The sequence below is a fragment of the Pseudomonas sp. S2_A02 genome (genome assembly GCF_054668495.1).
Genome location: NZ_CP162776.1, coordinates 1,778,004 through 1,891,222, shown reverse-complemented (window position 1 = coordinate 1,891,222; position 113,219 = coordinate 1,778,004). Strand labels below are relative to the sequence as shown.

The 113,219-nt window shown below is 58.5% G+C and carries 104 protein-coding genes, 4 tRNA genes, 4 pseudogenes and 1 riboswitch (2 of these 113 cut by a window edge); of the genes and pseudogenes, 65 read left to right on the top strand and 47 right to left on the bottom strand.

Annotation, left to right across the window (positions count from 1 at the left end; all coding sequences use genetic code 11):
* From AB4O41_RS08595 to gcl, 9 genes are all read right to left on the bottom strand, one after another.
* On the bottom strand, positions 1 to 394 hold the beginning of the coding sequence (locus AB4O41_RS08595; protein WP_460144197.1) for an IS110 family RNA-guided transposase. The gene continues 578 nt to the left of window position 1, outside the view; the window shows 394 of its 972 coding nt (coding positions 1-394); its start codon is at positions 392 to 394; its stop codon lies beyond the left edge, outside the window.
* 322 nt (positions 395 to 716) lie between these two features.
* Positions 717 to 1,715, bottom strand: coding sequence for a sulfate ABC transporter substrate-binding protein (locus tag AB4O41_RS08590; protein WP_460147227.1), 999 nt, complete (start codon positions 1,713 to 1,715; stop codon positions 717 to 719).
* 106 nt (positions 1,716 to 1,821) lie between these two features.
* Positions 1,822 to 2,646, bottom strand: coding sequence for an ion transporter (locus AB4O41_RS08585; RefSeq protein WP_454870069.1), 825 nt, complete (start codon positions 2,644 to 2,646; stop codon positions 1,822 to 1,824).
* 21 nt (positions 2,647 to 2,667) lie between these two features.
* Positions 2,668 to 3,582, bottom strand: a complete 915-nt coding sequence (locus tag AB4O41_RS08580; RefSeq protein ID WP_460147225.1) for an urea transporter — start codon at positions 3,580 to 3,582, stop codon at positions 2,668 to 2,670.
* A 139-nt stretch (positions 3,583 to 3,721) separates the two neighbouring features.
* The gene (gene pyk / locus AB4O41_RS08575; protein WP_460147223.1) at positions 3,722 to 5,137 is read right to left on the bottom strand and encodes a pyruvate kinase; all 1,416 of its coding nucleotides are present in this window, start codon (positions 5,135 to 5,137) and stop codon (positions 3,722 to 3,724) included.
* Entirely contained in the window at positions 5,127 to 6,407 is a 1,281-nt protein-coding gene (locus AB4O41_RS08570; RefSeq protein WP_460147222.1) for a glycerate kinase type-2 family protein, read from the bottom strand. The genes pyk and AB4O41_RS08570 overlap by 11 nt, the downstream gene beginning before the upstream one ends.
* 173 nt (positions 6,408 to 6,580) lie before the next feature.
* Positions 6,581 to 7,471, bottom strand: a complete 891-nt coding sequence (locus AB4O41_RS08565; RefSeq protein ID WP_460147220.1) for a 2-hydroxy-3-oxopropionate reductase — start codon at positions 7,469 to 7,471, stop codon at positions 6,581 to 6,583.
* 191 nt (positions 7,472 to 7,662) lie between these two features.
* Positions 7,663 to 8,445: a hydroxypyruvate isomerase gene (hyi, locus tag AB4O41_RS08560; RefSeq protein WP_460147219.1), complete on the bottom strand. Its 783-nt coding sequence runs from the start codon at positions 8,443 to 8,445 to the stop codon at positions 7,663 to 7,665.
* 172 nt (positions 8,446 to 8,617) lie between these two features.
* Positions 8,618 to 10,393, bottom strand: coding sequence for a glyoxylate carboligase (gene gcl / locus AB4O41_RS08555; RefSeq protein WP_460147218.1), 1,776 nt, complete (start codon positions 10,391 to 10,393; stop codon positions 8,618 to 8,620).
* Between the two features lie 266 nt (positions 10,394 to 10,659).
* Here gcl and AB4O41_RS08550 point away from each other — a divergent pair, with 266 nt between their 5' ends.
* Positions 10,660 to 11,100 (top strand): GlcG/HbpS family heme-binding protein, encoded by a 441-nt coding sequence (locus AB4O41_RS08550; protein ID WP_460147217.1) that lies wholly within the window; start codon positions 10,660 to 10,662, stop codon positions 11,098 to 11,100.
* 246 nt (positions 11,101 to 11,346) lie between these two features.
* Complete coding sequence (locus AB4O41_RS08545; RefSeq protein WP_460147215.1) at positions 11,347 to 11,805, top strand: REP-associated tyrosine transposase; 459 nt, start codon at positions 11,347 to 11,349, stop codon at positions 11,803 to 11,805.
* 128 nt (positions 11,806 to 11,933) lie between these two features.
* Here AB4O41_RS08545 and AB4O41_RS08540 read toward each other — a convergent pair whose 3' ends face one another.
* A complete protein-coding gene (locus AB4O41_RS08540) occupies positions 11,934 to 12,539 on the bottom strand; it encodes a TetR/AcrR family transcriptional regulator (protein ID WP_460147213.1) in 606 nt (201 codons plus the stop codon).
* Between the two features lie 134 nt (positions 12,540 to 12,673).
* On the opposite strand from AB4O41_RS08540, the gene AB4O41_RS08535 reads away from it, so the two are divergent.
* Positions 12,674 to 13,588, top strand: coding sequence for a DUF808 domain-containing protein (locus AB4O41_RS08535; RefSeq protein ID WP_460147210.1), 915 nt, complete (start codon positions 12,674 to 12,676; stop codon positions 13,586 to 13,588).
* A gap of 168 nt (positions 13,589 to 13,756) precedes the next feature.
* Here AB4O41_RS08535 and AB4O41_RS08530 read toward each other — a convergent pair whose 3' ends face one another.
* Together AB4O41_RS08530 and AB4O41_RS08525 are read right to left on the bottom strand one after the other, a co-directional pair.
* Entirely contained in the window at positions 13,757 to 14,545 is a 789-nt protein-coding gene (locus AB4O41_RS08530; protein WP_367374771.1) for an MlaA family lipoprotein, read from the bottom strand.
* On the bottom strand, positions 14,538 to 15,836 hold the full coding sequence (locus tag AB4O41_RS08525) for a serine/threonine protein kinase (protein WP_460147208.1): 1,299 nt from the start codon (positions 15,834 to 15,836) through the stop codon (positions 14,538 to 14,540). The genes AB4O41_RS08530 and AB4O41_RS08525 overlap by 8 nt, the downstream gene beginning before the upstream one ends.
* Before the next feature lie 223 nt (positions 15,837 to 16,059).
* Here AB4O41_RS08525 and AB4O41_RS08520 point away from each other — a divergent pair, with 223 nt between their 5' ends.
* The 3 genes from AB4O41_RS08520 to AB4O41_RS08510 all read left to right on the top strand — a co-directional run bounded on the left by AB4O41_RS08520 (position 16,060) and on the right by AB4O41_RS08510 (position 19,242).
* Positions 16,060 to 16,428, top strand: a complete 369-nt coding sequence (locus AB4O41_RS08520) for a hypothetical protein (protein WP_460147206.1) — start codon at positions 16,060 to 16,062, stop codon at positions 16,426 to 16,428.
* A gap of 107 nt (positions 16,429 to 16,535) precedes the next feature.
* A complete protein-coding gene (locus tag AB4O41_RS08515; protein WP_460147204.1) occupies positions 16,536 to 18,569 on the top strand; it encodes an RHS repeat domain-containing protein in 2,034 nt (677 codons plus the stop codon).
* A complete protein-coding gene (locus AB4O41_RS08510; RefSeq protein ID WP_460147202.1) occupies positions 18,514 to 19,242 on the top strand; it encodes a hypothetical protein in 729 nt (242 codons plus the stop codon). Before AB4O41_RS08515 ends, AB4O41_RS08510 begins: the two co-directional genes overlap by 56 nt.
* 109 nt (positions 19,243 to 19,351) lie before the next feature.
* Here the strand turns inward: AB4O41_RS08510 and AB4O41_RS08505 are convergent, their stop codons facing one another.
* Complete coding sequence (locus AB4O41_RS08505; RefSeq protein ID WP_460147200.1) at positions 19,352 to 20,947, bottom strand: glycoside hydrolase family 17 protein; 1,596 nt, start codon at positions 20,945 to 20,947, stop codon at positions 19,352 to 19,354.
* A 286-nt stretch (positions 20,948 to 21,233) separates the two neighbouring features.
* On the opposite strand from AB4O41_RS08505, the gene AB4O41_RS08500 reads away from it, so the two are divergent.
* From AB4O41_RS08500 to AB4O41_RS08490, 3 genes are all read left to right on the top strand, one after another.
* Positions 21,234 to 22,085, top strand: coding sequence for a glycine betaine ABC transporter substrate-binding protein (locus tag AB4O41_RS08500; RefSeq protein WP_460147199.1), 852 nt, complete (start codon positions 21,234 to 21,236; stop codon positions 22,083 to 22,085).
* A 250-nt stretch (positions 22,086 to 22,335) separates the two neighbouring features.
* Positions 22,336 to 22,647, top strand: a complete 312-nt coding sequence (locus AB4O41_RS08495; RefSeq protein ID WP_367374776.1) for a DUF485 domain-containing protein — start codon at positions 22,336 to 22,338, stop codon at positions 22,645 to 22,647.
* Positions 22,644 to 24,302 (top strand): cation acetate symporter, encoded by a 1,659-nt coding sequence (locus tag AB4O41_RS08490; protein WP_460147197.1) that lies wholly within the window; start codon positions 22,644 to 22,646, stop codon positions 24,300 to 24,302. The genes AB4O41_RS08495 and AB4O41_RS08490 overlap by 4 nt, the downstream gene beginning before the upstream one ends.
* Positions 24,303 to 25,392: 1,090 nt before the next feature.
* Here the strand turns inward: AB4O41_RS08490 and gltA are convergent.
* Entirely contained in the window at positions 25,393 to 26,682 is a 1,290-nt protein-coding gene (gene gltA / locus AB4O41_RS08485) for a citrate synthase (protein WP_007898998.1), read from the bottom strand.
* Between the two features lie 363 nt (positions 26,683 to 27,045).
* On the opposite strand from gltA, the gene sdhC reads away from it, so the two are divergent.
* The 12 genes from sdhC (at position 27,046) to AB4O41_RS08425 (ending at position 41,472) form a co-directional block, all read left to right on the top strand.
* On the top strand, positions 27,046 to 27,420 hold the full coding sequence (gene sdhC, locus AB4O41_RS08480) for a succinate dehydrogenase, cytochrome b556 subunit (protein ID WP_015096190.1): 375 nt from the start codon (positions 27,046 to 27,048) through the stop codon (positions 27,418 to 27,420).
* Complete coding sequence (gene sdhD / locus AB4O41_RS08475) at positions 27,414 to 27,782, top strand: succinate dehydrogenase, hydrophobic membrane anchor protein (RefSeq protein WP_045057756.1); 369 nt, start codon at positions 27,414 to 27,416, stop codon at positions 27,780 to 27,782. Before sdhC ends, sdhD begins: the two co-directional genes overlap by 7 nt.
* Positions 27,783 to 27,785: 3 nt before the next feature.
* Positions 27,786 to 29,558: a succinate dehydrogenase flavoprotein subunit gene (sdhA, locus tag AB4O41_RS08470; protein WP_367374778.1), complete on the top strand. Its 1,773-nt coding sequence runs from the start codon at positions 27,786 to 27,788 to the stop codon at positions 29,556 to 29,558.
* An 11-nt stretch (positions 29,559 to 29,569) separates the two neighbouring features.
* Positions 29,570 to 30,274 carry a succinate dehydrogenase iron-sulfur subunit gene (locus tag AB4O41_RS08465; protein WP_007898989.1) on the top strand — a complete coding sequence of 235 codons (705 nt, stop codon included), beginning with the start codon at positions 29,570 to 29,572 and terminating at the stop codon, positions 30,272 to 30,274.
* Positions 30,275 to 30,536: 262 nt separating this feature from the next.
* Positions 30,537 to 33,368, top strand: a complete 2,832-nt coding sequence (locus AB4O41_RS08460; protein WP_460147194.1) for a 2-oxoglutarate dehydrogenase E1 component — start codon at positions 30,537 to 30,539, stop codon at positions 33,366 to 33,368.
* Positions 33,369 to 33,410: 42 nt separating this feature from the next.
* Positions 33,411 to 34,625: a 2-oxoglutarate dehydrogenase complex dihydrolipoyllysine-residue succinyltransferase gene (gene odhB / locus AB4O41_RS08455; protein ID WP_460147192.1), complete on the top strand. Its 1,215-nt coding sequence runs from the start codon at positions 33,411 to 33,413 to the stop codon at positions 34,623 to 34,625.
* A gap of 110 nt (positions 34,626 to 34,735) precedes the next feature.
* On the top strand, positions 34,736 to 36,172 hold the full coding sequence (gene lpdA / locus AB4O41_RS08450; RefSeq protein WP_007898983.1) for a dihydrolipoyl dehydrogenase: 1,437 nt from the start codon (positions 34,736 to 34,738) through the stop codon (positions 36,170 to 36,172).
* A 183-nt stretch (positions 36,173 to 36,355) separates the two neighbouring features.
* Positions 36,356 to 37,522, top strand: coding sequence for an ADP-forming succinate--CoA ligase subunit beta (gene sucC / locus AB4O41_RS08445; RefSeq protein ID WP_008148602.1), 1,167 nt, complete (start codon positions 36,356 to 36,358; stop codon positions 37,520 to 37,522).
* Positions 37,522 to 38,403: a succinate--CoA ligase subunit alpha gene (gene sucD / locus AB4O41_RS08440; protein WP_007898976.1), complete on the top strand. Its 882-nt coding sequence runs from the start codon at positions 37,522 to 37,524 to the stop codon at positions 38,401 to 38,403. The genes sucC and sucD overlap by 1 nt, the downstream gene beginning before the upstream one ends.
* Before the next feature lie 340 nt (positions 38,404 to 38,743).
* Positions 38,744 to 40,057 (top strand): branched-chain amino acid transport system II carrier protein, encoded by a 1,314-nt coding sequence (gene brnQ, locus AB4O41_RS08435; protein WP_460147189.1) that lies wholly within the window; start codon positions 38,744 to 38,746, stop codon positions 40,055 to 40,057.
* A 276-nt stretch (positions 40,058 to 40,333) separates the two neighbouring features.
* Positions 40,334 to 41,071, top strand: a complete 738-nt coding sequence (locus AB4O41_RS08430; RefSeq protein ID WP_367374782.1) for a DUF599 domain-containing protein — start codon at positions 40,334 to 40,336, stop codon at positions 41,069 to 41,071.
* Positions 41,071 to 41,472, top strand: a complete 402-nt coding sequence (locus AB4O41_RS08425; RefSeq protein ID WP_460147187.1) for an MAPEG family protein — start codon at positions 41,071 to 41,073, stop codon at positions 41,470 to 41,472. The genes AB4O41_RS08430 and AB4O41_RS08425 overlap by 1 nt, the downstream gene beginning before the upstream one ends.
* A 67-nt stretch (positions 41,473 to 41,539) precedes the next feature.
* Here AB4O41_RS08425 and AB4O41_RS08420 read toward each other — a convergent pair whose 3' ends face one another.
* Positions 41,540 to 41,797: a hypothetical protein gene (locus AB4O41_RS08420; RefSeq protein WP_460147185.1), complete on the bottom strand. Its 258-nt coding sequence runs from the start codon at positions 41,795 to 41,797 to the stop codon at positions 41,540 to 41,542.
* 157 nt (positions 41,798 to 41,954) lie between these two features.
* Here AB4O41_RS08420 and AB4O41_RS08415 point away from each other — a divergent pair, with 157 nt between their 5' ends.
* The 3 genes from AB4O41_RS08415 (at position 41,955) to htpG (ending at position 44,865) form a co-directional block, all read left to right on the top strand.
* Complete coding sequence (locus AB4O41_RS08415; RefSeq protein ID WP_007898969.1) at positions 41,955 to 42,431, top strand: PaaI family thioesterase; 477 nt, start codon at positions 41,955 to 41,957, stop codon at positions 42,429 to 42,431.
* Positions 42,428 to 42,880, top strand: coding sequence for a PaaI family thioesterase (locus AB4O41_RS08410; RefSeq protein ID WP_460147183.1), 453 nt, complete (start codon positions 42,428 to 42,430; stop codon positions 42,878 to 42,880). Before AB4O41_RS08415 ends, AB4O41_RS08410 begins: the two co-directional genes overlap by 4 nt.
* 80 nt (positions 42,881 to 42,960) lie before the next feature.
* Entirely contained in the window at positions 42,961 to 44,865 is a 1,905-nt protein-coding gene (htpG, locus tag AB4O41_RS08405; protein WP_123721239.1) for a molecular chaperone HtpG, read from the top strand.
* Between the two features lie 160 nt (positions 44,866 to 45,025).
* Here the strand turns inward: htpG and AB4O41_RS08400 are convergent, their stop codons facing one another.
* Entirely contained in the window at positions 45,026 to 45,913 is an 888-nt protein-coding gene (locus AB4O41_RS08400; RefSeq protein WP_460147181.1) for a pirin family protein, read from the bottom strand.
* Positions 45,914 to 45,974: 61 nt separating this feature from the next.
* Positions 45,975 to 46,391 (bottom strand): OsmC family protein, encoded by a 417-nt coding sequence (locus AB4O41_RS08395; protein ID WP_460147179.1) that lies wholly within the window; start codon positions 46,389 to 46,391, stop codon positions 45,975 to 45,977.
* 189 nt (positions 46,392 to 46,580) lie between these two features.
* Here AB4O41_RS08395 and AB4O41_RS08390 point away from each other — a divergent pair.
* Positions 46,581 to 46,709 (top strand): annotated as a pseudogene (locus AB4O41_RS08390) (DUF3859 domain-containing protein); the annotation flags it as partial.
* A gap of 70 nt (positions 46,710 to 46,779) precedes the next feature.
* On the opposite strand, the gene AB4O41_RS08385 reads toward AB4O41_RS08390, so the two are convergent.
* The 3 genes from AB4O41_RS08385 to purM are packed head-to-tail and all read right to left on the bottom strand — an operon-like array spanning position 46,780 to position 49,210.
* On the bottom strand, positions 46,780 to 47,493 hold the full coding sequence (locus tag AB4O41_RS08385; protein ID WP_123360152.1) for a DUF3108 domain-containing protein: 714 nt from the start codon (positions 47,491 to 47,493) through the stop codon (positions 46,780 to 46,782).
* A gap of 8 nt (positions 47,494 to 47,501) precedes the next feature.
* On the bottom strand, positions 47,502 to 48,152 hold the full coding sequence (purN, locus tag AB4O41_RS08380; RefSeq protein ID WP_018925121.1) for a phosphoribosylglycinamide formyltransferase: 651 nt from the start codon (positions 48,150 to 48,152) through the stop codon (positions 47,502 to 47,504).
* Positions 48,152 to 49,210, bottom strand: coding sequence for a phosphoribosylformylglycinamidine cyclo-ligase (gene purM / locus AB4O41_RS08375; RefSeq protein WP_008013877.1), 1,059 nt, complete (start codon positions 49,208 to 49,210; stop codon positions 48,152 to 48,154). Before purM ends, purN begins: the two co-directional genes overlap by 1 nt.
* Positions 49,211 to 49,600: 390 nt before the next feature.
* Here purM and AB4O41_RS08370 point away from each other — a divergent pair.
* The 5 genes and pseudogenes from AB4O41_RS08370 to AB4O41_RS08350 all read left to right on the top strand — a co-directional run bounded on the left by AB4O41_RS08370 (position 49,601) and on the right by AB4O41_RS08350 (position 54,265).
* Positions 49,601 to 50,658, top strand: a pseudogene (locus AB4O41_RS08370) (DUF2066 domain-containing protein).
* A 30-nt stretch (positions 50,659 to 50,688) separates the two neighbouring features.
* Positions 50,689 to 51,762, top strand: coding sequence for an AI-2E family transporter (locus tag AB4O41_RS08365; RefSeq protein WP_460147176.1), 1,074 nt, complete (start codon positions 50,689 to 50,691; stop codon positions 51,760 to 51,762).
* 230 nt (positions 51,763 to 51,992) lie between these two features.
* Complete coding sequence (gene hda / locus AB4O41_RS08360) at positions 51,993 to 52,697, top strand: DnaA regulatory inactivator Hda (protein WP_007898944.1); 705 nt, start codon at positions 51,993 to 51,995, stop codon at positions 52,695 to 52,697.
* A gap of 227 nt (positions 52,698 to 52,924) precedes the next feature.
* Positions 52,925 to 53,563 carry a C40 family peptidase gene (locus AB4O41_RS08355; RefSeq protein ID WP_460147174.1) on the top strand — a complete coding sequence of 213 codons (639 nt, stop codon included), beginning with the start codon at positions 52,925 to 52,927 and terminating at the stop codon, positions 53,561 to 53,563.
* A gap of 165 nt (positions 53,564 to 53,728) precedes the next feature.
* Positions 53,729 to 54,265, top strand: a complete 537-nt coding sequence (locus AB4O41_RS08350) for a C40 family peptidase (RefSeq protein ID WP_367374796.1) — start codon at positions 53,729 to 53,731, stop codon at positions 54,263 to 54,265.
* 164 nt (positions 54,266 to 54,429) lie between these two features.
* On the opposite strand, the gene AB4O41_RS08345 is transcribed toward AB4O41_RS08350, so the two are convergent.
* Both AB4O41_RS08345 and AB4O41_RS08340 read right to left on the bottom strand, forming a co-directional pair.
* Positions 54,430 to 55,743, bottom strand: coding sequence for a PQQ-dependent sugar dehydrogenase (locus AB4O41_RS08345; protein WP_460147172.1), 1,314 nt, complete (start codon positions 55,741 to 55,743; stop codon positions 54,430 to 54,432).
* A gap of 68 nt (positions 55,744 to 55,811) precedes the next feature.
* Positions 55,812 to 56,396: a hypothetical protein gene (locus tag AB4O41_RS08340; protein WP_460147170.1), complete on the bottom strand. Its 585-nt coding sequence runs from the start codon at positions 56,394 to 56,396 to the stop codon at positions 55,812 to 55,814.
* A 154-nt stretch (positions 56,397 to 56,550) separates the two neighbouring features.
* Positions 56,551 to 56,785, top strand: a riboswitch (cobalamin riboswitch).
* A gap of 81 nt (positions 56,786 to 56,866) precedes the next feature.
* Between AB4O41_RS08340 and cobO the strand changes: the two genes are divergently transcribed.
* The 14 genes and pseudogenes from cobO (at position 56,867) to AB4O41_RS08270 (ending at position 68,473) form a co-directional block, all read left to right on the top strand.
* Entirely contained in the window at positions 56,867 to 57,478 is a 612-nt protein-coding gene (gene cobO, locus AB4O41_RS08335; RefSeq protein WP_008071512.1) for a cob(I)yrinic acid a,c-diamide adenosyltransferase, read from the top strand.
* A 10-nt stretch (positions 57,479 to 57,488) separates the two neighbouring features.
* Positions 57,489 to 58,889 (top strand): annotated as a pseudogene (locus AB4O41_RS08330) (cobyrinate a,c-diamide synthase).
* Positions 58,886 to 59,536 (top strand): 5,6-dimethylbenzimidazole synthase, encoded by a 651-nt coding sequence (bluB, locus tag AB4O41_RS08325; protein ID WP_460147168.1) that lies wholly within the window; start codon positions 58,886 to 58,888, stop codon positions 59,534 to 59,536. The pseudogene AB4O41_RS08330 and the gene bluB overlap by 4 nt, the downstream one beginning before the upstream one ends.
* Positions 59,533 to 60,441 carry an adenosylcobinamide-phosphate synthase CbiB gene (gene cbiB / locus AB4O41_RS08320; RefSeq protein WP_460147166.1) on the top strand — a complete coding sequence of 303 codons (909 nt, stop codon included), beginning with the start codon at positions 59,533 to 59,535 and terminating at the stop codon, positions 60,439 to 60,441. Before bluB ends, cbiB begins: the two co-directional genes overlap by 4 nt.
* Complete coding sequence (gene cobD / locus AB4O41_RS08315; RefSeq protein WP_460147164.1) at positions 60,434 to 61,426, top strand: threonine-phosphate decarboxylase CobD; 993 nt, start codon at positions 60,434 to 60,436, stop codon at positions 61,424 to 61,426. The genes cbiB and cobD overlap by 8 nt, the downstream gene beginning before the upstream one ends.
* Positions 61,423 to 62,895 (top strand): cobyric acid synthase, encoded by a 1,473-nt coding sequence (locus AB4O41_RS08310; RefSeq protein WP_460147162.1) that lies wholly within the window; start codon positions 61,423 to 61,425, stop codon positions 62,893 to 62,895. The genes cobD and AB4O41_RS08310 overlap by 4 nt, the downstream gene beginning before the upstream one ends.
* 162 nt (positions 62,896 to 63,057) lie before the next feature.
* Positions 63,058 to 63,579: a bifunctional adenosylcobinamide kinase/adenosylcobinamide-phosphate guanylyltransferase gene (gene cobU / locus AB4O41_RS08305; protein ID WP_460147160.1), complete on the top strand. Its 522-nt coding sequence runs from the start codon at positions 63,058 to 63,060 to the stop codon at positions 63,577 to 63,579.
* Complete coding sequence (gene cobT, locus AB4O41_RS08300) at positions 63,576 to 64,631, top strand: nicotinate-nucleotide--dimethylbenzimidazole phosphoribosyltransferase (protein WP_460147158.1); 1,056 nt, start codon at positions 63,576 to 63,578, stop codon at positions 64,629 to 64,631. Before cobU ends, cobT begins: the two co-directional genes overlap by 4 nt.
* Positions 64,628 to 65,203, top strand: coding sequence for an alpha-ribazole phosphatase family protein (cobC, locus tag AB4O41_RS08295; protein WP_460147156.1), 576 nt, complete (start codon positions 64,628 to 64,630; stop codon positions 65,201 to 65,203). The genes cobT and cobC overlap by 4 nt, the downstream gene beginning before the upstream one ends.
* A gap of 2 nt (positions 65,204 to 65,205) precedes the next feature.
* Positions 65,206 to 65,940: an adenosylcobinamide-GDP ribazoletransferase gene (locus AB4O41_RS08290; protein ID WP_460147154.1), complete on the top strand. Its 735-nt coding sequence runs from the start codon at positions 65,206 to 65,208 to the stop codon at positions 65,938 to 65,940.
* A gap of 140 nt (positions 65,941 to 66,080) precedes the next feature.
* Positions 66,081 to 66,485 (top strand): MarR family winged helix-turn-helix transcriptional regulator, encoded by a 405-nt coding sequence (locus tag AB4O41_RS08285; RefSeq protein WP_048394362.1) that lies wholly within the window; start codon positions 66,081 to 66,083, stop codon positions 66,483 to 66,485.
* A gap of 52 nt (positions 66,486 to 66,537) precedes the next feature.
* Complete coding sequence (locus AB4O41_RS08280; RefSeq protein WP_460147153.1) at positions 66,538 to 67,746, top strand: MFS transporter; 1,209 nt, start codon at positions 66,538 to 66,540, stop codon at positions 67,744 to 67,746.
* Positions 67,743 to 67,865 (top strand): hypothetical protein, encoded by a 123-nt coding sequence (locus AB4O41_RS08275; protein WP_007898919.1) that lies wholly within the window; start codon positions 67,743 to 67,745, stop codon positions 67,863 to 67,865. Before AB4O41_RS08280 ends, AB4O41_RS08275 begins: the two co-directional genes overlap by 4 nt.
* A gap of 56 nt (positions 67,866 to 67,921) precedes the next feature.
* On the top strand, positions 67,922 to 68,473 hold the full coding sequence (locus tag AB4O41_RS08270) for a glutathione peroxidase (protein WP_460147151.1): 552 nt from the start codon (positions 67,922 to 67,924) through the stop codon (positions 68,471 to 68,473).
* Between the two features lie 89 nt (positions 68,474 to 68,562).
* Here the strand turns inward: AB4O41_RS08270 and AB4O41_RS08265 are convergent, their stop codons facing one another.
* The 3 genes from AB4O41_RS08265 to AB4O41_RS08255 all read right to left on the bottom strand — a co-directional run bounded on the left by AB4O41_RS08265 (position 68,563) and on the right by AB4O41_RS08255 (position 70,963).
* Positions 68,563 to 69,834, bottom strand: coding sequence for an OmpP1/FadL family transporter (locus tag AB4O41_RS08265; protein WP_460147149.1), 1,272 nt, complete (start codon positions 69,832 to 69,834; stop codon positions 68,563 to 68,565).
* 146 nt (positions 69,835 to 69,980) lie between these two features.
* The gene (locus tag AB4O41_RS08260; RefSeq protein ID WP_038979731.1) at positions 69,981 to 70,463 is read right to left on the bottom strand and encodes a hypothetical protein; all 483 of its coding nucleotides are present in this window, start codon (positions 70,461 to 70,463) and stop codon (positions 69,981 to 69,983) included.
* 275 nt (positions 70,464 to 70,738) lie between these two features.
* A complete protein-coding gene (locus tag AB4O41_RS08255) occupies positions 70,739 to 70,963 on the bottom strand; it encodes a hypothetical protein (protein ID WP_007898912.1) in 225 nt (74 codons plus the stop codon).
* A gap of 990 nt (positions 70,964 to 71,953) precedes the next feature.
* Here AB4O41_RS08255 and AB4O41_RS08250 point away from each other — a divergent pair.
* Together AB4O41_RS08250 and AB4O41_RS08245 are read left to right on the top strand one after the other, a co-directional pair.
* Positions 71,954 to 72,277: a sel1 repeat family protein gene (locus AB4O41_RS08250; RefSeq protein ID WP_460147147.1), complete on the top strand. Its 324-nt coding sequence runs from the start codon at positions 71,954 to 71,956 to the stop codon at positions 72,275 to 72,277.
* 175 nt (positions 72,278 to 72,452) lie between these two features.
* The gene (locus AB4O41_RS08245) at positions 72,453 to 73,817 is read left to right on the top strand and encodes a DNA recombination protein RmuC (RefSeq protein ID WP_167344813.1); all 1,365 of its coding nucleotides are present in this window, start codon (positions 72,453 to 72,455) and stop codon (positions 73,815 to 73,817) included.
* Between the two features lie 142 nt (positions 73,818 to 73,959).
* Here AB4O41_RS08245 and AB4O41_RS08240 read toward each other — a convergent pair whose 3' ends face one another.
* Both AB4O41_RS08240 and AB4O41_RS08235 read right to left on the bottom strand, forming a co-directional pair.
* Entirely contained in the window at positions 73,960 to 77,430 is a 3,471-nt protein-coding gene (locus AB4O41_RS08240; protein ID WP_460147145.1) for a hybrid sensor histidine kinase/response regulator, read from the bottom strand.
* A 249-nt stretch (positions 77,431 to 77,679) separates the two neighbouring features.
* A complete protein-coding gene (locus AB4O41_RS08235; RefSeq protein ID WP_460147143.1) occupies positions 77,680 to 78,219 on the bottom strand; it encodes a TetR/AcrR family transcriptional regulator in 540 nt (179 codons plus the stop codon).
* 91 nt (positions 78,220 to 78,310) lie between these two features.
* Between AB4O41_RS08235 and AB4O41_RS08230 the strand changes: the two genes are divergently transcribed.
* The 4 genes from AB4O41_RS08230 (at position 78,311) to AB4O41_RS08215 (ending at position 83,087) form a co-directional block, all read left to right on the top strand.
* A complete protein-coding gene (locus AB4O41_RS08230) occupies positions 78,311 to 79,504 on the top strand; it encodes an MFS transporter (RefSeq protein ID WP_460147141.1) in 1,194 nt (397 codons plus the stop codon).
* A 42-nt stretch (positions 79,505 to 79,546) separates the two neighbouring features.
* The gene (locus tag AB4O41_RS08225) at positions 79,547 to 79,858 is read left to right on the top strand and encodes a cupin domain-containing protein (RefSeq protein ID WP_460147139.1); all 312 of its coding nucleotides are present in this window, start codon (positions 79,547 to 79,549) and stop codon (positions 79,856 to 79,858) included.
* Between the two features lie 105 nt (positions 79,859 to 79,963).
* Positions 79,964 to 81,115, top strand: a complete 1,152-nt coding sequence (locus AB4O41_RS08220) for a TDT family transporter (protein ID WP_460147137.1) — start codon at positions 79,964 to 79,966, stop codon at positions 81,113 to 81,115.
* Between the two features lie 97 nt (positions 81,116 to 81,212).
* A complete protein-coding gene (locus AB4O41_RS08215) occupies positions 81,213 to 83,087 on the top strand; it encodes an MFS transporter (protein ID WP_460147135.1) in 1,875 nt (624 codons plus the stop codon).
* Between the two features lie 97 nt (positions 83,088 to 83,184).
* Here the strand turns inward: AB4O41_RS08215 and sugE are convergent, their stop codons facing one another.
* The 3 genes from sugE to rdgC all read right to left on the bottom strand — a co-directional run bounded on the left by sugE (position 83,185) and on the right by rdgC (position 85,654).
* Positions 83,185 to 83,499, bottom strand: a complete 315-nt coding sequence (gene sugE, locus AB4O41_RS08210; RefSeq protein ID WP_008013928.1) for a quaternary ammonium compound efflux SMR transporter SugE — start codon at positions 83,497 to 83,499, stop codon at positions 83,185 to 83,187.
* 119 nt (positions 83,500 to 83,618) lie between these two features.
* On the bottom strand, positions 83,619 to 84,584 hold the full coding sequence (locus AB4O41_RS08205) for a bile acid:sodium symporter family protein (protein WP_460147133.1): 966 nt from the start codon (positions 84,582 to 84,584) through the stop codon (positions 83,619 to 83,621).
* Positions 84,585 to 84,733: 149 nt separating this feature from the next.
* Positions 84,734 to 85,654 carry a recombination-associated protein RdgC gene (gene rdgC, locus AB4O41_RS08200; protein ID WP_052967943.1) on the bottom strand — a complete coding sequence of 307 codons (921 nt, stop codon included), beginning with the start codon at positions 85,652 to 85,654 and terminating at the stop codon, positions 84,734 to 84,736.
* Positions 85,655 to 85,814: 160 nt separating this feature from the next.
* Here rdgC and AB4O41_RS08195 point away from each other — a divergent pair.
* The 4 genes from AB4O41_RS08195 (at position 85,815) to AB4O41_RS08180 (ending at position 86,344) form a co-directional block, all read left to right on the top strand.
* Positions 85,815 to 85,890: transfer RNA gene (locus AB4O41_RS08195), tRNA-Val, on the top strand.
* Between the two features lie 18 nt (positions 85,891 to 85,908).
* Positions 85,909 to 85,985 (top strand) — tRNA-Asp (locus AB4O41_RS08190).
* 187 nt (positions 85,986 to 86,172) lie between these two features.
* Positions 86,173 to 86,248 (top strand) — tRNA-Val (locus tag AB4O41_RS08185).
* Positions 86,249 to 86,267: 19 nt separating this feature from the next.
* A tRNA-Asp gene (locus tag AB4O41_RS08180) sits at positions 86,268 to 86,344 on the top strand.
* Positions 86,345 to 86,687: 343 nt separating this feature from the next.
* Here AB4O41_RS08180 and AB4O41_RS08175 read toward each other — a convergent pair.
* Both AB4O41_RS08175 and AB4O41_RS08170 read right to left on the bottom strand, forming a co-directional pair.
* Positions 86,688 to 87,825 (bottom strand): annotated as a pseudogene (locus AB4O41_RS08175) (catalase family protein).
* 3 nt (positions 87,826 to 87,828) lie between these two features.
* Positions 87,829 to 89,661, bottom strand: coding sequence for a di-heme-cytochrome C peroxidase (locus AB4O41_RS08170; RefSeq protein WP_460147131.1), 1,833 nt, complete (start codon positions 89,659 to 89,661; stop codon positions 87,829 to 87,831).
* Positions 89,662 to 89,930: 269 nt separating this feature from the next.
* On the opposite strand from AB4O41_RS08170, the gene AB4O41_RS08165 reads away from it, so the two are divergent.
* The 6 genes from AB4O41_RS08165 (at position 89,931) to AB4O41_RS08140 (ending at position 93,453) form a co-directional block, all read left to right on the top strand.
* Complete coding sequence (locus AB4O41_RS08165) at positions 89,931 to 90,644, top strand: FKBP-type peptidyl-prolyl cis-trans isomerase (RefSeq protein ID WP_258616085.1); 714 nt, start codon at positions 89,931 to 89,933, stop codon at positions 90,642 to 90,644.
* A 293-nt stretch (positions 90,645 to 90,937) separates the two neighbouring features.
* Positions 90,938 to 91,444 (top strand): YkvA family protein, encoded by a 507-nt coding sequence (locus tag AB4O41_RS08160; protein ID WP_460147129.1) that lies wholly within the window; start codon positions 90,938 to 90,940, stop codon positions 91,442 to 91,444.
* A 59-nt stretch (positions 91,445 to 91,503) separates the two neighbouring features.
* On the top strand, positions 91,504 to 91,845 hold the full coding sequence (locus AB4O41_RS08155) for a helix-turn-helix domain-containing protein (RefSeq protein ID WP_030131674.1): 342 nt from the start codon (positions 91,504 to 91,506) through the stop codon (positions 91,843 to 91,845).
* The gene (locus AB4O41_RS08150; RefSeq protein WP_007898892.1) at positions 91,842 to 92,213 is read left to right on the top strand and encodes a hypothetical protein; all 372 of its coding nucleotides are present in this window, start codon (positions 91,842 to 91,844) and stop codon (positions 92,211 to 92,213) included. The genes AB4O41_RS08155 and AB4O41_RS08150 overlap by 4 nt, the downstream gene beginning before the upstream one ends.
* Positions 92,214 to 92,621, top strand: coding sequence for an SEL1-like repeat protein (locus AB4O41_RS08145; protein ID WP_123496214.1), 408 nt, complete (start codon positions 92,214 to 92,216; stop codon positions 92,619 to 92,621).
* Positions 92,622 to 93,120: 499 nt separating this feature from the next.
* Positions 93,121 to 93,453, top strand: coding sequence for a hypothetical protein (locus tag AB4O41_RS08140; RefSeq protein WP_460147127.1), 333 nt, complete (start codon positions 93,121 to 93,123; stop codon positions 93,451 to 93,453).
* 144 nt (positions 93,454 to 93,597) lie between these two features.
* Here the strand turns inward: AB4O41_RS08140 and AB4O41_RS08135 are convergent, their stop codons facing one another.
* The gene (locus AB4O41_RS08135; protein WP_460147125.1) at positions 93,598 to 95,388 is read right to left on the bottom strand and encodes a bifunctional diguanylate cyclase/phosphodiesterase; all 1,791 of its coding nucleotides are present in this window, start codon (positions 95,386 to 95,388) and stop codon (positions 93,598 to 93,600) included.
* Between the two features lie 134 nt (positions 95,389 to 95,522).
* Positions 95,523 to 97,604, bottom strand: coding sequence for a carboxy terminal-processing peptidase (locus AB4O41_RS08130; RefSeq protein ID WP_460147124.1), 2,082 nt, complete (start codon positions 97,602 to 97,604; stop codon positions 95,523 to 95,525).
* 138 nt (positions 97,605 to 97,742) lie between these two features.
* Between AB4O41_RS08130 and AB4O41_RS08125 the strand changes: the two genes are divergently transcribed.
* On the top strand, positions 97,743 to 98,705 hold the full coding sequence (locus tag AB4O41_RS08125; protein WP_460147122.1) for a zinc-binding dehydrogenase: 963 nt from the start codon (positions 97,743 to 97,745) through the stop codon (positions 98,703 to 98,705).
* Between the two features lie 106 nt (positions 98,706 to 98,811).
* On the opposite strand, the gene AB4O41_RS08120 is transcribed toward AB4O41_RS08125, so the two are convergent.
* The 6 genes from AB4O41_RS08120 to AB4O41_RS08095 all read right to left on the bottom strand — a co-directional run bounded on the left by AB4O41_RS08120 (position 98,812) and on the right by AB4O41_RS08095 (position 104,164).
* Positions 98,812 to 99,465 (bottom strand): HAD family hydrolase, encoded by a 654-nt coding sequence (locus tag AB4O41_RS08120; RefSeq protein WP_460147120.1) that lies wholly within the window; start codon positions 99,463 to 99,465, stop codon positions 98,812 to 98,814.
* A gap of 34 nt (positions 99,466 to 99,499) precedes the next feature.
* Entirely contained in the window at positions 99,500 to 100,489 is a 990-nt protein-coding gene (locus AB4O41_RS08115; RefSeq protein WP_460147118.1) for an ABC transporter ATP-binding protein, read from the bottom strand.
* Positions 100,486 to 101,286, bottom strand: a complete 801-nt coding sequence (locus tag AB4O41_RS08110) for an ABC transporter permease (RefSeq protein ID WP_460147116.1) — start codon at positions 101,284 to 101,286, stop codon at positions 100,486 to 100,488. Before AB4O41_RS08110 ends, AB4O41_RS08115 begins: the two co-directional genes overlap by 4 nt.
* Entirely contained in the window at positions 101,273 to 102,109 is an 837-nt protein-coding gene (locus tag AB4O41_RS08105; protein ID WP_460147115.1) for an ABC transporter permease, read from the bottom strand. The genes AB4O41_RS08110 and AB4O41_RS08105 overlap by 14 nt, the downstream gene beginning before the upstream one ends.
* Before the next feature lie 5 nt (positions 102,110 to 102,114).
* On the bottom strand, positions 102,115 to 102,921 hold the full coding sequence (locus tag AB4O41_RS08100) for an alkaline phosphatase family protein (RefSeq protein ID WP_460147113.1): 807 nt from the start codon (positions 102,919 to 102,921) through the stop codon (positions 102,115 to 102,117).
* Between the two features lie 178 nt (positions 102,922 to 103,099).
* The gene (locus AB4O41_RS08095; protein WP_460147111.1) at positions 103,100 to 104,164 is read right to left on the bottom strand and encodes an ABC transporter substrate-binding protein; all 1,065 of its coding nucleotides are present in this window, start codon (positions 104,162 to 104,164) and stop codon (positions 103,100 to 103,102) included.
* Positions 104,165 to 104,514: 350 nt separating this feature from the next.
* Between AB4O41_RS08095 and AB4O41_RS08090 the strand changes: the two genes are divergently transcribed.
* The 4 genes from AB4O41_RS08090 to AB4O41_RS08075 all read left to right on the top strand — a co-directional run bounded on the left by AB4O41_RS08090 (position 104,515) and on the right by AB4O41_RS08075 (position 107,650).
* Entirely contained in the window at positions 104,515 to 105,228 is a 714-nt protein-coding gene (locus tag AB4O41_RS08090; protein ID WP_460147109.1) for a UTRA domain-containing protein, read from the top strand.
* Between the two features lie 196 nt (positions 105,229 to 105,424).
* Positions 105,425 to 106,072: a hypothetical protein gene (locus tag AB4O41_RS08085; RefSeq protein WP_460147107.1), complete on the top strand. Its 648-nt coding sequence runs from the start codon at positions 105,425 to 105,427 to the stop codon at positions 106,070 to 106,072.
* Positions 106,057 to 107,397 (top strand): S-type pyocin domain-containing protein, encoded by a 1,341-nt coding sequence (locus AB4O41_RS08080; RefSeq protein WP_460147105.1) that lies wholly within the window; start codon positions 106,057 to 106,059, stop codon positions 107,395 to 107,397. The genes AB4O41_RS08085 and AB4O41_RS08080 overlap by 16 nt, the downstream gene beginning before the upstream one ends.
* Before the next feature lies 1 nt (position 107,398).
* Positions 107,399 to 107,650, top strand: coding sequence for a bacteriocin immunity protein (locus tag AB4O41_RS08075; RefSeq protein WP_460147103.1), 252 nt, complete (start codon positions 107,399 to 107,401; stop codon positions 107,648 to 107,650).
* A gap of 93 nt (positions 107,651 to 107,743) precedes the next feature.
* On the opposite strand, the gene AB4O41_RS08070 is transcribed toward AB4O41_RS08075, so the two are convergent.
* The 7 genes from AB4O41_RS08070 to minC all read right to left on the bottom strand — a co-directional run.
* A complete protein-coding gene (locus AB4O41_RS08070) occupies positions 107,744 to 107,920 on the bottom strand; it encodes a hypothetical protein (RefSeq protein WP_007898847.1) in 177 nt (58 codons plus the stop codon).
* Positions 107,921 to 108,066: 146 nt separating this feature from the next.
* Positions 108,067 to 109,356, bottom strand: a complete 1,290-nt coding sequence (locus AB4O41_RS08065) for a M18 family aminopeptidase (RefSeq protein WP_460147101.1) — start codon at positions 109,354 to 109,356, stop codon at positions 108,067 to 108,069.
* Between the two features lie 75 nt (positions 109,357 to 109,431).
* On the bottom strand, positions 109,432 to 110,538 hold the full coding sequence (locus AB4O41_RS08060) for a hypothetical protein (RefSeq protein ID WP_460147099.1): 1,107 nt from the start codon (positions 110,536 to 110,538) through the stop codon (positions 109,432 to 109,434).
* A gap of 50 nt (positions 110,539 to 110,588) precedes the next feature.
* Positions 110,589 to 111,224 (bottom strand): RluA family pseudouridine synthase, encoded by a 636-nt coding sequence (locus AB4O41_RS08055; RefSeq protein WP_030131660.1) that lies wholly within the window; start codon positions 111,222 to 111,224, stop codon positions 110,589 to 110,591.
* A gap of 180 nt (positions 111,225 to 111,404) precedes the next feature.
* On the bottom strand, positions 111,405 to 111,659 hold the full coding sequence (gene minE / locus AB4O41_RS08050) for a cell division topological specificity factor MinE (RefSeq protein ID WP_048394400.1): 255 nt from the start codon (positions 111,657 to 111,659) through the stop codon (positions 111,405 to 111,407).
* Positions 111,659 to 112,471, bottom strand: coding sequence for a septum site-determining protein MinD (gene minD, locus AB4O41_RS08045; protein ID WP_447959858.1), 813 nt, complete (start codon positions 112,469 to 112,471; stop codon positions 111,659 to 111,661). Before minD ends, minE begins: the two co-directional genes overlap by 1 nt.
* 200 nt (positions 112,472 to 112,671) lie before the next feature.
* Positions 112,672 to 113,219, bottom strand: the 3' portion of a protein-coding gene (gene minC / locus AB4O41_RS08040) for a septum site-determining protein MinC (RefSeq protein WP_460147096.1). It continues 190 nt past the right edge of the window; the window shows 548 of its 738 coding nt (coding positions 191-738); its start codon lies off the right edge, out of view; its stop codon occupies positions 112,672 to 112,674.

Genomic DNA, 113,219 nt, shown 5'->3' with positions numbered 1-113,219 from the left:
TCAACTGGCGATACTTCAGAGGCTCCGGCGCCCATGGCTGAAGCTTTTCATCCTTTTCCCGGGCGAAGTCCGCGATCAGCTTGGCGTCGCTTTTATCGGTTTTGATCCGGCGTAACTCACTGCCGGCGTAGGCATGGGTCGTGGCCGGATTCACCACGCAAACCCGGTAACCCTTGTTGTAGACGAACTCGGCGAGCGCCAGGTGATAGACACTGGTGGCCTCCATCACGATCAGTGCCGAAGGTTCGACCTGCTTGTGCAGCCAGGCTTCAAACTCTTTGAATCCTTTGGCGTCGTTCGCCAGTTTGGCTTTGGTTTTATGCTTGCCATTCGGCAGGTGTGTAGCGATATCAAAGGTGTTTTTAGCGACATCGACGCCGACGAAACTGGACATGTCTTCTCCCAATCAGATCAGTTGCGATCATCACTACACTCTGTCCAACCTTGTGAATGCGGGCTCTCGCCAGAGACGGGCCCAAGATACCGTTCGAACTGTACGAGTGAGTGTGGAGGGTTGGAGCACGATCTACGTCACAGGCAAAAAGCCTAAGGAGCTGCACGGCTTCCAGGTCCCTCCCTCGATGATCAGTCGAGAACTATCGCTCCTGATGGAGCAATAGTCGAGATACAAGGAGCTGCCGAAGGCTGCGATCTTTTGATCTTCAAGCCCCCACAAAAAAAGGCGACCTAGGTCGCCTTTTCGTTTGGCTCAGGAATTACTGGCCGCTGTAAATCTGATCAAAAACCCCACCATCATTGAAGTGGGTCTTCTGCACTGTGCGCCAGTCACCAAAGGTCTTCTCCACCGAAAGGAAATCCACTTTCGGGAAGCGATCGATGTACTTGGCCAATACCGTCGGATCACGCGGACGCAGGTAGTTGGCCGCGGCAATCTCCTGACCTTCCGGCGACCACAGGTACTTCAAATATTCCTCAGCGGCAGCACGAGTACCTTTTTTCTCGACCACTTTGTCGACCACGGACACCGGCGGCTCGGCCTCAGCGGAAACACTCGGGTAAATCACTTCAAACTGATCACGACCAAATTCACGCGCAATCATTTCCGCTTCGTTTTCGAAGGTCACCAGCACGTCGCCGATCTGGTTGGTCATGAACGTGGTGGTCGCTGCACGGCCACCGGTATCCAGCACTGGCGCTTGTTTGAACAGTTTGCCGACGAAGGTTTTGGCTTTGTTCTCGTCGCCGCCGTTTTTCAGCACATAACCCCACGCCGAGAGGTAGGTGTAGCGGCCGTTGCCCGAGGTTTTCGGATTGGGGACGATCACTTGCACGCCGTCCTTGAGCAGGTCCGGCCAGTCTTTCAGGGCTTTCGGGTTGCCTTTACGCACGATGAACACCGTGGCCGAGGTGAACGGCGCGCTGTTGTTTGGCAGGCGCGTGACCCAGTTGTCCGGGACCAGTTTGCCGTTGTCCGCCAGGGCGTTGATGTCGGTGGCCATGTTCATGGTGATGACGTCAGCCGGCAGGCCATCGATCACTGAGCGCGCCTGCTTGCTGGAACCGCCGAAGGACATCTGCAGCGTGATGTTTTCGTTGTACTCGGCTTGCCAGTGTTTCTGGAAGGCAGCGTTGTAGTCCTTGTAGAAATCTCGCATCACGTCGTAGGAAACGTTAAGCAGGGTCGGTGCAGCCTGAGCCATGCTGCCCAAAGCCAGGCCAGCGGCCAGAAGTGAGGCGCCAAAGAGTTTTTTCACTGCGCATTCCTTGTTTTATCAAACATGTTCTATGGAAAGTGTTGGCAATTTGCCGGCGACTATAGCCGGGCTCGCATAGTCCTTTAAAGATTAAAAAGCACTTTGCTTATTCCAGTTTCTTGAACAGTGCATTGCCACAGCGGGAGCAAAATGCTGCGCCATGTTCGTGACTGTTTTTCTGGCAGGTCGGGCAATCGTGTTGCAATTGTTCACCGCGCATGGCGTTGGCCAGTTCCGCGGTGAAAATCCCCGTTGGCACGGCGATGATCGAGTAACCAGTGATCATCACCAGCGACGAAACCACCTGACCCAATGGTGTTCTGGGCACGATGTCGCCAAAGCCCACCGTGGTCAGTGTGACGATGGCCCAATAGATGCCTTTGGGGATGCTGGTGAAGCCATGTTCCGGGCCTTCGATCACATACATCAGAGTGCCGAATACCGTCACCAGGGTGCTGACGCTGAGCAGAAACACCACGATCTTCTGCTTGCTGCCGCGTAGCGCCGTCATCAAGTAGTTGGCTTGCTTCAGATACGGGCTGAGCTTGAGCACGCGGAAAATCCGCAGCATCCGAATGATTCGAATGATCAGCAGGTACTGCGCATCGCTGTAATACAGGGCGAGAATGCCGGGCACGATCGCTAGCAAATCCACCAGCCCGTAGAAGCTGAACGCGTAGCGCAGCGGCTTGGGCGAGCAGTACAGACGCAGGCCGTACTCGATGGCGAAAACGACGGTAAAGCCCCATTCGATATACGCCAGTATGTCGGCGTAGTTCTGGTGAACGCTGTCGATACTGTCCAGAATCACGATCACCAGGCTGGCGAGGATGATCAACAGCAGAATGCTGTCGAAGCGCCGACCGGCCGGGGTATCGGATTGGAAGATGATGACGTAAAGCGCTTCACGCCAGTTTTTACTGCTGTCCATGGAAAACGCCTGAATCGAGAATCAGCGAAGCCTAGGTCGATTCTCCCCGGTAGCGCAAGGCGCGCTGTCTATGGCGGCCTGACGCAGCACCCGAATGCCTGCGCGAATCAGCCAGCAGGCGAGGATGAAGGGTGCAGTCAACGTGGCCAGACCGAGTGTGGCGAACCCCGGTGTGAGCAACACCGCCAGCAGGATTCCTAACAATGGCAGCCAAGGCTGGCGACGATTTTGGCTGAAGGCGAGGGCAGCGAGCACGCCGTTGTAACCGCTCAAACCCAGCAGCGCGGTTGATGTTTCGTGATACAGAAGCGCGAATCCAAGGCCGGCAACGGAACCGAGCAGCGCCCACAGGAAGGCACGACGGTCAGCGATCAGCAAACCCGTGGCAATCAGAGCACCGGCCAGCGGATGACCGAGGAACAGCACCTGACCGAGCCCTTTCAATGACGCGGCGAGCAAGTTGAGTGTGGTCATTTCGATCAGCGGCGCGGGTTGCTGGGGAGCGGCAAACGACAGTAGCAACCAGCTCATCCCGACGAAGGGCGCGGTATAGGCGGGAAGGCAATGATGATCGCGCGAACGCTTGAGCCATTGCTGAGTGAGCATCGCGCTCAGGCCCCCAGCGGCAATGATCAGCGGTGGCAACAGCGCTGACCATGGGAAATAAAGGCTCAGCAGCAGACCGAGCAGAATACCGTTGTAGCTGAACAGCCCGGCCTGACGATCAGCCTTGGTGTACCCGCGACGTTGCGCGGTGAGCAAACCGGCGACACCTCCCAGCAACGCACCGCCGAGCAGGGCCGGCGCGCTGAACAGAATCGCCAACAGACACAGCAGACCGCACAGCGGATGGCGCTGGAGAAAGATCTGGCTGAAACCGTTGAGCAGGGCAGTGGCCCAGTCGGGGCAGTGGGTGTTGAAGTGGTTGGCAGGCATGATGGGGGCTGTCAGTACAGATCGTTCCCACGCTCTGCGTGGGAATGCCTCAATGGACGCTCTGCGTCTGCTCTTGGGACGCGGAGCGTCCCGGGCTGCATTCCCACGCAGAGCGTGGGAACGATCATGGTGTGGGGAGTTAGATTAATGTCTCGATGCGCAACGAATTGGTCGACCCCGGCTGCCCGAACGGCACGCCCGCCGTGATCAATAACGTATCCCCCCGCTGAGCCATCCCCTGTGCCTGGGCAATCTCCAGCGCCGTCGAGCACACTTCATCCACCTGGCGCAGCCGATCATTGACCACCGAATGCACGCCCCACGCCACCGTCAAACGCCGCGCGGTCTGCAGGTTCGGCGTCAGGTTGAGGATCGGCACCGTCGGCCGTTCCCGCGCCGCACGCAGACTCGACGTACCAGATTCGCTGTAGTTCACCAGCACCGCCACCGGCAGCACGTTGCTGATGCGGCGGATCGCGCAACTGATCGCGTCCGACACCGTGGCCTCGGCTTTCGGTCGGCTCACGTCCAGTTGGGCCTGATAGTCCGGGCCGTTTTCCACCTGACGGATGATCTTGCTCATCATCTGCACGGCTTCCAGCGGATACTCACCGGACGCGGTTTCCGCCGACAACATCACCGCGTCCGCACCTTCGGCCACCGCGTTGGCAACGTCAGTGACTTCGGCACGGGTTGGGGCCGGGGAGAAGCGCATCGACTCCAGCATCTGCGTCGCCACCACCACCGGTTTGCCGAGCTCACGGCAGGTGCTGATGATGTTTTTCTGAATCTGCGGCACGCTTTCGGCCGGGACTTCCACGCCCAGGTCGCCGCGAGCGACCATGATCGCATCGCTCAATTCGGCGATTTCCCGCAGTTGCGTCACGGCCGATGGCTTCTCGATTTTCGCCATCAAAAACGCCTTGTCGCCGATCAGTGCGCGAGCTTCGCGAATGTCTTCCGGGCGCTGCACGAACGACAGCGCAACCCAATCCACCCCCAGCTCCAGACCGAAGCTCAAGTCGCGACGATCCTTGGCGGTCAACGGGCTCAGATCGAGCACCGCTTGTGGCACGTTGACTCCTTTGCGATCTGACAGCTCGCCACCGTTGAGCACCGTGGTGTCGATGGCGTCGGCGTATTTGGTCACCACTCGCAGGCGCAGCTTGCCGTCGTCCAGCAGCAGGTCCATGCCTGGCTCCAGCGCTGCGATGATTTCCGGGTGAGGCAGGTTGACCCGGCGCTCATCGCCCGGCGTCGGGTCCAGGTCCAGACGCAAGGCCTGACCGCGATGCAGCTGCACTTTGCCTTGGGCAAATTTGCCGACCCGCAATTTCGGGCCTTGCAGGTCCATCAGAATCCCCAGCGGGTAATTCAGCTGGCGCTCGACTTCACGAATCCACTGATAGCGCTGGGCATGGTCGGCATGATCGCCGTGGCTGAAGTTCAGGCGAAAGATATTGACCCCGGCCTGCACCAGTTCACGGATGTCGTCGATCCCGTTGGTGGCCGGGCCAAGAGTGGCGAGGATTTTGACCTTCTTGTCAGGCGTCATGTTTAGTGCTCTCGAGAATCAGGATGGCGCGGAAGTCGTTGACGTTGGTGCGGGTCGGTTCGGTGACGATCAGCGCATCCAGCGCGGCGAAATAGCCGTAGCCATTGTTGTTGTCCAGTTCATCGCTGGCGCTCAGGCCGAGGGCTGCGGCGCGGGCGTAACTGCCTGGGGTCATGATGGCGCCGGCGTTGTCTTCGGAGCCGTCGATACCGTCGGTGTCACCCGCCAAGGCGTAGACGCCGGGCAGGTCTTTGAGGCTGTCGGTGAGGCTCAGCAGGAATTCGGCGTTGCGCCCGCCACGGCCATTACCGCGCACGGTGACGGTGGTTTCGCCGCCGGAGAGAATCACGCACGGCGCTGCCAGCGGCTGGCCGTGCTGGACGATCTGCCGCGCAATGCCGGCATGGACTTTCGCCACGTCCCGGGATTCACCTTCCAGGTCGCCAAGAATCAACGGACTGAAGCCGGCCTGACGGGCTCTTACCGCTGCCGCTTCCAGCGATTGCTGTGGGCGTGCGATCAACTGGAAATGACTGCGGGCCAGGCTCGGATCGCCAGGTTTGACCGTTTCCGATTCCGGGTTTTGCAGCCAGCTACGCACCGAGGCCGGGACGTCGATGCCATAACGCTTGAGGATCGCCAGCGCTTCGGCCGAGGTGCTCGGGTCGGCCACGGTGGGGCCGGACGCGATGACCGTGGCGAGGTCGCCCGGTACGTCAGAAATCGCATAGGTATAGACCGTGGCCGGCCAGCAGGCTTTGCCCAGACGCCCGCCCTTGATTGCCGAGAGGTGCTTGCGCACGCAATTCATCTCGCCGATGGTCGCGCCGGATTTGAGCAGGGCTTTGTTGATCGACTGTTTGTCGGCGAGGGTGATGCCGGCAGCGGGCAAGGCGAGGAGGGCAGAGCCACCGCCCGAGAGCAGGAAGATCACGCGGTCGTCTTCGCTCAAGCCGCTGACCAGTTCCAGCACCCGTTTCGCGACAGCCAAACCAGCCGCATCCGGCACCGGGTGCGCGGCTTCGACCACTTCGATTTTTTCGCACGGGGCGCCGTGACCGTAACGGGTCACCACCAGGCCGGACACTTCGCCCTGCCAGCAGCGCTCGACCACCTGGGCCATGGCGGCTGCGGCTTTACCGGCGCCGATGACGATCACCCGACCACTGCGATCTTTGGGCAAATGGGCTTCGAGGACGTGCTGCGGATGGGCCGCGTCGATGGCTGTGGCAAACAGCTCGCGCAGCAGTTGTTGCGGATCGACCGACATGGCGGGCTCCCGGGATTCTTGTTATTGGGATAAAGCGAAAGCAGGTGTTGCACGCGGTCCTGTGGGAGCTGGCTTGCCTGCGATTCAGGCGACGCGGTCTTTCAGGTAGACCGAGTTGATGCCATCGCAGGCAAGCCAGCTCCCACAGGAACCGAGCCAGCTTCAGATCGGTGTTACTTATCGCGAATCGAGAAATTCGCCATGTGTTCCAGGCCCTTGATCAGCGCCGAGTGGTCCCAGTTGCTGCCACCGATAGCCGCGCAGGTGCTAAACACTTGCTGGGTATTGGCGGTGTTCGGCAGGTTGATGCCCAGTTCGCGAGCGCCGGCCAGGGCCAGGTTCAGGTCCTTCTGGTGCAGGCTGATGCGGAAGCCCGGATCGAAGGTGCCCTTGATCATGCGTTCGCCGTGAACTTCAGGGATCTTCGACGACGCGAAACCGCCCATCAGCGCTTCACGCACCTTGGCCGGATCGGCACCGTTTTTCGAGGCGAACAGCAATGCTTCGGCCACGGCCTGGATGTTCAGGGCGACGATGATCTGGTTCGCCACTTTCGCGGTTTGACCGTCGCCGTTGCCACCGACCAGGGTGATGTTCTTGCCCATGGCCTGGAACAACGGCAGGACGCGTTCGAACGCATCGGCATCGCCACCGACCATGATGCTCAGTGTTGCAGCCTTGGCGCCGACTTCACCGCCGGACACCGGCGCGTCGAGGTACTGCGCGCCTTTCTCATTGATCTTGGCAGCGAAGGCCTTGGTGGCGGTCGGCGAGATCGAGCTCATGTCGATCACGACTTTGCCCTTGCTCACGCCCGCCGCAACGCCGTCGGCGCGGAACAGCACGTCATCGACCTGCGGGGTATCCGGCACCATGACGATGATGAATTCGGCTTCCTGGGCCACTTCTTTCGGGTTCGCCAGCGCGACGGCGCCAGCGGCGATCAGGTCGGCAGGGGCGGGGTCGTGATGTGCCGACAGGAACAGGCTGTGACCGGCTTTCTGCAAGTTCAACGCCATTGGGTGGCCCATGATGCCGGTGCCGATAAATCCGATTTTAGCCATGAGAAAATCCTCTTTTTTAAGGTGCAGGTGGGAGCAGCGCACGCTCCGATGCTGAAATGCAGTCTGAAAAACACAACAGATTCAGTGGGAGCTGGCTTGCCTGCGATTGCGGTAGGTCAGGCAACATTGATGTTTGCTGTGCCGACCTCATCGCGGGCAAGCCCGCTCCCACAGTGTTTTGTGTTGATCAATCAAATCGCGTTATGGGTTTTCAACCAGCCAAGACCCGCTTCGGTGGTGGTCAGCGGCTTGTATTCACAGCCAACCCAACCCTGATAACCGATGCGGTCCAGGTGTTCGAACAGGAAACGGTAATTGATTTCACCGGTGCCCGGTTCGTTGCGCCCTGGGTTGTCGGCCAACTGGATGTGGTTGATCTCGCCCAGGTGCGCAGCCATGGTCCGGGCCAGGTCGCCCTCCATGATTTGCATGTGATAGATGTCGTATTGCAGGAACAGGTTGGCGCTGCCGACCTGCTCGCGAATCGACAGGGCTTGCGCCGTGTTGTTCAGGTAGAAGCCCGGAATGTCACGGGTGTTGATCGCTTCCATTACCAGTTTGATGCCCGCCGCTTGCAGCTTGTCGGCCGCGTACTTGAGGTTGGCGACAAAGGTCTTTTCCACGGTGGCATCGTCGACGCCTTGTGGACGAATACCGGCCAGGCAGTTGATCTGGGTATTGCCCAGCACGTTGGCGTAAGCGATGGCCAGATCGACACCGGCGCGGAATTCTTCGACCCGATCTGGCAAGCACGCGATACCGCGTTCGCCCTTGGCCCAGTCACCGGCCGGCAGGTTGAACAGCACCTGGGTCAAGCCATTGGCATCGAGCCTGGCCTTGATTTCGGCGGAGCTGAAATCGTAGGGGAACAGGTATTCGACACCATTGAAGCCGGCCTTGGCGGCAGCGTCGAAACGGGCAAGAAAATCCTGCTCGGTGAACAGCATGGACAGGTTGGCTGCGAAACGCGGCATGGTGGTCTCCCGTAAATATGTGCAGTCCCTGTGGGAGCGGGCTTGTGTGGCGAGGGAGCTTGCTCCCGCTCGGCTGCGAAGCAGTCGCAAAGCTTTTGGGGCCGCTTCGCGACCCAGCGGGAGCAAGCTCCTCGCCACACAAGCCCGCTCCCACACGGGGAACGGTCAGCAGTTAATCGAGCAACGAAATCGCCGTTGGCGCATCGTTGCCAATCAGCGCCAGGTCTTCGAATTCGTTGACAGCGTTGATCTCGGTGCCCATGGAAATGTTGGTCACGCGCTCCAGAATGATCTCGACGATCACCGGCACTTTGAACTCTTCGATCAGTTCCTGAGCCTTGCGCAGGGCAGGCTGGATCTGATCCGGTTCGAATACCCGCAGCGCCTTGCAACCCAGGCCTTCGGCGACAGCGACGTGGTCGACACCATAACCGTTGAGTTCCGGAGCGTTGAGGTTGTCGAAGGACAGCTGTACGCAGTAGTCCATCTCGAAACCGCGCTGAGCCTGACGGATCAGCCCCAGGTACGAGTTGTTCACGACCACGTGGATGTACGGCAGCTTGAACTGCGCGCCCACCGCCAGTTCTTCGATCATGAACTGGAAGTCGTAGTCGCCCGAGAGCGCCACCACCTTGCGGGTCGGATCTGCCTTGACCACACCGAGTGCTGCCGGAATGGTCCAGCCCAACGGGCCGGCCTGACCACAGTTGATCCAGTGACGCGGCTTGTAGACGTGCAGGAACTGCGCGCCGGCAATCTGCGACAGACCGATAGTGCTGACGTAGCAGGTGTCCTTGCCGAACACCTGGTTCATCTCTTCGTAAACCCGTTGCGGTTTGACCGGCACGTTGTCGAAGTGAGTCTTGCGCTGCAGGCTGGCTTTACGCTGCTGGCAGTCTTGCAGCCAGGCGCTGCGGTTTTTCAGCTTGCCGGCGGCTTGCCATTCGCGAGCGACTTCGATGAACACGGTCAACGCGGCAGCGGCGTCGGACACGATGCCCAGGTCCGGGGTGAACACGCGGCCGATCTGGGTCGGTTCGATGTCGACGTGAATGAACTTGCGGCCTTCGGTATAAACGTCGACCGAACCGGTGTGACGGTTGGCCCAACGGTTACCAACGCCCAGCACCACGTCCGACTTCAGCAGCGTGGCGTTGCCGTAACGGTGCGAGGTTTGCAGGCCGACCATGCCGACCATCAGCGGGTGATCGTCCGGAATCGTGCCCCAGCCCATCAGGGTCGGGATCACTGGAATGCCGGTCAGCTCGGCGAACTCCACCAGCAACTCGCTGGCGTCGGCATTGATGATGCCGCCACCGGCCACCAGCAATGGACGTTCAGCCTGATCGAGCATGGCCAGAGCCTTCTCGATTTGCACGCGGTTAGCGGTCGGCTTGGCCAGCGGCAGCGGCTCATAGGCGTCGATGTCGAATTCGATTTCAGCCATCTGCACGTCGAACGGCAGGTCGATCAGCACCGGGCCTGGGCGGCCGGAGCGCATTTCATAGAAGGCTTTCTGGAACGCGTAAGGCACTTGGCCCGGCTCCATAACGGTGGTCGACCACTTGGTGACCGGCTTGACTATGCTGGTGATATCGACGGCCTGGAAGTCTTCCTTGTGCATCCGGGCCCGCGGTGCCTGGCCGGTGATGCACAGGATCGGGATCGAGTCGGCCGAGGCGCTGTAGAGCCCGGTGACCATGTCGGTGCCGGCTGGGCCGGACGTGCCGATGCACACGCCGATGTTGCCGGCCTTGGTGCGGGTGTAGCCCTCGGCCATGTGCGAGGCGCCTTCAACGTGGCGAGCGAGGACGTGATCGATGCCACCGACCTTCTGCAAGGCGGAGTACAGCGGGTTGATCGCTGCGCCCGGGATGCCAAAAGCGGTATCAACCCCTTCACGGCGCATCACCAGAACGGCGGCTTCGATTGCTCTCATTTTGCTCATGGTTTTGTGCCTCTTACGTTTTGTAATTGTATACAAGTGGCTTTGCGCAGAGTTTATTCACGGCGGACGGCGCAGGTCAATCCATTTTCTCAAGCAGCTGTTTCATTCGTCGGAAGCCCGAAGGACTGTGGCTTTTCGTCGCGTGTGGCGCTTTTCGAGGATTATTGTATACAAAAAAATAATTCATTGTGTTCTATTTGTTGCATCGGATTGCGCGACAGAAAGCAATCCAACGGCTTTCCCAATAACAAAATGAGGACGGCACCATGAGCGCTTTAACCTTGAACGTCGCAGTCAACCTGGCCAATCAGGCCCTCTCCGCAGGTCGTGCAATCTCTGCCGCGCCCTTGACCGTTGCCGTACTGGACGCCGGCGGGCACTTGATAACGCTGCAACGCGAAGACGGCGCCAGTCTGCTGCGCCCGCAGATCGCCATCGGCAAAGCCTGGGGCGCGATCGCCTTGGGCAAAGGCTCACGCCTGCTGGCCCAGGACGCCCAACAACGCCCGGCCTTCTTCGCCGCACTGAATAGCCTGGGGCAGGGCAGCGTCGTCCCGGTACCGGGCGGCGTGTTGATTCGGGATCAGGATGGAAGTGTGTTGGGGGCGGTGGGCATCAGCGGTGATTTGTCTGATGTTGATGAGCAGTGCGCGATCAGAGCGGTTGAGGCGCAGGGGTTGAGGGCGGATGCGGGGGTGGTTGGTTGATTTTCAGGGTCTGATCGAATGTCATCGCGGGCAAGCCCGCTCCCACAGTTTTTTGGTGAACACAAAAATCTGTGAACACCTTCGATCCTTGGAGGTGGACACAAAGTCTGTGAACACTTCGATCCTTGTGGGAGCGGGCTTGCCCGCGATGGCGGCCTCATGGACACATCCAGATAATGGATTGTCGCGGTCTATGGGCTGCTCAGGTCTAGTCTTCTGATGAATCCATCATGAAGGGGCAACGGATTGCCTGATCTTCCTGCTTCACATCGCCTGCGCACGGGGCGCTATGCCGAACCCAATCGAATCTACTTACTGACTACCAATACACTTGATCGCGAGCCGGTTTTTGCGGATTTCGCATTGGGCAGATTGGTTGTTCATCAATTTCGCCATGCACAAGACACAGGGTTAGTGAACTCACTGGCGTGGGTCGTCATGCCTGATCAATTTCATTGGCTTGTCGAGTTGGAGAACTGTTCGCTCAGTAATCTGATGCGTCAGACCAAGTCACTGATTACGCGGGAGGTGAATCTTTCCAGTAACAGGAATGGACCACTTTGGCAGCAGGGCTATCACGACCGGGCATTGAGGCGAGAAGAAGACTTGGTGAAGATGGCACGGTATGTAGTGGCCAATCCATTGCGGGCAGGTCTTGTAGAGCGGCTTGGCGACTATCCGTTGTGGGATGCTATCTGGCTTTAAGACTTCAGATCGAGTCGCCTTCATCGCGGGCAAGCCCGCTCCCACAAGGATTGAGGGTGTTCACATCTTTTGTGTACAACACCGAACCTGTGGGAGCGGGTTGCTCGCGAAGGTCGCACCACGGTCTATCAGTCCAACTCACACCCCTTAAGCACCAACCGGATAATCGTCTGCGCCGCCGCTTCATAATCGGCCTCGTCCAGCTTGGCCTTGCCGGTAACCGCAGAGATCTGCCAGTCGAAGTCGGCGTAGGTCTGGGTCGCGGCCCAGATGCTGAACATCAGGTGGTTGGGGTCGATCGGGGCGATCTGGCCACGGTCGATCCAGGTCTGGATGCAGTCGATGTTGTGTCTGGCCTGGCCGTTGAGCTGCTCGACCAGGTCGGGGCTCAGGTGCGGGGCGCCGTGCATGATTTCGCTGGCGAACACTTTGGAAGCGAAGGGCAGGTCACGGGAGATGCGGATTTTCGAGCGAATGTAGCCGCTCAGCACTTCGCTGGGCACGCCGTCAGCGTTGAACGGCGTCGAGGCCTGCAGAATTGGCTCGATAATGCTTTCCAAGACCTCGCGGTAGAGGTTTTCCTTGGATTTGAAGTAGTAGTAGACGTTGGGCTTGGGCAGCCCTGCCTTGGCCGCGATGTCACTGGTTTTGGTCGCAGCGAAGCCCTTGTCGGCAAATTCTTCACTGGCGGCACGCAGGATCAGTGCTTTGTTGCGCTCGCGGATGGTGCTCATAAACCAAGGAGTTCCTTGCCTGTTCTGGCGGTTGCGCATGGTAGCACCGGCCTCGCGCGGCGCTCAAGAATGCCCCGTGTAGCCTCGGGTCGCGCTATGCTGCGCACCATTCATTCAAGAAGGAAACCTGATTCATGGCAGGAAGCAGTTTGCTGGTGCTGATCGACGACATCGCCACCGTACTGGACGATGTGGCGTTGATGACCAAAATGGCCGCGAAGAAGACCGCCGGCGTGCTTGGCGACGATTTGGCGCTCAACGCCCAGCAGGTTTCCGGCGTGCGTGCCGAGCGAGAAATCCCGGTGGTGTGGGCGGTGGCCAAGGGCTCGTTCCTCAACAAACTGATTCTGGTGCCGTCGGCCTTGGCCATCAGCGCGTTCATTCCGTGGCTGGTCACGCCGTTGTTGATGGTCGGTGGCGCTTACCTGTGCTTCGAAGGTTTCGAGAAACTCGCCCACAAATTCCTGCATAGCAAAGCTGAAGATCAGGCCGAACACGCAGAACTGGTCGAGGCTGTAGCCAACCCGGCGGTCGATCTGGTGGCATTTGAGAAGGACAAGATCAAAGGTGCCATTCGTACCGATTTCATCCTCTCGGCGGAAATCATCGCCATCACCCTGGGCACCGTGGCTGCCGCTTCGCTGACCCAGCAAGTGATCGTGCTCTCGGGCATCGCCATCGTCATGACCATTGGTGTCTACGGCCTGGTGGCCGGCATCGTCAAGCTCGACGACCTCGGCCTGTGGCTGACTCAGAAGCCTGGGCAAATGGCCAAAAGCATCGGCGGCGGGATTCTGCGTGCAGCGCCGTACATGATGAAAAGCCTGTCGGTGATCGGCACCGCGGCGATGTTCTTGGTCGGCGGCGGGATTCTGACCCACGGCGTGCCGGTGGTTCATCACTGGATCGAGGGTGTCAGCGCGGGTGCCGGTGGGGCCGGGTTTATCGTACCGACGTTGCTGAATGCGGTGGCGGGGATTGTGGCGGGTGCGGCGGTGTTGATTGGGGTGATGGCTGTCAGCAAGGTCTGGAAAACGGTAAAGGGCTGAACCTGTGGGAGCGAGCCTGCTCGCGATAGCGGTCTGGCAGTCAACATTGATGGTGAATGTTATGACCTCATCGCGAGCAGGCTCGCTCCCACAGTGGATTGTGGTGTGGCAAGAATATAAAAAGGCCATTCGACGCAAATCGAATGGCCTTTTTTGTCGCCGTCGGAATTACTCGGCGACCTGCAGCTTGCGTGACTCGGTGTACACGTAGCGCACTTTTTCATACTCGAATGGGGTGTTCAGCTGGCCGTAGCGGAAGCTGTTCTGATAGCGCTTGTCGATGATACGCAGCGCCAGGACTTCCGGATGGTTGGAGCTGACTTCGGCAACGTTCAGGAAGTTGATCGCCGATTCGCCGGTGTAATCCACCACCAGGCCTGCGGTGTCACGCAGGTTCGACGGGCCGAGGATCGGCAGCACGAAGTAGGCGCCGCCCGGTACGCCGTAGAAGCCCAGGGTCTGACCGAAGTCTTCGCTCTGGCGCGGCAGCCCCATGGCGGTGGCCGGGTCCCACAGGCCGGCGACACCGATGGTGGTGTTGAGCAGCAGGCGCGCGGTGGTTTCCATCGAACGCTGCCCCTTGAATTGCAGCAGGCTGTTCACCAGGTTCGGTACATCGCCGACGTTGTTGAAGAAGTTGCTGACACCGGTGCGCAGGAAGCTTGGGGTGATGTAGCGATAGCCGTTGACCACGGGCAGGAACACCCATTGGTCGAAACGGTAGTTGAAGTGGTAGACGCGGCGGTTCCACTCTTCCAGCGGATCGTAGACGTTCAACGCGTTGAGCGTCGAGCGTTCGAACTCGCGCTGATCCAGCCCCGGGTTGAATTTGAGTTTGCTCAGTGGTTCCTTGAAGCCGTCACTATCGACCACCACAGGTGCATTGGCTTTGCTGTTGTCGGCGTTGGCGACGCCTGCACAGAGTAACGCTGCGATCAGCAGGGGGTATTTAGCCACGGAAAAACTCCAGCATGGCGTCGCTGTTGACGCGATAGTTGAGGTTGCCGCAATGGCCGCCCAATGGATAAACAGTCAAACGGTCGCCAAAGGTCCGGCGCAGGAATCCCAGGTCGCCAGGGCCGAGGATTACGTCGTCGGCGTTGTGCATGACGGCGATTTTCGGGCTGTCGTGCAGGTAGTCCTTGAGCGCATACAAGCTGACCTGATCGATCAGTTGCAGCAGGCTGCCGCCGTCGGTGCGGGCGCGCCACATCGGAATGACCTGTTCGGTCAGGTAGCAGTCGAAGTCGCATTGCAGCGCACGTTTGAGGAACGGCGTGAGGGTGGTGCCTTCGGTGATCGGGTATTTCGGTGGCGTGATCAGGCCGCGGCGGTTGATCAGGTCCGAGGTGAAGGCGATGTCGGCCGCCGAGAAGCGAAACGAGGTGCCGATCAGCATCGCCATCTGCTCGTTGCTCAAGTGCTGTTTGGACTGCTGGAAGTCGTAGAGCAGCGCATCGTTGAGGTCGATGTAGCCCTTCTGCTGGAAGTAACGGGTCAGTTTGTCCAGCACCAACTCATAGAAAGTGGTGGAGTTGTTGATGCCTTTCACCTCTGTCTGTACCAGCTTGTCCAGGTTGGTGACTGAGGTATAGAGATTGACGGGTGGGTTGAGCAACAAGACTTTCTTGAAATTGAAGCTGCGACGGGTTTCATCCAGGTGCGCCACAAAGGCCGCATCCAGAGCGCCGAGGCTGTAACCGGTCAGGTAATAGTCGGTGACCGGCAGTTTCGGGTTTTGCGCCCGCACGGCCTGCATCACCCGGTACATGTCTTCGGCATCTTCCTTGGTTACGCCAGGGGTGGCGAAACGCGAGGCGGCGGTCATGAAGTCGAAGCTGGTCGGCGACGATAGCTGCACCACGTGATAGCCGGCCTTGTAATAGAGCTTTTTCAGGTACTCGTTGAGGGTGCTGTCATAGCGTGCACCCGTGCCGGAGATCAGGAAGATCAACGGTGCCGCTTGATCTTGCGTGGCGATGCGGTAGGTGAGTTTCTTTACCGGCCAGAAGTTGTCTGGCAGGCTGAATTCCCGCTCCGGGCGCAATGTGACGCTGCGATCCTCCTGATTGATATCGTCGTCCAGCGGCAACTCCGGGCGCAACTCCGGCGGCGTCGTGGCGATAGTCGCCTCGAACGGGTTGGTCAGGGGGTAGCCGTAACTGGCGGCATCAATGTCTGCCGCCAGTGCGGACGCACTTAAAAACAAGCCGCCAAACAGGGCGGCGAAGCGCAAGGAACGGAGCATGACTAGATCCCTTAGAGGAAGGTGCCGAATGAAGTTCGCAGGCTATGACCACAGCATTTGCGCCAAAGTGCCATGATCGGCACCAAACAGGCCTGATTTCGGAGCAACGGTAGCAGGACGATACACTTTGCAGCTATTTCATGAACAGTTATCTGTTGATGTCACTTGCTTACCGCGGGCGGGGGATTAAGCTGGCCGCCGATTTCGTTTATTGGAGTGTTGCATGTCCCGCCGTCTGCCCGTGATCCTGTTGCTCGTTCTTCTGCCGTTGTGGCTGGCCGCCAGTTATGGCGCGCGTTATGGCTTCATGGAGGATGCTCAGTGGGTCGGCATTTGCGTTGACGAGGCCAGTCGCTGGGAATGCCAGATTCGGTCGAACCTGGGCTTGATGATTCATTTCAAGGTGCTGGGCTGGTCGGCAGTGGCCGCTGCGGTGATCGGTTTTGTGTTGCCGGGGCGAGCAGGGTGGTGGCTGGCGGTGCTGGCGCTGGTGTTCGGGTTTCCGGCGCTGGCGTTGTACACCACCACGTTGGCGGTATTTGCGGTGGTGATTGCTGCTTTGCGTCTGGTGAGAAAGACTACTGCCCGTTAAATTTTCTTGCATGACCTGTTAATTCTGACAGTTGACGCTTTCCAAGGCACAGATCTAAATAGTCGAGCCGATGTTGTATGGCGTAGATCCTGTCAGGAGAAGCTAACATGCACGCTCGTACGCCCACATTGATGGTGAATGACCCACGTGCACTTACCATACGCACAGTGGCCTATCACCGAAAGGCTATCCAGGACCCTCTCGATAGCCGTGTCACTCATCAGGCATATGATAGCGCTGGGCGTGCAACTGACCTTTTTGATCCTCGTCTGTTCGAACTTTCTGGAACAGAACCCGATATTTCGGCAAACCTCAGAACGGTATTCAACCTTTCGGGTGAGGAGTTACTTACCGATAGCGTTGATGCAGGTTATCGCTTGCATTTGCTAGGCCCTGCCGGCCAGAAATGTGATAGTTGGGACAGTAAGCTCATGCGTACCCACGTTAATTACGATGGTCTCATTCGTCCGATCAAGGAATCTGTATATCTGTACGGTGAAGACGAAAGGGTCAATGCCTATTTTTCTTATGGCGGCAACGGGACGCCGTTTGTCGATCGAAATCAATGCGGACAATTGATCCGTCAAGATGATAGCGCTGGGACCATGACGTTCAAGTTGTATTCACTGACGAGTAAGTTACTTGAGTGTACTCGGCACTTTCTCGATAGTGAGGATGAACCGGATTGGCCCTATCAAGAGGCTGATCGCGATCTTCTTCATGAGGATGGAGTTGGTGCCACTACTTGTTATCGTTACAGCGCTAAATCCCAGTTGCTCTGTCAGATCGATGCTGAGGCTAACGCCCAAATTTTTAATTACACGGTTGACGGGCAGGTTGCCGGAGTAAAAGTGAGGATAGGTGTAGATGGGCTAGAAGAAGACCTGCTGACCGAAATTCGTTATAACGCTTTCGATAAAGTTGAGCAGCAAACCTTCTCCAATGGGCTCGTTTGCTCTGCTCTTCATTCTCCTGCCGATGGCAGATTGGAAGAGTTGAAGGCGCAGCTCTCGGGGAAGCCACTTCTGCAGCATTTGATCTACTGCTATGACCCCATCGGCAATATTTTGTCGATTGAAGACAAGGCGCTGTCCATTCGCTATTTTCGCAACCAGAAAATAGAGCCGATCAGAACTTTCCGGTACGACACTCTTTATCAGTTGATTCGCGCCACAGGTTGGCAGGTGGTCGGTGGCAGAGTCGGACCGTATTTACCAGAGTTCCAATCGCCAGCGGATCCATGTCAATTGGAAAACTATACTGAGACCTTTGACTACGATTGTAGTGGGAATCTCATCAAGCAGGTTCATTGCGCTGCGCTTGGAAACCGTACCCAGCTCATGAAAGTGTCGAAATACAGTAATCGTGCCCTCGTGCAAAAAAGCAGCGGAGAGTTGCCTACAGAGGCTGAAATTGCTGCGGGGTATGACCCGAACGGTAATAAACGGCTACTGCTACCCGGACAGGACCTGTATTGGGACGTGCGTAATCAACTGCGGCGAGTCGAGCAGATAGTTCGTCCTGATTTACCGAGCGATGCCGAGAACTACATTTATGATCATGCTGGACAGAGGCAGCGGAAAATTCGCACGACCTTGGTCGGTCGTTTGATCCGTAGTCATGAGGTTCGCTATTTACAGGGGCTGGAAATTCGGACTGATAATGAAAAAATACTACATGTTATTAATGTTCAGGCAGAACTGTGCAATGTTCGTGTTCTGCACGGCATAGGTCGACCGCAAGGCACAAGCACTATCAATTACCGCTATGCGTTGACCGACCAAGTAGGCTCATGCAGCTTGGAGCTTGATGAGGCGGGGACGCTTATAAACGAAGAGGTCTTTTATTCTTACGGCTGCACGGCGTGGTGGGCGGGAAGCGATAAGGTAAAGGCGAATGACAAGACTATGCGCTATTCAGGCAAGGAGCTGGATTCGACCGGATTGTATTATTACGGTTTGAGGTATTACGTACCGTGGTGGCATCGATGGCTGAGTCCGGATCCCGCGGGTGTGGTAGATGGTTTGAATTTATATTGTATGGCTCGTAATAATCCTGTCACCTTCTTTGATGAGGTGGGACTTAATGTCACTAATGTTAATGGAGGGGGGCGACTATGCCGATCTGGTATCTTCCTTTAACAGCGGGGACATTTTGTTTGGATTGCGTGATCCTCGAGATCTTGCGTTGCAAGCCTTGGATAAAGTGGGGTTCAAAGAGTTTTCAAGGTTGCCGCTTTGGAAGGGAGGTATCCCCAGGTTGTTATGGGAGAAGAAGCGGAACGTGTTAAAGCAGAATGATTTGACTGATGCAGCATTTGGCCCGACCGTAACGGCAGGAATATACAATACTGATGAGCAAATAAAATCGGAATTGGCGGATCCTGCGCGTGGAATTGCCTACAAGAAATTTGCAATGACTAACAGGTATTTTCAAAAGGATGAGAAAGGGACGGGGAATTTCTTCCAGATTAACGTTCCGATGTGGCGTCGCTCGAGTAAGGCGGGGTTGGAGTTTCAAATTTTCGAGCGAAACAAGAAGGTCCTTTTCGCTATTGATAATCTGATGGGAACGCTGGACGACATTGTTTCGAAAAAGCCGGATGCTGGCACCAGTGTTACTGCTTCTGAAATCAGGTACGTCTACAGACGCAAAGAGACGCCTGAAGTTAAAAACAATGTGAAGTTTTTTGTGGCGAATCGAGAAGTGCCGCAGTCCGAGTTTTTTAATCTGCCAGCCTGGAAGAATTACCGTCCCCAAAAAACGTACAGCCAGGTAACTGTGCCGCGTCGTTCACAAGTAAGCAGACATTAATCGGGGTGGTATCGAGTCCAGTAGTACGATCGCGCGGTTCCTGCTCTCCGGCCAATATAATGAGCGCAGAGCAGGATTTGTGCGAATGCGCCGATAGGCGCCTAGCAGATCAGCCCTTGCGAACCCGCAAGCTGCGCCACAACGCCGCCACCATCAACACACTCACCAGCGCCCAACCCCAGGCCTGCTGGTTCTGCAGACCTTCTTGATACAACTGCGGCGCAATTCCGGCGCCGATGATGAAGGTCAGCAGGGCGATTTCCCGACGCGGCGCACTGACCGGGCGGCACAGGTACACCAGCGCCGGCAGGATGAACGCGACACTCGGGAAGCTGCGATAACGCGGGTCGAACACCAGTTCCAGCATCATCACCGCCGCAGCAAAACCTGCCGCTGCCAGCCACCAGCCGGCGCGGCGCTCCAGTGCATTGAAGGCGCGTTCACGCCAACCGGTACGAGCGCTCAAGGTCAGCGCGGCATGTGCCAGCACCAACAGATTCAACCCCGTCAGCAAGGCGACCCATAGCCATTCACTGGCAAACCGGGTGGTGACACGGGCCAGATCGCCCCAGGCGCCAATCGAACCGGCTGCCAACGCGCCGAGCAATGGCAGCACCAACGCCGCGCGGGTGCTGCGAACGCGACCGCCGAGGATCAGCGTGCCGATGAAGATCAAGCCACCCACTACCAGCCATTGCGACCAGTACGGCACGTTCGAGACCGGCCCAGCGAGCACGCCCTTATCCTGGCGATCGGCGTCGAACAGTCCCCAGTAACCCCCGACCGCACCTTCGCTGGCGCGTTTCCAGGGCTGGTCGAACGCTTCGATCAGGTTGTAATGCCAGCCTTGTTGCTCGGCCATGATCACAAAGCTGCGAATGAACTTGGCTTCATTGACCCTGCTCGGCAGGGCGGTTTCGCGCTGACGGCCTTCGCTCGGCCAGCCGGTTTCGCCAATCATCACGTCTTTGGGCGCAAATTTGTTGCCGAACACCTGACGCACGTCGGCTACATGTTGCAGTGCTGCGTCGATGTTCGATGGATCGTCTTCCCAGTACGGCAGCAGATGGATGGTCAGGAAGTCTACTGCCGGGGCGATTTCCGGATGCTTGAGCCAGAATTCCCAGACGTCGGCGTAAGTCACCGGTTGTTTGACCTGGCTTTTGACTTTGTTAATCAGCGTCGCCAACTGTGCGCCGGTGACTTCCTTGCGCAGCAGGGTTTCGTTACCTACGATCACTGAGGTCACGACATCGGCGTTGGCATTGGCCGAGGCGATCAGCAGGTCGATCTCCTTGGCGGTGTCCACTGGGTTGCTGTTGACCCAGGCGCCGATCATCAGCTTCAAGCCGTGCTTGCGCGCCAGATCGGGCAAGGCCTCGAGGCCAGTCATGGAATAAGTGCGGATGCATTCGAAACGGGTTGCCAGCAGTGCGAGGTCGGCGTCCATGCGCTCGGGGCGCAGTTTGAATGGCACATCGAACGGCGATTGGTCTTTGTCGAACGGAGTGTAGGAGGCGCATTGCAGCTTGTGTGTTGCGCTGGCCACGTCCGGCAGGATCACCGGTTTGCCGAGGCCGTACCAGAAGCCACCGAGGGCAAAAAGCCCCAGCAGGCAGGCAAATAAATAAGCAAAAAAAGGAAAGCGGGATGTCGCGGGCATGGTCAGGCCGTCTGGGAACAAAGCCGCGCATGTTACCTGCATTTGTCTCGCGCTTGGTGGCCTGCATAATTTTGTCATGCAAAGTTCGGGCGGGGTGGCGGATGGATTTGCGGCGGTTGCAATTAATGGCCTTCTGATGTCGTTTCTCGGTGCCTTGAGGTCGCTGGCAGAGCAGGTCGTCATGGGCGTCAGGTTGATCATCCAATCGTCAGTACTCCGCTGATGTTTGAACGAGTTTGCAGTGAGGCGTGATGGGGGCGCTGTGCACCATAACAATACGTTGAGCGGCTCGGCATCCGTCGGGCGCAGCACTTTCGGGGAAGTAACGATGAAGATGCGACGACTCTTGGGCGCAGGTGCCGCTTTGGTGCTGGCGATCAGTTCTACGATGGCCAGCGCTGAAGGCAAGGCAGTGACGATCGGTTATGTAGACGGCTGGTCGGACAGCGTCGCCACGACCAACGTGGCCGCAGAAGTGATCCGGCAGAAGCTCGGTTATGACGTGAAACTGCAAGCGGTTGCCACCGGGATCATGTGGCAGGGTGTGGCCACGGGCAAGCTCGACGCCATGCTGTCGGCGTGGCTGCCCGTGACCCACGGTGAATACTGGACCAAGAACAAGGATCAGGTCGTCGATTACGGCCCGAACTTCAAGGATGCAAAAATCGGCCTGATCGTGCCGGAGTACGTCAAGGCCAAGTCTATTGCCGATCTGAAAACCGACGACAGTTTCAAGGGTCGTATCGTCGGTATCGACGCCGGTTCAGGCGTGATGCTCAAGACCGATCAGGCCATCAAGGATTATGGTCTGGACAACTACACCCTCAAGGCCAGTTCTGGCGCCGGCATGATTGCCGAGCTGACCCGTGCCGAGAAGAAAAACGAATCCATTGCCGTCACCGGTTGGGTGCCGCACTGGATGTTCGCCAAGTGGAAACTGCGCTTCCTGGACGACCCGAAAGGCGTTTATGGCGCGGCTGAAACCGTGAACAGCATCGGTAGCAAAGAGCTGGCAACTAAAGCGCCGGAAGTTGCGAAGTTCCTGAAGAACTTCCAGTGGGCGTCGAAAGACGAAATCGGCGAAGTCATGTTGGCGATCCAGGATGGCGCCAAACCTGAAGCGGCAGCGAAGGATTGGGTGGCTAAACACCCGGATCGCGTTGCAGACTGGACCAAATGATTTGACCTGAAGCGTCTAGTCAGCACCTCTAAAGGCCCCTTGGCATGAATGCCAAGGGGCCTTTTGCTTTTCTGTAGGAGCACGGCTTGCCGGCGAAGGCGCCCTCACGATCGCTATCGCCGGCAAGCCGTGCTCCTACAGAGAGGGAAACCGTCATGTCGTTCTAATACTAAGGTCGTCTGGAACCTGTCCGGCAGCCGCATAGAGTGGATACCGTTCCAACTAAATCTGTGCTGCGAGGATAAAAACAATGAACGACAGCATTTACCTCTCGATTCAAAACAGCTCGCGCTTCAAAGAGCTGGTCAGCAAGAGAGAACGATTCGCCTGGATTCTTTCAGCGATCATGCTTGGGCTGTACTCCGGATTCATCCTTTTGATTGCTTACGGGCCGCATATTCTGGGCGCGAAAATCAGCCCCGAGTCTTCGATTACCTGGGGCATTCCGATCGGTGTCGGGCTGATCGTTTCGGCCTTTGTCCTGACGGGCATCTACGTGCGACGCGCCAACGGCGAATTCGACGACTTGAACAATGCGATTCTCAAGGAGGCTCAGCAATGATCCGGCGTCTTATGGCTCTATTGAGCATCGCAGCTTTTGCACCTGGCGCCTGGGCGGCTGAAGCCCTGACGGGTGCGGTACAGAAGCAACCGCTCAATGTTTCCGCGATCCTGATGTTCGTGGCATTCGTGGGTGCAACCTTGTGCATCACTTATTGGGCATCCAAGCGTAACAACTCGGCGGCCGACTACTATGCGGCGGGCGGCAAGATCACTGGTTTCCAGAACGGCTTGGCGATTGCCGGTGACTACATGTCTGCGGCGTCCTTCCTGGGTATTTCAGCCCTGGTGTTCACCTCTGGCTACGATGGCTTGATCTACTCGATTGGTTTCCTGGTGGGTTGGCCGATCATATTGTTCCTGATCGCCGAGCGCCTGCGTAACCTGGGCAAGTACACCTTTGCCGACGTGGCGTCCTATCGCCTGGGGCAGACCCAGATCCGTTCGCTGTCGGCGTGCGGTTCGCTGGTGGTGGTGGCGTTCTACCTGATCGCGCAAATGGTGGGTGCCGGCAAGCTGATTCAGCTGCTGTTCGGTCTCGACTATCACATTGCGGTGATTCTGGTCGGTATCCTGATGTGCATGTACGTGCTCTTCGGCGGCATGCTGGCGACCACTTGGGTGCAGATCATCAAGGCGGTGCTGTTGCTGTCCGGTGCCTCGTTCATGGCGCTGATGGTGATGAAGCACGTCAACTTCGATTTCAATGCGCTGTTCTCCGAGGCGATCAAGGTTCACCCTAAAGGTGAAGCGATCATGAGCCCTGGTGGCCTGGTGAAAGATCCGGTCTCCGCGTTTTCCCTTGGCCTGGCATTGATGTTCGGTACCGCTGGCCTGCCGCACATTCTGATGCGCTTCTTCACCGTGAGTGACGCTAAAGAAGCACGTAAAAGCGTGCTGTATGCAACCGGCTTCATTGGCTACTTCTACATCCTGACCTTCATCATTGGCTTCGGCGCGATCCTGCTGGTCAGCACCAACCCGGTTTTCAAGGACGCGGCTGGCGCGCTGTTGGGCGGCAACAACATGGCAGCGGTGCATTTGGCCAACGCGGTGGGTGGCAGTATGTTCCTTGGCTTCATCTCGGCGGTGGCGTTCGCAACCATCCTGGCGGTGGTGGCTGGTCTGACCCTGGCCGGTGCTTCGGCGGTGTCCCATGACCTGTATGCCAGCGTGATCAAGAAGGGCAAGGCCAACGAGAAGGATGAGATCCGGGTCTCGAAAATCACCACCATCGCTCTGGCGGTGCTGGCGATCGGCCTGGGCATTCTGTTCGAGAAGCAGAACATCGCGTTCATGGTGGGCCTGGCGTTCTCCATCGCGGCGAGCTGCAACTTCCCGGTGCTGCTGCTTTCGATGTACTGGAAGAAGCTGACGACTCGCGGTGCGATGATCGGCGGCTGGCTGGGTCTGGTCAGTGCTGTTGGCTTGATGGTGTTGGGGCCAACCATCTGGGTGCAGATCCTGGGTCACGAGAAGGCGATCTTCCCGTATGAATACCCGGCGCTGTTCTCCATGGCCATTGCGTTTGTCGGGATCTGGTTCTTCTCGGTCACTGACAAGTCGGCCGAGGGTGTGAATGAACGTGCGCTGTTCTTCCCGCAGTTTGTTCGTTCGCAGACTGGGTTGGGGGCGAGTGGGGCGGTTTCGCACTAAGGCTTCTATATATAAGCCACGTTAAAACGAATGCCCCGGTCGAGAGATCGGGGCATTTTTTATTGGGCGGTTATCGCCCCTTGTAGGAGCGAGGCTTGCCCGCGAAGGCGGCCTGATAGCCGACCGGGATTTTTGGATGGTGTACATATCCGTTTCTGCGGTTATGGCCGCCTATGGTTTCGCTTTTACAGCGAGTCACTTTCGAAAAGCGCGAAAGTAACCAAAGCGCTTTTGCCCCGCCATTCGGTGCCTCGCCTAGGCTCGGCATGCCATAACGAAGGCATTGCTCCGGGGGCCCGCCGCCATCGGCCATCCATGGCCGGGGGCGGCTACCGCGGCATCCTTGCCGCGGTACCCCCTGCGCAACGCCTGCGTTCGGCCTCTGGGAAAGGGGCGGCAGATCAAGATCAAAAGCTGAAGCAACGGCAACGGCAAGATCAACAGCTTCGCGAGCAGGCTCGCTCCCACAGTTGGGCTGGGTACATCCCGGGAAGATGGGGCGGCTGACAGGTCGCCATCGCAGGCAAGCCAGCTCCCACAGTTGGAGTGGGTACATCCGGGGAAGACTGGCCGGCTGACAGGCCGCCATCGCAGCGATGCGGCGCCCCGACAAGCCAGCTCCCACAAAAAATCAGAGCGCATCCGCTCTGCTGTTCACCACTCAACAGGCCGAGCGTTAGCTCGCCTGCAGCTTTTGATCTTGACGCACCGCCCCCTCGAGAGGCCGAGAGGAGGTTCTGCGTAGTGGGCAACCCGGCATGGATGCCGGGTTAGCCGCCCCCGGCCATGGATGGCCGATGGCGGCGGGCCCACGGAGCAGGACCGGAGCGAGGGCATGCCGAGCCTTAGCGAGGCACCGAACGAAAGGGGCAAAAAGCGCTTTGGTTACTTTCGCGCTTTTCGAAAGTGACCCGCTGTAAGAGCGGAACCGCCAGCCGGCGCAACCGAAGAAACGGATATGTACACAACCATAGAGCCCGGTCGGCCCTCAGGCCGCCGAGTAATTCAACGTCAGGCCCAAACAAAAACGGCCCCTATCTAAATAGAGGCCGTTCCCGGTACAGCTCAAGACATTATCGCAAGACAGGTCTTATTCGCGGTCTTCCAGCTTGGTGATGTCACGCGACTCGTAGCCGGTGTACAACTGGCGCGGGCGGCCGATCTTGTACGGGCTGGAGAGCATTTCTTTCCAGTGGGAGATCCAGCCGACAGTCCGCGCCAGGGCGAAGATCACGGTGAACATGCTGGTCGGAATGCCGATCGCCTTGAGGATGATCCCCGAGTAGAAGTCGACGTTCGGGTAAAGCGAGCGTTCGATGAAGTACGGATCGGTCAGGGCGATCTCTTCCAGGCGCATGGCCAGTTCGAGTTGCGGATCGTTGGTGATGCCCAGCTCTTTCAGTACTTCGTCGCAGGTTTGCTTCATGACGGTGGCGCGTGGGTCGCGGTTTTTGTAAACCCGGTGACCGAAGCCCATCAATTTGAACGGATCGTTCTTGTCCTTGGCCTTGGCGATGTACTTGTCGATGTTCGAAACATCGCCAATCTCGTCAAGCATCGTCAGAACGGCTTCGTTCGCACCGCCGTGGGCAGGGCCCCACAGTGCAGCGATACCGGCGGCGATACAGGCGAACGGGTTGGCACCCGACGAACCGGCCAGACGTACGGTAGAAGTCGATGCGTTTTGCTCGTGGTCGGCATGGAGGATGAAAATCCGGTCCATGGCCTTGGCGAGTACCGGGCTGATCGGTTTGATCTCGCACGGGGTGTTGAACATCATGTGCAGGAAGTTTTCCGCGTACGACAGGTCGTTGCGCGGGTACATCATGGGTTGGCCCATGGAGTACTTGTAAACCATTGCGGCCAGGGTCGGCATCTTGGCAACCAGACGGATCGCGGAGATTTCGCGATGCTGCGGGTTATTGATGTCGAGGGAGTCGTGGTAGAAGGCCGAGAGGGCGCCCACTACGCCGCACATGACGGCCATCGGGTGGGCGTCGCGACGGAAGCCGTTGAAGAAGGTCTTCAATTGCTCGTGAACCATGGTGTGGTTCTTCACGGTGCCTACGAACTGGGCCTTCTGTTCTGCGGTCGGCAATTCGCCGTTGAGCAGCAGATAGCAGGTTTCCAGATAGTCCGACTTTTCAGCCAGCTGTTCGATCGGGTAGCCGCGGTGCAGCAGAATGCCGTTGTCGCCGTCGATATAGGTGATCTTCGACTCGCAGGAGGCAGTCGACATGAAGCCAGGGTCAAAGGTGAAACGGCCCGTGGCCGTCAGGCCCCGAACGTCGATAACATCGGGACCAACGGTGCCGGTTAAAATGGGCAGCTCGACGGGGGCTGCGCCCTCGATGATCAACTGCGCTTTTTTGTCAGCCATGTGGCCTCCTATTTATGCTTGAAATCATCAGACAGACCCCCCACGCAGGGCCCGCACCACTATAGTGAGATAAATTCGAATGTCAATTTGCCTAAAGTCTTGCTCCAGAAGGCTTTAACCGGACTTTTTCCTCGAAATTGACTGCCATTTACGCCTTTTATCTCACTTGTGCAATCAGCTATTAGGGGAAGGTGAACGCGTTGTCATTAGTAGCCTAACTGTCTATACTCGGCCACCGACCGCCAGGGGCTTTTGGGCCTGCTTTATTGGGGGTCGCATCCCTGGGTGGTGGTTACCTGACCAGTGCACTCCCCAACAACTTTGCCCTGATTGTTAGGGGCTCTTCAGTGTGAAAAAAAAGCCGTGAAAAGCCAACGACCTGTAAACCTAGACCTAAGGACCATCAAACTCCCCATCACCGGCGTTACGTCGTTTCTTCACCGTGTTTCCGGCATCATCCTCTTCCTGGGCCTTGGCTTCATGCTTTATGCATTGGGCAAGTCTTTGGGTTCCGAGGAAGGTTTTGCCGAGGTGAAGGCATGCTTGACCAGCCCGCTGGCCAAGTTCGTAGCATGGGGCCTCCTGTCCGCTTTGCTGTATCACCTGGTAGCCGGTGTGCGCCATTTGATCATGGACATGGGCATCGGTGAGACGCTGGAAGGCGGCCGCCTGGGCTCGAAAATTATCATCGCCGTTTCCGTGGTGTTGATCGTTCTGGCAGGAGTTTGGATATGGTAACCAGCGTTACGAACCTTTCGCGTTCGGGCCTCTATGACTGGATGGCACAGCGTGTGTCTGCGGTTGTTCTCGCGGCTTATTTCATCTTCCTGATCGGATACCTCGCAGCGAATCCGGGCATTGGCTACGAGCAGTGGCATGGCCTGTTCGCCCACAACGGGATGCGTATCTTCAGTCTGCTGGCCCTTGTGGCCCTGGGCGCTCACGCCTGGGTCGGCATGTGGACCATCGCGACCGACTACCTGACGCCAATGGCATTGGGCAAGTCCGCGACTGCAGTACGTTTCCTTTTCCAGGCAGTATGCGGCGTTGCGATGTTCGCTTACTTCGTCTGGGGTGTGCAGATTCTCTGGGGTATCTGATCCATGGCTAACATTCCAACGATTTCTTTCGACGCCATCATTATTGGTGGTGGCGGTGCGGGCATGCGCGCAGCGCTGCAACTGGCACAGGGCGGTCACAAGACTGCCGTGATCACCAAGGTTTTCCCGACCCGTTCGCACACTGTATCCGCCCAGGGCGGCATCACCTGCGCAATCGCGTCTGCTGACCCGAACGATGACTGGCGCTGGCACATGTACGATACCGTCAAGGGTTCCGACTACATCGGTGACCAGGACGCTATCGAATACATGTGTCAGGAAGGTCCGGCTGCCGTTTACGAGCTGGACCACATGGGTATGCCATTCTCGCGTACCGAGCAAGGTCGTATCTACCAGCGTCCATTCGGCGGTCAGTCGAAGGATTACGGTAAAGGTGGCCAGGCTGCGCGTACTTGCGCTGCGTCCGACCGTACCGGTCACGCTCTGCTGCACACCCTTTATCAGGGCAACCTGAAAGCCGGTACCGTGTTCCTGAACGAGTACTACGCTGTCGATCTGGTGAAGAACGGCGAAGGCGAGTTCGTCGGCGTGATCGCCATCTGCATCGAAACCGGCGAAACCACCTACATCCGTGCCAAGGCCACCGTACTGGCTACCGGCGGTGCAGGTCGTATCTACGCTTCGACCACCAACGCCCTGATCAACACCGGTGACGGCGTTGGTATGGCGCTGCGTGCCGGCGTACCGGTACAAGACATCGAGATGTGGCAGTTCCACCCGACCGGCATCGCCGGCGCCGGTGTACTGGTTACAGAAGGTTGCCGTGGTGAAGGTGGTTACCTGATCAACAAGCACGGCGAGCGTTTCATGGAGCGTTATGCTCCGAACGCCAAAGACCTTGCCGGTCGTGACGTTGTTGCCCGTTCGATGGTTAAAGAAATCATTGCCGGTAACGGTTGCGGTCCGAATGGCGACCACGTAATGCTCAAACTCGACCACTTGGGCGAGGAAGTGCTGCATAGCCGTCTGCCAGGCATCTGCGAACTGTCCAAGACTTTCGCACACGTTGACCCGGTTGTTGCTCCGGTTCCGGTTGTTCCGACCTGCCACTATATGATGGGCGGCGTTCCGACCAACATTCACGGTCAGGCAATCACCCAGAACGACGAAGGCGTCGACGAAATCATCCCTGGCTTGTTCGCAGTGGGTGAAGTGGCGTGCGTATCGGTTCACGGCGCCAACCGTCTGGGCGGCAACTCGCTGCTCGACTTGGTGGTATTCGGCCGCGCTGCCGGCCTGCACCTGGAAAAAGCGCTGACCGACGGTATCGAATACGATGATGCCACCGACGCCGACATCAATGCGGCCCTGGCACGTTTGTCCGCTCTGAACGAGCGTACCGAAGGTGAAGACGTGGCAACCCTGCGTCGCGAACTGCAAAACTGCATGCAGAACTACTTCGGTGTGTTCCGTACCGGCGAATACATGCAGAAGGGTATTGCTCAGCTGGCTGATCTGCGTGGCCGTATCGCCAACGTCAAGATCAACGACAAGAGCCAGGCGTTCAACACCGCGCGTATCGAAGCGCTGGAACTGCAGAACCTGCTGGAAGTGGCCGAAGCCACTGCCATCGCTGCCGAAGTGCGCAAAGAGTCCCGCGGTGCTCACGCCCGTGAAGACTTTGAAGACCGTGACGACGAAAACTGGCTGTGCCACACCCTGTACTTCCCGGGTGACAAGCGCGTTACCAAGCGTGCTGTGAACTTCTCGCCGAAGACTGTTCCGACTTTTGAACCTAAGATTCGGACTTATTAAGGGTGGCCTCCATGTTGCAAGTCAGTGTTTATCGTTACAACCCTGATCAGGACGCTGCGCCGTTCATGCAGGAATTCCAGGTTGATACCGGTGGTAAAGACCTGATGGTGCTTGATGTGCTGGCGCTGATCAAAGAGCAGGACGAAGGTTTCTCCTATCGTCGCTCTTGCCGTGAAGGTGTTTGCGGTTCCGACGGCATGAACATCAACGGCAAAAACGGTCTGGCATGCATCACGCCGCTGTCTGCCGTCGTAAAACGTAACAAGCTGATCGTTCGTCCGTTGCCAGGTTTGCCGGTTATCCGTGACCTGGTCGTCGATATGAGCATCTTCTACAAGCAATACGAAAAGGTTAAGCCATACCTGCAGAACGACACGCCGGCTCCGGCCATCGAGCGTCTGCAGTCCCCTGAAGAGCGTGAAAAGCTCGACGGTCTGTACGAGTGCATCCTGTGCGCTTGCTGCTCGACTTCGTGCCCGTCCTTCTGGTGGAACCCGGACAAGTTCCTGGGGCCGGCTGCTCTGCTGCAAGCCTATCGCTTCCTGGCAGACAGCCGCGACAACAAGACATCCGAGCGTCTGGCTTCGCTGGATGACCCGTTCAGCGTATTCCGCTGCCGGGGCATCATGAACTGCGTCAACGTTTGTCCGAAAGGCCTGAACCCGACTAAGGCCATCGGTCACATTCGTAACATGCTGCTGCAAAGCGGCGTGTGATTCAGCTGCTGTACCCGTAGGACCGCAATACCCGTAGATGCTACGGCGCAGGCTTCAACCGGCGCCGTAGTTTTAACCTGAGCAGCAGCTTATAAGGCTGCGGCTCTTATTTTGAAGAAATGAGACAAGCAGGGGCATCCGGGCTGGTACCCGGACTATCAGCGTGATCCTAAGTGGCTTGTTTTAGTCGCTGCATTCGGACTTCTGCAAGTTTTCTCGGTGTCGACGCCGGTGGTGTTCCCCTAACCGAGGGTGACCAAGCATGCAAGAAAGCGTGATGCAGCGCATGTGGAACAGCGCCTACCTATCCGGTAGTAACGCTGCCTATGTGGAAGAGCTCTACGAGCTCTACCTGCACGACCCTAACGCTGTGCCAGAAGAGTGGCGCACCTACTTCCAGAAGTTGCCTGCTGATGGCAACACTGTCACCGATGTTTCGCACTCCACAATTCGCGATCATTTCGTCTTGCTGGCAAAGAACCAGCGCCGCGCCCAACCGGTTTCCGCCGGAAGCGTGAGCAGTGAGCACGAGAAGAAGCAAGTTGAAGTGCTGCGATTGATCCAGGCCTACCGTATGCGTGGCCACCAGGCAGCCCAGCTTGACCCGCTGGGGCTGTGGCAGCGTCCTGCACCTGCAGACCTGTCAATCAATCATTACGGCTTGACCAATGCCGATCTTGATACGACCTTCCGTGCCGGCGACCTGTTCATCGGCAAAGAGGAGGCGAGCCTACGCGAAATTCACGAAGCGTTGCAGCAGACATATTGCCGCACCATCGGCGCTGAATTTACGCACATCACCGATTCCGAGCAGCGTCAGTGGTTCCAGCAGCGTCTGGAAAGCGTGCGCGGCCGTCCGACGTACTCCGCCGACATCAAGAGCCACCTGCTTGAGCGCGTCACCGCCGGCGAAGGCCTGGAAAAATACCTCGGGACCAAATACCCGGGTACCAAGCGTTTCGGTCTGGAAGGCGGCGAGAGCCTGATTCCGATGCTCGACGAGCTGATCCAGCGTTCCGGTTCCTACGGCACCAAGGAAATCGTGATCGGCATGGCCCACCGTGGTCGTCTCAACGTGCTGGTCAACACCTTCGGCAAGAACCCGCGCGAGCTGTTCGACGAGTTCGAAGGCAAGAAGAAGGTCGAGCTGGGGTCCGGTGACGTTAAATATCACCAGGGCTTCTCGTCCAACGTGATGACCACCGGCGGTGAAGTTCACCTGGCCATGGCGTTCAACCCGTCCCACCTGGAAATCGTTTCCCCGGTGGTCGAGGGTTCGGTTCGCGCCCGTCAGGATCGTCGTAACGACCCTACCGGCGAGAAGGTTCTGCCTATCTCCATCCACGGCGACGCGGCATTCGCCGGTCAGGGTGTGGTGATGGAAACCTTCCAGATGTCGCAGACCCGCGGTTTCAAGACCGGCGGCACCGTGCACATCGTGATCAACAACCAGGTCGGTTTCACCATCAGCAACCCGCTGGACTCGCGCTCCACCGAGTACGCGACCGATGTTGCGAAGATGATCCAGGCGCCGATCCTCCATGTAAATGGTGATGATCCGGAAGCCGTGTTGTTCGTGACCCAGCTGGCCATCGACTACCGCATGCAGTTCAAGCGTGACGTGGTGATCGACCTGGTCTGCTACCGTCGTCGCGGCCATAACGAGGCCGACGAACCTAGCGGCACCCAGCCAATCATGTATCAGCAGATCACCAAACAGCGCACCACCCGTGAGCTGTATGCCGATCGTCTGACCCAGGGCGGTGTGCTGGATGCAGAGCGTGTTCAGGCGAAAGTCGACGAATACCGCAATGCGCTGGACAACGGTCTGCATGTTGTAAAAAGCCTGGTCAAAGAGCCGAACAAAGAGTTGTTCGTGGACTGGCGTCCGTATCTGGGCCACGCCTGGACCGCGCGTCACGACACTCGCTTCGATCTGAAAACCTTGCAGGAACTGTCCGCCAAGCTGCTGGAAATTCCGGAAGGCTTCGTGGTTCAGCGCCAGGTCTCGAAAATCTACGAAGACCGTCAGAAAATGCAAGCCGGCGGCCTGCCGATCAACTGGGGTTATGCCGAAACCATGGCGTACGCGACCCTGGCGTTCGAAGGTCACCCGATTCGCATGACGGGTCAGGACATCGGTCGCGGTACGTTCTCGCACCGTCACGCTGTCTTGCACAACCAGAAAGACGCGGGAACCTACGTCCCGCTGCAAAACCTGTACAAGGGCCAGCCACGTTTCGACCTGTACGATTCGTTCCTGTCCGAAGAAGCCGTGCTGGCGTTCGAATACGGTTACTCGACCACCACGCCTGAGGCGCTGGTGATCTGGGAAGCCCAGTTCGGCGACTTTGCCAACGGTGCCCAAGTGGTTATCGACCAGTTCATCACCAGTGGCGAGCACAAGTGGGGCCGTCTCTGCGGTCTGACCATGCTGCTGCCGCACGGTTATGAAGGTCAGGGTCCGGAGCACTCTTCGGCTCGTCTGGAGCGTTACCTGCAACTGTGCGCCGAGCACAATATTCAGGTTGCCGTTCCGACTACGCCAGCTCAGATCTACCACTTGCTGCGTCGTCAGGTGATTCGCCCGCTGCGCAAGCCGTTGATCGTTCTGACTCCGAAGTCGCTGCTGCGTCACAAACTGGCCATCTCGACCCTGGAAGATCTGGCCGAAGGTTCGTTCCAGACCGTTATCCCGGAAATCGATGCCCTGGACCCGAAAAAGGTCGAGCGCGTTGTTCTGTGTAGCGGCAAGGTCTACTACGACCTGCTGGAAAAACGCCGTGCCGAAGGTCGTGATGACATCGCCATCGTGCGTATCGAGCAGCTGTACCCATTCCCTGAGGACGACTTGAACGAAGTCCTGGCTCCGTACACCAACCTCAAACATATCGTTTGGTGTCAGGAAGAGCCGATGAACCAGGGTGCCTGGTACTGCAGCCAACACCACATGCGCCGCATCGTTGGCAATCACGACAAGTCTCTCGTACTTGAGTACGCGGGCCGTGATGCTTCTGCTGCACCTGCTTGTGGTTATGCATCGATGCACGCTGAGCAGCAGGAACAACTGCTGCAAGACGCCTTTACTGTTTAACGCCTTCGCGCACCTGAAACCGAATTTAAGGACCCACAGATAATGGCTATCGAAATCAAAGCCCCCACTTTCCCGGAATCGGTTGCCGATGGCACCGTTGCCACCTGGCACAAAAAACCGGGCGACGCCGTCAAGCGTGACGAACTGATCGTCGACATCGAAACTGACAAAGTCGTACTGGAAGTGTTGGCCACCGCTGATGGCGTGCTGGGCGCTATCGTCAAGAACGAAGGCGACACCGTTCTATCCGACGAAGTTCTGGGCTCCATCGGTGAGGGCGGTGCTGCCGCTCCAACCGCCGCTGCTGCACCTGCTGCCGCTGCCGCTGCTCCTGCCGAAGCGGGTGAAGATGATCCTGTTGCTGCACCGGCTGCTCGCAAGCTGGCTGAAGAAAACGGTATCAACATCGCTTCCGTTGCCGGCACTGGCAAAGGCGGTCGTGTGACCAAGGAAGACGTTGTTGCCGCTGTAGCTGCCAAGAAAGCCGCTCCGGCTGCCGCGCCAGCCAAGGCTGCTGCTCCTGCCGCTGCTGCTCCAGTGTTCGCTGCCGGCGATCGCATCGAGAAGCGCGTACCGATGACCCGCGTGCGGGCCACCGTTGCCAAGCGTCTGGTTGAAGCTCAATCGAACATGGCAATGCTGACCACTTTCAACGAAGTCGACATGACCGAAGTCATGGCCCTGCGTTCGAAGTACAAGGACCTGTTCGAGAAGTCCCACAACGGCGTACGCCTGGGCTTCATGTCGTTCTTCGTCAAGGCTGCCACCGAAGCGCTGAAACGCTTCCCGGCTGTCAACGCGTCGATCGACGGTGCCGACATCGTTTATCACGGCTACGCTGACGTCGGTGTTGCTGTTTCCAGCGACCGCGGCCTGGTTGTACCGGTTCTGCGTAACGCCGAACTGATGAGCCTGGCTGAAATCGAAGGCGGCATCGCCACCTTCGGCAAGAAGGCTCGTGACGGCAAGCTGTCGATGGACGAAATGACCGGTGGTACGTTCACCATCACCAACGGTGGTACTTTCGGTTCGATGATGTCGACTCCGATCGTCAACCCGCCACAAGCGGCCATCCTGGGCATGCACAACATTCTGCAGCGTCCTATGGCGATCAACGGTCAAGTCGTTATCCGTCCGATGATGTACCTCGCTCTGTCCTACGATCACCGTTTGATCGACGGCAAAGAAGCTGTGACCTTCCTGGTTACCATCAAGAACCTGCTGGAAGACCCGGCTCGTTTGCTGCTGGATATCTGATTTCGTTGCACGGGCCGCTCAGCGATGGGCGGCCCTTCTGTAATGACCAGCTTCGTCCCACGACGGTCCCCAAAAGGGGCCGTCCGGTTTGATTCGAGAAGGAATGACACATGACTCAGAAATTCGACGTGGTAGTGATTGGCGCGGGCCCTGGCGGCTACGTGGCTGCCATTAAAGCAGCGCAACTGGGCCTCTCCACTGCCTGCATCGAGAAATACACCGACAAGGAAGGCAAACTGGCCCTCGGCGGTACTTGCCTGAACGTCGGCTGCATTCCATCCAAGGCGCTGCTGGACAGTTCCTGGAAGTTCCACGAAGCCCAAGACGGCTTCGCGATCCACGGTATCAACCACGCTGGCGTGACCATGGACGTGCCAGCAATGGTCGGCCGTAAAGCCAACATCGTCAAAGGCCTGACCTCCGGTGTTGCCACTCTGTTCAAGGCTAACGGCGTTACTTCGATCCAGGGCCACGGCAAACTGCTGGCCGGCAAGAAAGTCGAAGTCACCAAGCCTGACGGTTCGGTAGAGATCATTGAAGCCGAGAACGTGATTCTGGCTCCAGGTTCGCGTCCGATCGACATTCCACCGGCTCCGGTCGACCAGAATGTGATCGTCGATTCGACTGGCGCGCTGGAATTCCAATCGGTTCCAAAACGTCTGGGCGTGATTGGCGCTGGCGTGATCGGTCTGGAACTGGGTTCGGTCTGGTCCCGTCTGGGCGCAGAAGTTACCGTTCTCGAAGCGCTGGACACCTTCCTGATGGCCGCTGACGCTGCCGTTTCCAAGGAAGCGCTGAAAACCCTGACCAAACAAGGTCTGGACATCAAGCTGGGCGCTCGCGTTACCGGTTCCAAAGTGAACGGCGACGAAGTCGTTGTGAACTACACCGATGCCAACGGCGAACAGAACATCACTTTCGACAAGCTGATCGTAGCCGTTGGTCGCCGCCCGGTGACCACTGATCTGCTGGCTGCTGATTGCGGCGTGACCCTGGACGAGCGCGGTTTCGTGCACGTTGACGATCACTGCGCTACCACCGTACCGGGCGTTTACGCCATTGGTGACGTGGTTCGCGGCATGATGCTGGCACACAAAGCCTCGGAAGAGGGCATCATGGTCGTTGAGCGCATCAAGGGCCACAAAGCCCAGATGAACTATGACTTGATCCCGTCAGTTATTTATACTCACCCGGAAATCGCATGGGTCGGCAAAACCGAGCAGACCTTGAAGGCTGAAGGCGTTGAAGTTAACGTTGGCACCTTCCCGTTCGCAGCCAGTGGCCGTGCCATGGCAGCCAACGACACCGGCGGTTTCGTGAAAGTCATTGCTGATGCCAAGACTGACCGCGTATTGGGCGTCCACGTGATTGGCCCGAGCGCTGCAGAACTGGTTCAGCAGGGCGCGATCGGTATGGAATTCGGCACCAGCGCTGAAGACCTGGGCATGATGGTTTTCTCCCATCCGACCCTGTCTGAAGCCTTGCACGAAGCAGCTTTGGCTGTGAATGGCGGCGCCATCCACATCGCCAACCGCAAGAAGCGTTAAGACAAGACAATAAGAAACCACGGCGGGAGGCCCGTCGTGAGCCTTGCGTGCAAGACTCACCGCGGAATGTCCGCCGGACGCAGCCTTGCGTAGCTCAGCTACGCAAGCAGCAGTCACAGGTGGTGCGGCACTTCAACAAGTGCAGCACCGAATGCGCAGTACCTAACGAAGACGGTAATAAGCATGAATCTTCACGAGTATCAGGGTAAGCAGCTGTTCGCTGAATACGGCCTGCCAGTATCCCAGGGTTTCGCCGTAGACACCCCGGAAGCAGCAGCAGAAGCGTGCGACAAAATCGGCGGGACCGAATGGGTTGTCAAAGCCCAGGTCCACGCTGGTGGTCGCGGTAAAGCGGGCGGCGTAAAGCTGGTTCGCAGCAAAGAAGACGCCAAAGCATTCGCTCAACAGTGGTTGGGCAAGCGTCTGGTGACTTACCAGACTGATGCCAATGGTCAGCCAGTCACCAAGATCCTGGTTGAATCGTGCACTGATATCGCTAAAGAGCTGTACCTGGGCGCTGTCGTTGACCGTTCGAGCCGTCGCATCGTGTTCATGGCTTCCACCGAAGGTGGCGTGGACATCGAGAAAATCGCTCACGACACCCCTGAGAAAATCCTCAAGGCCACTATCGATCCACTGGTTGGCGCTCAGCCATTCCAGGGTCGCGAGCTGGCATTCCAGCTGGGTCTGGAAGGCAAGCAAGTTGCTCAGTTCGCCAAGATCTTCGTAGGTCTGGCCAAGCTGTTCAAGGATCACGACCTGGCTCTGCTGGAAGTGAACCCGCTGGTGATCAAGGCTGACGGCGATCTGCATTGCCTCGACGCCAAGATCAACATCGACGCCAACGCCATGTACCGTCAGCCTAAGCTGAAAACTTTCCACGATCCGTCGCAAGACGATCCGCGCGAAGCGCACGCTGCCAAGTTCGAACTGAACTACGTAGCACTGGAAGGCAACATCGGTTGCATGGTCAACGGTGCTGGCCTGGCCATGGGTACCATGGACATCGTCAACCTGCATGGCGGCAAACCAGCCAACTTCCTCGACGTGGGCGGCGGTGCTACCAAAGAACGCGTTACCGAAGCGTTCAAGATCATCCTGTCCGACACTAACGTCGCTGCAGTATTGGTCAACATCTTCGGCGGCATCGTTCGTTGCGACATGATTGCCGAAGGCATCATCGGCGCTGTGAAAGAAGTCGGCGTGAAAATCCCGGTTGTTGTTCGCCTTGAAGGCAACAACGCTGAGCTGGGCGCTAAAGTACTGGCAGAAAGCGGTTTGAACATCATCGCTGCTACCAGCCTGACCGACGCTGCTCAACAAGTCGTTAAAGCTGCGGAGGGCAAATAATGAGCGTCCTGATCAATAAAGACACCAAAGTTATCTGCCAGGGTATTACCGGTTCGCAAGGTAGTTTCCACACCCAGCAAGCCATCGAGTACGGCACCAAGATGGTTGGTGGTGTAACTCCTGGTAAAGGCGGCACCGAGCACCTGGGTCTGCCAGTGTTCAACACCGTGAAAGACGCTGTAGCTGCCACTGGCGCCACCGCCAGCGTGATCTACGTTCCAGCTCCTTTCTGCAAGGACTCCATCCTGGAAGCAGCATTCGGCGGCATCAAGCTGATCGTTTGCATCACTGAAGGCATTCCTACCCTGGACATGCTGGATGCCAAGGTCAAGTGCGACGAGTTGGGCGTAGTCCTGATCGGTCCTAACTGCCCAGGCGTGATCACTCCAGGCGAATGCAAGATCGGCATCATGCCAGGTCACATTCACTTGCCAGGCAAGGTCGGTATCGTTTCCCGTTCCGGCACCCTGACCTACGAAGCTGTGAAGCAGACTACTGACGCCGGTTTCGGTCAGTCGACTTGCGTCGGCATCGGTGGTGACCCGATCCCGGGTTCGAACTTCATCGACATCCTGAAGCTGTTCCAGGAAGACCCGAAGACCGAAGCGATCGTAATGATCGGTGAGATCGGCGGTTCGGCTGAAGAAGAAGCGGCTGCCTACATCAAGGCAAACGTGACCAAGCCGGTTGTTTCCTACATCGCTGGTGTGACTGCCCCTGCGGGCAAGCGCATGGGCCATGCTGGCGCAATCATCTCTGGCGGCAAAGGCACTGCAGACGAGAAGTTTGCTGCCCTGGAAGACGCAGGCGTTAAAACCGTGCGTTCGCTGGCAGACATCGGCAAGGCTTTGTCCGAGCTGACCGGTTGGGCGATCAAATAAGCCTCGTGCTTAGCTGACGCTTCACCAAACAAAGGCCACCTTCGGGTGGTCTTTGTCGTTTCCGGGTGATCGTTCCCACGCAGAGCGTGGGAACGATCTGTGCCAAGGTAGGAAAATTAGGTATGTAAACGCGACATTGAAATGTCGGGTATCGGATAGTTCGCCCCGTAACAGTGCGTTTGTCGTGCAAATTCGTTAGGCTAGCAGCCATTTTTGCGTCCGCGGCCCACAAGGCAGCGACGCGCTAAACGGGTCAGTCCTATACGGGCCGACAGCATTTCCCTCACCCATAAGGGAAATCCCTCTCTAAATTCCGATTCAGTAGTGTGGTATTTCCTTAATGAAAGTGTTGAAAGGCCAGGACATCCTGGCACTGGGTTTTATGACATTTGCCCTGTTCGTCGGGGCTGGCAACATCATCTTCCCGCCTATCGTCGGTTTGCAGTCCGGGCCTAATGTCTGGATGGCGGCGCTGGGTTTTCTGATCACCGCAGTCGGTCTGCCGGTGATCACCGTTGTCGCCCTGGCCAAGGTCGGCGGTGCAATGGATGCCTTGAGCAGCCCGATCGGTAAAGTCGCCGGTGGCCTGCTGGCAGCCGCGTGCTACCTCGCTGTCGGCCCGTTGTTCGCGACGCCGCGCACTGCGACCGTGTCGTTTGAAGTGGGCCTGGCGCCGCTGACTGGCGAGAGCCCGCTGGCGCTGTTTCTCTATAGCTCGGTGTACTTCCTGCTGGTGTTTTTCATCTCGCTCTATCCGGGCCGTCTGCTGGACACCGTAGGACGTTTCCTTGCACCGCTGAAGATCATCGCTCTGGCCGTTCTTGGCATTGCCGCGTTCGCGTTGCCGGCAGGTGATATCGGTGTGGCCACTCCTGAATATGTCGCGGCACCGTTCTCCCAAGGATTTATCAATGGTTACCTGACCATGGATACCCTGGGCGCGTTGGTATTCGGCATTGTCATCGTTAATGCGATCCGCTCCCGCGGCGTGGAATCGCCAGCGTTGATCACCCGTTACGCGATCATCGCCGGTCTGATTGCCGGCGTGGGCCTGGCGCTGGTTTACGTCAGTCTGTTCCGTCTCGGTTCGGGCAGTCATGAAGTGGCCGCCGGTGCTGCCAACGGCGCGGCGGTATTGCACGCGTACGTTCAGCACACGTTTGGTTCGTTGGGCAGCGGTTTCCTTGCGGTGCTGATCTCCTTGGCCTGCCTGGTGACAGCGGTCGGTCTGACGTGTGCCTGTGCCGAATACTTCAGCCGTGTACTGCCACTGTCCTACAAGACACTGGTGATCATCCTGGCTGCGTTCTCCCTGTTGGTGTCCAACCTGGGCCTCACCAAGCTGATTGCTTTCTCGATCCCGGTGCTGACCGCCATCTACCCCCCGTGCATCGCCTTGGTAGCCCTGAGCTTCTGCAAGGACTTCTGGCATGAGCAGGGCCGCATCGTCGGTCCGGTGATGCTGGTGTCGTTCATCTTCGGCCTGATCGACGCCCTCAAGGGGGCCGGTCTTGCCGACTGGATGCCGACTCAACTGGCTCACCTGCCGCTGAGCGAGCAAGGTCTGGCGTGGCTGGTGCCAGCGGTCATGACCCTGGTGGTTGCCGTGGTCTGCGATCGTCTGCTGGGCAAGCGCGCCGAAGCGCTGGCTTAAGCTGCTTCATGGCCCGCCACAAGCGGGCCTTGAGTTGCTTCCTGTCAAAAAATAGAAATGCCCCGTATCAATCGATACGGGGCATTTTTTATGGGCGGGATGCGGTGTCTTTTTTCTTGCGCTAACGTCGAAGCACTGCCAAATCTAATGTGGGAGCGGGCTTGCTCGCGAAGACGGCTTATCATTCAACATTGATGTCGACTGACCCATCGCCCTCGCGAGCAAGCCCGCTCCCACAGGGTTTCCGTTCCCCGCAAACACATCACAAGGACCTGCATGTCGTTCATCCACGCCAATCTGATCCACATCCTCGCCGCGCTCTGGTTTGTCGTCTGCTGGGGCGGTTATACCCGTTACGCCTCATGGAAGGGCCGCGACACCGCGTGCCTGGCCAGCGTGCTGCACCTGTATCGCGAAGACTGGATGCGCCGCATGCTGTTGCGCGATAACCGCATTGCCGATGCCAGCGTGATCGGTAACCTGGAGCGCAATGCCTCGTTCTTCGCCTCCAGTACGCTGATTATCCTGGCCGGTATTCTCACAGTGTTGGGTGCGTCCGACAGAGCCGTGTCGTTGCTGGCGGATATTCCGATGGTGCAACAGGCCTCCCAAGGCATGTCGGAGATCAAGTTGTTGTGCTTGGCGCTGGTGTTTGTCTATGCGTTCTTTACCTTCAGTTGGTGCATGCGTCAGTACAACTTTGCGGCGATTCTAGTGGGCTCGGCGCCGATGATCGGCGAGCGCCATGTGTCCGAGCAAGAGCGTAAAGCCTTTGCTTCCCGAGCCGCCCGTGTCATCTCCATGGCGGCCAACCAGTTCAACTTCGGTCTGCGTTCCTATTACTTCGGCATGACCATGCTGGCGTGGTTCGTCAGTCCCTGGTTGTTCATGTTGATGAGTGCCGGCGTCGTGTTTGTGTTGTATCGCCGAGAGTTTCACTCCGACGTTCTCGATGTGATGGTCTATACCCCAACGGAGGCGCCATTGCCTGAAGCAAACAAGGAGGCTGCTTGATGAGTGTTCCGTTCTGGTGTGTGTTTATCAGCGCATTGTTGATTTACGTTGCTCGTATGCCGGTGGCCAAGGCCATGAAAGAGCAGGGCGGTTACGACAATCACCTGCCGCGTCAGCAACAGGCGCAACTAACCGGCTTCGGTGCCCGGGCAGTAGCGGCTCATCAGAACAGTTTCGAGGCGTTCATATTGTTTGCGGTAGGGGTGTTGATGGCGCATACCACGCAGACGGCGGGATGGCTGATCGATGCGCTGGCGATCATCTTCGTGATCACGCGCATTATTTACTTGCTGTGCTATTGGGGAGATCTGGCCTGGCCGCGCAGTCTGGTGTGGTTTGTGGGTTTAGTGTGTTCGTTGTTGCTGATGATTAGTCCGACTTTTAGATCGATTTTGCTCTAATACTTATCGCCAATAAAAAAGAAAACCCGCACTGGGCGGGTTTTCTTTTATCACACTAAAAACGTTTTTAGTTTTTAGGTGCTTCTGGCGCTGGAGCCGGAGCGGCTTCTTTTACCGCTGCTGCGTTCGATTCGGCCTGAGCTTTGGCAGCTTCGGCGTTTTCTTTTGCTGCATCGTTCACTTTATCCTGAGCTTCGCCCATTTTTTCCTGAGCTTGCTCGGCATGTTTGGTGGCATCTTGAGCTTTGTCCTCGGATTTTTTATCGCAGGCAGCGAGACCGAGGGAAGCGGTCAACATCAAGGCAATAGCTAAAGTCTTACGCATGGGGTGTTTCTCCTTATGGAAAATATCTACTGGCCTTTCGAGCACAGCGAATAGGGTTAAGTTCCTCAATTCATACAGATATATAAGTTTGTTTCGCTGCGGAACTTTTGCCTTCCAGCCCGCTACTTTGACCAGACACTAAGAAGAGTTTTATCAAATGGCCGAAAACCCCGTTTTTGAGCGTGCGACGCGATTCCTGTCGGCATTGCGGCATTGTCAGGTACTCGGAATGCGTGTTCACAGCGCCAGCAGCGAAGGATTGACGGTGATTTTGCCGTACAGCCCGCAGATCGTCGGTAATCCGCAAACCGGGGTGATTCATGGCGGTGCGCTGACCTCACTGATGGACACCGCCTGCGGTATGGCCACCCTTTGCGTGTTGCCCGAGTTCGAAGTCTGTCCAACGCTCGACTTGCGCATCGACTACATGCATGCCGCCGAGCCGCACAAGGACGTGTACGGCTTCGCCCAATGCTACCGGGTGACTACCGACGTAATCTTCGCGCGCGGTTTTGCCTATCAGGACGACCCCGAACAGCCCATCGCCCATGTGGTGGGCACCTTCATGCGCATGGGCAAGGGCATTAAAGGCACTAAAGGTTTTGGCGGCGCCATTGCTGGAGGTGCGAAATGACCGGCACGTTCAAGGAACAACTTCAACAGGCCCATGCGCAGGGAGACTACTCCTCGCTGTTGCAGCTGATTCCCTACGCCGCACTGATCGGTGTCGAATGTTCGCGGGTAGGGGATGAACTGCTGTTTCGTCTGCCGGCCAACAAAGACAACATTGGTAATCCTTTATTGCCAGCGATTCATGGCGGGGTGATTGCCGGCTTCATGGAACTCTCGGCGGCACTGCACCTTCTGATCTTCACCGGCTCGCCCGGTGTGCCGAAGATTATCGACTTTTCCCTCGACTACCTGCGTGCGGGGCAGTTTCGCGATACCTGGGCCAGATGCCAGGTGTGCCGACAGGGGCGTCGGGTGGCAAACGTGGCGATTACCGCCTGGCAAAGCACTGAAGCCGAGCCCATTGCCACGGCCCGCGCTCATTTCAAAATCGAAGAGCCCTTGAAATCCTGATCTCAGCCCCCAACTCTGAGGACAACCCGCCGTCGACCTCAAGGTCGCGGCCACTGCCATCTGATTGGAGTTTGATGACCATGAGTGTGGAAACTCAAAAGGAAACCCTGGGCTTCCAGACCGAGGTGAAGCAACTGCTGCACCTCATGATCCATTCGCTGTATTCCAACAAGGAAATTTTCCTTCGCGAATTGATCTCGAACGCCTCTGACGCTGTCGACAAATTACGCTTTGAAGCCCTCGCCAAGCCTGAATTGCTGGAAGGCGGCGCTGAACTGAAAATCCGTGTGAGCTTCGACAAAGACGCTAAAACCGTCACCCTCGAAGACAACGGCATCGGCATGAGCCGTGAAGATGCGGTCACCCATCTGGGCACCATCGCCAAGTCCGGCACTGCCGATTTCATGAAACACCTGTCTGGCGATCAGAAAAAAGACTCGCACCTGATCGGTCAGTTTGGTGTCGGTTTTTACTCGGCTTTCATCGTCGCCGATAAAGTTGATGTGTTCAGCCGCCGTGCTGGCCTCGCTGCCAGCGAAGGTGTGCACTGGTCGTCCAAGGGCGAAGGCGAATTCGAAATCTCCACCGTCGAGAAAGCCGACCGTGGTACCCGCATCGTTCTGCACCTGAAGTCCGCTGAAGACGAATTCGCCGATGGCTGGCGTCTGCGCAACATCATCAAGAAGTACTCCGACCACATCGCTTTGCCGATCGAGTTGCCGAAAGAAGTGGCAGCCGTTGAAGGCGAAGACAAGCCTGCCGTTGAATGGGAAACCGTCAACCGCGCCAGCGCCCTGTGGACTCGCCCTCGTACTGAAGTAAAGGACGAGGAATACCAGGAGTTCTACAAGCATGTCGCTCACGATTTCGAAAACCCGCTGAGCTGGAGCCACAACAAGGTCGAAGGCAAGCTCGAGTACACCTCGCTGCTTTATGTGCCGACCCGTGCTCCGTTCGACCTGTACCAGCGTGAAGCGCCAAAAGGCCTGAAGCTGTACGTGCAACGTGTGTTCGTCATGGATCAGGCCGAGTCGTTCCTGCCGCTGTACCTGCGCTTCATCAAAGGCGTGGTCGACTCCAACGACCTGTCGCTGAACGTGTCGCGGGAAATCCTGCAGAAAGACCCGATCATCGACTCCATGAAGTCGGCGCTGACCAAGCGCGTTCTGGACATGCTGGAAAAACTGGCGAAGAACGAGCCTGAGCAATACAAAGGCTTCTGGAAGAACTTCGGTCAGGTCATGAAAGAAGGCCCGGCAGAAGACTTCGCCAACAAAGAGAAAATTGCCGGCCTGCTGCGTTTCGCGTCCACTCAGGGCGATGACGGCGAGCAGGTTGTAGGTCTGGCCGACTATCTGGCTCGCGCCAAGGAAGGTCAGGACAAGATCTACTACCTGACTGGCGAAACCTACGCGCAAGTCAAAAACAGCCCGCACCTGGAAGTCTTCCGCAAGAAAGGCATCGAAGTGCTGCTGTTGACCGACCGCATCGACGAGTGGCTGATGAGCTACCTCAACGACTTCGACGGCAAGAGCTTTGTCGACGTGGCACGCGGTGACCTGGACCTCGGCAACCTGGATTCGGAAGAAGACAAGAAAGCCGCGGAAGAAGTCGCCAAGTCCAAAGAAGGCCTGGTTGAGCGTCTCAAGACCGCTTTGGGCGACTCCGTGGCTGAAGTGCGGGTTTCTCATCGTCTGACCGATTCCCCGGCGATTTTGGCCATCGGCGAGCAGGACCTGGGCCTGCAAATGCGTCAGATCCTCGAAGCCAGCGGTCAGAAGGTTCCGGATTCGAAGCCGATCTTCGAATTCAACCCGGCTCACCCGTTGATCGAGAAACTCGACAACGAGCAGAGCGACGAGCGCTTCGGCGACCTGTCGCACATCCTGTTCGATCAGGCGGCCCTGGCGGCCGGCGACAGCTTGAAAGACCCGGCCGCTTATGTGCGCCGTCTCAACAAGCTGCTGGTTGAACTGTCGGTTTAACCGCGTTGTAAAAAAACCCGCTTCGGCGGGTTTTTTCATTCTGGGGCTGATCGTTCCCACGCTCTGCGTGGGAACGCCTCTAGGGACGCTCCGCGCCCAGTGACGCGGAGCGTCACGGGCTGCATTCCCACGCAGAGCGTGGGAACGATCAGCCGATCAATTACAAGGGAGTTGGCGGGCTTCGGTGTTTCGGCAACTCAATCCGCTCACTTTCCCCCGGTACTGTCGGCCAATCCCCGGCTGCCCAGCGCCGACGCGCTTCATCGATCAATGCCGGATTGCTGGCCACGAAATTCCAGTTTATCCGTCGCGGGCCATCCAGCGGCGCGCCGCCAAACAACACGGCATGACAGTCGCTCTCGGCGAACAGTGTCATCTCTGCCCCGGCCGGCAATACCACCAGCGAATGCAGCTCCAGCGGATCGCCATCCAGTTGCGCCTCACCGCTCAGCACATACAGTGCCCGTTCTTCATGCTCGGTGGGAATCAGCAATGTAGTCGCCGTTTGCAGGTTCAATTCGGCGTACAGCGTAGGAGAAAGCACTGGGACCGGCGATTCGAGGCAAAAGCCTGACCCGGCGATCATCCGTATCTTCACGCCAAGGTTATTGCTGACTGGTAGCGTGGCCGCCGGATGGTAACTGTAATGCCCCGGACCGTGTTCACGATCCTTGGGCGAAGCCAGCCAGATCTGTAAGCCGTGCATTGTAAAGCCGCTGTCTTTCAATGGTTCGGGCGTGCGTTCGACGTGGGCAATTGCGCTACCCGCCGTCATCCAGCTGACATCGCCGGCATTCACCACCTGATCGGAACCGAGGCTGTCCTTGTGCTGGATTTGCCCTTCGAACAAGTAGGTGAGGGTGGACAGGCCGATGTGCGGATGCTGACGGATGTTCATGCCTTTGCCCGCCGGGTAACAGGTTTCGAGCATGTGGTCGAAAAACACGAAAGGCCCGACGTTGCGGCATTTGGCTGACGGCAACGGGCGAAGAATCGGCTGGCCTTCGACATCTTCGGCGCGAGGGCGGATCACGAGCGGAGTGTTCATGGTGCATTCCAGGCTGAGCGGGTGACGCAGGGAGCATAACCCGCTTGCGCAGCCCTTGCCGCTATTGGCTGAAGGCACCTTCGGACAGATGGGTTTCGATGCTGATGTCGGACGTGGTCATCAGCTTGTGTACCGGGCAGCGGTCGGCCACGCGGTGCAGCTCGTCACGCTGGGCGTCGGTGAGCACACCCTTGAGCGTGAGTTCGACGTGCAGGGCGTACTTGCCTTTCTGTTCTTCACTGTTGTCGCGCGTGACTTCAACCTCGACGCCCGTCAGCGGGATGTCCTTTTTCTTGGCATACATTTTCAGCGTCAGGGCCTTGCAGGCACCGAGGGCAGCGTCGAAGTAGTCGTGTGGTTCAGGCGCGGTGCCTTCGCCGCCAGAGGCTTTCGACACATCGGCAAAGAGTTCGTGGTCATCGATCTGGACGCTGTGACGAAAACCTTCGGCGGAGACAGTATTGACGGTGACAGTCATGGGAAACCTCGTGGGGATCAGGGAAAAGTCATTCGGTCAAAAAAGACCCTGAAGTTATAGAGCATTCCTTCAAGTTCGCGTTCCACTTTCTTGATGGGGATTTGACCAGCTCAGCGTTGTCATCGTCCTGTCACCCCCGCGTCATACCCTCGCGCTCATCTCAATCAAGGAGCGCACCATGCACCTCACCCTGGCGCTCCGCAGGACCTGATGGCCTACGAGTTCACCGAAAGCCACGAAGTCGTTCCCGGAGAATGGCGTTTCATGGTGTTCCAGGGCGACCGTCTGCTGGCTCAGCAACGCTTTACCGTGCGCTGATCGCTCTCGCCCAACCCAATGCCAGACGAAAAAAAGCCCCGCGTTTGCGGGGCTTTCATGTTGTTGCGGATCAGCTGCCTTTGACCGTCTTGCCGTTGACCGTACCGTCGAGGAGCATGATGTTGTACTCCTTGCCGTCGGTTTCGACTTGTTGCAGACGGACCAGCAAGTAATCCCAGTCCTTGGCGAACCACAGCACGGTGATGCGCTTGCTTTGTGTCGGGTCGCGCACGCGCTCGACCTTGATCGCATCGATCTGACCAGCCTTGGTGTCGACTTTCTCCGAACCCAGCACGCGGAAGTCATAGGTATCGACTTCGCCGTCATCGACGACTTGATAGCTCATGCTTTTCTTGCCGGCGGCCACGTCATGCTGCAGCGCCAGTTGATAGGTGGACTTGTCGACCATGCCGCGGTTGAGCGGGAGCTTGACGGCGTCACCGCGATCGGTGCCGGTGACCATCTTGTTGGTCCAGTCGAAGTCCAGATCAGCTTTCTTGGCTTTGCCCAGACCGCCGCGTTCGAAGTGGTAGGACTGTGGCAGCAGCGTGTCCTTGTCCAGCGTCAGGGTGCTTTCTTCGGTCAGGCTGGCAATCATCATCGACGCTTTGAAGCTGAGCTTCCAGGCGCCATTGGCTTGCTTGGTCAGGCTGCGCTCGGCGGTGCCGCTCATGGGCAACTGCTTCCAGTCGGCGGTGTAGCTGGCGGAGAAGGGTTGAAGGTCTGCGGCCTGCGCAAACGGCAGGGCGAGCAGAGCGCAAGCGAAGAGCAGGGCGCGACGCATAAAATCTCCTAGGTTCGAATCAAGTGGCCGCTGGCCGCGAGTAACTGTCCGTCCAGTAAAGCACCTTGTTCACCGAGTGATAAACGACCTTCAGCAAACCAGCGTACGGCCATCGGGTAGATCAGGTGTTCCTGGGTATGGACTCGCTGCGCCAGACTCTGCGGCGAATCGTGCAACTCTACCGGTATTACTGCCTGTACGACCAGTGGTCCGCCATCGAGTTCCTCGGTGACGAAGTGCACGGAACAGCCGTGTTCAGTGTCGCCGGCCTCCAGCGCGCGCTGATGGGTGTGTAACCCTTTGTATTTGGGCAGCAGCGAGGGATGGATATTGAGCAGGCGACCCTGATAGTGGCGCACGAAGTCAGCGCTGAGAATGCGCATGAAGCCGGCCAGTACCACGAGTTTTGGGTTGAAGGCGTCGATCAGTTCGATCAGCGCGGCATCGAAGGCCTCGCGACCTTCGAAAGCCTTGTGATCCAGGGTGCGGGTATCGATACCCGCGTCCCTGGCGCGTTGCAGGCCGTAGGCGTCGGCGCGGTTGGAAATCACCGCAGCGATGCGGGCCGGGCTGTCGCCGGTCCGCGTGCTGTCGATCAAGGCCTGCAAGTTACTGCCGGTGCCGGACAACAGCACCACCACATCACAGGTCTGGGACATCAATGAGCCTTGAGGTTCTTCAGTTCAACCTGAGCCGCGCCTTCGGCAGCGGTGGCGATCTGACCGATGACCCAAGGCTGCTCGCCGGCTTCACGCAACACGTTCAGCGCGGTTTCAACGTGCTCTTGGGCAACGCAGATAACCATGCCGACGCCGCAGTTCAGCACGCGGTGCATTTCGTTTTCGTCAACGTTGCCTTTCTCTTGCAGCCAGTCGAACACGGCAGGGCGAGTCCAGCTTGCAACGTCAACCACCGCTTGTGCGCCTTTTGGCAGAACGCGCGGGATGTTGTCCAGCAGGCCACCACCGGTGATGTGGGCCATGGCTTTGACGGCGCCGGTTTCTTTGATCAGCTTGAGCAGCGGCTTCACGTAGATGCGGGTCGGGGCCATCAGCAGGTCGGTCAGCGGTTTGCCGTCGAGCTGGATGTTTTCGATGTCTGCACCGGACACTTCGATGATCTTGCGGATCAGCGAGTAGCCGTTGGAGTGTGGGCCGGAAGACGGCAGGGCGAGCAGGGCATCGCCGGCAGCGACTTTGGAACCGTCGATGATTTCGGACTTTTCCACGACGCCGACGCAGAAGCCGGCCAGGTCGTAGTCTTCGCCTTCGTACATGCCAGGCATTTCAGCGGTTTCGCCGCCGACCAGGGAGCAGCCGGACAGCTCACAGCCAGCGCCGATGCCGGTCACGACCTGGGTCGCGGTTTCGACGTTCAGTTTGCCGGTCGCGTAGTAGTCGAGGAAGAACAGCGGCTCGGCGCCGCAGACCACCAGGTCGTTCACGCACATGGCAACCAGGTCGATGCCGATGCTGTCGTGCTTGTTCAGGTTCAGCGCCAGGCGCAGCTTGGTGCCGACGCCGTCAGTGCCCGATACCAGCACCGGTTGTTTGTAACCGGCCGGGATTTCGCAGAGGGCGCCGAAACCGCCCAGGCCGCCCATGACTTCCGGGCGCGCAGTGCGCTTGGCGACGCTCTTGATGCGTTCGACCAATGCTTCACCGGCGTCGATGTCTACACCGGCGTCCTTGTAGCTCAGGGAGGGTTGCTTGCTCATGATCCAGGCCTTTAGGGGGGATTCAGGGGTAACGACCGAGTCCAGTGGGGCCACTGAAGCAGGCGAAGGGCAATTGCCATCCGCGAATTCCAGGGCGCCCGGCTGTTGCCGGTCTGCGAAGGCGCGCGATTTTATCAGGCTTGAGGGGCAGCGACCATCCTCGTGCCGACGGGTAGAGGCATATCGCGTTAAAAAAACCGATATTGCGCGTATTGGTGGCGTCCCACATGGCTGTATAAGGTATTGACGCTAACCGTCTATCGTTATGACAGTGCGAAAACTTAATGTGATCGTGTGAATGTTTTGCTTGAGTGTGTGGTCACAGCCTAGCTCAATCATCTTCGTGTTCATGCGGTTTGTTCCAGCCGCTCTTGTCGTCAGGAATCTTTCATGCGTTTTCTTAAATTCTTGTTCGTGGGCTGTTTATCCGTGGTCAGCCTGACCAGCCATGCCGAAACAGTCAAAAGCCTCTATCAAGTGCGCGAGCCTGTCAGTAGCCAGACGCCGGAGGAGCGCGATCAGGCGACTCAGCGGGCGCTGGATACGTTGGTGTTGCGCCTGACCGGCGACCCCAAGGCTGCGCAGAGCCCGGGTCTGGCGGTCGTGCGTAAAGACCCTCAACAGATCATCAGTCAGTTCGGTTATGACGCCGGACCGCCGGAGGTGCTGAAAGTCGATTTCGATCCGGCCACCACCGAGCAGGCCTTGCGGCGTGCCGGGTTGGCTGTGTGGGGTGCCAATCGGCCATCGATCCTCGGCTGGTGGTTGAACGATTCCACTGAAGGTTCGAGCCTGGTCGGCGATGGCCAAGCCAGTGCAGCGCCACTGCTTCGAGCGGCGCAACATCGTGGGCTGCCGCTGCGTTTGCCGCTGGCGGACCTGAACGAGCAGATTGTCGCCACTGCGCCGAATCTGGAAAGTGCAGACCCGGCACCGCTGCGGGGCGCATCCGACCGTTACAATGCCGACGCTTTGCTGGCGGTGCATGCCCGTGAAGAGGGGGGCAATGGCAAGCCAAGTGGCGTTTGTGGTTGGGCGATCAGAAAGAAGCCGGTAGCGTGCAGGGCGCCGATACCGCCGCGCTGGCCGATGCGGTGATGCTGGCGGTCAGCGAGCGTTTGGCGCCACGTTTTGTCGCCAAGCCGGGGGCATCGAGCGAGCAGTTGCTGGAAGTGCAGGGCATGAATCTGGAGCACTATGCAGCGCTCGGGCGTTTGCTGGAGCCTTTTGGCGCACGTCTGCAAAGCGTTGATGGCGACCGCGTGCTTTATCGGGTCAATGGCAGTGCCGAACAGCTGCGGGCGCAGTTGTCTTTGGCCAGGTTGCAGGAAATTCCGGCCGGTGAGGCACCGGCCCCCGCGACGCCTGTTCAACCCGTGGCGGCTGGCTCGACACCGGTCGCAGCACCGGCCCCGGCACCGACGCCGCAGTTACGTTTTCGCTGGTAGTTTTTCTTTATATAGAAGCAGGAGTGGTACATGGCCGATACACGGCGTTGGTTCTGGCTCGGTGGGGTGGTCCTGCTTTGCGCGTTTGTTTACCTGTTGCACCCGATCCTGACGCCGTTCCTGGTGGCGCTGTTGCTGGCTTATCTATTCGATCCGCTGGTGGATCGGCTGGAAAAGTACGGTCTGTCACGGACCTGGGGCGTGGTAGCGGTGTTCGCCTTGTTCACATTGATCGTCACCGCGTTGCTGTTGGTGTTGGTGCCGATGCTCGCCAAGCAGCTGTTTCGCTTGTATGAGCTGGCGCCGCAGATGCTCGACTGGCTGCAGCACACCGCCGTGCCGTGGGCGCAATCGAAGATCGGGTTGTCGGACGGCTTCTGGAAGTTCGACAAGCTCAAGGCGGCGTTCAGCGAGCACATGGGCCAGACCACCGATGTGGTCGGCGTGGTGCTGAGTCAGGCGACAGCTTCAGGTCTTGCGCTGATTGGCTGGCTGGCCAACCTGGTGCTGATTCCGGTGGTGAGTTTTTATCTGCTGCGCGACTGGGACCTGATGATGGCCAAGATCCGCAGCCTGCTGCCGCGTGATCGTGAAGAGCGCGTCATGTCCCTGGCGGGAGAGTGCCACGAAGTGCTCGGGGCATTCGTGCGCGGGCAGTTGCTGGTGATGCTGGCGCTGGGCGTGATCTACGCCGCAGGCTTGATGATCGTCGGGCTGGAGCTGGGTCTGTTGATCGGCCTGATTGCCGGGTTGGCGGCGATCGTGCCGTACATGGGGTTCGTCATCGGGATTGGGGCGGCATTGATTGCCGGTCTGTTCCAGTTCGGTGGCGATTTGTATCCCATGATCGGTATTGTCGCGGTGTTCATGGTCGGCCAGGCGCTGGAAGGTATGGTCCTGACACCATTGCTGGTGGGCGACCGAATCGGCCTGCACCCGGTGGCGGTGATCTTCGCGATCCTGGCCGGCGGCGAGCTGTTTGGTTTTACCGGTGTGTTGCTGGCGTTGCCGGTGGCGGCGGTGATCATGGTCCTGGTGCGCCACATGCATGATTTGTACAAGGATTCGGATATCTACGGCGGTGTCGACGAATCCGGGCTGTAAGTTTTTTTGATCGCTTATAGCGGGCAGTCTGGTTTCATGCCAGGTTTGCCCGTATCCCTTGTATGGCTGTCACATGCGCCGCCAAAGAAACGGTCATAAAACCAGTGCGTTAACGCAAACCTTTGATTTTGCTTGTGGTCTGTCGCATTGTGCGGTCAGCCTCACGGGTATAAACTTCGCAAACTTTACACAGAGGCCACTAACGGTTCCTTTGGAACTGTTCAGTCAGCATGAAACCGATTCAGCTGCCCCTAGGTGTGCGTCTGCGTGATGACGCTACCTTTATCAATTACTACCCAGGCGCCAATGCCGCTGCACTCGGCTATGTCGAGCGGCTCTGCGAAGCCGACGCCGGCTGGACGGAAAGTCTGATTTACCTCTGGGGCAAGGACGGGGTAGGGCGCACGCATTTGTTGCAGGCAGCGTGTCTGCGCTTCGAACAACTGGGGGAGCCGGCGGTGTACCTGCCGTTGGCCGAGTTGTTGGACCGCGGCATCGAAATCCTCGACAACCTCGAACAATACGAACTGGTCTGCCTGGACGATCTGCAGGCGGTCGCCGGCAAGGCGGATTGGGAAGAGGCGCTGTTCCATCTGTTCAATCGCCTGCGTGACAGTGGCCGGCGTCTGCTGATCGCGGCCTCGACATCCCCGCGCGAACTGCCGGTGAAGCTGGCAGACCTCAAGTCGCGGCTGACACTGGCACTCATCTTCCAGATGCGCCCGCTCTCTGACGAAGACAAATTGCGCGCCTTGCAGTTACGCGCATCCCGTCGTGGCCTGCACCTGACCGACGAGGTCGGGCATTTTATTTTGACCCGCGGTACCCGCAGCATGAGTGCGCTTTTCGAGCTGCTTGAACGCCTCGATCAGGCCTCCCTCCAAGCTCAGCGCAAGCTGACAATCCCCTTCCTGAAAGAAACCCTTGGTTGGTAAAAAACCTGATCAAGCCCAGGTTCTACGCGGGTTTTGGAAAATTTAAGGCGTCAACAAATCCGCTTTTCTGCAGGAGGGCAGGCTGCGCAAAGGTTCAAAATGGGCTTAAGCGCTTAGATGTAAACGAGAAACCGATAAGTCACATAAAGATCGATTGAATTTGCAAATGAGGTTGATAGCGGGCATAGTCGCGGCTTCTTTTATAACTATCAGCCACGGTCGTGCCCATGCTAAATCGCTTCGCACCCCTCGTGCCTCTCGCACTCGTCACCCTGTTGTTCGGTTGCGCTGCTCACTCTCCAGTGTCCCAGCAAGCGCCACAACAGCAGGTTTCAAATTCAGTTACCGCGCAGTCTTCTTCCGTTCTTTTCCAGGAAGAGCTGGCCACCGATAAAGAATTGGCAGACTTCGCCGGCGGCAAGTCGTACCAACTTCCGGTTCTGGCCGACAGCATCCTCGAACGTGGCATGTCCCTGATCGGTACCCGTTACCGTTTCGGCGGCACCTCCGAGGCTGGTTTCGACTGCAGCGGCTTCATTGGTTATCTGTTTCGTGAAGAGGCCGGCATGAACCTGCCGCGGTCCACTCGCGAAATGATCAACGTTGACGCTCCTCTGGTTGCTCGCAGCGCCCTCAAGCCGGGTGACCTGCTGTTCTTCGCCACCAATGGTCGTCGCGGTCGTGTCAGTCACGCCGGGATCTACTTGGGTGATAACCAGTTCATCCACTCCAGCAGCCGCAAAAGCGGTGGTGTCCGGATCGATAGCCTGGGCGACAGCTACTGGAACAAGACCTTCATCGAAGCCAAGCGCGCACTCGCGATGGCGCCGAATACGGCACCGGCTATCGTCACGGCTCGCAAGTAAGCGGACAGTTTGTAAGGCGAACTTAAAGTCTTACTTGAAGTTTGCCGCGTAGCCGCTAGAATCCTGATCTATTATTGATGGCAAACCGCCTGCGTTCTGCGCAGGCGGTTTTCTTTTCTGTCTTTGTGGCAGAAAAAGCCGCAGCCAGATCAGGATGTTCTGCTTATGACGATGTCGGCCCGCCTCGCACTCATGTTCTTCGCAGCGCTGCTCAGCGCCTGCGCCAGCCGCACACCGCCACCTGCGCCGGTAGTCCGCGCTCCAATTGTTTTCGGTCCTTCCCAAGCCTTTTCTCCTGCGGCAGAAGACGTGCTGTTTCGCGCGCTGGGTTTGGTGGGAACGCCTTATCGTTGGGGTGGCAACACGCCAGATTCCGGGTTCGATTGCAGCGGTCTGATCGGTTACGTGTATCGCGATGTCGCAGGCATTTCCTTGCCGCGCTCCACCCGCGAGATGATCGGTATGCAGGCCCCCAATATCGGCAAGGAAGGCCTGCAAACCGGTGACCTGATTTTCTTCGCCACCAATGGCGGCTCCCAGGTCAGCCACGCCGGGATCTACGTCGGCGAAGGCCGCTTCGTCCACGCCCCAGCCACGGGCGGCACGGTCAAGCTGGACAGCTTGTCCAAAGCTTACTGGCAGAGAGCCTATCTGAGCGCCAAGCGCGTCTTGCAACCCGAGCACTTGGCACATAATCCGTAGCGCAGGTTGTCATGGCCGCTCGCACGCTCTGTCGTAAACGCTGATCTCCTGTGGGAGCGGGCTTGCCCGCGATGACGTCGGCACATTCAACTTCGATGTAGTCTGGGCTGCCGCTATCGCGGGCAAGCCCGCTCCCACAGGGTTTTCGTCTGGCAGTAATCGCATTATTTAGCTGCGGAAACGCGCCACACCTTGTTCCCCACATCATCCGCCACCAGCAAGCCTCCTTGCTGATCGATCACCACGCCCACCGGCCGGCCCATGGCTTTTTCCTCGTCATTGAGGAAGCCCGTGAGCACATCCGCCGGCTGCCCGCTCGGTTTGCCGGCGCTGAACGGCACGAAAATCACTTTGTAGCCACTGAGCGGCTTGCGGTTCCATGAGCCATGCTGGCCGATGAAGGCACCTTGAGTGAACGGCGCGGGCAGTTTGCTGCCTTCGGCAAACGTCAGGCCCAGTGACGCGGTATGTGGCCCAACTGCATAGTCTGGCGCAATGGCCTTGGCCACCAGTTCAGGGTTTTGCGGCTCGACGCGAATGTCGACGTGCTGGCCGTAATAGCTGTAAGGCCAGCCGTAGAACCCACCGTCCTTCACGGATGTGATGTAGTCCGGCACCAGGTCGCTGCCGATTTCGTCACGCTCGTTGACGGCGGTCCACAGTGCGCCGCTCTGAGGCTCCCAGGCCAGACCGTTTGGATTACGAATCCCCGAGGCGAAGATCCGATGGTTGCCGGTGGCGCGGTCCACTTCCCAGATCGCCGCGCGTCCTTCCTCCTGATCCATGCCGTTTTCACCGACGTTGCTGTTCGAGCCCACGGTGACGTATAGCTTGCTGCCATCCTTGCTGGCGATGACGTTTTTGGTCCAGTGGTGATTCAGCGTGCCGCCCGGCAGATCGACCACCTTGATCGGCTGCGACTTGATCGCCGTCTCGCCGTTTTCGTAGTGGAAACGCAGCAGGCGGTCGGTGTCGGCGACATACAAGTCATTGCCGACCAGGGTCATGCCGAACGGCGAGTTGAGGTTTTCCAGAAACACCGTGCGGGTTTCGGCGACGCCGTCGTGGTCTTTGTCCCGCAGCAGGGTGATGCGGTTCGGGCTGGGGACGCCGGCACCGGCACGGCCCATGACTTTGCCCATGACCCAGCCGCGAATGCCTGTGCCATCATCGGGTTTGGGCGGCGCGTTGGTTTCGGCTACCAGCACATCGCCGTTGGGCAGCACATAGAGCCAGCGCGGATGATCGAGGCCTTCGGCAAACGCCGTCACTTGAGTCCCGGCCGCGGCGACGGGTTTCTTGCCTTCAGGCCAGCCGATCGCCGGGGCGATGTTTACCGTCGGGATCAGGGTTTTATTCGGCTCTGGCAGCTTGGGCGACGGTCCGGTTCCGTCCGAGACTTGCAGGCTGGAGGTTTCACCACAGGCGGCGAGCCCTCCGGCGAGCGCGATAATGAAAACGAGCTGGGGTTTGTGCATTACTGATCTTCCCTATGAATGCATTGACGTAATCATAGAGAAGCGTAGACGTTCGATGGTTCAACCCGTCAGCCGCGGGCTTCCTTGAACAATACGGCGATCCCTGGATGGTAGTTGCCGGTTTCATTACGCAACTTGCGGTAGGCGTAAGGGAAATACCAGGCCACGGCGCAGGTATGCTCCTTTTGCAGGTCGTCGACCATGTCCTGGAGCTCTTCCGGGGTGGCGCTGTGCTGGGCTTTTTGTGGCGCGACAAACAGGCAGCCGAGTTTCAGATCGCTGGCGTAGCTGATTCGCTTCGCGTCACTGGTGATGTCCGCCAGTGCCTGGGTCAGGTTCAGGCTATTGACTCGCGGCCAGCGCTGGGTGGCCTGGAGATATGCGCGTTCTTCGCTGCTGGCGATAAACAGATCGGCGCGGGCGTTGCGTTCGCCTTCTTCGGTCTGTTTGCGCGTCGACGTTTGTTGCAGCGTGACCATTTCTGCCATCCAGGCCGCGGCGGAGAGCAGGCCGAGGTTGGCGTTTTCGTCATACCAGTAAGGTGTATCGTTATCGCCGCGCACGGCATTGTAGCGGTCGATACAGTCAAACCAGCGTTCCAGCACCGGCCGCAGGAATTCCAGCTTCGGATTGCTGATGATCATGCCTTGCATGTGGCTCACCCTTGTTATTGTGTTGTCAGGTTGTGGCTCTTTGATATCACTGCTTGCAGTGTGGCACAAGATTGGCGTCAGTTAATTGATCGACGGCAGTTATTCGCTCAGAGGCGCCCCGGCTTTAATTGACGCTCCACCCCCAACCCTCTAACCTTCGCGGCTTGTTTCAGGTGCTCTGTGACGCTGGTCGACAGAGTGAAACAGGGAAGCCGGTGAGTGAATTTCTTCCAGCGAAGAATGATCACGATCCCGGCGCTGCCCCCGCAACGGTAAATGAGTAAAAGCTGCGCTTTGAGCCACTGTGTCGACTGTCGATATGGGAAGGCGCGCAGTTGGCCTTGGCGCCGCTCATGAGCCCGGAGACCGGCCTGACTCATCCAACGGCATCACGGTGGGCGATGCCAGGCTTCTTGCCGTCTATTCTTGTGCCTGCCCGCCGTTATCCAGCCTCAACGGAGAGCTCCCCCATGACTGATACCCCCGATCGTGACGAACGCCACCTGGCGCGCATGCTGCGCAAAAAAGCGGTGATCGACGAACGCATCGCCAACTCGCCAAATGAATGCGGTTTGCTGCTGGTGCTCTCCGGCAACGGCAAAGGCAAAAGCAGCTCGGCCTTCGGCATGCTTGCGCGGTCCATGGGCCACGGTATGCAGTGCGGCGTGGTGCAGTTCATCAAGGGGCGCACCAGCACCGGCGAGGAGTTGTTCTTCCGGCGCTTCCCGGAGCAGGTGCGTTTTCATGTGATGGGCGAGGGCTTCACCTGGGAAACCCAGGATCGCCAGCGTGACATTGCAGCCGCCGAAGCCGCGTGGGCGGTGTCCCGCGAATTGCTGCGTGATCCGGCCATTGGCCTCGTAGTGCTTGATGAGTTGAACATCGCCCTCAAGCACGGCTACCTCGATCTCGATCAAGTGCTCAGCGACTTGCAGGCCCGTCCGCCGATGCAGCACGTGGTGGTCACCGGTCGTGGCGCCAAACCGGAGATGATCGAGCTGGCCGACACTGTCACTGAAATGGGCATGATCAAGCACGCCTTCCAGGCCGGAATCAAAGCGCAAAAAGGCGTCGAGTTGTGAACTGCACTTTATGAATAGCCATCGTCAATGCCCGGCGGTACTGATCGCCGCGCCGGCCTCCGGTCAGGGCAAGACCACCGTCACCGCCGCGCTCGCCCGTTTGCATCGCAATCAGGGACGCAAGGTTCGCGTGTTCAAATGCGGCCCGGACTTTCTCGACCCGATGATTCTCGAGCGTGCCAGCGGTGCACCGGTCTATCAACTCGACATGTGGATGGTCGGCGAGCAGGAAAGTCGGCGTCTATTGTGGGAGGCCGCTGGCGAAGCCGATCTGATCCTCATCGAAGGCGTCATGGGGCTGTTCGACGGTACGCCGTCCAGCGCCGACTTGGCGCGGCACTTGGTGTGCCGGTGCTCGGCGTGATCGACGGCACCGCCATGGCGCAGACGTTTGGCGCGCTGGCCCTGGGCCTTGCGCGTTATCAGCCGGACTTGCCGTTTGCCGGTGTGCTGGCCAACCGGGTCGGCACCGTGCGCCATGCGCAGTTGCTCGAAGGCAGCCTGACTGAAGGCTTGCGCTGGTACGGCGCGTTGTCCCGGGAGACCGGGATCGAATTGCCGAGTCGGCATCTCGGCCTGGTTCAGGCCAGCGAGCTGAATGATCTTGATCTGCGTCTCGATGCGGCGGCTGAGTCGCTGACCAGCAGTTGCGATGTGGCTCTACCGCCGCCCGTGGAATTCGCCGCGCCTGAAATGATTACAGCCGAACCGTTGTTGGCCGGTGTGCGAATTGCCGTGGCCCGGGACGAAGCTTTCGCGTTTACCTACGGCGCGAGCCTGGATCTGCTACGGGCCATGGGCGCCAAACTGTCTTTCTTCTCGCCGATCCGCGACACCGAATTGCCGGAGGCAGACAGCCTGTATCTGCCGGGCGGTTACCCCGAACTGCACCATGTGGCGTTGTCGCAAAACACGCCGATGCTGACCGCGATCCGCGCTCATCACGCGGCGGGCAAACCGTTGTTGGCCGAGTGTGGCGGCATGCTGTATCTGCTGGATTCCTTGACCGATGTCGAGGGTACTCGCGCTGAACTGGTCGGCTTGCTGGCTGGTGATGCGGTGATGCAGAAGCGTCTTGCCGCGTTGGCTTTGCAGGCGGTTGAATTGCCGGAAGGTTTGCTGCGTGGGCACACCTATCACCACTCGTTGACCAGCACCGAACTTGAGCCGATTGCTCGTGGGCTGAGCCCGAATGGCGGGCGAGGGGGCGGAGGCGGTTTATCGTGAGGGGCGGATGACGGCTTCTTATGTGCATTTTTATTTTCCGTCGAATCCATCGGCGATTGCCGCGTTGTTTGTGCCTGATCGTGAGGCCGCCTTCGCGAGCAAGCCCGCTCCCACAGTGGACCGAGTTTCTTCAGGTCACACACCTTCTAATGTGGGAGCGGGCTTGCTCGCGAAGAGGCCATGACGGACAACGCATTTTCCGAAGCCGAACGCGAAGCTGTTTATCGCGCGATCGCCGAACGCCGCGACATGCGGCATTTCAGCGGCGGCACCGTCGAACCTGAGTTACTGAGGCGTCTGCTTGAAACCGCGCATCAGGCGCCGAGTGTCGGCCTGATGCAGCCTTGGCGTTTCATCCGCATCAGCGACCGGGCACTTCGCGGCAAGATTCAGCAGCTGGTGGAAGAGGAACGCATCCGCACCGCCGAAGCCCTCGGCGAGCGTTCCGACGAATTCATGAAGCTCAAGGTCGAAGGCATCAACGACTGCGCCGAGGTGCTGGTCGCCGCGCTGATGGACGATCGTGAGCGGCATATCTTCGGCCGTCGTACATTGCCGGAAATGGACATGGCCTCATTGTCCTGCGCCATCCAGAACCTTTGGCTCGCGTCCCGCGCCGAAGGCCTGGGCATGGGCTGGGTGTCATTGTTCGAGCCACAAGCGCTGGCGGACTTGCTGGGTTTACCGAGCGGGGCCAAGCCTTTGGCCATTCTTTGTCTGGGACCGGTCGAGGCATTCTATCCGGCGCCGATGTTGGTACTCGAAGGCTGGGCGCAAGCACGCCCACTCAGCGAGTTGCTGTATGAAAATTATTGGGGAGTGAGTCAATGAGTGTGGCGTTGTTGAGTGTCGCCGCGGTCGCGCTGGATGCGCTGCTGGGTGAACCCAAACGCTGGCATCCGCTGGTGGCGTTCGGTCGTTTTGCCGATCGCATCGAGCAGCGTTTCAACTCCGGTGGCCGTGGCTGGCGCAGTCATGGCGTTACAGCCTGGGTGATGGCGGTCGTGCCGTTGACTTTGCTGGCCACCGCAATTTCCTGGGCGCCTTACGTTGGCTGGATCGTAGAGATTTTGGTGCTCTATTGCGCCCTCGGTATGCGCAGCCTTGGTGAGCACGTCGAGCCGGTGGCCAAGGCCCTGCGCAGCGATGATTTAATCGAGGCGCGCAACCGCGTCGGCTATCTGGTCAGCCGTCAGACCAGTGAGCTGGATGAAACCGAAGTCGCCCGCGCCGCCACCGAATCGGTGCTGGAGAACGGCAGCGATGCGGTATTCGCCGCGCTGTTCTGGTTTGCCGTGGCGGGTGCGCCCGGCGTGGTGCTTTATCGTCTGAGCAACACGCTCGATGCGATGTGGGGTTATCGCAACGAACGCTTCGAGCGTTTCGGTTGGGCGGCGGCGAAGATCGATGATGTTCTGAACTACATTCCCGCACGTCTGGTGGCGTTGACCTACGCGCTGCTGGGCAAAACCCGACTGGCGCTGAAGTGCTGGCGTACCCAGGGCCCGACCTGGGACAGCCCGAATGCCGGGCCGGTGATGGCGGCGGGTGCCGGTGCGCTGGGCGTCGAGTTGGGCGGGGCGGCGATCTATCACGGTGAACTGCATCAGCGTCCGCAGTTGGGCGAAGGTGTGCCGGCGGATGCCGATTCCATCGACCGTGGCTGGCAATTGGTACAGCGCGGGATATGGTTATGGCTGCTGATTCTTTGCGTGGGGGCTGAGTTCTATGCTTGAGCACGGTGGTCGCTTGCGTAAGGCGGCGCTTGAATACGGCATTGCCGAAGCCGATTGGCTCGACCTGTCCAGTGGCCTGGCGCCCTGGCCATTCCCGGTCCCGGACATCCCGCTGCGGGCCTGGGCGCGGTTGCCGGAAACCGATGACGGGCTAGAGCAGGCTGCCTGCGACTATTACGGTGCGGCCCAAGTATTGCCGGTGGCCGGGTCGCAAATGGCGATCCAGTTGCTGCCGCGTTTGCGCCGGGCCGGCAAGGTCGGCGTGCTGTCGCCGTGTTACGCCGAACACGCCGAAGCCTGGCGTCGCAATGGTTACATCGTGCGTGAAGTGCTGGAGTCGGAAGTCGATTTCTTTCTCGACAGCCTCGACGTGCTGGTGGTGGTCAACCCCAACAATCCCACGGGGTTGAGCCTGACCCCGGCTCGCCTGCTGGATTGGCATTCGCGGCTGGCTCAGCGCGGTGGCTGGCTGGTGGTGGATGAGGCATTCATGGACAACACCCCGCATTTGAGCCTGGCACCGTTCACCCATCAGATCGGCTTGATCGTGCTGCGCTCCTTTGGCAAATTTTTCGGCCTGGCCGGGGTGCGGCTGGGTTTTGTATTGGCCGAACGCAAGTTGCTTAAGCTGCTGGCCGAACAGGTCGGACCTTGGGCGGTCAGCGGACCGACCCGCGTGCTCGGCCAGGCGTGCTTGACGGATACCGAGGGGCACACGCGACAGCGCATTCGCACTGACGAAGCCGGTGAGCGTCTGGCATTGCTGCTTGAGCAGTATGGTTTCAAGCCTCAGGGCGGCTGCGCATTGTTCCAATGGCTGATCACCGAGCGCGCCGAAGCGCTGCATGAATTCATGGCCCGGCGCGGCATTTTGCTGCGGTTGTTCACCCACACCAGCAGCGTGCGGTTTGGCTTGCCCGCTGATGAAGCGGATTGGCTGCGTCTCGAGCAAGCGCTTGAAGCCTGTGTCAAGGAAGCGCAATGACTACATTGAAGGTGCAGGGCGCCACTTTAATGGTGCAGGGCACCACGTCCGACGCCGGTAAAAGCACGCTGGTGACGGCGCTGTGTCGCTGGGTCACGCGCCAAGGCATCAGCGTCGTGCCGTTCAAGCCGCAGAACATGGCCCTCAACAGCGCGGTGACCGCCGACGGTGGCGAGATTGGCCGTGCTCAAGCGGTGCAGGCCCAGGCCGCCAACCTCGAACCGCACACCGACATGAACCCGGTGCTGCTCAAGCCCAATAGCGATACCGGCGCTCAAGTGATCATTCATGGTCGTGCGGTCACCACCATGAATGCCGTCGCCTATCACGACTACAAAGCCATCGCCATGCAGGCGGTGTTGGCCTCCCACGAACGGCTGAGCGCGGCGTATCCATTGGTGATGGTCGAAGGGGCGGGTTCGCCGGCAGAGATCAACCTGCGCGCCGGCGACATCGCCAACATGGGGTTTGCCGAGGCGGTGGACTGCCCGGTGGTGCTGATTGCCGACATCAATCGCGGTGGAGTTTTCGCGCATTTGGTCGGTACGCTGGAGCTGCTGTCGCCCAGCGAACAGGCAAGGGTCAAAGGCTTCATCATCAACCGTTTTCGCGGCGACATCGCCTTGCTGCAGCCGGGGCTGGACTGGCTGGAGGCGCGCACCGGCAAACCGGTGATCGGCGTCTTGCCATATGTGATGGACCTGCATCTTGAGGCCGAGGATGGTCTCGATCAGCGTCAGACCGACAAGGCTGATCAAGTGCTCAACGTGGTGGTGCCGGTACTGCCGCGCATCAGCAACCACACCGATTTCGATCCGCTGCGCCTGCATCCACAAGTGGACTTGCAATTCATCGGCCCCGGCCAGGCGATTCCGCCGGCCGACCTGATCATTCTTCCCGGCTCGAAAAGCGTGCGTAGCGACCTTGCGTACCTGCGGGCCAACGGCTGGGACACGGCGATCTCGCGGCACTTGCGCTACGGCGGAAAAGTGCTGGGAATCTGCGGCGGTCTGCAAATGCTCGGCGAGCAGGTGCACGATCCGCTGGGCCTTGAAGGGGCGCCGGGTTCCAGTGCCGGTTTGGGCTTGCTGGCGTTCGAAACGCAGCTCGAAGAAGAGAAGCAATTGCGCAATGTGCGTGGGCGCCTGGTGCTGGAAGATGCAGAGGTCAGCGGCTATGAAATTCATGCCGGGGTGACCTCCGGGCCGGCCCTGGAAAATGCCGCGGTGCAGCTCGACGATGGTCGCTGCGATGGCGCGCAAAGTGTCGATGGGCAGATTTTCGGCACGTATCTGCATGGCTTGTTCGAGTCACCGGCAGCGTGCAGTGCGCTGTTGCGCTGGGCTGGTTTGCAGGATGTGCAGGAGGTCGATTACCACGCCTTGCGTGAGCGCGATATTGAACGGTTGGCGGATCTGGTGGAGAAGCATCTGGATACTTCGTTGCTGCGTGAACTCTGTGGGATTTGAGGTGGCTGCACAGGCCTCATCGCGGGCAAGCCCGCTCCCACAGGTTTCGTGGGTGGACAAAAACCTGTGAACAGCCTCGATCCTTGTGGGAGCGGCGATGCGGCGATCCGACTTGCCCGCGATGAGGCCCGTCCCGACACCGAAGATTTTAAGGAATAAACCATGCTGCAACTGATCCTCGGCGGCGCCCGCTCCGGCAAAAGTCGCCTGGCTGAAAAACTGGCGACAGACAGTCTGCTCCAAGTCATTTACATCGCCACCAGCCAACCCCTGGACGGTGAAATGAATGAACGGGTGGCCCATCATCGCGCCCGTCGTCCAGTCGAATGGGCGTTGATCGAAGAGCCGCTGGAACTGGCCCGCGTGCTGTGCGAAAACGCCAGTGCCGATCGTTGCTTGCTGGTGGATTGCCTGACGCTGTGGCTGACCAATCTGCTGATGCTCGACGACGCCGAGCGCCTGTCTGCCGAACGCGAAGCTTTGCTGGACTGCCTGGCATCATTGCCGGGTGAAATCATTTTTGTCAGCAACGAGACCGGGATGGGTGTCGTACCGCTGGGCGAATTGACTCGCCGCTATGTCGATGAAGCCGGTTGGCTGCATCAAGCCTTGGCCGAGCGCTGTCAGCGAGTCGTCCTGACCGTCGCCGGCCTGCCCCTGACTTTGAAAGGAACTGCGTTATGACTCACTCCTGGTGGCTGAACCCGTGCAAGCCAATCGACGCGCAAGCAGTCGAACAGGCGCAGGCGCGTCAACAGCAACTGACCAAGCCTGCCGGCTCGCTCGGCCAGCTCGAATCGGTGGCGGTGCAATTGGCCGGGTTGCAGGGGCAGGTCAAGCCGACGCTCGATCAGCTGTGGATCGCGATTTTTGCCGGTGACCATGGTGTGGTCGTCGAAGGAGTGTCGGCGTTTCCGCAGGAAGTCACCGGGCAGATGCTGCACAACTTTGTCAGCGGCGGCGCGGCGATCAGTGTGTTGGCGCGGCAGTTGGGTGCTTCCCTGGAAGTGGTCGATCTTGGCACCGTCACGCCGTCGTTGAATCTGCCGGGTGTGCGTCACCTGAACATCGGTCCGGGCACGGCGAATTTCGTCCAGGGTCCGGCGATGACCCAGGCTCAGGGCGAACTCGCCTTGCAGGCCGGCCGCGACAGTGTGCAGCGCGCCGTCGCAGTCGGCGCGCAGTTGTTCATCGGTGGCGAAATGGGCATCGGCAACACCACCGCGGCCAGCGCGCTGGCGTGTGCGTTGCTCGATTGCCCGGTGGTGCATCTGGCCGGGCCGGGCACCGGTTTGAACGCAGCGGGTGTCAGCCATAAAGCCCAAGTCATCGAGCGTGCCCTGGCGTTGCATGGCGCTCAGCGTAGCGATGCGTTGCAAACCTTGTTCAACCTCGGCGGTTTCGAAATCGCTGCGCTGGTCGGCGCGTACCTGGCCTGTGCTCAGGAAGGCGTCGCAGTGTTGGTCGACGGGTTTATTTGCAGTGTCGCAGCGTTGGTGGCGGTGCGTTTGAATCCGGCCTGCCGTGAGTGGTTGCTGTTCGGTCATCGCGGCGCCGAGCCGGGCCATCGCCATGTGCTCGAAACCCTGAACGCCGAACCGTTGCTGGACCTCGGCCTGCGACTGGGCGAGGGCAGTGGTGCGGCGCTCGCTGTGCCATTGCTGCGTCTGGCCTGCGACCTGCACGGGCAGATGGCGACGTTCGCCGAAGCCGCGGTGGCGGATCGCCCGGCATGACCTTGCGCCTGGACCTGTTGCGCCACGGCGAAACCGAACTCGGCGGCGGTTTGCGCGGCAGCCTTGACGATGCGCTGACCGACAAGGGCTGGGAGCAAATGCGCGCCGCGGTGATCGAGCAAGGGCCCTGGGATCGACTGGTCAGTTCGCCGTTGCAGCGTTGTGCGCGTTTTGCTGAAAAGCTTGGAACGCAACTGGGTTTGCCGGTGCAGCTGGATAAGGATCTGCAAGAGCTGCACTTCGGCGCCTGGGAAGGGCAGAGCGCGGCGGCGTTGATGGAAACCAGTGCCGAGGCGTTGGGCTTGTTCTGGGCCGATCCTTATTCGTTCACGCCGCCTGAGGGTGAGCCGGTGGCGGATTTTTCTGCGCGAGTGTTGGCGGCGATCGAGCGGCTGCACACGGCCTATGCGGGTGAGCGAATCCTGCTGATCAGCCATGGCGGTGTCATGCGTTTGTTGCTGGCTCTAGCGCGCGGATTGCCGCGTGAGCAGTTGCTCAACGTTGAAGTCGGCCATGGCGCGCTGTTCTCGTTGTCGGTCGAATCCGGCGTCTTGTTGAGGGAAGCGATCTGACCATGTTGCCATTCTGGATCGCCCTGCAGTTTTTGAGCAGCCTGCCGATTCGTCTGCCCGGCATGCCGACGCCCAAGGAACTGGGCCGGTCGCTGCTGTTTTATCCGCTGGTCGGTTTGCTGTTCGGCGCGATTCTGTGGGGGCTGAACTGGCTATTGCTGGGCACGCCATTATTGCTTCACGCCGCACTGTTGCTCTGTGTTTGGGTCGTACTCAGCGGTGCGTTGCACCTGGATGGCCTGGCCGATAGCGCCGATGCGTGGCTTGGTGGCTACGGCGACCGTGAACGCACCCTGACCATCATGAAAGACCCGCGTAGCGGGCCGATCGCCGTGGTGACGCTGGTCCTGGTATTGCTGCTCAAGTTTGCCGCGTTGCTGGCGTTGATCGAGCAGCAACACAGCGTGGTCCTGATCATCGTTCCATTGATTAGCCGCAGCGCGTTACTGGGTTTATTCCTCACCACGTCTTACGTGCGTCCCGGTGGATTGGGGCAGGCACTGGCTGATCATCTGCCGCGTTTGGCCGGCAAACAGGTGTTGGTGATCAGTGCGGTGGCCTGTGTGCTGATGGCTGGCCTCAGCGGTGTAGGGGCGCTTGTGTTGGCGATGGTGCTGTTTGTCTGGTTGCGGCAAGTAATGATTCGGCGATTAGGCGGGACGACGGGCGATACGGCAGGGGCGTTGCTGGAATTGCAGGAAGTGGCGGTGCTGGTAGGGCTCGCATTGATCCTGTAGGAGCGAGGCTTGCCCGCGAAGGGAGCGCCGCGGTCGATCAGTCCGACCGCGTTATCGTTCTTCGCGGGCAAGCCTCGCTCCTACAAGTAATATGTGTCGAAAAATTTGCTTTCATTTAACCGCGGGTATATACACGCACTATGCTTCCTTCTCAATGTTTGTGCACTAACCTGCGTCGCGCCGCTCGTGGCGTCAGCAGGCATTACGACGGCGCCCTCGACGGCTTCGGGATCAACGTTGCCCAGTATTCTCTGCTGTGTAATCTGCAGCGTCTGGATCAGCCGAGCATCTCGTCTCTGGCCGAAGCCATGGGCCTGGATCGCAGCACCCTCGGGCGCAACCTGCGAGTGCTGGAAGGTGAAGGCCTGGTGACGCTGGTGGAAGGCGAGGACATGCGCAATCGCATCGTCCTGCTCACCGAAACGGGTCGTGAACGTCTGGCAGCGGCCTTGCCGGCCTGGGAAGCGGCGCAGCAGCGGTTGATCGACCGTCTGGGTGCCGAGAAGCGTGAAACCTTGCTGAAATTGCTGGACGAACTGGCTTGAGGCCAGTTTGCTCGGTCTTAAGCGGGTATATACCCGCTACTGGAGAACAAGAATGACATCAATGTGGCGTACATGCGGTTGGGTCCTGTTGGGGAGTGCGCTGATTCTGGCATTGTCCCTGGGTGTGCGACATGGCTTCGGGCTGTTTCTGGCGCCCATGAGCGCCGAGTTTGGCTGGGGCCGCGAAGTGTTTGCCTTCGCCATTGCTTTGCAGAACCTGATCTGGGGCCTGGCGCAGCCGTTCACCGGTGCGCTGGCCGACCGCTTTGGCGCCGCGAAGGTGGTGTTGATCGGTGGTGTCCTGTACGCCTTGGGCCTGGTGTTCATGGGGCTGTCCGATTCGCCGGTGACCTTGTCCTTGAGCGCCGGGCTGTTGATCGGTATCGGTCTGTCCGGCACCTCGTTCTCGGTGATCCTCGGTGTGGTCGGTCGTGCCGTGCCACCGGAAAAACGCAGCATGGGCATGGGGGTCGCCAGCGCTGCCGGTTCTTTCGGTCAATTCGCCATGTTACCCGGCACGCTGGGGCTGATCGGCTGGCTTGGCTGGTCGGCAGCGTTGCTGGTGTTAGGCCTGGTGGTGGCGCTGATCGTGCCGCTGGTGAGCATGCTCAAGGACAAGCCGCTGCCGGTCCTCGGGCACGAGCAAACCCTCTCTGAAGCGCTACGCGAAGCCTGTTCCCATTCAGGCTTCTGGTTGTTGGCGTTCGGCTTTTTTGTCTGTGGTTTTCAAGTGGTGTTCATCGGCGTGCACCTACCGGCCTATCTGGTGGATCAACACTTGCCAGCCACTGTCGGCACCACAGTGCTGGCGCTGATCGGTCTGTTCAATATCTTCGGTACTTATACGGCGGGCTGGCTTGGCGGGCGGATGTCCAAACCGCGCCTGCTCACCGGTCTGTATCTGTTGCGGGCGGTGGTGATTGTGCTGTTCCTCTGGGCGCCGGTCACTCAGGTCACGGCTTATTTGTTCGGCATGGCCATGGGTTTTCTCTGGTTGTCGACGGTGCCCTTGACCAACGGCACGGTAGCGACCTTGTTCGGTGTACGAAATTTGTCCATGCTCGGAGGGATCGTTTTCCTCTTTCACCAGCTCGGCTCGTTCCTCGGCGGTTGGCTGGGTGGGGTGGTGTATGACCGAACCGGGAGTTACGACTTGATCTGGCAGGTGGCGATTCTCTTGAGTCTGGCGGCCGCAGCCCTGAACTGGCCGGTGCGCGAGCAGCCGGTGGCACGTCTGCAAACCCGGATGAGTGCAGCATGAACAGTCTCTGGCCGCGGATGGCTGTAATCGCCATCGGCGTACTGCTGCTGGCCCTGGCATGGTGGGGCTGGCATCAGGGTGGCCTGGCGTTGATGCAGTTGGGCATGGGTGCTTGCTAGCGAGCGGCGAAGGCGAGTAATTTCGTTTTCTGATGATTGTTCAAGGATGCACCGACATGCTGATGCGCTGGCTTGCAGTTCCCGCGTTGCTGACGGCTTTTACCGGGTTGGTCCAGGCGGCAGAATGCCCGGAGTTGTTACAAGGCTCATTGCCCAAGCTGCGGGCCAAGGAATCCATCGATCTGTGCCAGCGCTTCGCCGGCAAGCCACTGGTGGTGGTCAACACCGCGAGCTTCTGTGGCTTCGCCCCGCAGTTCAAAGGCCTTGAGGCGCTGTATCAGCGTTACAAGGATCAAGGGCTTGAGGTGATTGGTGTTCCATCCAATGATTTCAAACAAGAATCCAAAGATGGCGCAGAGACTGCCAAGGTCTGTTACGTGAACTACGGCGTGACCTTCACCATGACCGAACCGCAGAAAGTGCGCGGCGATGACGCAACGCATTTGTTCAAGGTGCTTGCTGAACAAAGCAGTTCGCCGAAGTGGAATTTCTACAAGTACGTGGTCGATCGCCAAGGCAAGGTGGTCGCCAATTTCTCCAGCCTGACCAAACCGGATAATCCCGAGTTCATCGAGGCGGTGGAGAAAGCCCTCGCCTCGAAACCTTGATCGTCAGCCACTAAAAAGCCCCGCCTCTGTACAAGAGTGCGGGGCTTTTTCAATTCAGGCGGCGAGCGAGTCAAGCTCACCGTGAATCATCAGAAACGGTAGGTCGCGCCTACACCGAAACCGTTTGCCGAGTTTTCATACTTGGCGTTGTAGGACTGGCCACGGTTGTTGCTGTTGTTGACCTTGACCGACTCTTCGCGCAGGTACGAGTACGCCACGTCGATGGTCAGGTCGTCGGTCGGGCTCCAGCCGGCGCCCAGGCTGAAAATCTTGCGATCGCCTGTCGGGATGCGCGGGGAGCGGTTGACGTTGTTGGTCGGAGCCTGGTCGAAGGACAGGCCGGTACGCAATACCCATTCCTTATTCAACTGGTAGGACGCGCCGATGGCGTGAGCCCAAGTGTCGTGCCAGTTCTGCTCTTCGGTGATGGTACCGAACTGGCCGTTCAGGATGGTCGGCACGCCTTCGTTTTCAACGGTGATATCTTTCAGGCGGCTCCAGCGAGTCCAGGTGCTGCCTGCGTAGAGGGTCCACTTGTCATCCAGTTGATGAGTGAGCGAGAAGTCGACCGACTCAGGCGTCGTCAGGTCCAGCGAAGCATCGTACTTCTGGCTTGGGTTCTGACCCACGGCCGCGAGGACGTTGTAGTTGACCTTGGTATCACCTTCGAGCTTGTACTTCACTTTCGAGTGGTAGGTCAGGCCGACGCGCGTACTGTCGGTGGCTTGAACCAGCACGCCGATGTTGTAGCCCAGCGCGGTGTCGTCGCCCTTGATCTTGACCTTGCCGTCCGGCGCGGCCTGGGTGATCGACAGGTTTGATTCCAGGGTGCCCTCGATGCGGTTGATGGTCGGACCGAAACCGATCGACACCTTGTCGTTGAAGGCGTAGCTGACGGTCGGTTGCAAGGTCATGACTTTCACGTCGCTCTTGCTGCCGAAGTAACGGCCCGCAAAGCCGTTTTCGTAGTCGGTCACCAGACCGAACGGGGCGTACATGCCAATGCCGAATGCCCAGTGGTCATCGATTGGCTTGACGTAGTAGCCCATCGGTACGGCAACGAGGGGAACCATGTCGCCATCGTTGCTGCCGCTGTTGGGTCTGGAACTCGCGTTGCTGATGTCGGTATGTGCGTCAAGCAGTGCAGCGCCGCCAGTCACCTGTTCGCGCTTGAGGCGGGACATACCGGCAGGGTTGCCAAAAATGGTGCTTGCGTCGTCGGCAGCAGAAGATCGCCCGGCAAAACCTGTACCCATCCCGCTGATGCTTTGTTCGTTAATGGCAAAGCCAGCTGCAAAGATCTGGGTGGATGCCAAGGCAACGGCGAGGCTAAGGGTGGTTTTGAGCATTACTTTTTTCATTATTAGAACTCCTGGTGATCACCGGGGCGAAAATTACCAACATTTTCGTCCGGGCGCTATAGCCTGTATCGCTTGATTTAGAGCGGTTTTGTAGGACAATCCGACCAAAATCGCGACATGTTGTGCGATGTTCGGAAACGGGTGGGTTAGCAGGCGACCTGATTCAACGATGAAACACAGGTTTGCCAGGCGTAGGTGAAATCTCGCAGACGACCTTGGGGTTGGAAAGTCTGGCGCCAGATTCGGGCCATTCCCAGTAGGTCATCGGAGGCGGGGAGGGGAGTGTTCTGTTCTTCTACCAGCAGCCAGGCGATGGCAGTGGCGTAACGCAGGTTGACGGTCAATTCCAGATGCGGCCCGCTAAGAAAAGCATGCTGGCTGGCCAAGCCGCGCACCAGGCTCGCCCGATCCGGGTCCAGGGCCAAATAGTGATCCCATAAGGCTTGATGGCGGGGTTCGGCGATTCGGTACAGGCCGTGTCCACGGCGGTCATGCAGGGCTGAACCAAGGGCTGACTGACTGGCGGCGATGCCCAGCAGCAGGGATTCGGCAGTTGCGCTATGACGTCCGAGGTAGATCAACGTCGGACGGATCACATAACGACACAGTTCGCTGGCAGCGATACCCATAAAGCCCTCGAAACCTGAAGTGGTCGGCGAGACCTGAAGGGGGCCTTGGCAGCAATGGATCGATTCAGTCTCGCCGGAAGCGGATCAAGCCGCTTGAGTTGAAGTGTAGTGTCATTATTTCGCTGTAAAGGACTGTTTTTAAAATATTTCCGGCTTCGAGTTATAACCGTTATATCGGTTGGTGCTTAGCCGTAGGTCACGAAATGCGAAATATCGGGCAATAAAAAGCCCCGCTTTTCAGCAGGGCTTTTGAGGTTTTCAGCCTTTCTGGCGTCTCAGGCAACCAGTGCCTGGCGAGTACGCTCGATCACAGCCTGCAGCGGTTCTGCGCTGGAGTATTGATCAGGGTACAGGCGTTCGCTGTGACGAGCGATGCCGTGTTCGTTGACCAGAGTGAAGCTGAAGCAGCCTTTGCGAGCGGCCATGATCAGGCAGTTCATTGGAGCAAAAGCGTTGGTTAGGGTGCGAATGGCATCCTGAGTGTGGATTTGAGTGGACATAATTGGTGTTCCTACAAGCGACACGGATAAGAACCGTGCAAAGTTAAAACGTTCCAGTGACGACGACCACCATTGGTCGAACGAAGAACCCGACTGGAACAAAGCAGCCAGTTTGAAGCGCTGATAAATTGGCGCGCTTGGGCTGGCAGGTAGGTACTTAGGAGGGCAGGCAACACATCAAGGGCAAAGGTTCTGGGCCCGGGGTGAAGATCCTGATCAATTTGCAGGCTGGTTCGGTCAGAGTAAGTGAACTTGGCAACACCCTTCGCTTTCGATTCAAAGGCTGTGTTGGCGCAAGATTTACCTGGAAACCATCGAGGTGGTCGATCCCGCTTTGTCGGTAAAGGCTTCTCTTGGAGAAGGCGGACCGGGGGATTTGTTCGACCAGAATTGACTTTCAGCTTGGTACTAACGCCGCGGATACTAACGGATTGAAATGCAAAAGGGAAGTCTGATCGCAAAAAAGATCGCTGGAGTGCCTGCCGACAAGTCTCGCTGAGCGATGGGAAGAGCCACCGGCAGAACCAGCGCCCCGTAATAGCCCAGAACCCGACCGTTGATCCGCGAGGACGATCGAGCCAGGATCAATCGTTGCGCGGGTTGCCCAGGTTTATCCCCAGACTTTACGGAAAAACGCGCCGAAAAAGCGCATCGATATAACCGGCTCCAAGGTACTTGTGCACATTAGTTGCGCTGACTGTCATCCCACTGTCATCCTTCCTTCAACGGGAGTGGGTGCCTGTAACGAAAATTTAAGTCAATGAAAAACATCGCTTTTTTTTACTGGTGAAAAAATCGTCAGTTTGACTGCGAGCCCCATTCCACAGGGCTTTGCGCGAGTTCAAAGGCGGTTGTCCACTGAGTTATCCACAGCTTCTGTGGATTGTCCCAAGCGCTTGCTCTAGGACGGGCGTGCAGGCTTTTTTCGACTTTACCTGTGCGAAAAAAAGAGTAGAGTGGCGCGCCTTCCGATCTGCCCCACAGTGCTTTATGAAGTTTCGCTCAGTATCAATCTCTGCTGCCTCAACATCCCCCAGTGTTACCCCACCCAAGCGCTTTTCGATGCGCGTGGCCGAGTGGCTGCTGGACAGCCCGCGCCTGGGCGAAAACTCCAACGTCAAACACTTCGCCGGACGCTTGCTCAAGCAGCCTGCCCGTGAAGGCGTGGTGGCCGCGCAAAGCCGTCTCGGTCAGCTGATGTGCCGCGAATGCGGTAACGCCCGGGATCGCCGAATTGGCCAGGAATTGTTGCGTCTGGCTGCGCGTGCGGGCGACCGACGTGCGCAACAGGAACTGGGCCTGACCGAAGACTGAGCTGTCCAAGACCTGACGCCTTGGTTAACCTTCACGCTTTATCTAATCGGCAGGAGTGGCTATGGCGATGGACTTGACCAGCGCATTGCTGGGTCTGGCGGGCGCTGCACTGCCGTTACTGGTATTGGCCTGGCAACTTCAGCGTCGGGCGAGTGCGGGACAGGCCGAGCTGGCGCTGCTGGAAGAGCGCCTTGCCATCGCCCAACTGACGCAGGACGGCTTGAATGCGCAGCTTGACACCTGCCGTGATGAAATTGCCGACCTGAGCCAAGCCAACTCCGCCAAACAGGCCGATCTGGCCGCCGTGCGCCGTGAAGTCGAACTGCTGCAGATCGAACGCGACGACGCCCGCGATGCGGCCCACGCCTGGAACATCGAACGCGCCGGCAAAGAGGCTGAGTTACGTCGTCTCGACGCTCAGGCCGCTTCCCTTAACGCCGAGCTGCGTGAGCAGCAGGAAAGCCACCAGCAGCGCCTCAACGACCTGCAAGGCTCCCGAGATGAGCTGCGCGCGCAATTCGCCGAGTTGGCGGGCAAGATCTTCGACGAGCGTGAGCAGCGTTTTGCCGAAACCAGCCAGCAACGTTTGGGGCAATTGCTCGATCCGTTGAAGGAACGTATCCAGTCATTCGAAAAACGTGTTGAGGAAAGCTATCAGGCTGAAGCCCGCGAGCGTTTTTCCCTGGCCAAGGAGTTGGAGCGGCTGCAACAACTGAACCTGCGTCTGAGCGACGAAGCCACTAACCTGACGCGGGCCTTGAAAGGGCAGAAAACCCAGGGCAACTGGGGCGAGCTGATTCTCGAGCGAGTGCTCGAGCATGCGGGCCTGGAGAAGGGGCGTGAGTACCAGACCCAGGTCAATCTCAAGGGGCCGGACGGTGAGCGTTTCCAGCCAGATGTAATTATTTATCTGCCCGGCGACAAGCAGGTCGTAGTCGATTCCAAGGTCAGCCTCACGGCTTATCAGCAATATGTGGCGGCCGAGGATGACGCCATCGGCCAGATCGCCATCAAGCAGCATGTGCTGTCCCTGCGCAGTCACGTCAAAGGCTTGGCCGGCAAGGACTACAAGCGGCTCGACGGTTTGCACAGCCTGGATTTCGTTTTGCTTTTCGTCCCGATCGAAGCGGCGTTTTCTGCGGCATTGCAGGCTGAGCCGACGCTGTTTCAGGAGGCATTCGACCGCAATATCGTGATCGTCAGCCCAACCACGTTGCTGGCCACTTTGCGGGTCATCGACAGCTTGTGGAAGCAGGAGCGCCAGAGCCAGAACGCCCGGGAAATCGCCGAGCGCGCCGGTTGGCTGTACGACAAGTTCGTGTTGTTCATTCAGGATCTGGATGAGGTCGGCAATCGTCTGCAGCAACTGGACAAGGCCTACAGCTCTGCACGCAATAAGCTGACTGAAGGCCGCGGCAACCTGGTCAGTCGCAGCGAGCAGCTCAAGCTGCTTGGGGCGCGGGCCAGCAAGAGCTTGCCGGCGGACCTGCTGGAGCGGGCGATGACGGATGTCGATGGCTTGGCTGAGTTGCCGGAGTAGCCGAAAAGCTTCGCGAGCAAGCCCGCTCCCACAGGGGATTGGTGTTGTTGCACAAATAGAGTGAACACCACAAACCCCTGTGGGAGCGGGCTTGCCCGCGAAGGCGTCAATCGCCCCACTTGCAGGGTTCAAACCTGCCGCACTACAACGGCAAATGCCGACTCAACAACGCCCGCAACGCCGCCGGTTTCACCGGTTTTGCCAGGTAATCCAGGCCCGCGGCATGCACTTGGGCTACCGTCTCTGGCCGTCCATCGGCACTGATCACCACCCCCGGCACCGGTTCGCCCAGTTGCGTGCGCAACCACGCCATCAACTCGGTCCCTGTCTCGCCATCGTCCAGGTGGTAATCCACCAGTGCCAATTGCGGACGCATCCCATCACTGAGCAGCGTCGCGCATTCATCACGGTTGCGCGCGGTCCAGACCTGGCAACCCCAGCGTGTCAGCAAACTGTTCATGCCGATCAGGATGCTGTCTTCGTTATCGATACACAGCACCTGCGCGCCGCTGAGCAAATGGCCATTGAGTTCGGCAGCCTTGGCCGGCGCCGCGGTTTGTGCCCGAGCCAGCGGTACGCTGACACTGAAGACGCTACCGCGACCCGGCCAGGAGCGCACGCGCAAGGTATGACCCAGCACGCGACACAGCCCATCGGCAATCGCCAGGCCCAGGCCCAGACCTTTCTCGGCCCGGGTCTGGTGGCTGTCGAGGCGTTTGAACTCTTCGAAAATCACCTGCTGTTTGTCTTCCGGAATGCCCGGTCCACGGTCCCAGACCTCCAGGCACAACTCGCCGTTGCGCCGCCGAACGCCGAGCAGCACCGGGCCTTTGGCGTAGCGGAAGGCATTGGTCAGGAAGTTCTGCAAAATCCGTCGCAGCAGTTTGATGTCGCTGTCGACCCGTAACGCGCTGCCCCGGACACGGAATTTCAGCCCCTGTTCCTGCGCCAGTGCCTTGAACTCGGCGCCCAGTGTATGGAACAACTCATTGAGCACGAAGGGCTTGCGATCAGGGTTGATCTTGCCGTTTTCCAGGCGGGAAATGTCCAGCAGGTCGCTGATCAGGTCCTCGGCCGAGCGCAGTGAGCTGTCGAGGTGATGAACCAGTTTCCGGGCTTCACTGGATAAGTTTTCTTCCTGGTGGGAGAGGGCGGCAGAGAACAATCGCGCGGCATTCAGCGGTTGCATCAAGTCATGGCTGACGGCGGCCAGGAAACGGGTTTTCGATTGGTTGGCCGATTCGGCGGTGCCCTTGGCTTCGGTCAGGGCAACGTTGAGTTGCGACAGCTCGTGGGTCCGTTCGATGACCCGTTGTTCGAGGCCTTCATTGGCTTCGGTCAGTGCTTGCTCGGCCTCGCGGAACGCGGTGATGTCGGTGAAACTCATGACGAAACCGCCGCCGGGCATCGGGTTGCCGATCAGTTCGATCACTCGACCATTGGGGAACAATCGCTCGGAGGTATGGGCCCGGCCCTGACGCATCCAGTGCAAGCGACGGGCGACGTGTACTTCCGCTTCGCCGGGGCCGCACAGACCGCGCTCGGCGTTGTAGCGAATGATGTCCGCAATCGGCCGGCCAACGCTGATCAAGCCGTCGGGGTAGTTGAATAACTCAAGGTAGCGCCGGTTCCAGGCCACCAGTTTCAACGACTGGTCGACCACGCTGATGCCCTGGGTGATGTTTTCGATGGCGCCTTGCAGAAGGGCTCGATTGAACTGCAGCACTTCTGACGTTTCGTCGGCGATCCGCACGACATCCTCAAGTTGCATTTCCCGACCTTCGATGGCGGCTTTTACCACCGCCCGGGTCGAGGATGCGCCGAGGACCCCGGCCAGCAAGCGTTCGGTATGGGCGATCCATTCACCATCCGCGTTCTGGTTCGGATTGAAGCCTTTGCCCTGACGGTAGGCGAAACGGATGAAACTCTGACGAGCCCGCTCTTCACCGACAAAACGGGCGGCCAGTTGCAGCAAGTCGTTGATCTGTACCGCCAGCATCGAACGGGCGCTCGGGCGGGCGCTGATTTCCTGGCCGATGAAGCGGCCGGCCTGCCAATGCTCCGAAACCCGGGTGCGTGACAGTAGCGAGACCCAGGCGAACAAGGTGAAGTTGCCCGCCAGGGACAGCACCACGCCTTGAGTCAGCGGCGTGATCGGCAGGTTCAACGGGTTACCTTGCAACCAGGCCAGGCCCGGAAAACTGCTCAGGGGCAAGCCGAGACTGTTGGCGGCGATCGGCAGCACCAAGGTGTAGAACCAGAGGAACGTCCCGGCGGCCAGCCCCGCGAACACCCCGCGGCGGTTAGCCTGTTTCCAGTACAACGCACCGAGCATGGCCGGGGCCAGTTGGGTCACGGCGGCGAAGGCGATCTGGCCGATGGTTGCCAGGCTTGCGGTCGAACCGAGCAGTCGATAACTGACATAGGCCAACAGCAGAATGACCACGATGCTCACCCGACGCACCGAAAGCATCCACTGGCGGAACACTTCGAACGGCCGCTCGGCGTTGTTACGTCGCAGCAACCACGGCAACAGCATGTCGTTGGAAAGCATGGTCGACAGCGCCACGCTGGCCACGATCACCATACCGGTCGCCGCGGAAGCGCCGCCAATAAACGCCAGCATCGCCAGGGCAGGGTGAGATTGGGCCAGAGGCAGGCTGATGACGAATGAGTCCGGCAGCACCGAGCTGGGCAGCATCATCTGACCGGCCAGTGCGATTGGCACGACAAACAATGCCGCCAGCGCCAGATAGGCCGGGAACACCCACTTGGCCAAACGCAGGTCCTGAGGCTCGATGTTTTCCACCACGGTCACATGGAACTGCCGGGGCAGACAGATGATCGCCATCATCGCCACGCCGGTTTGCACCACCATGGACGGCCAGTTGATGGTTTCTTTCCAGTACGCTTCGAGGCGCGGGGCGAGCATGGCCTGGTCGAACAGGTCGTCGAAACCGTCGTACAGGCCGTAGGTCACGAACGCGCCGACCGCGAGAAAAGCGAACAGCTTGACCAGCGATTCAAAGGCAATCGCCAGCACCATGCCGCGGTGGTGTTCCGTGGCGTCGAGGTTGCGGGTACCGAAAACGATGGTGAACAGTGCCAGCACCAACGACACGATCAGCGCCGTGTCCTGCGCGCGCGTGCCCATGGCATCGGCACCGGCGCCGATCAGCAGGTTCACGCCCAGCACGATGCCCTTGAGCTGCAAGGCGATGTAGGGCAATACGCCGACCAGACAAATCAGCGCCACCACCACCGCCAGCGACTGGGATTTGCCGTAGCGGGCGGCGATGAAGTCGGCGATGGAGGTGATGTTCTCCTGTTTGCTGATCATCACCATTTTTTGCAGGACCCACGGCGCGCACACCAGCAGCAGGATCGGCCCGAGGTAGATCGGCAGGAATGACCAGAGTTGTTCGGCCGCCTGGCCCACGGCACCAAAGAATGTCCAACTGGTGCAATAAACGGCCAGCGACAGGCTGTACACCCACGCACGCACCCGTGGCGGCAACGGCGCGCTGCGCCGATCACCATAAAAGGCGATAGCGAACAGGATGGCCATATAGGCCAGGGCGACGGTGGCGATCAGCCCGATGGACAGCGACATGGGAACTCCAGACAAAAGACATCCGGGACTCCGCCCGGTCAGGACAGTCTCGCATGACCGCTTGAGTTAGTCAGTGTCGACCAAGGTCGTGGCGTGGTGGGGTGTCGCAGGTTGGGAGTCAGTTCAATTTTGGTGTGCTTTCGGGCCTCTTCGCGAGCAAGCCCGCTCTCACACTCGATCGTCAGTGAACACAAAATATGTGGGCATCCTCAATCCAGTGTGGGAGCGGGCTTGCTCGCGAAGGCGGCGTTACTGATTCAACGCAATATCAATCAACCGATGCAACTCTCCAACCTCCAGCGCCTGCGCTGCAAACAGGATGCGAAACACCGTCGGCGCCACCACCATATTGATCAGTCGATCGACACTCGGCTTCGGCTGCCCGGGATAGCGATCCAGAATCGTCTGCAACTGCCTGCCAATGATCGTCACGCAATAGCCCGGCGTGGCGCTGGATTGCACGTCGCGCATCATGTTGCGCCCGGGTTCGGAACTCATCTCGTCCAGATACTGCTCCGCCCAGGCACTCACGTCACCGCGCAGGCTGCCGGTGTTGGCCGGTTCGCTGTCGGGGCGCATGCGGGCGAGGGCGACGTCGGCCAGTAGCGCCGACAGATCGCCCCAGCGCCGGTAAATGGTCGACGGCGTCACCCCGGCCCGGGCAGCGATTTGCGGCACGGTCACGCTGGCGCGATCCTGTTCTTCAAGGAGCGCGCGGACTGCCGAATGAATCGACTCTTGCACCCTGGCGCTGCGGCCACCAGGACGTAAACCTTCTTTAATAGCCATACGGTGGACCTTAACACAAAGAATTTGCTTTAAGCGTTTACCAGTAGCACACTCCGCAAAAGCAAAAAGTTAGCTTTTGCGGAGTGTGCTTATGTCCCGTTCAACGTCAAACCGTTCCAGCCTGTGGTTTCTGGCGATCACCTTACTCAGTTTTCTCGCCGCTTCCACCGCGCCAACGCCGTTGTATCACTTGTATCAAGAACACCTGCAGTTCTCGGCAGCGACCCTGACCCTGATTTTCGGTGTCTACGCCCTCAGCTTGCTGGCGGCATTGCTCACGGTCGGTTCGCTTTCGGATTATCTGGGGCGCAAACCGGTGATTTTCTCCGCCGTGTTGCTGAACATGCTGGCGATGTTGCTGTTCATTAACGCCGACAGCGTCGCCTGGCTGATCAGTGCACGGGTCCTGCAGGGTTTTGCCACGGGCATGGCCACCGCCGTTTTGAGTGCGGCGCTGCTGGACACCGACCGTCAGCAGGGGCCGATGGTCAACAGCGTCGCGCCGCTGCTGGGCATGGCACTGGGTGCCATGGGCTGCGGTGTGTTGGCCGAGTTCGCGCCGCTGCCGCTGCAACTGACCTATTGGGTGCTGTTCGCGCTGTTTGTGATGCAAGCGCTGTACATCTGGCGCCTGCCGGAAAGCGTCACCCGACAACCGGGCGCCTGGGCCTCGTTGCGCCCGACCTTGCATGTGCCGATTCAGGCGCGACGTATGCTGTGGCGGGTGCTGCCGATAGATCTAGCGGTGTGGGCGCTCGGTGGTTTTTTCGCTTCTTTGGCACCGTCTCTGGTGCGGACCGCCACCGGGTCCACCTCGAATCTGATTGGCGGGGCTACGGTGGCCGTGTTGACAGTGACCGGCGCCTTGATGATCTACACCTTGCGTAATCGGCCGGCCAACAAAGTCTTGCTGTTGGGCGCGAGCCTGCTGCCTGCGGGCGTTGCGCTGATTCTGCTGGCGGTACATAGCGCCAGCCTGCCGTTGTTCTTCTTCGGCACCCTTGTGGCGGGCGGCGGTTTTGGAGCGGGTTTCCTGGGGGCCTTGCGAAGCATCGTGCCGCTGGCCTTGCCTCATGAGCGGGCGGGTTTGATGTCGGCGTTTTATGTGCTCAGTTACCTGGCGTTCTGCTTGCCGTCGTTGCTGGCTGGCAGCCTTACGCGGACCTTTGGGCTGGTGGCAACCACCGATGGTTATGGCGCGGTGCTGATCATTCTGGCGCTTGGTGCGCTGGTCGGGTTGATGCGTGCGCAGACTGTCAAAGTCTGTGGCGTTGATGTTCGATGACCGTTAGCCTTTGAGTCGCCATTCATTTCGACGGACCGACCCATGAAGATCATCCGCAGCAAATCCTTCACCGGTGACCGCGCCTGGGCGGCGCTGGACATCGCCAACATGAACGGCATCACCACCCGTTTGCACTGGACCGATCAGCCCTATAAATGGCACATCAACGACGGTCAGGAAGTGTTCGTGGTGCTCGATGGGCAGGTGCAGATGCGTTATCGCGAAGAAGGCCTGGAAAAGGAAACGCTGCTCGAGATCGGCGATATTTTTTATGCCTCGGTGGGCACCGAGCATGTGGCTCATCCAATGGGTGTGGCGAGGATATTGGTGATCGAGGCCGAAGGCAGCGTTTGATGCAATATCGATAAAACAGATAACAGTTAGAGATATTACCCGTTATATCGATATTCGATTCGGATCTACGATGAGCTCCACCTCACGAGAGGACAGGAGTTCACCATGACCTGCACCCATAGCGTTAAACCCGGTATCAAACCGCTCAGTCATTTGCAGCACCCCCGAGAGGCCATCCGCCAATTCACCCCCAATTGGTTCGCGGCGACTATGGGCACGGGTGTATTAGCGCTGGCGCTTGCGCAACTGCCGGTGTCGAACCCCGGTCTGCATGCGTTTGCCGAAGGGGTATGGCTGTTCAATATCGCCTTGTTTGTATTGTTCACGGCCATGTATGCCGCGCGTTGGGTTATGTTCTTCGACGAGGCGCGGCGAATTTTCGGGCACTCCACGGTTTCGATGTTTTTCGGCACCATTCCCATGGGCCTTGCAACTATCATCAATGGCTTTCTGCTGTTCGGTTTGCCGCGCTGGGGCGATGGTGTGATTCATCTCGCCGAAGTGCTGTGGTGGCTGGACGTGGCGATGTCGCTGGCCTGCGGCGTATTGATTCCCTACATGATGTTTACCCGTCAGGAGCACAGCATCGACCAGATGACCGCCGTCTGGCTGTTGCCGGTGGTGGCGGCGGAAGTGGCGGCTGCCAGCGGTGGCTTGCTGGCGCCGCACTTGGCCGATGCTCATTCACAACTGGTGGTGTTGGTGACCAGCTACGTGCTCTGGGCCTTTTCCCTGCCGGTGGCATTCAGCATTCTGACCATCTTGTTGCTGCGCATGGCGTTGCATAAATTGCCCCATGAAAACATGGCTGCCTCGAGCTGGCTGGCTCTCGGTCCCATCGGTACCGGCGCATTGGGCATGTTGCTGTTGGGCGCCGACGCGCCAGCGATTTTCGCCGCCAACGGTTTGCCGGGTATCGGTGAAATTGCTGCGGGGCTTGGCTTGGTGGCCGGCATCACGCTGTGGGGCTTCGGGCTCTGGTGGATGCTGACAGCGCTGTTGATCACCGTGCGTTACTTGCGCGCCGGTATCCCATTCAACCTCGGCTGGTGGGGCTTCACCTTCCCGCTGGGTGTCTACTCCCTGGCTACGCTGAAACTGGCCAGCACCTTGAACCTGACGTTTTTCAGTGTCTTTGGTTGCGTGCTGGTGGCAATGCTGGCGGTGATGTGGCTGCTTGTCGCCAAACGGACGGTGCAGGGTGCGTGGCGAGGTGAGCTATTTGTCTCGCCGTGCATTGCAGGATTAAAGAAATAACCTGCAAAGATTAGGTAATCTGTGGCCTGGATCGACGTCAGACATTCCAATAAAAGTATCCAAGCCACTCTCTACCTAAATCAGGGACACATGGAAGATGAGTCACCCCTCACAGTTCACCTTGCTTCGCACTCGGCGCTTCTTGCCGTTTTTTGTTACGCAGTCCCTCGGGGCCTTCAACGACAACATCTTCAAGCAGTCGCTGATCCTCGCCATTTTGTACAAGCTGACAATCGAAGGTGACCGCTCTATCTGGGTCAATCTGTGTGCGTTGCTGTTTATCCTGCCGTTCTTCCTGTTCTCGGCGCTGGCCGGGCAATTCGGGGAAAAGTTCGCCAAGGACGCACTGATACGACTGATCAAGCTCGGGGAAATCGTCATCATGACGGTGGGGGCGGTCGGTTTCATGTTCGATCACCTGTCGCTGATGCTGGTCGCGCTGTTTGCCATGGGCACCCACTCGGCGCTGTTCGGGCCGGTGAAGTACTCGATCCTGCCGCAGGCCTTGCGCGAAGAGGAGCTGGTGGGCGGTAACGGTCTGGTGGAAATGGGTACCTTCCTGGCGATTCTCGCCGGGACGATTGGTGCCGGGATCATGATGTCCTCCAGCAACTACGCGCCGGTGGTGTCCACGGCGATCATCGGTATTGCGGTGCTCGGCTACCTGGCCAGCCGCAGCATTCCCCGGGCTGCAGCGGCATCGCCGGAAATGCGTTTGAACTGGAACATTTTCAGCCAATCGTGGGCCACTCTGAAACTGGGCCTCGGGCAAACGCCCGCGGTATCGCGTTCGATCGTCGGCAACTCATGGTTCTGGTTTGTCGGGGCGATTTATCTGACGCAAATCCCGGCCTATGCCAAGGAATGGATGCACGGCGATGAGACCGTGGTGACGCTGATTCTTACGGTGTTCTCGGTCGGGATTGCACTGGGTTCGATGCTCTGCGAGAAACTCTCAGGGCGCAAAGTCGAGATCGGTCTGGTGCCGTTCGGCTCATTCGGTCTGACGGTGTTTGGCTTGCTGTTATGGTGGCATTCCGGCGGAATTCCGGACAGCGTTGCTGGCCATGGCTGGATCGAAGTCCTTGGGTTCGGTCACGCCTGGCTGGTGTTGATCGACATCCTCGGGCTTGGGATCTTCGGCGGTTTTTACATCGTGCCGCTGTATGCGCTGATCCAGTCGCGTACTGTCGAGAACGAACGGGCGCGGGTGATCGCCGCCAACAACATTCTGAATGCCCTGTTCATGGTGGTGTCGGCGATTGTGTCGATCGTCTTGCTGAGCCTCGCCAAGCTGTCGATCCCGCAGCTGTTTTTGGTGGTGTCGCTGCTGAACATCGGCGTCAACGCTTACATCTTCAAAATCGTCCCCGAGTTCAGCATGCGCTTCATGATCTGGCTGCTCGGCCATTCCATGTACCGCGTCGAGCATCGCAACCTGGAGCTGATTCCCGATGAAGGCGCGGCATTGCTGGTTTGCAACCATGTGTCGTTCGTCGATGCGTTGCTGATTGGCGGCGCAGTGCGTCGGCCGATTCGCTTTGTGATGTATTACAAAATCTACAACTTGCCGGTGCTGAACTTCATCTTCCGCACGGCGGGGACGATTCCGATTGCCGGGCGTCAGGAAGATATTCAGATCTACGAAAAAGCCTTCACCCGCATCGCCCAGTACCTGAAGGACGGCGAGCTGGTGTGCATTTTCCCTGAAGGCAAGTTGACCGCCGATGGCGAGATCAACGAGTTCAAGGGCGGGCTGACGCGGATTCTCGAAGAAACACCGGTGCCGGTGATTCCGCTGGCGTTGCAGGGGTTGTGGGGGAGTTTCTTCAGCCGCGATCCGGATAAGGGCGTGTTTCGTCGGCTGTGGTCGCGGGTGACCCTGGTGGCGGGGCCGGCGGTGGCCGTTGAAGTGGCTGAACCGGCGACATTGCAGGGGTTGGTGGGGGAATTGCGTGGGGCCGTTAGATAGTCGGTGATCGGACGGGCCTCATCGCGAGCAGACTCGCTCCCACAATGGAATGCGGTCAAATGTGGGAGCGAGTCTGCTCGCGATGGCGGCCTAAATGCTACGCGCTGACCTTGAGCCCAACCAACCCGGCAATGATCAACGCCACACTCGCCAGACGAAACAGCGCCATGGACTCACCAAACAAAATGATCCCGGCGATCACCGTGCCCACCGCACCCACGCCAGTCCAGATCGCATAGGCTGTGCCCAGCGGCAATTCCTTCATGGCAAGGCCCAGCAGGCCAAGGCTGATCGCCATGGCGGCAATGGTCAGTGCGGTAGGGAGAGGGCGGCTGAAACCGTCGGTGTATTTCAGGCCGACGGCCCAGCCGACTTCGAACAGGCCAGCGAAAAACAGAATGATCCAGGACATCAAAGACCTCCATCGATGGATGGGGTCGTCCCCGGATTAATCACTCGATCGAGCCGCGAGGTCGTCCCCGCATTGCGCCATAGAGTGCCCATCATTAACCCGAGGATCAAGTTTGCGGCTTAATCCGCCGCCTGCTGAGCAGCGATTTGCCGGTCTTCTTTCTCGCTCATACGACGGAAGTACGTTGAGAGCAGTGCCCCGGAAATGTTGTGCCAGACGCTGAACAACGCGCTTGGCACCGCCGCCAGCGGCGAGAAGTGCGCACTGGCCAGCGCCGCTCCCAAACCGGAGTTCTGCATGCCGACTTCCAGTGCCAGGGATTTGCGCTGGGCCAGCGGCAGGTTGAACAGGCGCCCGGTGAAGTAACCCAGCAAGTAGCCGAAGCTGTTGTGCAACATCACCACGGCCATGATCAGCAGGCCGGATTCGGCAATCTTCGCCTGACTGGCGGCCACCACGGCAGTGACGATGATCACAATGCTCACCACCGACACCAGTGGCAACACATCTACCGCGAGACGAACCCGATCACCGAGTACGCGCTGGACAACCACGCCGAGCACGATCGGCAGCAGCACGACTTGCAGGATCGACCAGAACAGCTCCAGGAACGACACCGGCAACCAGGCCGAAGCCAACAGCCAGATCAGTGCCGGGGTCAGCAGCGGAGCGAGGAGGGTGGTGACGGCAGCAATGGCCACCGACAACGCCAGATCGCCACGCGCCAGCCAGGTCATCACATTCGATGAGGTGCCGCTTGGGCAGCAGCCGACCAGAATCACGCCGACGGCGATTTCCGGTGGCAAGTGGAAAACCTGGCATAGCAACCACGCCACGCCGGGCATGATCACGAAATGAGCGACCACACCCAAGGCCACGCGCCACGGATGGCGAGCGACTTCAGCGAAGTCTTCGAGCTTGAGGGTCAGGCCCATGCCAAACATCACCAACCCCAGCAGCGGCACGATGGCGCCTTTCAAGCCGATGAACCAGGTCGGTTGCAGAAACGCCACGACGGCGAAAATCAGTACCCAGTAAGCGAAGGAGTTGCCGACAAAACGACTCAATGCAGCCAGTGCGCGCATGGCCTGATCCTTATTCGTATTCGAAAATTACGCAGGCCCAATGTGGGAGCGGGCTTGCTCGCGAAGGCGGTCTGCCATTCAACGATGATGTTGACTGTCAGGACGCCTTCGCGAGCAAGCCCGCTCCCACATTTAGACCGTGCGTCGGCTTAGATGCCTTGCGGAGTCTCTTCACCGCCCAACGCTTCAACCATCGACGGCAGGAAGTCGCCGAAGGTCAGCATCATCAGGGTGAAGCTGGCGTCCAGTTGACCAAGGGCTTCGTCGCCACCGTCCTGTTCCGCCTGATCTTGCAGCAGGTCTTCGAACTTCAGGCGCTTGACCACCATTTTGTCGTCCAGCACGAACGACAGTTTGTCCTGCCAGGCCAGCGACAGTTGAGTGACCACTTTGCCGGTGCTCAGGTGCAGCTGGATTTCTTCGCTGGTCAGGTCCTGACGCTTGCAGCGCACGATGCCGCCGTCTTCGTGGGTGTCGCGCAATTCGCACTCGTCCAGAACGAAGAAATCATTCGCGGCTTTCTGGGTGGTAACCCATTCGGTCATGGTGGCGGTCGGCGACATCTTCACCGTCAGCGGACGCACTGGCAGCGAGCCGATCACTTCGCGCAGGGTGGACAGCAGGTCTTCGGCACGTTTCGGGCTGGCCGAGTTAACCAGGATCAGGCCCTGTTTCGGCGCGATGGCGGCGAAGGTCGACGAGCGGCGAATAAAGGCGCGGGGCAGGAAGGCCTGGATGATTTCATCCTTGATCTGATCGCGTTCCTTTTTGTAGACCTTGCGCATTTGTTCGGCTTCGATCTCTTCGACCTTTTCCTTCACCGCGTCGCGTACGACGCTGCCCGGCAGAATGCGTTCTTCCTTACGGGCGGCGATCAGCAGGAAGTCGCCGCTGATGTGCACCAGCGGCGCGTCTTCGCCCTTGCCGAATGGCGCGACGAAACCGTAGGTGGTCAACTCCTGGCTTGCACATGGACGCGCCAGTTTGGTGGCCAGTGCAGTTTCCAACGCCTCGGCATCAAAAGGCAGATCTTGGGTCAGGCGATAGATAAGCAGGTTTTTGAACCACATGGGGTGAGTCTCTCCTTTATACAAAGGGGGGCATTATTGTCCTCCGTGTGCCATAGGCCAACCCTTCTCTAAGCCTTTGGAAGGCCTGAGAAAATTAATTAAAAAAGTGCTTGCCAGAGGTTAGGTCGCTCCGTAGAATGCGCGCCACACCGAAAGTGAAGGGTGATTAGCTCAGCTGGGAGAGCGTCTGCCTTACAAGCAGAATGTCGGCGGTTCGATCCCGTCATCACCCACCATTCGCTTTAGTGTTACGCGCAGCGGTAGTTCAGTCGGTTAGAATACCGGCCTGTCACGCCGGGGGTCGCGGGTTCGAGTCCCGTCCGCTGCGCCATATTCGGTAACCTGGAATGCTGAACGCCAGGTCACCACGGAAAAGCCCGCTAACGCGGGTTTTTTTCTGTCTGAAGTTCCTGCAGGGTGTGTCGTTTTACCGGTTTTCAGATTTTTTTGATTTTTTATCAATTAAATCAACACTTTATGAAAATCTGTGGCACAATGCGCCCCGCAACGAAGGTAAAGGGTGATTAGCTCAGCTGGGAGAGCGTCTGCCTTACAAGCAGAATGTCGGCGGTTCGATCCCGTCATCACCCACCACTTACTTTCAACGCTACGCGCAGCGGTAGTTCAGTCGGTTAGAATACCGGCCTGTCACGCCGGGGGTCGCGGGTTCGAGTCCCGTCCGCTGCGCCATATTCGGTATCTGGAACGCTGAACGCCAGGTACCACGGAAAGCCCGCTTAATGCGGGCTTTTTGCTGTCTGGGATTTGGCTTTGTAGCGGGTCCAGTGAAAAAGCGACCTGTTCGGGTAATGCCCGTCAGTTACGCGAAATCCCTGTGGGAGCGAGCCTGCTCGCGATAGCGGCGGGTCAGCCAATATTGACGCTGAATGTACCGCCGTCATCGCGAGCAGGCTCGCTCCCACAAGTTTGGCACCTTAACTGATTGGCATTGGGGCAAGCCCGCTCCCACAGGTTCCGCGCGTAACTGACCAGCATTGACCTGTTCGGGTCGCTTTTTTCGTTTCTGCCTTGCCTATTGTTCAGCGTTACGACTGTGTCGGTAGTCGCTCACAGCCTCGTACACCGCTTTGCGTAACCGGTTGATCCCGCCAATCGGCCTATGGGCTTCAAGGCCGAACCATGGGTTGAACGATTGGTTGTCGCATTGCAGGTTCAGCGCCGGGGTGTCGAAATCCTGGGCCGGCAGTTTGATCCGGGCCACGGTTTCGAAGGGCGCGTCATTTTCGCTCCACTCGATACTGGTGTCTTCGATCGGCATGTACTTGCCCGCATCCTGGCGCTGGATCTGCAAGACGAAACACGCCGGTACCCGATCGGTCGACAGCTGCTGGTTCAGCGCACTGCGCAAAAAGTTCGGCAGGTTTTGATTTTGCGTGGGCAGTACGTAGACCGGGCAGTTATCAGGATCCGGCATCACCCGGAATTTTGCGTTGGCTTCACCAAACTTGTACGGCGAAACCGAAAAGTAAGTGGTCTGCGTCGGACTTGCCGGGGCAGGGGGAGAGCGTCGCCAGGGCGATAAACAGATGGCGAACCTGCCAGGTGCGCGGATCCCAAGCCGGGAAGAATGCCATGACCTTTTTGCCATCAGCCTGAGCGGCTACATTCTGACGATACTCGGCGACATCGCTGACAAAGAAGTTCGGATGGTTGAACATCACGAAATCCTGTTCGCTGCGTCCTTGTCGGTCACTCAGCAACTGTTTACCAGGCACATCGAACAGTTTGATCGCCATGCCCCGGGCGTCGCGGATGCTGTCGAACTGCGGATACGCATTGCCATTGGACAGCCGAATCGTCGCTTGCCAGGTTTTGCCGGGTTCGCTGAACACGCCTTGACGTAACGCCACCGCCAGATCCGGCAGCACCTGAACCTCGGCCTTCACGCAGCCATGGGCCTTGGCATGGGCATCGCGCAGGTAGCGGGTGCTTTCACGGTGTTGATCGACGATACGCACGGCCGTTTGGATAATGTCCTGGGTCATTGCCGCTTCGCCGTCCGGAATCAGTTCTTCAGCCGATACCGGGCCGCGATGTTGCCAGGCGGACCAGGCCATGAGCAGCGCCCAACCGAGCAGGCCCAGACCCAGCAACCACAACAGGGTTTTGCCGAGGAAGGCGCCCAGGCGCAACCAGAGAGTAATCAGCATGGGTCAATCCTTTTGACTGAGGCGGCGGTCTGGCAATTGCGACTCCATCGGGCCGCCCAACACTTTCAGGTATTCCAGCAACGCCCAGCGTTCCTCCGGTTGCAGCAGGCGACCAATGACGCCGTTACCGCGCTCACCTGCGCGGAACTCGTGGCCGCTGTTGTGATTGCCAGTGATGCGCGTATCGAACACAAAACCGTTGGTGAAGGCTTCGGTGCGATAACCCAAATGTTTGGGGTCGTATTCAAAGGTGCCCTTGTAGAACGTGGGCGCGCGTTCACTTTGTGGCGAGAGCAGTTGATAAATGCTCGGTACCGAACCGTTATGCAAAAACGGCGGCGTGGCCCAGACGCCCGCCAGTGGTCGGGCTTTATAGCTACGCAACTCTTGAACGCCGATCGGCAGACCGAATCCGTCCAGGTTCGGGCGCTCTGCGGGTGTCACATTGGCTTCGCGGTAGGCCTGGTTGCTCACGAAAGCAGTGACGTAAGCCAGTCCCTTGGCCACGGACAGCTGGCTCATATCCAATGGTTCTGTGGGTTTGGGATGCAGTTGTACGTCCAGTTGCGCAAGCTCTGCCGGATCCCACTGCAAGGCTGTCAGATCGAAGCGGTGATCAGCAATATTGTTGGCGGCGCTGGCGTCTGTGCCAATCACCTCAACAGGCAGTAATTTCAGATGATGCACCGGTCTGCCGTCGCTTTGGGTAACGCGGGGTACATGGCACCCGGCGCAGTTTTCAGCGAATAGTTCGCGGCCTTTTGCGGCCAGGGGCTTGTCGATGTTGCCCATCAGGGCTTCCGGCCAGACGGGCGGTTTGAGTCGTTGCAGGGTTTGCTCGATCCGGTGCAGATCGCGCACCCGGACGCTGGACGGGTAGCGGTCGTCACCCTTGAGCGGCTGTCCGCTGCTGTCGAAGAAATTCAGCGTGGCGCCCACGCCCAAGGCTTCTCCGATATTACGGGCCATCGGTTGCTGCGCCGAACCGTTCCACTGCACCCAGTCGAAGGTCCACATGTCCCACAGTTGCGGGTAGTCCACCGGTGCGTTGGCCACCCGGTAGTTGGCGGGTGAAATCGCGTCGCCGAAGCTGGCGTTGGCAATGCGCCCGAAGGCATCGGTGCGGCCGGGGCCTTCTTCGGTGGGATAGAGACCTCGATGGGTGTCGTTCCAGGCCACTTTCAAGAAGGTATCGAGTGAGACTTTGAAATCCTGGCGCAGCTGTTGATGCCGTGCCTCGTAGTCCTGACCCAGAACGTTGCGGGCGAAACGTTCGAATTTCCAGGGGTTGTAGTAAGTCGAGGCGAGGCTGGCCACCAGTGCCTGGCCGAAGCTGCCGCCACGCAGGGTCGGAACGCTGGACGGCAACACATGCTGGGCCGAGCCGCCGTCGATGCGCACGGCCTGGCCATTGAAGCGCAATTCGCCGGTGTGGCAGGCGGCGCAAGTGATGTCCAGAAACTCGTCCTGGCTGCCAGGGTTTTGATGACGGGCAAAACCGACGGGCAGGTTACCGGGGTTGTTCGGCGTGGCTTTCTGGCTCGGGTCGATCAGAAAACCAAAGCGTGCGAGGTATTCGGGAGCGGCGAATCGTTGTTGCGAGAAGGGCAATTCCAGGGCGTTGAACCAGTCATAACGCAAGCCTTTGACCTGGGTGCCTTGAGGTGTGAAGTAGTAAGCCTGGCGGTCGGCGGCGCTCCATTGCTCCAGGTAATTCACCTGTTGCGCCGGTGACCAAGTCGGTAGTTTCGGATTGGCGACGTAATACAGCACTATGGCGAGGCCTAGCCCCAGTAATACGGCGATCAGAATCAGCAAGCGGAATATGAGGCGCAAGATAAACGTCCTTGTCAATTTGTAGCTCTCTTATGCCTCAGTGGACGAGGTGCGGCAAGAGGCCATTACGCCAGAGGCTGTGGGAACCGGCCCTTGAGTCTGTAAGAGCCAAATGACAGAAGCTTCATCCTTCTATAGCCGAAATGCGTTTAAACACCTGAACTTATCAGACGTTTCCTGCTCTCATGCCGGTAGCCATTGGTCGTGGCGGCCTGATAAGCTCGCGGCTTTACTCGATTGCCCTTTAGGCGCATGAACAAGGAAATAGCATGAAACAGCATCGGTTGGCGGCGGCGGTGGCCCTGGTTGGCCTGGTACTTGCGGGTTGTGATTCGCAGACCAGCGTAGAGCTGAAAACCCCGGCGCAAAAAGCTTCCTACGGTATCGGCCTGAACATGGGCAAAAGCCTTGCTCAGGAAGGCATGGATGACCTGGATTCCAAAGCGGTAGCCCAGGGCATCGAAGATGCCGTCGGCAAGAAAGAACAGAAGCTGAAAGATGAAGAGCTGGTTGAAGCCTTCGCCGCACTGCAAAAGCGTGCTGAAGAGCGTTTGGCCAAGATGAGCGAAGAGTCGGCAGCCGCTGGCAAGAAGTTCCTTGAAGAAAACGGCAAGAAAGCAGGTGTCGTCACCACGGCTTCCGGCCTGCAATACGAAGTGGTCAAGAAGGCCGATGGCGCGCAGCCCAAGCCAACCGACGTAGTGACTGTTCACTACACCGGTAAATTGACCAACGGCACCGTTTTCGACAGTTCCGTCGAGCGCGGCAGCCCGATCGATCTGCCGGTCAGCGGTGTGATTCCGGGTTGGGTCGAAGGCCTGCAACTGATGCACGTTGGCGAGAAGTACAAACTGTACATCCCTAGCGAGCTGGCTTACGGCGCCCAAAGCCCAAGCCCGGCGATTCCAGCCAACTCGGTGCTGGTATTCGACCTGGAGCTGCTGGCCATCAAGGATCCAGCAAAACAAGACGCCACCAAGTAATTCGCGTCTGCTCGAAAAACAACGCCTCGCTTATGCGGGGCGTTGTTGCATCTGGCGTTCAGGGAAGGTAAACAAAGCGAACGGATGCGGTGCGCTGAAGTCATAGCCAGTGAGAGCGTTTGGCTAGACGGACCGAGGCGCCAAGTCAATGAATTCTTGGGTTTTTTTATGTGAGTAAAAAACGCCCGATCTGAGTCAGGCCCTTATGAAACGGGGCTTTCAGCGATGAAATGCAGCTCTGTTCACAAGGTTATCCACAATTTGTGTGGATAACATTTCAGCGGGAGGAACAAATGAAAACGCCCTGGAATTTCGCTCGTTTCCTGCCTCTGGCCGGACGCCTGCTCGCCCGTGGTCGTTTGCCGACCCTGCTGTTCGCTGTTGCCAGCAAAGGCGCGAGCCAGGGTAATCGCCTGGGTAAACTCAAAGATGATCTGCGTTTGTTGCAGGCACTCTGCCTGGCCTACTGGCGTGGCGAGTACCGGGCCATCAGCCCAAAAGCACTGGTCTCGGTGGTGGCTGGCCTGATGTATTTCCTGAGCCCGGTAGATGCCATCCCGGATTTCATCCCGGTATTCGGCATGCTCGACGACATTGCCGTGCTGGCCTGGTTGATGAAAGTTCTCGATGACGAACTCAACGCCTTCCGTGCCTGGCGCAAGCGTCAGTTGCCGGAAAAACTCGCGATGGTTGAACGCTTGCCTGATACCCCGGAACAACTGCAGCTTCAGGGCCCAAAAAAACCTGAACCGATTCAGGATCATCCATATTCATACCCCCGCGACCTTGGCCGCTGTTAGGATTACACTTCTAGGGAAAAGCGCCGACTCGCTAAGTGTCGTTGTCCTACGGGGTAGTCATGGATATTCAGATAATTACACGCGAAGGCGAACCCGAATATGCGGTTCTGCCATGGGCTCAGTATCAGGCTCTACTGAAAGCAGCAGGCATCAAGCAACAACCACCGCGCGATGCCACAGTGCCTCCCGCGGCAGCACCAGACCAGATTCTTCCGGGCCTGGATCAACTACGCAATTTGCGCGAAGGGAAGGGCATCGCCATTGAGGCGCTGGCCCGCACGGTAGGCATCAGCCCGTCATATCTCGCCTTGATCGAAAGCGGTGAGCGTCAACCCGACGCTGCTATTCGCCGCAGCCTCGCCTGGGAATTGACGGTGCCAGGATGGAGGGATGAATCGTGAGCGTACGCATCAGTCGTCAACATTGGGATGGATTGTTGGGGGAGTTGGATCAGGCGCGTCGTCAGCGCCATCTTTTGACTTATCGGGCGTTGCTGGAGCGTTTGCAGCTACCCACGCCGGCCATGCAAACCTTGACCGCAGCCCTTGAGCACCTGGCCGCGCTGGATGCCAGAGCCGAGCAGCCGTTGCGCAGCTCGCTGGTGATCAGTCAGGGCGCCAGCCGCTTGCCGCGCACCGGCTTCTTCGAATGTGTCGAGCGCCTCGGGCGCTTCTCCGGCCCGTCCGATGGCGTGGCTGCCGCATCCTGGCATGCCTCGGAAGTGGTGCGGGTGTTCGAATACGAGTACCCCGAGTCGGCGGAAGCCTGAGTGTTTTTACGACTCAAGGCGCGGGCCAGTTACTGGCTGGCTCGCCGGTTGTTCCACTGGTCGTGGTTTGTGCGTCAGCCGCGAGGCTGGAGTTGGCTCGAGGGCCAGTTCGCGCGTATGGCGAACCTGGGTGATGTCGGCGCCCAGAGCTTCTACGGCCACATTCTGACCTTTCGCGGCGTCGGTCTTGGGGCTCGCGAGGAGGGGGTGCGATTACTGCGCCTGGCCGCGTTGGCGGGGGATGGCAAGGCAGCGTATCAGGTTGGTGTGATCAGCCTGGCCGGAACGCCGAGCAAGGCACCGGATCCGGCTGAAGCGGCTCGGTGGTGGGAAATGGCGGCGAAGGCCGGGCATCCGCTGGCCGAACTCAAATTGAAAGAATTGGCGTCTCGTGGTTCTGCGGATTAAACAATTGTGTGTCTGACAAATTAACGTGGTGAGAGGGAAACCTCTCGCCGCGTTTGCGTTTCTGCTTGCTTGTTGATTAATGGATTGATCACTAGCGAATCGCCCTACATCAACATCATCCGTTCCTGACTTCTTTCCTGATCGATCCCCCGCAAAGTCTCGCGCGTTTACTGCCGGGCAGATCCATCGGAGATTTCCTTCAAGTTGTAGCGGTTTGCATGAACTGGTGCGAAATGAGTTCACCCGATAGCCTTTGATGGTCACTGAAAATTCAGTGGTGGGGTGTAGGAACCCTTTATTAGCATCGGTAATGCGTAATCGTCGAAACCTGGTTTGCGGTCGTCAATGTGCGTCCGTAAGCTCTGTTGCGGCGGCTGTGCGCGGGCACGCTTCGGCGTGGTCGAGTTTCCGATGCTCGGTATTCCTACCCCGCGTATAGCTGCCACCCAAGCCTGTAGGAAGGCTTTTGGCAGCTCCCATTTTCATCGGAAGGTCTAAAATGCCAACACTTCATCCTGATCCACCCTACGAAAAACCAATCCCTCATCCCAAAAGCCGCTTCATGGCGCTCACCAGCAACTGCAACGACATGCCCACGCTGTTCGTCGATACCCACGCGCCGCTCGATATCTTGACCGATGCCGCGAGCTACCGAATTCGCGCTGTAACGCAGGTGCTCGAAAACCTGTCCATGCGCGGCTCTATCGAGTGCGACTCAATCATTCTCAGCGACTTTGCCTTGCTCTGCGCCATTCCATTGCGCGATGGGGGTGATGTGCTGGATGTGATTGGGCGGCGGTTGCGGGCTCGGCCTTCGGGCGATGTCTCGTGACGGATTAGTCCTGGAAATTTGCGACGACTGAGCGGGCCTCTTCGCGGGCAAGCCTCGCTCCCACAGGTTTTGTGTCGTTTGTGAATATTGCGTACGGCACAAAACCTGTGGGAGCGAGGCTTGCCCGCGAAGGCGTCAGATCAATCAGCGATGCCCAATGAGCAGTTCTTCTTCAGGTCCGGACACCGCCAGACTATCAATCACATGCACGCTATACCCCGGCACATTCTTCGCGTGATGCTTGGCCTGTGAGGCCATCTCCGCCAACTGGCTCGCATCGAGTTGCCCGCAGGCCTGTGGATGCAAATGCACCACGCCGATGGACAGCGACAGCAGCGGAAACTCTTGTCTTACGCCCTGGCGGTTGGGGGCGATGAAGCAGCCGGCTTCCAGGTGTTCGCTGCGGTAAAAGCGTCGGCATTGGCTGTGGAAGTCGTCCAGCAATTGGTTCAGACGTTTGCGCCAGTCTTCCGGGCCGAGCACCAGCAGGAAGTCGTCGCCGCCGATATGGCCGACGAAGTCGCGGGATGGGTCGACGCGGTCGTTCAGGCATTGCGCCAGGCACAGTAGGACTTCATCCCCGCGACCGTAGCCGTAGATGTCGTTGAAGGGTTTGAAGCTGTCGATGTCCACATAGCAGATCACCGATTCCCGTTCCTGTTGCAGCAGGCGTGTCAGGCATTGCTGGATCGGCACGTTGCCCGGCAGCAAGGTCAGCGGGTTGGCGTAGCGGGCTTGCTGGATCTTCAGTTCGGTAATCAGCTTGAGCACGTCGATCACTCGGCCCAGCCCCAGATAGCCGCCGTTGAGGGTGATGATGAAGTCTTCTTCGATGCGCTGGCGGGCTCGGCTGGTGATCAAGCGGCTGACCTGTTGCAGCGACTGGCTCAGCTCCACGGCGAGGAAGTCGTCGCTCATCAAGCGGCTGATGGGCTTGCGGGCGAACAGGTCGGTGGCAAAGGGCTTGAGCAGGGCGTCCGAGAGCGAATGACGGTGGACGATGCCGCAGGGCTGACCCTGTTCGTCGAGCACTGCCAGGGAGTTCAGGTTGGCCTGGCAGCGGAAGGCTTCCAGTACGGTGGCGGTCGGGGTGTCGCTGGTCACCGCCGGTTGGTCGTTGAGCAGGGCACTGAGGTCACTGACTTCCTCGCTCAGTATCGCGGCGACGCTGTTTGGTTTGGGTATGAAAGTTCGGGCATCGCGGGGCGGATGTTCTTGGGGTCGGCAAAGCAGATAGCCTTGCAGCAGATCGACGCCCATCTCAGTCAACACCGCCAGTTCTTCCGGCAATTCGATGCCTTCGGCGATCACTTTTGCCCGCGAAGCCTTGGCGATCTGCAGGATTGAGCCGACGAATTCACGCTTGAGCGCGTCCTGGTGAATGCCGTCGATAAAGTGCCGATCGATCTTGACGTAATCCGGGCGCAATTCAGACCAGAGTCGCAAGCTCGAATAACCCGCACCCAGATCATCCAGCGCAATGGAAAAGCCCATCGCCCGGTAGTGATGCAGGGCGGTTTGCAGCAACTGGAAGTCGTCGGTTGGGGTCTGTTCGGTGAGTTCGATCACCACCTGGCTCGGTGGTATGCCGAAATCCTGCAGCAGCTGCAAAGTGCGGCCGGGTTGGTGGGCGGCTTCGAGCAGGGATTCCGGGGACACATTGAGGAAGAGTTTGCCGGGCAGTTGCTGTTCATTGAAACGACGGCAAGCGCTTTGACGGCAAGCGATCTCCAGTTCGCTGAGGCGACCGGCCTGGCGAGCTATCGCGAACAGGGCAACGGGGGAATGCAGCGGACTGTTGGAGGGGCCACGGCTGAGGGCTTCGTACCCGATGATGCGTCGTTCAGAGAGGGAAATGATCGGCTGGAACAGGCTGTGCAAACCGCTTTGAGTCAGTATTGAGCTCAAGGCACTCAGCTGTTCGGTTGTGGTCATGGCGTTCTCTGGCGATAAAAAAAGGACCGAGTGCAATGTGCACTCAGTCCCTTATTTCACGACAGAATGATGACTGTTTGATGACGCTCCGGGGAGCGTCAGTATTAAATTGCCATCATCCAGATTGTAACAACCTAGTGCTTGGCAACCGCGGTGTTGAGTTTCAAGTAATCCAGCAGAATCCGCCCGGTCTCGCTCAGATAAGCATCGTCTTCTGGCTTGGTCTTGTCCTGCTCGGCCGCGATGGCATCCTCGTCTTCTTTCTTCAGTTCTTTGAGCGGCTCTTCGCCCTTGGCCTTGCGACGGATGTTTTCCATGACAAGTTGTTTGGCTTCGATATCGGCATGTTGTGCGCGACGGTCGGCTTCATTGAGGCTGACGGTTTTTTCGCTCATCAACTTCTGCGCCAGGGCCAGTTTGTCGCGGATGAACACGAACTCCGCGTCTTTGGCCGTGCGTACGTCATGCTCGGACTTGAGCTGCGTGATGTACGGTTTGAACGGGTCAAGCGCAGGCTTGATGGCTGCACGAATGGTGTCCCATGGCATGGCTTCCGGCAGGGCGCTTTCGCCGATTTCCTTGGTGTCGATGATCGACGGGTAATCGATGTCCGGCAGAACGCCCTGATGCTGGGTGCTCTGACCGGAAACCCGGTAGAACTTGGCCAGGGTCAGTTTCAGTTCGCCATGGTTCAGCGGTTGAATGGTCTGCACGGTGCCTTTGCCGAAGGTCTGGCCGCCGATGATCAGTGCACGGTGGTAGTCCTGCATGGCACCGGCGAAAATCTCCGAAGCCGAGGCGGACAAACGGTTGACCAGCAACGCCATCGGGCCTTTGTAGAACGCGCCCGGGTTTTCATCTTCCAGTACATCGACCCGGCCATCGGCATTACGCACCAGTACCGTCGGACCTTTGTCGATGAACAGACTGGTCAGCTCGGTGGCCTCCTGCAAGGAACCGCCGCCGTTGTTGCGCAGGTCGATGACAACGCCGTCGACCTTGTCTTTCTGCAGCTCGGTCAGCAGCTTCTTGACGTCGCGGGTGGTGCTCTTGTAGTCCGGATCGCCGGCACGGAAGGCCTTGAAGTCCAGGTAGAAGGCCGGGATCTCGATGACGCCGAGCTTGTAGTCCTTGCCATCCTGCTTGAGGTTGAGGACCGACTTCTTCACCGCCTGGTCTTCGAGCTTCACCGCTTCGCGGGTGATCGGCACGATTTTGGTGGTCTGGTCGTTTGGCGCGTTGCTGGCCGGAATCACTTCCAGGCGCACCACGGTGCCTTTCGGACCACGAATCAGTTTGACCACTTCGTCCAGGCGCCAGCCGACCACGTCGACCATCTCTTTGTTGCCCTGGGCCACGCCGATGATCTTGTCGGCCGGTGCAACCTGCTTGGTTTTGTCGGCCGGGCCGGCAGGCACCAGGCGCACGACTTTCACTTGATCGTTATCGCTCTGCAACACGGCGCCGATGCCCTCAAGGGACAGGCTCATGTTGATGTCGAAGTTTTCCGCGTTATCCGGCGACAGATAATTGGTGTGCGGGTCGTAGGACATGGCGAAGGTGTTGATGTACGCCTGGAAGATGTCTTCCGCACGGGTCTGGTCCAGACGCGTCAGCTGATTCTTGTAACGCTTGGTCAGGGTTTCCTGAATCTGCTTCGACTCTTTGCCGGAGATCTTCATCCGCAGCACTTCGTCCTTGACGCGTTTGCGCCACAGGTCGTCCAGTTCTGCGGAGGTCTTGAGCCAAGGGGCATCCTTGCGATCGACCAGCAAGGTTTCCTTGGTGGTGAAGTCGATCTTGTCGACACCCTTGTTCAGCTCGGCAAGGGCAAAGTCCAGACGCGCCTTGACGCGGTCCAGGTAGCGCTTGTAGATGGTGAAACCGGCGTTCAGGTCGCCGCTTTTGAGGAAGTCGTCAAACTGGGTTTTCCATTTGTCGAATTCGGCAATATCGCTGGCCATGAAGTAGCTGCGCGATGGATCCAGCAGCTTGATATAGCTGTCGTAGATGATCACGGAGCGTGCATCGTCGAGGGGCGGCTTGCTGTAATGGTGACGCTTGAGCAATTCAACGACGTTCAGACTGGCTATTACTTCGTCACGATCGGGCTGAAGCTTGTCCCAGCTGTTGGCTGCGAACGAATTGCTTGACATCGGCAAAAGACCGAGACCAATGACAAGAGCGAGGGCGGTGCTGGGGAGCAGATGCTTCATGCTGATTCGACGCGGGGACAATTGATAACGCATATTAGGCCGTCTTTGAAGTCGCCGGATCCACAAGGACCGGTCGCATAATGCAAAAAGCCCGGCGCTACAGCTACGGGCTCAGTCCAGACTCACTATGGAGGCACTGTGAAAGCATTGCAAGGCGTTGAGGGGCGAGTGGAGTGGGTTGAAGAGCCGAGTCCTACGTGCGATGTAGGACAAGTTCGCATTCGAGTGGCGGCGGCAGGACTCAATCGCGCCGATTTGTTACAGAAAGCAGGGCTTTATCCGCCACCGCCGGGGGCCAGTCAAGTACTGGGTCTTGAGTGTTCCGGGGTAATCAGCGAGGTCGGCCCGGGCTCTTCCTGGCAGGTCGGCGATCGGGTTTGCTCCTTGCTGGCCGGGGGCGGGATGGCCGAAGAGGTAGTTGTCGACGGACGGCATGTGTTGCCGGTTCCCGAAGGTTTGTCCCTGGCCGAGGCGGCAGCATTGCCGGAAGTGTATGCGACCGTTTGGCTGAATTTGTTTCAACTGGCTGCGCTCAAACCGGGTGAGAAAGTTCTCCTGCACGCCGGAGCGAGTGGAATCGGTTCAGCTGCCATTCAGCTGTGCAAGGCGTTTGGTAACCCGTGCTGGGTCAGCGTCGGTTCCGCCGAGCGTCTGGCTTACTGCGAAGCGTTAGGCGCCCAGGGTGGCGTAGTGCGCAATGGCGATCTGGACAGCTTGAATGATCTTGCGCCGTTCGACGTGATCCTCGACCCGGTGGGTGGCAGTTACGCGGCGTTGAACCTCAAGCTGCTGGCTCGCGACGGTCGTTGGGTGTTGATCGGTTTGATGGGCGGGCGTGAGGCGCAGCTGGATCTGGCGCAGGTATTGGCCAAGCGTGTGCAATTGTTGGGTTCGACCCTGCGCAATCGTGACGAGCAGTTCAAGGCCGATTTGTTCAGCGATCTCGGCCAGCACGTCTGGCCGCTGTTCGCCGAAGGGCGGTTGAGCCCGCAACTGGCCAGGACCTTTGCGATCAAGGATGCCGAAGCGGCGTTTGCGGAACTGGCGAGTAATAAGGTGTCCGGCAAACTGGTACTGATGATCGACGAAAGCCTGGTGTGACACTTACCTGTGGGAGCGTGGCTTGCCCGCGATGAACGATGACGCGGTATGACAGACACACCGCGTCGCCTGAATCGCGGGCAAGCCCGCTCCCACAGGATTTGAGTTACTTCCAGATATGGATCGGCCAACCGGCCTTTTCGGCATGCTCAAGCAACACCGGATCCGGGTTCACCACGTGTGGGAAATCCACCTTCAGTAGCAGCGGCAAATCGTTGCGTGAGTCGGAATAGAAACTCGCGCCTTCCAGGTTTTCCTCTTCGGCATCCAGCCATTCCAGCAAACGGGTGATCTTGCCTTCGCGGTAAGTCAATGTGCCAACGGTGTTGCCGCTGTACACCCCGTGCAGCAGTTCCAGCTCGATGCCGAGAATCTCGTCGATGCCCAGACGGTCGGCAATCGGCTTGACCAAATGTGTGCCCGAGGCCGAGATCACCAGAATCCGGTCGCCGGCCTTGCGGTGGGCGGCAATGGCTTTGGTGGCGTCGCTGAAGATGATTGGCTCGATGAAGTCTTCTACCCAAGGCGTCACCAAGTGCTCGAGCTCTTGCGGTGTGCGACCGATCATCGGTTCCAGACTGAAGGTCATGTACTCCTCCATCCGCAACTTGCCGTGGCTGTAAGCGTCCATCAGTTCGTTGTTCTTGCGCATGAACGACTCGGGATCGACCCAGCCCAGGCGGCCCATTTGCTCGCTCCAGAGGGTGGCGCAGTCGCCGTGGATCAGGGTTTCGTCCAGATCAAAAATTGCCAGGGCCATCAGTGCAGTTCTCTCTTCAACATCAACAAAGTCATCAGGCTACCTCACACAGGGCCGTCGGATCGATGGAAAGCGCCAGGCGCTGACCATCGGGATGCAGGTCGGCCGCCGAACGGTTCAGTACATCCACCACCAATTCCACGCCCCGGGCTTCGACTCGGTAGCGAATCACGTTGCCCAACAGACTGTGGCTGCGAATCTGCGCGTCGAGTTCGCCGTTCAGGCTCAGCTCGATGGCTTCCGGGCGAATGGCGAGGCGATGGGTGATCGGTCGTTGCAACAGTTTCGTCGCGCTGTCGGCGTCCAGCAGGTTGTAGTTGCCGATGAAGCCTGCGGCAAAAACATCGACTGGCGCGGTGTAGAGGGTTTCGGCATCGCCGCTTTGTACGATCTTTCCCTGATTCATCAGGAAGATTCGGTCAGACATGGTCAGGGCTTCTTCCTGATCGTGAGTGACGAAGATCGTGGTCAGCCCCAGTTCGCGCTGGATCTGACGGATCTGTTCGCGCAGGTGTTTGCGAATCCGCGCATCCAATGCCGACAGCGGCTCATCCAGCAACAACAACCGAGGCCGGGTCACCAGCGAGCGAGCCAGGGCGACACGCTGGCACTGGCCACCGGACAGTTGATGCGGGTAACGGGCGGCGAAGTCATTGAGCTCCACCAGTGTCAGCACTTCGGCGACGCGCTTGTGGCTATCGTCGGCGTTGACCTTCTGCATGCGCAAACCGAAGGCGACGTTCTGCTCCACGGTCATGTTCGGGAACAGCGCATAACTCTGGAACACCATGCCGATCCCGCGTTTTTGCGGGCTCAGCGGGACGAGGTCCTGACCCTCCAGCAGAATCTTGCCGCCGTCCACCGAGGTCAGGCCGGCAATGCAACGCAGCAGGGTGGACTTGCCGCAACCGGACGGGCCGAGAAGGGTGACGAATTCGCCTTTCTTGATTTCGCAGTTGATGTCGCTGAATACCGTGGTGCCAGAGTAATTTTTCTGAAGATGTTGGACGCTGACGTAGCTCATTCGCTTTTGTCCTTGTTCAAGATATTGGCAGCCCAGGTCAGAACCAGCACAAAGAAGAAGTAGGAAATCACCAGCGCACTGGTGAAGTGGCCGCTGCTGTTACGCATATTGTTGAGGTAGACCTGCAGGGTTTCGTAGCGGGTGCCGACGAGGATGTTGGCGAACACAAACTCGCCGAAAAGGAACGAGAACGACAGCAGCAACGCCACCATCAAACCCTTGCGCAGGTTCGGCAGCACCACCAGGAATGCCGCTTGCCAAGTGCTGGCGCCGAGCAGTTGCGCGGAGTCCATCAGGTCGCGCAGGTTGATCGCTTGCAGGTTGTTGGTGATTGCCCGGTACATGAACGGCAGCGCCACGGTGAAGTAGCAACCGATCAGAATCCACGGCGTACCGACCATCGCGAACGGCCCCGAACCGTAGAGCTGCAACAACCCCACCGACGACACCACCGGCGGCACCGCGAAGGGCAGCAGGATCAGGATGTTCATCAATGCGTCGAGTTTCGGGAAGTGGTAATGCACCACGAACAGCAGCGGCAGAATCAGTAACACCGACAGAATCAGCGAGCCGATGCAGACCAGCAACGACTGACCGAATGCGTCGAGAAAACGCGGATCGCTCCACAGCTGGATGTACCACTTGAAGGTAAAACCGCTGGGCATAATCGTCGCGGACCAACTGCTGGAGATCGAGTAGATCAGCGTTCCGAACAGCGGCAACAGCAGAATGGCAAACAACAAATACGCCACGACGCGGTGATAGACACCGACGGGCCCCAGTTCAACGCGAGACATGGTAGCTCCTCTTCAACAGCAACTGATGCACGATGGTCACCAGGGTCATCAACGCCACCAGCACCACGGCCAAGGCGCTGGCCAGGTTCGGGTCGAGGGAAATGTCGCCGGAAACCATTGCCGCGATGCGGATCGGCAGCACGTTGAAGTTTCCGGTGGTCAGGGCGTAGACCGTGGCGTATGCGCCGAGGGCGTTGGCCAGCAGGATTACGAATGTGCCCAGCAGTGCGGGGGTCAGCACCGGCAAACCGATGTGCCGCCAGAATTGCCAGCCGTTGGCGCCAAGCAACGCAGCGGACTCACGCCAGTCTTCGCGGAGGGCATCGAAAGCCGGGTAGAGCAGCAGCACGCCCAAGGGGATCTGGAAGTAGGTGTAGAGAATGATCAGCCCGGTTTTCGAGTACAGGTTGAAGTCCTGAATGATCCCCGCCTGTTTGAGCATGATGGTGAAGGTGCCGTTGAACCCCAGCAAAATGATGAACGCAAAGGCCAGGGGCACCCCGGCGAAGTTGCTGGTCATGTTGGCGAAGGCGTTGACGAAGTTGCGCAGTTTCGAGTCGACCCGGCGCAGGGAATAGGCGCCGAGTATGGCGATGATGATGCCGAACACGCTGGACCAGAAACTGATCTCGAGGCTGTGCTGGATCGCCTGCAAATAGAACTTCGAGTTGAAGATTTTGCTGAAGTTGGTCAGGCCCCAGCCGAACTCTTCCGATTGCAGGCTGTTGATCATCACCCAGAGCAGCGGGGCGATCTGGAACACGAAGAAGAAAATCGCGAAGGGCACCAGGCACAGAACGGCTAGCCATTTACTACGGGTCATGGCGTTCACTTGAGCAGCTCCCGGCACACAGGTTTGTCGTGGGGCACGCCCAGCAGTTCGCAGACAGTGCCGCAGATTTCGGTCTGTTTCGGTGCGGCGTTTTTGTTGAAGCTGAAGGCATCGCCGAGGACGAACAGCGGCACTTCGCGTTCTTCGGGCAGCAGGCCGTTGTGCGAACGGTCGTTGTTCATGCCGTGGTCAGCCGTCACCAGCACCTGGTAACCAGCGTCGAGCCAGCCTTGCAGGTAGTCGGCGAGAATGATGTCGGCCGAACGGGCGCTGTTGCGGTACTGCGGGGTGTCGAGGCCGTGCTTGTGCCCGGCGTCGTCGATGTTCATGGGGTGGACCAATAAAAAGTTCGGGGCGTGGCGCAGGCGCAAGTTTTCCGCGTCCGCGAACAAGTGCGAATCCGGGTAGTGGTCGCTCCAGTAGAAGTGACCGTGCTGGATCGGCAGTTTGGGGTCGTCGGTATGACGGTCCTGGGCGGCCACGAACGGCGAACGGTTATACAGCTCGCTGACCCAGTGATAGGCCGCGGCGGCGGTTGTAAGGCCGGCGTCGGTGGCGTAATGGTAGATGCTGCGCTGGTTGGACAGGCGCGAGACGTTGTTGTGAACGATACCGCTGTCGATCGGCGTAACGCCGGTCAGGATGCATTCATAAAGCGGTCGGGACAGGGCCGGCAGTTCGCACTCCAGTTTGTAGAGTGCCGCGCGTCCTGCGCCAACGTAAGCCTGCAGATGCCCCATGGCGTGGCGCGCGACTTCGTAATTGAGGCCGTCGAGCACGACAAGGATGACGTTGTGCTTCATAGGGCTGGGACTCCGCAAAAACAGATGATTCAAGTACGCAACCAATCCCCTGTGGGAGCGAGCCTGCTCGCGATAGCGGTCTGACATTCAACTTTGATGTTGGCTGACAGTCCCTATCGCGAGCAGGCTCGCTCCCACATTGGATCTCCATCAGATCCCCGAACGGGGATCTACAGCCTTATGGCATGTTGATGATGACTTCTTCCTGCCACTTCTGCGGCAGCGACTTGGAGGTCTTTTCCCACGCGTCGGCGTCTTTGATCGGCGTGACCTTTTTGTACTGCTCGTTAGGCAGCAGCTTGGCCTTGACCTCTTCCGGCAGCTTCAGGTGTTCGGCGCGGATCGGACGGGCGTTGCCTTTCGCCAGGTTGATTTGGCCGGCATCGCTGAAGATGTATTCGCGGGTCAGCTTGGCGGCGTTCGGGTTCTTCGCGTATTTGTTGATGATGGTGGTGTAACCGGAAATCACCGAGCCGTCGGACGGAATCAGCACAACGTAGTCATCCGGATTCGCCATCTTGGCCTTGTAGCTCAGACCGTTGAAGTCCCAGACCACGCCGACTTCGATTTCACCTTTTTCCATGGTGGCGATCGTCGGGTTGGCCATGGACAGGCGGCCTTGCTTGGCGATGTCAGCGAACAGCAACAGCGCTGGCTGAATGTTTTTCTCGTCACCACCGTTGGCGAGGGCGGCAGCCAGTACACCGTTGGCCGCCTGGGCCGCGGTGCTCACGTCACCGATAGAGACTTTGTACTTGCCAGTCTTGAGGTCGGCCCATTTGGTCGGTGCTTCAGAACCGTGCAGCAGCTTTTTGTTGACGATAAACGCGATGGTGCCGGTATAGGCCAGCGCCCAGTTACCGTCCTTGTCCTTGGCCCAATCCGGAATCTGTTCCCAGGTAGTTGGCTTATAAGGTTGCACCACACCCTGCTTGACCGAGATCGGGCCGAAGGCGGCACCGACGTCGCCGATGTCGGCGCTGGCGTTGTCTTTTTCGGCGGCGAACTTGGCGATTTCCTGGGCCGAGCTCATGTCGGTGTCGATGTGTTTCAGGCCATATTTCTTGGCTAGGTCTTCCCAGGTGCCTTTCCAGTTGGCCCAGTCATCGGGCATGCCGACGCTGTTGACTGCGCCTTCCGCTTTCGCAGCGGCTTCCAGGGTTTTCAGATCATCCGCCGCCATGGCGGTGGTGCACAGGGCAATGGTCGAGCCTAACAGTGATGCCAGGAAAAACTGTTTCATCCGAAGCTCCTTTGGGCGTTTTCAACGCTGCGATTGCGGTTGTGTTGGTCTAGGTCAGCAATACCTGAGCCAATTTAGGCGGGTTGGATGACATTTTGATGTCGACGACCGGTCAGCCTGAATTCTCTGCGCTCGGATACGCGGGGTGCGAGATAAGCGTAGACCATGGCTAAAGAGCTGATATGAAAGGGACTTGGCCATAAAATTGCAGGTGTCTGGCGCAACCGTTCGGCGGCTTTGTCATCTGTCAGTCATATGCAGTGCCTAGGCTTGCAGGCAGTTGAAGGAACCGATGTGAATCACGGTTCTGCCCTGAATCAGTGCTGGTCTAGTCCAGATAGGTAACGTTGATGCGCATCGAGACCACCAAAGCGGTGACAGCCATCGGGCAGGTTCTGCAGGAACAGCTCGACCACGGCTTGTTGGCGCCCGGGAGCAAGTTGCCGGCAGAGCGCAAGCTCAGTGAGTTGTTCGGTACCACGCGGATCACCGTGCGTGAGGCTTTATTGCAGCTGGAGGCCCAGGGCCAGATTTATCGCGAGGAGCGACGCGGCTGGTTCGTGTCGCCACCGCGGCTGGCTTATAACCTGATGCAGCGCAGCCACTTTCACGCGATGGTCAGTGCGCAGGGGCGGGTGCCGTCCACCGAGGTGATTTCGGCACGGTTGCAGCCGGCGTCGGCGGCGGTGTGTGCCTGGTTGCAGTTGCCGGCGCTGTCGAGCGTGATCCAGATCTGCCGCTCAAGACGGATTGACGGGCGATTGGTGCTTTACGTGGAGCACTATTTGAATCCGCAGTATTTTCCAGGAATTCTCGATTTCGATTTGAATCAGTCGATCACCGAGTTGTATGCACGGCATTACGACTTGCATTACGGGCGGGTGCGTTTCGAGATTGTGCCGACGGCATTGTCGGTGGACGCAGCGGCGGCTTTACGGGTGTCGGTGGGCAGCCCGGGGTTGCGGATTGCGCGGGTCAATTACGATCAGCATCAACGACTGATCGACTGTGACCTGGAGTTCTGGCGCCATGATGCGATTCATGTCGGGGTGGATGTGGTTTGATCCATTGGATTTTCTGTAGGAACACCGCTGGAGATTTGTTCGAAAATAATTCCTGCCTATATATATGTACCGCATCCGAAGTTTCCGATCCTCGTAGATTTGCCTGTAGCGGGAAAGCATATGGAGAGTATGCATATTAAATGCTCACTCCTGCTTGTCCTGCTATCACGACGCAAGTCTATAGAGGAGAAGTTCTATGTCAGGGAATGGAATAACACTTCCGGTTACGGTTGTGCGTCCGGATAAACAAGATGAGTATTTACATTATTTTGGGATAGGGGATGGCTCAGGGCCTGGAATCGATTTCGCGCCACTGGGTGAGATTCTGGATATGGAGAATTCCTACAAAGAGTTCTCCAATAATCTTGCGCATACCCTTGAGGTAGAACTTGCGCAAGTCCGGGCAGCAGGCGATACAAGCGTTTTGCCTCCCTTGCAGGCCTTTGTACGTGAGCTGAGTGTCCGAGAAGGTTTGATCGCCAGAAAAGCCGGCGCACTGCCGTCAGCCATGAGCACGGCCAGTCAAAGGTTCGGCCAGACACAGGTCGATACATTTCTGATGCGGGGACGGTTGCCTCAGGTAAACCGTCGGGCCGGGGCCAGTGGCGTCTCTGTCCGTGAGGCTTACGCCGCATTGTTCAACGCCAAGTTGCTGGCTGAGGGCATCGCGCGGTTAAACGCACAATCCGTTGGCGTGAGAGGCATCATTGCTACGTTACGAGGTCAGGAGGCCAATCGCATCGCACAGAGCAGGCACGACGTGCGGCGGAGCATGAGCGGCAAGTCGCTCAAGAGCAGGCTCGTATTGCGCAGGAACAAGCCCGTAGAGTGGCAGAAGAATTAGCACGTATCGCCGCGGAAAACGAAGTCAGGCGATTGGCAGAAGAGCGAGCGCGTATAGCGGCCGAGGCATATGCGAAGGAAATGGCTGAAGCGTTGGCTCTGCTTGAGGCAGAAAAACTGGCTAGTCAAAGGGCGGAAGAACAGGCCCGGATCGAGGCGGCCGAGCAAGCACAACGCCTGGTGGATGACGAACTTCGACGCCTGGAGCTCGCCACCAGAGCCGCGAATACATATCACATACATGGCGCCACCACTCACGCTCAGCCTGGATTCACAATTCCGAACGGCACCATGGAAATTGCCGAAGATGTGCTGGCGGCATTGCGCGCAGCTATACGCTCTGCGATCGCCGCGTTGTCCGGTCTGGCCGCAGGGACGGCAGCGGGTTTCATGGTCGGGGTAAGCGCGTTGGTTTACTCACCTGAACTGGCCAATAGTGAATTACCGAAAAGGTACATGTTCAGTTATCCCTTGGAGGATCTCATATCCGCTCCTTTGCCTGATCTCGACGATCTAGCGAAGCAAGGCGGTTTGCTTGATGTACCGGTGCGTTTCAGTTCCAGGGCAACAGAGGGAGATCGATCGGAGTTACTTGTCGTTCCGGTCGATGGAGTAAGCCTCCCCTCCGGTGTGCCGGTAGTGGCGGCTGTCTATAACCTGCAGGAGAACATCTATAGCGTCATCATCCCCGATATTCCCCCCAGAACGTTGGTATGGACGCCACTGATTACTCCGGACAGCAGTTCGACTGCTCTGCCCGTCCAGGAACCGAGTCCGCCGCGGTATGCCGGTGGCGTCATAATCCCCATCGAAGGACGAATCGACAGTCATCCGGCTGTTGGTGAAGCCGGCTTCGATGATTACATTATTGTGTTTCCGGCGGATTCTGGCCTGCCCCCGCAGTACGTGATGTTCAGGGATCCTCGGGAGGATGCCGGGGTTGCCAGGGGTGATGGAGAGCCGGTTGCAGGCAGATGGCTGGAGGCGGCTTCCCAAGGCGATGGCGCGCCTGTTCCGTCGCAGATTGCAGAACAGTTGAGCGGAAGGCAGTTCAGGAATTTCAGGGCGTTTAGGGAGGCGTTTTGGAAAACTGTAAGCGCTGATCCTGAATTGTCTGAGCAGTTCAGGAACAGTAATCGGGCGTTGATGGCGAAAGGGCGATCACCGGTTGCTATCCCGGAGGAGGGAGTTGGTGGTAATAAAGTATTTGAGCTACATCATTTAGACTATATAAAAAATGGAGGTGAGGTCTACGACATGGATAATTTGAGAGTGGTAACGCCAAAGCGACATGTGGAAATTCACTCTGTTAATGGAGGGGTTTAAAATGCATCGTAAATTTGAAGAATATACGGAGAGTGAGTTTTTAGATCTTTTGAATGATATTTGTTTTGTTAATTCTCCAGATGAACAAAGCCACAACGTCTTGATCGATCAATTTGTAACGGCCTCGGAGCACCCAAGAAGTTATGGGGTTATCTATTACCCTCTCCCTGATGAGGATGATAGTCCAGAGGGTATATTGAAGACAGTAAAGGAATGGCGTGCAGCTAATGGCAAGCCGGGCTTTAAACAATAACTTTTAGTGAATAATTTGGCCCTGTTGGCATGCTATCGCCGACAGGGTTTAACACTTGGCCCGTCAAAATCAATGCGAGCCAGGCGCGAGGATTTATTCGTTGAGTTTGGCGAGGATCTTGTAGATCACGGTGGCGAGGATCATCAGCATGCCGACCCACATCGCGAACACACCGGCGTTCTTGTCGCGGAAGTTGAAGCCGATGGCCAGCATGATCATCCCGGAAAGAATCGGGATCAGCATGGCGTGGAACGAAGACAGCGAGATCATGGTGACAGCCTTGTCGCAGAGGGCGTATTGCAAGTCTAGGCGGCTTTCGGACGAGCGGAGGTGATGTGGGTCAGAAGTGAGTCAGAAGCAGCGCAATCCGTGTGGGAGCGGGCTTGCTCGCTCCCACAGGTTGCGATTCGCTCGGACTAAGGCAATTCGCGGCAGGCGTAGAACGCGCTCAGCACTTTGACCAGGTGTGCAAGGTCGTGACTGCCGCACAGTTCACGGATCGAGTGCATGGCGAACGTCGGCAGGCCGATGTCCACGGTGCGTACGCCCAAGTGGCTGGCGGTGATCGGGCCGATGGTCGAGCCGCAGCCCATGTCGCTGCGCACCACGAAGCTCTGCACCGGTACTTCTTCGGCCATGCACAAATGGCGGAAGAAGCCGGCGGTTTCGCTGTTGGTGGCGTAGCGCTGGTTGCTGTTGACCTTGATCACCGGGCCAGCGTTGAGTTTCGGGCCGTGGTTGGCGTCGTGCTTGTCTGCATAGTTCGGGTGCACTCCGTGGGCATTGTCGGCCGAGACCAGCAGCGATTTCTGAATGGTCCGTACGAATTCATCCCCTTCGGGCAACAGACGACGCAGGGTCTGCTCAAGCATTGGACCGTCGGCGCCACAAGCCGAGCTGGAACCGACTTCTTCGTGATCATTGCAGACCAGCACGCAGGTTTCGTCTGTTTCGGTCGTCAGCAAAGCTTGCAGGCCGGCGTAGCACGACAACAGATTATCGAGGCGCGCACCCGCAATGAAATCGCCATGCAGGCCAATGACCGCAGCGCTTTGGGTGTCGTAGAAGCTCAGCTCGTAATCGAGCACCACGTCGGCATTCAGGCCATGTTCGCGGGCCAGTTGATCGGTGAGCACGGCGCGGAAGTCCACGCGTTCGTCACCGGCGAATTGCGCGAGGATCGGCGGCAGTTCGGTCTGGGCATTGATCGCCCAGCCCATGTTGGCTTCACGGTTGAGGTGAATGGCCAGGTTCGGGATGGTCGCGATCGGTGCCTTGAAGTCGATCAACTGGCTCTCGACCTTGCCATCACGGCGGAAAGTCACGCGGCCGGCCAGAGACAGATCGCGGTCGAACCACGGGGCCAGCAGTGCACCGCCATACACTTCGACGCCCAGTTGCCAGAAGCCCTGGCGTTGCAACTCCGGCTGGGGTTTGACCCGCAGGCACGGGCTGTCGGTGTGCGCGCCGACCAGACGGATGCCGCCGTGCAGGGGTGAATGACGGCCCAATTTGAACGCGACGATCGAAGAGTCGTTACGGGTGACGTAGTAACGACCATTGGTTTCGGTGTTCCACGGCTCGCGCTCGTCGAGGCGCACAAAACCGGCCGCTTCCAGACGCTGAACAAGGCTGGCGGTGGCATGGAACGGGGTAGGGGAGGCCTTGAGGAAGTCGATCAGGCCTTGGTTCAACTCTTCGCGCATAAGAAGCTCCAGACAGCAGTGGCAGGAGTTTAACGTATTGGCATGGGGCTTTGGGCCTGACGTTCACTGCTCATGTCAACCGGCTGCGGCTACCCGCTTTTTCAGGTAATTCATGATGAGCTGCTCATCGCCAGGCTTTTCTGGTTTGGGCAGTTGTTTGGGCCAGCGATTCTGATGGGTGTCCAGCAGCTTTTGCTGACGGCTTTTATCCCAGCGCAGAATCTCCCGCGAGGCACTTTCCCACCACTCGTGTCGGCATGCTGTGTAGTACGGGTGATCGGGCGCTGCGCTGCCATACAACAGATCGCGCCCGACTTTTCTCATCGCGCCGCTCTGGTTGCGCAATTTCCATTTGATTTTCAGCCGTTGCCAGGCTGATGGGAGCGGTTTGACCCGCGGTACATCGCGGCACAGCTCCACCAGATCCTGGCTGAATTGCTCGCCATATCGGGAGAAGAAATACGCCTGCATCGCATGAAAGAAGCGTTTTTCCGCAAAGTAGTGATAGATGTATTTTTTTGCTTCACGCACCGGCTGATCGCGCATCGCGAACGACAGGGCGATTTGCTCGATGGTGTGAATGTCGAAGCTGTCGCGGGTCCATTCGTCGATCAACTGGATCGACGTTTTGAACAGCGGTGTATCGCTGTCGGTCACGCCGCAGAGTCCGCTGTTGTAAAGCTTGAAGCCGTTGTCCGGGGTGATGCCATGAGTGCGTAGGCATTCGCCGAGCTTCACGTAATCGTCGCGCTCGCAGACGTCCTGCCAGTTGTACTCGAAGCGGTCCATCAAATAACACCCAGGCTGAATCTGTTTGAAGATCAGATTCGGATCGCTGACGAACAGGGTGTCGGTATCGACGAACAGGGTCTTTTCGGCAAGTTTAAGGCCGGCGGCGATGGCGCAGGCCTTGCGGCGATGGTGATAGCCGTTTTCGCCCTGCCATTGGATCAGGGTTTGCTCGGTCAGGCGCACGGTTTCAACCGGCCAGCCGGCGTAGTCCTGCGGACGATCCGTGAGGATCCTGATGCACGGCGGCTGGCCTTTCTTTGCATGGGACAGCGCGGTCAGAATGCTGAACTTGGCTTCGCGCCGGTAAACATCCTGGTTGCCGTAGATCAGGTAAAGCAGTTGGTTGCGGGTTTTTTTGACGGGTATTGCCAGGGAATCGGTACAACTCATCCGGATGGGGATCCTCTTGTTAAAGCGGGCGACTGCTGGTCAGGCAGTGCTTAAAACGGTGCCGGGCACTCGAAGCGCAGGCGTTCGCCCGTTTGGGGATGAGTGAAGCTGAGCATGCTCGCGTGCAGGCACAGGCGTGGCCAGGCAGCGAGTGCTTGCTCATGGGCATAGAGCCCATCACCCAACAGCGGGTGACCGATGGAGAGCATGTGCACACGCAACTGGTGAGAACGGCCGGTGATCGGCGTCAGTTCGACGCGGCACCAGTCGCCACAACGCTCCAGCACGCGCCAGAAGGTCAGGGCATGCTTGCCGAACTCGTGGTCTACCACGTGACGTGGCTTGGTCGGCGGATCGTAGCGCAGGGGCAGGTCGATGCTGCCGCTGTCCAGTTCCGGTTGTCCCCAGCACAAGGCGGTGTAGGCCTTTTCGGTTTCTCGGTCGTGAAATTGTCGAGACAGTTCGCGATGAGTGTCCGGGTCACGGGCCAGCAGAATGATGCCGGAGGTTTCCCAGTCCAGCCGATGGACAATTCGCGCTTCCGGGTAGCCGTTTTCTTGCAGGCGCGTAATCAGGCAGTCCTTGTTGTCATCGGCCCGGCCAGGGACGGAAAGCAACAGGGTTGGCTTGTCCACCACCAGTACGGCGGCGTCCTGATGGATGATGCGGATGTTGGACAACGGCATTAAAACAGCCTCGTAACAAACGCCAACGGCGGCTCAGAACTTTCATCATCCCGTGCAGGAGCTGCCGCAGGCTGCGATCTTTTGATTTTGCTTTTAAAACAAGATCAAAAGATCGCAGCCTGCGTCAGCTCCTGCACAGGCTCGAAGGTTCTGAGCCGCCGTGGCTCCCGCCGGATCGACTCAGCGATCTGGCAGGGTGATATTGAGTTCCAGGATCGAGCAACTGCCCTGGTTTTCCAGAGCGACGTGCACGTCATCGGACCCGATATTGACGTACTTGCGGATCACTTCCACCAGCTCCTTCTGCAAGGCAGGCAGGTAATCCGGCGTACTGCGCTGGCCGCGTTCATGCGCCACGATGATCTGTAGACGCTCTTTCGCTACCGAGGCGGTATTAGGCTTTTTGTTGGCACGAAAGAAGTCAAAAAGGTTCATTACCTACCTCCAAAAAGTCGCTCGAAGAATCCCTTCTTCTCGACATCGAGGAAACGATGGTCCACGGTTTTGCCCAGCAGACGATCGACGGCATCGCTGTACGCCTGACCGGCGTCGCTCTGGTCGTCGAGAATCACTGGCACGCCCTGGTTGGAGGCTTTGAGGACGGCTTGCGATTCCGGAATCACGCCTAGCAGGGTTACCGCGAGGATGTCCTTGACGTCTTCGACGCCGAGCATTTCGCCGTTGCTCACGCGGGTCGGGTTGTAGCGGGTCAGCAGCAAGTGTTCCTTGATCGGCTCTTCGCCGTTCTCGGCGCGACGGGACTTGCTGGCCAACAGGCCCAGCATACGGTCCGAGTCACGTACGGAGGAGACTTCCGGGTTGGTCACTACAATCGCTTCGTCAGCGAAGTACATGGCCAGGTGGGCGCCTTTCTCGATGCCCGCCGGAGAATCGCAGACCACGAATTCGAAGTCTTCCTTGAGCTGCATCAGGACCTTTTCGACGCCTTCCAGGGTCAGCGCGTCTTTATCGCGAGTCTGACTGGCGGCCAATACGTATAGGTTTTCCAGACGCTTGTCTTTGATCAGAGCTTGTTGCAGGTTGGCTTCGCCGTTTACCACGTTGACGAAGTCATACACCACGCGGCGTTCGCAACCCATGATCAGGTCGAGGTTACGCAAACCAACGTCGAAGTCGACGATTACTGTTTTGTGACCACGCAAAGCGAGGCCGGTACCGATAGCGGCGCTGGTGGTGGTCTTACCCACACCACCCTTGCCGGATGTAACCACGAGAATCTTGGCCAAGGTGTTTTACCCCTAAGGAAAAGGACGTTTAGCCCCTGAAAAACATCTCTTGAAAAACTACTGCAGTCGGACAGCCTTGGCTGGAATCCAGTTCTGAGCGGTGCTTACCCCCGGTAAACACTGCTTTTAGCCTTTTTCCTACTTCGTTTGAGCCGTTTTCGCTACGTTTTAGAGATGCTTGGAAAATGCGGCAGTATCCGTTAAAGCCGAATGATGTTCAACACGTCGCCCGACAGGCTGACTTGTACGCCCGCGCCCCACAATGGATCACGACGCAAATCCTCGGAAACCTTGTAGTGGCCGGCGATGGAGACCAGTTCAGCGGTCATTTGCTGACAGAAAATCCTGGCTTTCGTGTCACCTTTGACGCCGGCCAAGACACGACCGCGCATCGCGCCGTATACATGGATGTTCCCGTCGGCGAGAAGTTCCGCCCCCGGGCTGACCGACGAAATCACCACCAAATCGCAACCCTGAGCATAAATCTGCTGGCCACCGCGTACCGGCGAGGTAATGATTTTGGTCGGTTTGATGGTTGGTTCCGGTGGTTTTTCCGGTTTTTTTGCAACAGTGCCTTCGTTCGGGTCGAGCGGTCGCTCACGGGCGCCGGACGGCGGCAGCACTGGCAGATCGACCGCGATGGCGGCGGCAATGTCTTCGATGCGGCTGGCCCGGATCGCCAGGGTGCGCAGGCCATGCTGGCGGCAGATGCGCATCAGCCCTGGAAGATCGACCGAGCCTTCGCTGG

Bases quoted from the DNA above. Each gene is read 5' to 3' on its own strand.
- AB4O41_RS08585 (WP_454870069.1), bottom strand. From the start codon at position 2,646: ATGGACAGCAGTAAAAACTGGCGTGAAGCGCTTTACGTCATCATCTTC.
- AB4O41_RS08580 (WP_460147225.1), bottom strand. From the start codon at position 3,582: ATGCCTGCCAACCACTTCAACACCCACTGCCCCGACTGGGCCACTGCC.
- pyk (WP_460147223.1), bottom strand. From the start codon at position 5,137: ATGACGCCTGACAAGAAGGTCAAAATCCTCGCCACTCTTGGCCCGGCC.
- AB4O41_RS08570 (WP_460147222.1), bottom strand. From the start codon at position 6,407: ATGTCGGTCGATCCGCAACAACTGCTGCGCGAGCTGTTTGCCACAGCC.
- AB4O41_RS08565 (WP_460147220.1), bottom strand. From the start codon at position 7,471: ATGGCTAAAATCGGATTTATCGGCACCGGCATCATGGGCCACCCAATG.
- hyi (WP_460147219.1), bottom strand. From the start codon at position 8,445: ATGCCGCGTTTCGCAGCCAACCTGTCCATGCTGTTCACCGAGCAGGAT.
- gcl (WP_460147218.1), bottom strand. From the start codon at position 10,393: ATGAGCAAAATGAGAGCAATCGAAGCCGCCGTTCTGGTGATGCGCCGT.
- AB4O41_RS08550 (WP_460147217.1), top strand. From the start codon at position 10,660: ATGAGCGCTTTAACCTTGAACGTCGCAGTCAACCTGGCCAATCAGGCC.
- AB4O41_RS08540 (WP_460147213.1), bottom strand. From the start codon at position 12,539: ATGAGCACCATCCGCGAGCGCAACAAAGCACTGATCCTGCGTGCCGCC.
- AB4O41_RS08535 (WP_460147210.1), top strand. From the start codon at position 12,674: ATGGCAGGAAGCAGTTTGCTGGTGCTGATCGACGACATCGCCACCGTA.
- AB4O41_RS08525 (WP_460147208.1), bottom strand. From the start codon at position 15,836: ATGCTCCGTTCCTTGCGCTTCGCCGCCCTGTTTGGCGGCTTGTTTTTA.
- AB4O41_RS08520 (WP_460147206.1), top strand. From the start codon at position 16,060: ATGTCCCGCCGTCTGCCCGTGATCCTGTTGCTCGTTCTTCTGCCGTTG.
- AB4O41_RS08515 (WP_460147204.1), top strand. From the start codon at position 16,536: ATGCACGCTCGTACGCCCACATTGATGGTGAATGACCCACGTGCACTT.
- AB4O41_RS08510 (WP_460147202.1), top strand. From the start codon at position 18,514: ATGTCACTAATGTTAATGGAGGGGGGCGACTATGCCGATCTGGTATCT.
- AB4O41_RS08505 (WP_460147200.1), bottom strand. From the start codon at position 20,947: ATGCAGGTAACATGCGCGGCTTTGTTCCCAGACGGCCTGACCATGCCC.
- AB4O41_RS08500 (WP_460147199.1), top strand. From the start codon at position 21,234: ATGAAGATGCGACGACTCTTGGGCGCAGGTGCCGCTTTGGTGCTGGCG.
- AB4O41_RS08495 (WP_367374776.1), top strand. From the start codon at position 22,336: ATGAACGACAGCATTTACCTCTCGATTCAAAACAGCTCGCGCTTCAAA.
- AB4O41_RS08490 (WP_460147197.1), top strand. From the start codon at position 22,644: ATGATCCGGCGTCTTATGGCTCTATTGAGCATCGCAGCTTTTGCACCT.
- gltA (WP_007898998.1), bottom strand. From the start codon at position 26,682: ATGGCTGACAAAAAAGCGCAGTTGATCATCGAGGGCGCAGCCCCCGTC.
- sdhD (WP_045057756.1), top strand. From the start codon at position 27,414: ATGGTAACCAGCGTTACGAACCTTTCGCGTTCGGGCCTCTATGACTGG.
- sdhA (WP_367374778.1), top strand. From the start codon at position 27,786: ATGGCTAACATTCCAACGATTTCTTTCGACGCCATCATTATTGGTGGT.
- AB4O41_RS08465 (WP_007898989.1), top strand. From the start codon at position 29,570: ATGTTGCAAGTCAGTGTTTATCGTTACAACCCTGATCAGGACGCTGCG.
- AB4O41_RS08460 (WP_460147194.1), top strand. From the start codon at position 30,537: ATGCAAGAAAGCGTGATGCAGCGCATGTGGAACAGCGCCTACCTATCC.
- odhB (WP_460147192.1), top strand. From the start codon at position 33,411: ATGGCTATCGAAATCAAAGCCCCCACTTTCCCGGAATCGGTTGCCGAT.
- lpdA (WP_007898983.1), top strand. From the start codon at position 34,736: ATGACTCAGAAATTCGACGTGGTAGTGATTGGCGCGGGCCCTGGCGGC.
- sucC (WP_008148602.1), top strand. From the start codon at position 36,356: ATGAATCTTCACGAGTATCAGGGTAAGCAGCTGTTCGCTGAATACGGC.
- sucD (WP_007898976.1), top strand. From the start codon at position 37,522: ATGAGCGTCCTGATCAATAAAGACACCAAAGTTATCTGCCAGGGTATT.
- brnQ (WP_460147189.1), top strand. From the start codon at position 38,744: ATGAAAGTGTTGAAAGGCCAGGACATCCTGGCACTGGGTTTTATGACA.
- AB4O41_RS08430 (WP_367374782.1), top strand. From the start codon at position 40,334: ATGTCGTTCATCCACGCCAATCTGATCCACATCCTCGCCGCGCTCTGG.
- AB4O41_RS08425 (WP_460147187.1), top strand. From the start codon at position 41,071: ATGAGTGTTCCGTTCTGGTGTGTGTTTATCAGCGCATTGTTGATTTAC.
- AB4O41_RS08420 (WP_460147185.1), bottom strand. From the start codon at position 41,797: ATGCGTAAGACTTTAGCTATTGCCTTGATGTTGACCGCTTCCCTCGGT.
- AB4O41_RS08415 (WP_007898969.1), top strand. From the start codon at position 41,955: ATGGCCGAAAACCCCGTTTTTGAGCGTGCGACGCGATTCCTGTCGGCA.
- AB4O41_RS08410 (WP_460147183.1), top strand. From the start codon at position 42,428: ATGACCGGCACGTTCAAGGAACAACTTCAACAGGCCCATGCGCAGGGA.
- htpG (WP_123721239.1), top strand. From the start codon at position 42,961: ATGAGTGTGGAAACTCAAAAGGAAACCCTGGGCTTCCAGACCGAGGTG.
- AB4O41_RS08400 (WP_460147181.1), bottom strand. From the start codon at position 45,913: ATGAACACTCCGCTCGTGATCCGCCCTCGCGCCGAAGATGTCGAAGGC.
- AB4O41_RS08395 (WP_460147179.1), bottom strand. From the start codon at position 46,391: ATGACTGTCACCGTCAATACTGTCTCCGCCGAAGGTTTTCGTCACAGC.
- AB4O41_RS08385 (WP_123360152.1), bottom strand. From the start codon at position 47,493: ATGCGTCGCGCCCTGCTCTTCGCTTGCGCTCTGCTCGCCCTGCCGTTT.
- purN (WP_018925121.1), bottom strand. From the start codon at position 48,152: ATGTCCCAGACCTGTGATGTGGTGGTGCTGTTGTCCGGCACCGGCAGT.
- purM (WP_008013877.1), bottom strand. From the start codon at position 49,210: ATGAGCAAGCAACCCTCCCTGAGCTACAAGGACGCCGGTGTAGACATC.
- AB4O41_RS08365 (WP_460147176.1), top strand. From the start codon at position 50,689: ATGGCCGATACACGGCGTTGGTTCTGGCTCGGTGGGGTGGTCCTGCTT.
- hda (WP_007898944.1), top strand. From the start codon at position 51,993: ATGAAACCGATTCAGCTGCCCCTAGGTGTGCGTCTGCGTGATGACGCT.
- AB4O41_RS08355 (WP_460147174.1), top strand. From the start codon at position 52,925: ATGCTAAATCGCTTCGCACCCCTCGTGCCTCTCGCACTCGTCACCCTG.
- AB4O41_RS08350 (WP_367374796.1), top strand. From the start codon at position 53,729: ATGACGATGTCGGCCCGCCTCGCACTCATGTTCTTCGCAGCGCTGCTC.
- AB4O41_RS08345 (WP_460147172.1), bottom strand. From the start codon at position 55,743: ATGCACAAACCCCAGCTCGTTTTCATTATCGCGCTCGCCGGAGGGCTC.
- AB4O41_RS08340 (WP_460147170.1), bottom strand. From the start codon at position 56,396: ATGCAAGGCATGATCATCAGCAATCCGAAGCTGGAATTCCTGCGGCCG.
- cobO (WP_008071512.1), top strand. From the start codon at position 56,867: ATGACTGATACCCCCGATCGTGACGAACGCCACCTGGCGCGCATGCTG.
- bluB (WP_460147168.1), top strand. From the start codon at position 58,886: ATGACGGACAACGCATTTTCCGAAGCCGAACGCGAAGCTGTTTATCGC.
- cbiB (WP_460147166.1), top strand. From the start codon at position 59,533: ATGAGTGTGGCGTTGTTGAGTGTCGCCGCGGTCGCGCTGGATGCGCTG.
- cobD (WP_460147164.1), top strand. From the start codon at position 60,434: ATGCTTGAGCACGGTGGTCGCTTGCGTAAGGCGGCGCTTGAATACGGC.
- AB4O41_RS08310 (WP_460147162.1), top strand. From the start codon at position 61,423: ATGACTACATTGAAGGTGCAGGGCGCCACTTTAATGGTGCAGGGCACC.
- cobU (WP_460147160.1), top strand. From the start codon at position 63,058: ATGCTGCAACTGATCCTCGGCGGCGCCCGCTCCGGCAAAAGTCGCCTG.
- cobT (WP_460147158.1), top strand. From the start codon at position 63,576: ATGACTCACTCCTGGTGGCTGAACCCGTGCAAGCCAATCGACGCGCAA.
- cobC (WP_460147156.1), top strand. From the start codon at position 64,628: ATGACCTTGCGCCTGGACCTGTTGCGCCACGGCGAAACCGAACTCGGC.
- AB4O41_RS08290 (WP_460147154.1), top strand. From the start codon at position 65,206: ATGTTGCCATTCTGGATCGCCCTGCAGTTTTTGAGCAGCCTGCCGATT.
- AB4O41_RS08285 (WP_048394362.1), top strand. From the start codon at position 66,081: ATGCTTCCTTCTCAATGTTTGTGCACTAACCTGCGTCGCGCCGCTCGT.
- AB4O41_RS08280 (WP_460147153.1), top strand. From the start codon at position 66,538: ATGACATCAATGTGGCGTACATGCGGTTGGGTCCTGTTGGGGAGTGCG.
- AB4O41_RS08275 (WP_007898919.1), top strand. From the start codon at position 67,743: ATGAACAGTCTCTGGCCGCGGATGGCTGTAATCGCCATCGGCGTACTG.
- AB4O41_RS08270 (WP_460147151.1), top strand. From the start codon at position 67,922: ATGCTGATGCGCTGGCTTGCAGTTCCCGCGTTGCTGACGGCTTTTACC.
- AB4O41_RS08265 (WP_460147149.1), bottom strand. From the start codon at position 69,834: ATGAAAAAAGTAATGCTCAAAACCACCCTTAGCCTCGCCGTTGCCTTG.
- AB4O41_RS08260 (WP_038979731.1), bottom strand. From the start codon at position 70,463: ATGGGTATCGCTGCCAGCGAACTGTGTCGTTATGTGATCCGTCCGACG.
- AB4O41_RS08255 (WP_007898912.1), bottom strand. From the start codon at position 70,963: ATGTCCACTCAAATCCACACTCAGGATGCCATTCGCACCCTAACCAAC.
- AB4O41_RS08250 (WP_460147147.1), top strand. From the start codon at position 71,954: ATGAAGTTTCGCTCAGTATCAATCTCTGCTGCCTCAACATCCCCCAGT.
- AB4O41_RS08240 (WP_460147145.1), bottom strand. From the start codon at position 77,430: ATGTCGCTGTCCATCGGGCTGATCGCCACCGTCGCCCTGGCCTATATG.
- AB4O41_RS08235 (WP_460147143.1), bottom strand. From the start codon at position 78,219: ATGGCTATTAAAGAAGGTTTACGTCCTGGTGGCCGCAGCGCCAGGGTG.
- AB4O41_RS08230 (WP_460147141.1), top strand. From the start codon at position 78,311: ATGTCCCGTTCAACGTCAAACCGTTCCAGCCTGTGGTTTCTGGCGATC.
- AB4O41_RS08225 (WP_460147139.1), top strand. From the start codon at position 79,547: ATGAAGATCATCCGCAGCAAATCCTTCACCGGTGACCGCGCCTGGGCG.
- AB4O41_RS08220 (WP_460147137.1), top strand. From the start codon at position 79,964: ATGACCTGCACCCATAGCGTTAAACCCGGTATCAAACCGCTCAGTCAT.
- AB4O41_RS08215 (WP_460147135.1), top strand. From the start codon at position 81,213: ATGAGTCACCCCTCACAGTTCACCTTGCTTCGCACTCGGCGCTTCTTG.
- sugE (WP_008013928.1), bottom strand. From the start codon at position 83,499: ATGTCCTGGATCATTCTGTTTTTCGCTGGCCTGTTCGAAGTCGGCTGG.
- AB4O41_RS08205 (WP_460147133.1), bottom strand. From the start codon at position 84,584: ATGCGCGCACTGGCTGCATTGAGTCGTTTTGTCGGCAACTCCTTCGCT.
- rdgC (WP_052967943.1), bottom strand. From the start codon at position 85,654: ATGTGGTTCAAAAACCTGCTTATCTATCGCCTGACCCAAGATCTGCCT.
- AB4O41_RS08165 (WP_258616085.1), top strand. From the start codon at position 89,931: ATGAAACAGCATCGGTTGGCGGCGGCGGTGGCCCTGGTTGGCCTGGTA.
- AB4O41_RS08160 (WP_460147129.1), top strand. From the start codon at position 90,938: ATGAAAACGCCCTGGAATTTCGCTCGTTTCCTGCCTCTGGCCGGACGC.
- AB4O41_RS08155 (WP_030131674.1), top strand. From the start codon at position 91,504: ATGGATATTCAGATAATTACACGCGAAGGCGAACCCGAATATGCGGTT.
- AB4O41_RS08140 (WP_460147127.1), top strand. From the start codon at position 93,121: ATGCCAACACTTCATCCTGATCCACCCTACGAAAAACCAATCCCTCAT.
- AB4O41_RS08135 (WP_460147125.1), bottom strand. From the start codon at position 95,388: ATGACCACAACCGAACAGCTGAGTGCCTTGAGCTCAATACTGACTCAA.
- AB4O41_RS08130 (WP_460147124.1), bottom strand. From the start codon at position 97,604: ATGAAGCATCTGCTCCCCAGCACCGCCCTCGCTCTTGTCATTGGTCTC.
- AB4O41_RS08120 (WP_460147120.1), bottom strand. From the start codon at position 99,465: ATGGCCCTGGCAATTTTTGATCTGGACGAAACCCTGATCCACGGCGAC.
- AB4O41_RS08115 (WP_460147118.1), bottom strand. From the start codon at position 100,489: ATGAGCTACGTCAGCGTCCAACATCTTCAGAAAAATTACTCTGGCACC.
- AB4O41_RS08110 (WP_460147116.1), bottom strand. From the start codon at position 101,286: ATGTCTCGCGTTGAACTGGGGCCCGTCGGTGTCTATCACCGCGTCGTG.
- AB4O41_RS08105 (WP_460147115.1), bottom strand. From the start codon at position 102,109: ATGACCCGTAGTAAATGGCTAGCCGTTCTGTGCCTGGTGCCCTTCGCG.
- AB4O41_RS08100 (WP_460147113.1), bottom strand. From the start codon at position 102,921: ATGAAGCACAACGTCATCCTTGTCGTGCTCGACGGCCTCAATTACGAA.
- AB4O41_RS08095 (WP_460147111.1), bottom strand. From the start codon at position 104,164: ATGAAACAGTTTTTCCTGGCATCACTGTTAGGCTCGACCATTGCCCTG.
- AB4O41_RS08090 (WP_460147109.1), top strand. From the start codon at position 104,515: ATGCGCATCGAGACCACCAAAGCGGTGACAGCCATCGGGCAGGTTCTG.
- AB4O41_RS08085 (WP_460147107.1), top strand. From the start codon at position 105,425: ATGTCAGGGAATGGAATAACACTTCCGGTTACGGTTGTGCGTCCGGAT.
- AB4O41_RS08075 (WP_460147103.1), top strand. From the start codon at position 107,399: ATGCATCGTAAATTTGAAGAATATACGGAGAGTGAGTTTTTAGATCTT.
- AB4O41_RS08070 (WP_007898847.1), bottom strand. From the start codon at position 107,920: ATGATCTCGCTGTCTTCGTTCCACGCCATGCTGATCCCGATTCTTTCC.
- AB4O41_RS08065 (WP_460147101.1), bottom strand. From the start codon at position 109,356: ATGCGCGAAGAGTTGAACCAAGGCCTGATCGACTTCCTCAAGGCCTCC.
- AB4O41_RS08060 (WP_460147099.1), bottom strand. From the start codon at position 110,538: ATGAGTTGTACCGATTCCCTGGCAATACCCGTCAAAAAAACCCGCAAC.
- AB4O41_RS08055 (WP_030131660.1), bottom strand. From the start codon at position 111,224: ATGCCGTTGTCCAACATCCGCATCATCCATCAGGACGCCGCCGTACTG.
- minE (WP_048394400.1), bottom strand. From the start codon at position 111,659: ATGAACCTTTTTGACTTCTTTCGTGCCAACAAAAAGCCTAATACCGCC.